Annotated in this window: 115 protein-coding genes (2 of these 115 only partly in view); 68 read left to right on the top strand and 47 right to left on the bottom strand. The window is 64.8% G+C overall.

The window, feature by feature from the left end; translation table 11 throughout:
* On the bottom strand, positions 1 to 846 hold the 5' portion of the coding sequence (locus FIU86_RS07230; protein WP_152474463.1) for an FAD-binding oxidoreductase. The gene continues 531 nt to the left of window position 1, outside the view; the window shows 846 of its 1,377 coding nt (coding positions 1–846); it begins with the start codon at positions 844 to 846; its stop codon lies off the left edge, out of view.
* Positions 847 to 981: 135 nt separating this feature from the next.
* On the opposite strand from FIU86_RS07230, the gene FIU86_RS07235 reads away from it, so the two are divergent.
* Complete coding sequence (locus FIU86_RS07235) at positions 982 to 2,646, top strand: chloride channel protein (protein WP_254704004.1); 1,665 nt, start codon at positions 982 to 984, stop codon at positions 2,644 to 2,646.
* Between the two features lie 63 nt (positions 2,647 to 2,709).
* On the opposite strand, the gene FIU86_RS07240 is transcribed toward FIU86_RS07235, so the two are convergent.
* Genes FIU86_RS07240 through cobS form a run of 4 tightly spaced genes read right to left on the bottom strand, consistent with a single transcriptional unit; the run spans position 2,710 to position 5,647 of the window.
* Entirely contained in the window at positions 2,710 to 3,948 is a 1,239-nt protein-coding gene (locus FIU86_RS07240; protein ID WP_152474465.1) for a lytic transglycosylase domain-containing protein, read from the bottom strand.
* Positions 3,949 to 3,952: 4 nt separating this feature from the next.
* Positions 3,953 to 4,216 (bottom strand): hypothetical protein, encoded by a 264-nt coding sequence (locus tag FIU86_RS07245; protein WP_152474466.1) that lies wholly within the window; start codon positions 4,214 to 4,216, stop codon positions 3,953 to 3,955.
* A gap of 12 nt (positions 4,217 to 4,228) precedes the next feature.
* On the bottom strand, positions 4,229 to 4,657 hold the full coding sequence (locus tag FIU86_RS07250) for a hypothetical protein (RefSeq protein ID WP_152474467.1): 429 nt from the start codon (positions 4,655 to 4,657) through the stop codon (positions 4,229 to 4,231).
* A gap of 3 nt (positions 4,658 to 4,660) precedes the next feature.
* Positions 4,661 to 5,647, bottom strand: coding sequence for a cobaltochelatase subunit CobS (cobS, locus tag FIU86_RS07255; protein ID WP_152474468.1), 987 nt, complete (start codon positions 5,645 to 5,647; stop codon positions 4,661 to 4,663).
* Positions 5,648 to 5,789: 142 nt separating this feature from the next.
* Here cobS and FIU86_RS07260 point away from each other — a divergent pair, with 142 nt between their 5' ends.
* From FIU86_RS07260 to msrB, 4 genes are all read left to right on the top strand, one after another.
* Positions 5,790 to 6,338, top strand: a complete 549-nt coding sequence (locus tag FIU86_RS07260; RefSeq protein ID WP_152474469.1) for a sigma-70 family RNA polymerase sigma factor — start codon at positions 5,790 to 5,792, stop codon at positions 6,336 to 6,338.
* On the top strand, positions 6,335 to 7,030 hold the full coding sequence (locus tag FIU86_RS07265; RefSeq protein ID WP_152474470.1) for an anti-sigma factor: 696 nt from the start codon (positions 6,335 to 6,337) through the stop codon (positions 7,028 to 7,030). The genes FIU86_RS07260 and FIU86_RS07265 overlap by 4 nt, the downstream gene beginning before the upstream one ends.
* Before the next feature lie 105 nt (positions 7,031 to 7,135).
* Positions 7,136 to 7,690: a fasciclin domain-containing protein gene (locus FIU86_RS07270; RefSeq protein ID WP_152474471.1), complete on the top strand. Its 555-nt coding sequence runs from the start codon at positions 7,136 to 7,138 to the stop codon at positions 7,688 to 7,690.
* A gap of 75 nt (positions 7,691 to 7,765) precedes the next feature.
* On the top strand, positions 7,766 to 8,236 hold the full coding sequence (gene msrB, locus FIU86_RS07275; RefSeq protein ID WP_152474472.1) for a peptide-methionine (R)-S-oxide reductase MsrB: 471 nt from the start codon (positions 7,766 to 7,768) through the stop codon (positions 8,234 to 8,236).
* A 79-nt stretch (positions 8,237 to 8,315) separates the two neighbouring features.
* Here msrB and FIU86_RS07280 read toward each other — a convergent pair whose 3' ends face one another.
* The 5 genes from FIU86_RS07280 to moaA form a co-directional block, all read right to left on the bottom strand.
* Complete coding sequence (locus tag FIU86_RS07280; RefSeq protein ID WP_103761546.1) at positions 8,316 to 8,939, bottom strand: DnaJ domain-containing protein; 624 nt, start codon at positions 8,937 to 8,939, stop codon at positions 8,316 to 8,318.
* 106 nt (positions 8,940 to 9,045) lie between these two features.
* Positions 9,046 to 9,459, bottom strand: coding sequence for a DUF4177 domain-containing protein (locus FIU86_RS07285; protein WP_368373155.1), 414 nt, complete (start codon positions 9,457 to 9,459; stop codon positions 9,046 to 9,048).
* Between the two features lie 79 nt (positions 9,460 to 9,538).
* Entirely contained in the window at positions 9,539 to 10,579 is a 1,041-nt protein-coding gene (locus tag FIU86_RS07290) for a glycosyltransferase family 4 protein (protein WP_152474473.1), read from the bottom strand.
* A 34-nt stretch (positions 10,580 to 10,613) separates the two neighbouring features.
* On the bottom strand, positions 10,614 to 11,900 hold the full coding sequence (locus FIU86_RS07295) for a 3-deoxy-D-manno-octulosonic acid transferase (RefSeq protein WP_152474474.1): 1,287 nt from the start codon (positions 11,898 to 11,900) through the stop codon (positions 10,614 to 10,616).
* Positions 11,900 to 12,907: a GTP 3',8-cyclase MoaA gene (gene moaA / locus FIU86_RS07300; protein WP_152474475.1), complete on the bottom strand. Its 1,008-nt coding sequence runs from the start codon at positions 12,905 to 12,907 to the stop codon at positions 11,900 to 11,902. Before moaA ends, FIU86_RS07295 begins: the two co-directional genes overlap by 1 nt.
* An 86-nt stretch (positions 12,908 to 12,993) precedes the next feature.
* Between moaA and FIU86_RS07305 the strand changes: the two genes are divergently transcribed.
* Positions 12,994 to 13,491 carry a hypothetical protein gene (locus FIU86_RS07305; RefSeq protein WP_152474476.1) on the top strand — a complete coding sequence of 166 codons (498 nt, stop codon included), beginning with the start codon at positions 12,994 to 12,996 and terminating at the stop codon, positions 13,489 to 13,491.
* Between the two features lie 2 nt (positions 13,492 to 13,493).
* On the opposite strand, the gene FIU86_RS07310 is transcribed toward FIU86_RS07305, so the two are convergent.
* Genes FIU86_RS07310 through glmU form a run of 3 tightly spaced genes read right to left on the bottom strand, consistent with a single transcriptional unit; the run spans position 13,494 to position 17,343 of the window.
* Positions 13,494 to 14,168: a DNA alkylation repair protein gene (locus FIU86_RS07310; RefSeq protein WP_152474477.1), complete on the bottom strand. Its 675-nt coding sequence runs from the start codon at positions 14,166 to 14,168 to the stop codon at positions 13,494 to 13,496.
* Positions 14,165 to 15,988: a glutamine--fructose-6-phosphate transaminase (isomerizing) gene (gene glmS, locus FIU86_RS07315; protein ID WP_152474478.1), complete on the bottom strand. Its 1,824-nt coding sequence runs from the start codon at positions 15,986 to 15,988 to the stop codon at positions 14,165 to 14,167. The genes FIU86_RS07310 and glmS overlap by 4 nt, the downstream gene beginning before the upstream one ends.
* A complete protein-coding gene (gene glmU, locus FIU86_RS07320) occupies positions 15,988 to 17,343 on the bottom strand; it encodes a bifunctional UDP-N-acetylglucosamine diphosphorylase/glucosamine-1-phosphate N-acetyltransferase GlmU (RefSeq protein ID WP_152474479.1) in 1,356 nt (451 codons plus the stop codon). The genes glmS and glmU overlap by 1 nt, the downstream gene beginning before the upstream one ends.
* A 147-nt stretch (positions 17,344 to 17,490) precedes the next feature.
* Here glmU and FIU86_RS07325 point away from each other — a divergent pair, with 147 nt between their 5' ends.
* Positions 17,491 to 18,168, top strand: a complete 678-nt coding sequence (locus FIU86_RS07325; RefSeq protein ID WP_152474480.1) for an HAD-IA family hydrolase — start codon at positions 17,491 to 17,493, stop codon at positions 18,166 to 18,168.
* Positions 18,169 to 18,253: 85 nt separating this feature from the next.
* Entirely contained in the window at positions 18,254 to 19,453 is a 1,200-nt protein-coding gene (locus FIU86_RS07330) for a DegT/DnrJ/EryC1/StrS aminotransferase family protein (RefSeq protein ID WP_152474481.1), read from the top strand.
* 230 nt (positions 19,454 to 19,683) lie between these two features.
* Here the strand turns inward: FIU86_RS07330 and FIU86_RS07335 are convergent, their stop codons facing one another.
* A complete protein-coding gene (locus FIU86_RS07335) occupies positions 19,684 to 20,163 on the bottom strand; it encodes a CreA family protein (RefSeq protein ID WP_152474482.1) in 480 nt (159 codons plus the stop codon).
* Positions 20,163 to 20,633 (bottom strand): pyridoxamine 5'-phosphate oxidase family protein, encoded by a 471-nt coding sequence (locus FIU86_RS07340; protein ID WP_152474483.1) that lies wholly within the window; start codon positions 20,631 to 20,633, stop codon positions 20,163 to 20,165. Before FIU86_RS07340 ends, FIU86_RS07335 begins: the two co-directional genes overlap by 1 nt.
* Before the next feature lie 145 nt (positions 20,634 to 20,778).
* On the opposite strand from FIU86_RS07340, the gene FIU86_RS07345 reads away from it, so the two are divergent.
* From FIU86_RS07345 to FIU86_RS07365, 5 genes are all read left to right on the top strand, one after another.
* The gene (locus FIU86_RS07345) at positions 20,779 to 21,942 is read left to right on the top strand and encodes an isovaleryl-CoA dehydrogenase (RefSeq protein WP_152474484.1); all 1,164 of its coding nucleotides are present in this window, start codon (positions 20,779 to 20,781) and stop codon (positions 21,940 to 21,942) included.
* Positions 21,943 to 21,946: 4 nt separating this feature from the next.
* Positions 21,947 to 22,255, top strand: coding sequence for a hypothetical protein (locus tag FIU86_RS07350; protein ID WP_152474485.1), 309 nt, complete (start codon positions 21,947 to 21,949; stop codon positions 22,253 to 22,255).
* A 70-nt stretch (positions 22,256 to 22,325) separates the two neighbouring features.
* The gene (locus FIU86_RS07355; RefSeq protein WP_152477014.1) at positions 22,326 to 23,825 is read left to right on the top strand and encodes an AMP-binding protein; all 1,500 of its coding nucleotides are present in this window, start codon (positions 22,326 to 22,328) and stop codon (positions 23,823 to 23,825) included.
* Positions 23,822 to 24,298 (top strand): lysozyme inhibitor LprI family protein, encoded by a 477-nt coding sequence (locus FIU86_RS07360; RefSeq protein WP_152474486.1) that lies wholly within the window; start codon positions 23,822 to 23,824, stop codon positions 24,296 to 24,298. The genes FIU86_RS07355 and FIU86_RS07360 overlap by 4 nt, the downstream gene beginning before the upstream one ends.
* Before the next feature lie 2 nt (positions 24,299 to 24,300).
* The gene (locus tag FIU86_RS07365) at positions 24,301 to 24,906 is read left to right on the top strand and encodes a hypothetical protein (protein WP_152474487.1); all 606 of its coding nucleotides are present in this window, start codon (positions 24,301 to 24,303) and stop codon (positions 24,904 to 24,906) included.
* A gap of 80 nt (positions 24,907 to 24,986) precedes the next feature.
* On the opposite strand, the gene FIU86_RS07370 is transcribed toward FIU86_RS07365, so the two are convergent.
* Entirely contained in the window at positions 24,987 to 25,598 is a 612-nt protein-coding gene (locus FIU86_RS07370) for an OmpW family protein (protein WP_152474488.1), read from the bottom strand.
* A gap of 170 nt (positions 25,599 to 25,768) precedes the next feature.
* Between FIU86_RS07370 and FIU86_RS07375 the strand changes: the two genes are divergently transcribed.
* From FIU86_RS07375 to FIU86_RS07530, 34 genes are all read left to right on the top strand, one after another.
* Positions 25,769 to 27,373 (top strand): carboxyl transferase domain-containing protein, encoded by a 1,605-nt coding sequence (locus FIU86_RS07375; RefSeq protein ID WP_152474489.1) that lies wholly within the window; start codon positions 25,769 to 25,771, stop codon positions 27,371 to 27,373.
* A 122-nt stretch (positions 27,374 to 27,495) separates the two neighbouring features.
* Complete coding sequence (locus FIU86_RS07380; protein ID WP_152474490.1) at positions 27,496 to 29,445, top strand: biotin carboxylase N-terminal domain-containing protein; 1,950 nt, start codon at positions 27,496 to 27,498, stop codon at positions 29,443 to 29,445.
* A 218-nt stretch (positions 29,446 to 29,663) separates the two neighbouring features.
* Positions 29,664 to 29,807, top strand: a complete 144-nt coding sequence (locus FIU86_RS22525; protein ID WP_172977459.1) for a hypothetical protein — start codon at positions 29,664 to 29,666, stop codon at positions 29,805 to 29,807.
* On the top strand, positions 29,804 to 30,487 hold the full coding sequence (locus FIU86_RS07385; RefSeq protein WP_152474491.1) for a glutathione S-transferase family protein: 684 nt from the start codon (positions 29,804 to 29,806) through the stop codon (positions 30,485 to 30,487). Before FIU86_RS22525 ends, FIU86_RS07385 begins: the two co-directional genes overlap by 4 nt.
* Positions 30,480 to 31,334, top strand: coding sequence for a hydroxymethylglutaryl-CoA lyase (locus FIU86_RS07390; RefSeq protein ID WP_152474492.1), 855 nt, complete (start codon positions 30,480 to 30,482; stop codon positions 31,332 to 31,334). Before FIU86_RS07385 ends, FIU86_RS07390 begins: the two co-directional genes overlap by 8 nt.
* 63 nt (positions 31,335 to 31,397) lie before the next feature.
* Positions 31,398 to 32,186 (top strand): crotonase/enoyl-CoA hydratase family protein, encoded by a 789-nt coding sequence (locus tag FIU86_RS07395; protein WP_152474493.1) that lies wholly within the window; start codon positions 31,398 to 31,400, stop codon positions 32,184 to 32,186.
* Between the two features lie 69 nt (positions 32,187 to 32,255).
* Positions 32,256 to 33,518 (top strand): hypothetical protein, encoded by a 1,263-nt coding sequence (locus FIU86_RS07400; RefSeq protein WP_152474494.1) that lies wholly within the window; start codon positions 32,256 to 32,258, stop codon positions 33,516 to 33,518.
* Positions 33,519 to 33,827: 309 nt separating this feature from the next.
* Entirely contained in the window at positions 33,828 to 34,193 is a 366-nt protein-coding gene (locus FIU86_RS07405; RefSeq protein WP_057789898.1) for an NADH-quinone oxidoreductase subunit A, read from the top strand.
* Positions 34,184 to 34,819, top strand: coding sequence for an NADH-quinone oxidoreductase subunit B family protein (locus FIU86_RS07410; RefSeq protein ID WP_254703968.1), 636 nt, complete (start codon positions 34,184 to 34,186; stop codon positions 34,817 to 34,819). Before FIU86_RS07405 ends, FIU86_RS07410 begins: the two co-directional genes overlap by 10 nt.
* A gap of 21 nt (positions 34,820 to 34,840) precedes the next feature.
* Positions 34,841 to 35,452 (top strand): NADH-quinone oxidoreductase subunit C, encoded by a 612-nt coding sequence (locus FIU86_RS07415; RefSeq protein ID WP_152474495.1) that lies wholly within the window; start codon positions 34,841 to 34,843, stop codon positions 35,450 to 35,452.
* Positions 35,453 to 35,479: 27 nt separating this feature from the next.
* A complete protein-coding gene (locus tag FIU86_RS22530) occupies positions 35,480 to 35,647 on the top strand; it encodes a hypothetical protein (protein WP_172977460.1) in 168 nt (55 codons plus the stop codon).
* A 14-nt stretch (positions 35,648 to 35,661) separates the two neighbouring features.
* Entirely contained in the window at positions 35,662 to 36,897 is a 1,236-nt protein-coding gene (locus FIU86_RS07420; RefSeq protein WP_152477016.1) for an NADH-quinone oxidoreductase subunit D, read from the top strand.
* 75 nt (positions 36,898 to 36,972) lie between these two features.
* Positions 36,973 to 37,263: a hypothetical protein gene (locus tag FIU86_RS07425; RefSeq protein ID WP_254703969.1), complete on the top strand. Its 291-nt coding sequence runs from the start codon at positions 36,973 to 36,975 to the stop codon at positions 37,261 to 37,263.
* On the top strand, positions 37,263 to 38,498 hold the full coding sequence (locus FIU86_RS07430) for an NADH-quinone oxidoreductase subunit E (RefSeq protein ID WP_152474496.1): 1,236 nt from the start codon (positions 37,263 to 37,265) through the stop codon (positions 38,496 to 38,498). The genes FIU86_RS07425 and FIU86_RS07430 overlap by 1 nt, the downstream gene beginning before the upstream one ends.
* A gap of 29 nt (positions 38,499 to 38,527) precedes the next feature.
* Positions 38,528 to 39,487, top strand: a complete 960-nt coding sequence (locus tag FIU86_RS22795; RefSeq protein WP_254703970.1) for a hypothetical protein — start codon at positions 38,528 to 38,530, stop codon at positions 39,485 to 39,487.
* Positions 39,488 to 39,500: 13 nt separating this feature from the next.
* Positions 39,501 to 39,713 (top strand): DUF5337 domain-containing protein, encoded by a 213-nt coding sequence (locus tag FIU86_RS07440; RefSeq protein WP_152474497.1) that lies wholly within the window; start codon positions 39,501 to 39,503, stop codon positions 39,711 to 39,713.
* 10 nt (positions 39,714 to 39,723) lie between these two features.
* Positions 39,724 to 41,019 carry an NADH-quinone oxidoreductase subunit NuoF gene (gene nuoF, locus FIU86_RS07445; protein ID WP_152474498.1) on the top strand — a complete coding sequence of 432 codons (1,296 nt, stop codon included), beginning with the start codon at positions 39,724 to 39,726 and terminating at the stop codon, positions 41,017 to 41,019.
* Between the two features lie 7 nt (positions 41,020 to 41,026).
* On the top strand, positions 41,027 to 41,524 hold the full coding sequence (locus tag FIU86_RS07450) for a DUF3291 domain-containing protein (protein WP_152474499.1): 498 nt from the start codon (positions 41,027 to 41,029) through the stop codon (positions 41,522 to 41,524).
* 31 nt (positions 41,525 to 41,555) lie between these two features.
* A complete protein-coding gene (locus FIU86_RS07455; protein ID WP_152474500.1) occupies positions 41,556 to 41,909 on the top strand; it encodes a hypothetical protein in 354 nt (117 codons plus the stop codon).
* 121 nt (positions 41,910 to 42,030) lie between these two features.
* Positions 42,031 to 42,444 (top strand): DUF5333 domain-containing protein, encoded by a 414-nt coding sequence (locus tag FIU86_RS07460; protein ID WP_152474501.1) that lies wholly within the window; start codon positions 42,031 to 42,033, stop codon positions 42,442 to 42,444.
* A 6-nt stretch (positions 42,445 to 42,450) separates the two neighbouring features.
* Entirely contained in the window at positions 42,451 to 44,460 is a 2,010-nt protein-coding gene (gene nuoG / locus FIU86_RS07465) for an NADH-quinone oxidoreductase subunit NuoG (protein ID WP_152474502.1), read from the top strand.
* A 35-nt stretch (positions 44,461 to 44,495) separates the two neighbouring features.
* Positions 44,496 to 44,864: a hypothetical protein gene (locus FIU86_RS07470; protein WP_152477018.1), complete on the top strand. Its 369-nt coding sequence runs from the start codon at positions 44,496 to 44,498 to the stop codon at positions 44,862 to 44,864.
* 7 nt (positions 44,865 to 44,871) lie between these two features.
* Positions 44,872 to 45,909 (top strand): NADH-quinone oxidoreductase subunit NuoH, encoded by a 1,038-nt coding sequence (gene nuoH / locus FIU86_RS07475; RefSeq protein ID WP_152474503.1) that lies wholly within the window; start codon positions 44,872 to 44,874, stop codon positions 45,907 to 45,909.
* Positions 45,910 to 45,917: 8 nt separating this feature from the next.
* A complete protein-coding gene (locus FIU86_RS07480) occupies positions 45,918 to 46,697 on the top strand; it encodes a class I SAM-dependent methyltransferase (protein ID WP_152474504.1) in 780 nt (259 codons plus the stop codon).
* Positions 46,694 to 47,188, top strand: coding sequence for an NADH-quinone oxidoreductase subunit NuoI (nuoI, locus tag FIU86_RS07485; RefSeq protein WP_103761514.1), 495 nt, complete (start codon positions 46,694 to 46,696; stop codon positions 47,186 to 47,188). Before FIU86_RS07480 ends, nuoI begins: the two co-directional genes overlap by 4 nt.
* Positions 47,185 to 47,598: a carboxymuconolactone decarboxylase family protein gene (locus tag FIU86_RS07490; RefSeq protein WP_152474505.1), complete on the top strand. Its 414-nt coding sequence runs from the start codon at positions 47,185 to 47,187 to the stop codon at positions 47,596 to 47,598. The genes nuoI and FIU86_RS07490 overlap by 4 nt, the downstream gene beginning before the upstream one ends.
* Positions 47,595 to 48,203 (top strand): NADH-quinone oxidoreductase subunit J, encoded by a 609-nt coding sequence (locus tag FIU86_RS07495; protein ID WP_152474506.1) that lies wholly within the window; start codon positions 47,595 to 47,597, stop codon positions 48,201 to 48,203. The genes FIU86_RS07490 and FIU86_RS07495 overlap by 4 nt, the downstream gene beginning before the upstream one ends.
* Before the next feature lie 134 nt (positions 48,204 to 48,337).
* Entirely contained in the window at positions 48,338 to 48,643 is a 306-nt protein-coding gene (nuoK, locus tag FIU86_RS07500) for an NADH-quinone oxidoreductase subunit NuoK (RefSeq protein ID WP_152474507.1), read from the top strand.
* A gap of 4 nt (positions 48,644 to 48,647) precedes the next feature.
* Positions 48,648 to 50,780: an NADH-quinone oxidoreductase subunit L gene (gene nuoL, locus FIU86_RS07505; protein WP_152474508.1), complete on the top strand. Its 2,133-nt coding sequence runs from the start codon at positions 48,648 to 48,650 to the stop codon at positions 50,778 to 50,780.
* The gene (locus tag FIU86_RS07510) at positions 50,780 to 52,327 is read left to right on the top strand and encodes an NADH-quinone oxidoreductase subunit M (RefSeq protein ID WP_152474509.1); all 1,548 of its coding nucleotides are present in this window, start codon (positions 50,780 to 50,782) and stop codon (positions 52,325 to 52,327) included. Before nuoL ends, FIU86_RS07510 begins: the two co-directional genes overlap by 1 nt.
* A 4-nt stretch (positions 52,328 to 52,331) precedes the next feature.
* On the top strand, positions 52,332 to 53,765 hold the full coding sequence (nuoN, locus tag FIU86_RS07515; RefSeq protein ID WP_152474510.1) for an NADH-quinone oxidoreductase subunit NuoN: 1,434 nt from the start codon (positions 52,332 to 52,334) through the stop codon (positions 53,763 to 53,765).
* Between the two features lie 87 nt (positions 53,766 to 53,852).
* Positions 53,853 to 54,605 (top strand): biotin--[acetyl-CoA-carboxylase] ligase, encoded by a 753-nt coding sequence (locus tag FIU86_RS07520; RefSeq protein ID WP_152474511.1) that lies wholly within the window; start codon positions 53,853 to 53,855, stop codon positions 54,603 to 54,605.
* Positions 54,606 to 54,626: 21 nt separating this feature from the next.
* A complete protein-coding gene (locus FIU86_RS07525; RefSeq protein WP_152474512.1) occupies positions 54,627 to 55,397 on the top strand; it encodes a type III pantothenate kinase in 771 nt (256 codons plus the stop codon).
* A gap of 6 nt (positions 55,398 to 55,403) precedes the next feature.
* Positions 55,404 to 57,071, top strand: a complete 1,668-nt coding sequence (locus tag FIU86_RS07530) for a ribonuclease J (protein WP_152474513.1) — start codon at positions 55,404 to 55,406, stop codon at positions 57,069 to 57,071.
* A 106-nt stretch (positions 57,072 to 57,177) separates the two neighbouring features.
* Here FIU86_RS07530 and FIU86_RS07535 read toward each other — a convergent pair whose 3' ends face one another.
* The 4 genes from FIU86_RS07535 to FIU86_RS07550 all read right to left on the bottom strand — a co-directional run bounded on the left by FIU86_RS07535 (position 57,178) and on the right by FIU86_RS07550 (position 62,097).
* The gene (locus FIU86_RS07535) at positions 57,178 to 58,644 is read right to left on the bottom strand and encodes a DEAD/DEAH box helicase (RefSeq protein ID WP_152474514.1); all 1,467 of its coding nucleotides are present in this window, start codon (positions 58,642 to 58,644) and stop codon (positions 57,178 to 57,180) included.
* 182 nt (positions 58,645 to 58,826) lie between these two features.
* Complete coding sequence (locus FIU86_RS07540; protein ID WP_152474515.1) at positions 58,827 to 59,798, bottom strand: glycosyltransferase family 2 protein; 972 nt, start codon at positions 59,796 to 59,798, stop codon at positions 58,827 to 58,829.
* Between the two features lie 89 nt (positions 59,799 to 59,887).
* Positions 59,888 to 60,493 carry a hypothetical protein gene (locus tag FIU86_RS07545; protein ID WP_152474516.1) on the bottom strand — a complete coding sequence of 202 codons (606 nt, stop codon included), beginning with the start codon at positions 60,491 to 60,493 and terminating at the stop codon, positions 59,888 to 59,890.
* On the bottom strand, positions 60,490 to 62,097 hold the full coding sequence (locus tag FIU86_RS07550; protein ID WP_152474517.1) for a peptide chain release factor 3: 1,608 nt from the start codon (positions 62,095 to 62,097) through the stop codon (positions 60,490 to 60,492). The genes FIU86_RS07545 and FIU86_RS07550 overlap by 4 nt, the downstream gene beginning before the upstream one ends.
* A gap of 221 nt (positions 62,098 to 62,318) precedes the next feature.
* Here FIU86_RS07550 and FIU86_RS07555 point away from each other — a divergent pair, with 221 nt between their 5' ends.
* The gene (locus FIU86_RS07555; protein WP_152474518.1) at positions 62,319 to 62,687 is read left to right on the top strand and encodes a nuclear transport factor 2 family protein; all 369 of its coding nucleotides are present in this window, start codon (positions 62,319 to 62,321) and stop codon (positions 62,685 to 62,687) included.
* Between the two features lie 6 nt (positions 62,688 to 62,693).
* On the opposite strand, the gene FIU86_RS07560 is transcribed toward FIU86_RS07555, so the two are convergent.
* Positions 62,694 to 63,710 carry a Hint domain-containing protein gene (locus FIU86_RS07560; protein WP_152474519.1) on the bottom strand — a complete coding sequence of 339 codons (1,017 nt, stop codon included), beginning with the start codon at positions 63,708 to 63,710 and terminating at the stop codon, positions 62,694 to 62,696.
* Between the two features lie 173 nt (positions 63,711 to 63,883).
* Here FIU86_RS07560 and FIU86_RS07565 point away from each other — a divergent pair, with 173 nt between their 5' ends.
* From FIU86_RS07565 to FIU86_RS07590, 6 genes are all read left to right on the top strand, one after another.
* A complete protein-coding gene (locus tag FIU86_RS07565) occupies positions 63,884 to 64,663 on the top strand; it encodes an SDR family oxidoreductase (protein WP_152474520.1) in 780 nt (259 codons plus the stop codon).
* 110 nt (positions 64,664 to 64,773) lie between these two features.
* A complete protein-coding gene (locus FIU86_RS07570; RefSeq protein ID WP_152474521.1) occupies positions 64,774 to 66,144 on the top strand; it encodes a sodium:proline symporter in 1,371 nt (456 codons plus the stop codon).
* A 266-nt stretch (positions 66,145 to 66,410) separates the two neighbouring features.
* Positions 66,411 to 66,641 carry a twin-arginine translocase TatA/TatE family subunit gene (locus FIU86_RS07575; RefSeq protein WP_152474522.1) on the top strand — a complete coding sequence of 77 codons (231 nt, stop codon included), beginning with the start codon at positions 66,411 to 66,413 and terminating at the stop codon, positions 66,639 to 66,641.
* A gap of 9 nt (positions 66,642 to 66,650) precedes the next feature.
* A complete protein-coding gene (gene tatB / locus FIU86_RS07580; protein ID WP_152474523.1) occupies positions 66,651 to 67,241 on the top strand; it encodes a Sec-independent protein translocase protein TatB in 591 nt (196 codons plus the stop codon).
* Positions 67,238 to 68,254, top strand: a complete 1,017-nt coding sequence (locus FIU86_RS07585; protein ID WP_152474524.1) for a twin-arginine translocase subunit TatC — start codon at positions 67,238 to 67,240, stop codon at positions 68,252 to 68,254. Before tatB ends, FIU86_RS07585 begins: the two co-directional genes overlap by 4 nt.
* Complete coding sequence (locus tag FIU86_RS07590; RefSeq protein WP_152474525.1) at positions 68,251 to 69,090, top strand: ATP-binding protein; 840 nt, start codon at positions 68,251 to 68,253, stop codon at positions 69,088 to 69,090. Before FIU86_RS07585 ends, FIU86_RS07590 begins: the two co-directional genes overlap by 4 nt.
* Positions 69,091 to 69,564: 474 nt before the next feature.
* Here the strand turns inward: FIU86_RS07590 and FIU86_RS07595 are convergent, their stop codons facing one another.
* The 5 genes from FIU86_RS07595 to FIU86_RS07610 all read right to left on the bottom strand — a co-directional run bounded on the left by FIU86_RS07595 (position 69,565) and on the right by FIU86_RS07610 (position 73,631).
* Entirely contained in the window at positions 69,565 to 70,725 is a 1,161-nt protein-coding gene (locus FIU86_RS07595) for a LysM peptidoglycan-binding domain-containing M23 family metallopeptidase (RefSeq protein WP_152474526.1), read from the bottom strand.
* 85 nt (positions 70,726 to 70,810) lie between these two features.
* Complete coding sequence (locus FIU86_RS07600) at positions 70,811 to 71,464, bottom strand: protein-L-isoaspartate(D-aspartate) O-methyltransferase (protein WP_152477020.1); 654 nt, start codon at positions 71,462 to 71,464, stop codon at positions 70,811 to 70,813.
* Entirely contained in the window at positions 71,464 to 72,252 is a 789-nt protein-coding gene (gene surE, locus FIU86_RS07605; RefSeq protein ID WP_152474527.1) for a 5'/3'-nucleotidase SurE, read from the bottom strand. Before surE ends, FIU86_RS07600 begins: the two co-directional genes overlap by 1 nt.
* A 351-nt stretch (positions 72,253 to 72,603) precedes the next feature.
* Positions 72,604 to 72,729 carry a hypothetical protein gene (locus FIU86_RS23010; RefSeq protein ID WP_302848762.1) on the bottom strand — a complete coding sequence of 42 codons (126 nt, stop codon included), beginning with the start codon at positions 72,727 to 72,729 and terminating at the stop codon, positions 72,604 to 72,606.
* Positions 72,730 to 72,977: 248 nt separating this feature from the next.
* On the bottom strand, positions 72,978 to 73,631 hold the full coding sequence (locus FIU86_RS07610; RefSeq protein ID WP_152474528.1) for an SDR family oxidoreductase: 654 nt from the start codon (positions 73,629 to 73,631) through the stop codon (positions 72,978 to 72,980).
* A 109-nt stretch (positions 73,632 to 73,740) separates the two neighbouring features.
* Here FIU86_RS07610 and FIU86_RS07615 point away from each other — a divergent pair, with 109 nt between their 5' ends.
* Complete coding sequence (locus FIU86_RS07615) at positions 73,741 to 74,307, top strand: biotin transporter BioY (protein ID WP_152474529.1); 567 nt, start codon at positions 73,741 to 73,743, stop codon at positions 74,305 to 74,307.
* Between the two features lie 118 nt (positions 74,308 to 74,425).
* Here the strand turns inward: FIU86_RS07615 and FIU86_RS07620 are convergent, their stop codons facing one another.
* The 16 genes from FIU86_RS07620 to FIU86_RS07695 form a co-directional block, all read right to left on the bottom strand.
* Positions 74,426 to 74,848, bottom strand: a complete 423-nt coding sequence (locus FIU86_RS07620; RefSeq protein WP_152474530.1) for a DUF1284 domain-containing protein — start codon at positions 74,846 to 74,848, stop codon at positions 74,426 to 74,428.
* A 39-nt stretch (positions 74,849 to 74,887) separates the two neighbouring features.
* Positions 74,888 to 75,151 (bottom strand): hypothetical protein, encoded by a 264-nt coding sequence (locus FIU86_RS07625; protein WP_152474531.1) that lies wholly within the window; start codon positions 75,149 to 75,151, stop codon positions 74,888 to 74,890.
* Positions 75,152 to 75,304: 153 nt separating this feature from the next.
* On the bottom strand, positions 75,305 to 76,783 hold the full coding sequence (gene purF / locus FIU86_RS07630) for an amidophosphoribosyltransferase (RefSeq protein ID WP_152477022.1): 1,479 nt from the start codon (positions 76,781 to 76,783) through the stop codon (positions 75,305 to 75,307).
* A gap of 218 nt (positions 76,784 to 77,001) precedes the next feature.
* Positions 77,002 to 77,448, bottom strand: coding sequence for a DMT family transporter (locus tag FIU86_RS07635; protein WP_254703971.1), 447 nt, complete (start codon positions 77,446 to 77,448; stop codon positions 77,002 to 77,004).
* A gap of 7 nt (positions 77,449 to 77,455) precedes the next feature.
* Complete coding sequence (locus FIU86_RS07640; RefSeq protein WP_152474532.1) at positions 77,456 to 78,043, bottom strand: CvpA family protein; 588 nt, start codon at positions 78,041 to 78,043, stop codon at positions 77,456 to 77,458.
* Positions 78,044 to 78,076: 33 nt separating this feature from the next.
* Positions 78,077 to 79,441 (bottom strand): DNA repair protein RadA, encoded by a 1,365-nt coding sequence (radA, locus tag FIU86_RS07645; RefSeq protein ID WP_152474533.1) that lies wholly within the window; start codon positions 79,439 to 79,441, stop codon positions 78,077 to 78,079.
* A gap of 66 nt (positions 79,442 to 79,507) precedes the next feature.
* Positions 79,508 to 80,272 (bottom strand): DNA repair protein, encoded by a 765-nt coding sequence (locus FIU86_RS07650; RefSeq protein ID WP_152474534.1) that lies wholly within the window; start codon positions 80,270 to 80,272, stop codon positions 79,508 to 79,510.
* A gap of 114 nt (positions 80,273 to 80,386) precedes the next feature.
* On the bottom strand, positions 80,387 to 80,860 hold the full coding sequence (locus FIU86_RS07655; protein ID WP_152474535.1) for a paraquat-inducible protein A: 474 nt from the start codon (positions 80,858 to 80,860) through the stop codon (positions 80,387 to 80,389).
* A gap of 266 nt (positions 80,861 to 81,126) precedes the next feature.
* A complete protein-coding gene (locus FIU86_RS07660; protein WP_152474536.1) occupies positions 81,127 to 81,462 on the bottom strand; it encodes a hypothetical protein in 336 nt (111 codons plus the stop codon).
* Positions 81,459 to 82,205 carry an ABC transporter ATP-binding protein gene (locus tag FIU86_RS07665; protein WP_152474537.1) on the bottom strand — a complete coding sequence of 249 codons (747 nt, stop codon included), beginning with the start codon at positions 82,203 to 82,205 and terminating at the stop codon, positions 81,459 to 81,461. The genes FIU86_RS07660 and FIU86_RS07665 overlap by 4 nt, the downstream gene beginning before the upstream one ends.
* The gene (locus FIU86_RS07670; RefSeq protein WP_172977462.1) at positions 82,202 to 82,987 is read right to left on the bottom strand and encodes an ABC transporter permease; all 786 of its coding nucleotides are present in this window, start codon (positions 82,985 to 82,987) and stop codon (positions 82,202 to 82,204) included. The genes FIU86_RS07665 and FIU86_RS07670 overlap by 4 nt, the downstream gene beginning before the upstream one ends.
* Positions 82,984 to 84,024, bottom strand: a complete 1,041-nt coding sequence (alr, locus tag FIU86_RS07675) for an alanine racemase (RefSeq protein ID WP_152474538.1) — start codon at positions 84,022 to 84,024, stop codon at positions 82,984 to 82,986. The genes FIU86_RS07670 and alr overlap by 4 nt, the downstream gene beginning before the upstream one ends.
* Positions 84,025 to 84,085: 61 nt before the next feature.
* Entirely contained in the window at positions 84,086 to 85,588 is a 1,503-nt protein-coding gene (locus FIU86_RS07680) for a replicative DNA helicase (RefSeq protein ID WP_152474539.1), read from the bottom strand.
* Between the two features lie 293 nt (positions 85,589 to 85,881).
* A complete protein-coding gene (locus tag FIU86_RS07685) occupies positions 85,882 to 86,556 on the bottom strand; it encodes an orotate phosphoribosyltransferase (RefSeq protein WP_152474540.1) in 675 nt (224 codons plus the stop codon).
* Positions 86,557 to 86,619: 63 nt separating this feature from the next.
* Positions 86,620 to 87,657 carry a dihydroorotase gene (gene pyrC / locus FIU86_RS07690; protein WP_152474541.1) on the bottom strand — a complete coding sequence of 346 codons (1,038 nt, stop codon included), beginning with the start codon at positions 87,655 to 87,657 and terminating at the stop codon, positions 86,620 to 86,622.
* A gap of 42 nt (positions 87,658 to 87,699) precedes the next feature.
* Positions 87,700 to 88,665 (bottom strand): phosphoadenosine phosphosulfate reductase, encoded by a 966-nt coding sequence (locus FIU86_RS07695; protein ID WP_152474542.1) that lies wholly within the window; start codon positions 88,663 to 88,665, stop codon positions 87,700 to 87,702.
* A gap of 189 nt (positions 88,666 to 88,854) precedes the next feature.
* Between FIU86_RS07695 and FIU86_RS07700 the strand changes: the two genes are divergently transcribed.
* From FIU86_RS07700 to FIU86_RS07750, 11 genes are all read left to right on the top strand, one after another.
* Entirely contained in the window at positions 88,855 to 89,763 is a 909-nt protein-coding gene (locus FIU86_RS07700; protein WP_152474543.1) for a MoxR family ATPase, read from the top strand.
* 91 nt (positions 89,764 to 89,854) lie between these two features.
* Complete coding sequence (locus FIU86_RS07705; protein WP_152474544.1) at positions 89,855 to 91,108, top strand: VWA domain-containing protein; 1,254 nt, start codon at positions 89,855 to 89,857, stop codon at positions 91,106 to 91,108.
* 124 nt (positions 91,109 to 91,232) lie between these two features.
* The gene (locus FIU86_RS07710; RefSeq protein ID WP_152474545.1) at positions 91,233 to 93,644 is read left to right on the top strand and encodes an OmpA family protein; all 2,412 of its coding nucleotides are present in this window, start codon (positions 91,233 to 91,235) and stop codon (positions 93,642 to 93,644) included.
* 159 nt (positions 93,645 to 93,803) lie between these two features.
* Positions 93,804 to 94,772 (top strand): XdhC family protein, encoded by a 969-nt coding sequence (locus FIU86_RS07715; protein ID WP_152474546.1) that lies wholly within the window; start codon positions 93,804 to 93,806, stop codon positions 94,770 to 94,772.
* Complete coding sequence (locus tag FIU86_RS07720) at positions 94,769 to 95,764, top strand: molybdopterin-binding protein (protein WP_152474547.1); 996 nt, start codon at positions 94,769 to 94,771, stop codon at positions 95,762 to 95,764. Before FIU86_RS07715 ends, FIU86_RS07720 begins: the two co-directional genes overlap by 4 nt.
* 220 nt (positions 95,765 to 95,984) lie before the next feature.
* A complete protein-coding gene (locus tag FIU86_RS07725) occupies positions 95,985 to 96,470 on the top strand; it encodes a (2Fe-2S)-binding protein (RefSeq protein WP_152474548.1) in 486 nt (161 codons plus the stop codon).
* A gap of 48 nt (positions 96,471 to 96,518) precedes the next feature.
* A complete protein-coding gene (locus tag FIU86_RS07730; RefSeq protein WP_152474549.1) occupies positions 96,519 to 98,882 on the top strand; it encodes a xanthine dehydrogenase family protein molybdopterin-binding subunit in 2,364 nt (787 codons plus the stop codon).
* 11 nt (positions 98,883 to 98,893) lie between these two features.
* Positions 98,894 to 99,682: a xanthine dehydrogenase family protein subunit M gene (locus tag FIU86_RS07735; protein WP_152474550.1), complete on the top strand. Its 789-nt coding sequence runs from the start codon at positions 98,894 to 98,896 to the stop codon at positions 99,680 to 99,682.
* A gap of 316 nt (positions 99,683 to 99,998) precedes the next feature.
* Positions 99,999 to 100,583 carry an HNH endonuclease gene (locus FIU86_RS07740; protein ID WP_103761466.1) on the top strand — a complete coding sequence of 195 codons (585 nt, stop codon included), beginning with the start codon at positions 99,999 to 100,001 and terminating at the stop codon, positions 100,581 to 100,583.
* A gap of 73 nt (positions 100,584 to 100,656) precedes the next feature.
* A complete protein-coding gene (locus FIU86_RS07745) occupies positions 100,657 to 101,415 on the top strand; it encodes a nitrilase-related carbon-nitrogen hydrolase (RefSeq protein ID WP_152474551.1) in 759 nt (252 codons plus the stop codon).
* Positions 101,416 to 101,425: 10 nt separating this feature from the next.
* A complete protein-coding gene (locus FIU86_RS07750) occupies positions 101,426 to 102,577 on the top strand; it encodes a Xaa-Pro peptidase family protein (protein WP_152474552.1) in 1,152 nt (383 codons plus the stop codon).
* A 32-nt stretch (positions 102,578 to 102,609) separates the two neighbouring features.
* Here the strand turns inward: FIU86_RS07750 and FIU86_RS07755 are convergent, their stop codons facing one another.
* Positions 102,610 to 103,887 (bottom strand): DEAD/DEAH box helicase, encoded by a 1,278-nt coding sequence (locus FIU86_RS07755; RefSeq protein WP_152474553.1) that lies wholly within the window; start codon positions 103,885 to 103,887, stop codon positions 102,610 to 102,612.
* A gap of 535 nt (positions 103,888 to 104,422) precedes the next feature.
* Between FIU86_RS07755 and FIU86_RS07760 the strand changes: the two genes are divergently transcribed.
* Positions 104,423 to 104,692, top strand: a complete 270-nt coding sequence (locus FIU86_RS07760) for a hypothetical protein (protein ID WP_152474554.1) — start codon at positions 104,423 to 104,425, stop codon at positions 104,690 to 104,692.
* A 107-nt stretch (positions 104,693 to 104,799) separates the two neighbouring features.
* Here FIU86_RS07760 and FIU86_RS07765 read toward each other — a convergent pair whose 3' ends face one another.
* The 4 genes from FIU86_RS07765 to bcp all read right to left on the bottom strand — a co-directional run bounded on the left by FIU86_RS07765 (position 104,800) and on the right by bcp (position 108,175).
* A complete protein-coding gene (locus tag FIU86_RS07765; protein WP_152474555.1) occupies positions 104,800 to 105,342 on the bottom strand; it encodes a polymer-forming cytoskeletal protein in 543 nt (180 codons plus the stop codon).
* Complete coding sequence (locus FIU86_RS07770) at positions 105,332 to 106,654, bottom strand: M23 family metallopeptidase (protein WP_172977463.1); 1,323 nt, start codon at positions 106,652 to 106,654, stop codon at positions 105,332 to 105,334. The genes FIU86_RS07765 and FIU86_RS07770 overlap by 11 nt, the downstream gene beginning before the upstream one ends.
* A 238-nt stretch (positions 106,655 to 106,892) precedes the next feature.
* Positions 106,893 to 107,693, bottom strand: coding sequence for a ferritin-like domain-containing protein (locus FIU86_RS07775; RefSeq protein WP_152477030.1), 801 nt, complete (start codon positions 107,691 to 107,693; stop codon positions 106,893 to 106,895).
* Between the two features lie 20 nt (positions 107,694 to 107,713).
* Positions 107,714 to 108,175 (bottom strand): thioredoxin-dependent thiol peroxidase, encoded by a 462-nt coding sequence (bcp, locus tag FIU86_RS07780; RefSeq protein ID WP_152474556.1) that lies wholly within the window; start codon positions 108,173 to 108,175, stop codon positions 107,714 to 107,716.
* 106 nt (positions 108,176 to 108,281) lie between these two features.
* On the opposite strand from bcp, the gene FIU86_RS07785 reads away from it, so the two are divergent.
* Positions 108,282 to 110,481, top strand: the 5' portion of a protein-coding gene (locus FIU86_RS07785; RefSeq protein WP_152474557.1) for an AsmA-like C-terminal region-containing protein. It continues 1,193 nt past the right edge of the window; 2,200 of the gene's 3,393 nt are visible here — the first part of the coding sequence; it begins with the start codon at positions 108,282 to 108,284; its stop codon lies off the right edge, out of view.

Raw genomic sequence — 110,481 nt, forward strand, 5'->3', positions numbered from 1 at the left:
GCCTGACTCCGAGCCGTGGAATTCCAGCAGCAGGTGCGGACAGTCGGGCAGGGCGGCGCCGGAATAGGCGTTCACCGCCGCGACGCTTTGCGTGTCCATCAGCTCGATCCGGGCAAGTGGCAGGCCCATCTGGACAGAGGCCATGACCGCCTCGACCGCGTCGCTGACATGATCGAAGGCGCATACGGCGGCAGAAATAGCCTCTGGCGTGCCCTGCAGGCGCAGCGTGATCTCGGTGATGAGGCCCAGCGTGCCCTCGGAGCCCACGAACAGCGCCGTCAGGTCGTAGCCCGCCGAGGATTTGCGGGCACGGGTGCCGGTGCGGATGACCTCGCCCGTGGCGGTGACCACTTCGAGCCCCAGCACGTTGTCGCGCATGGTGCCATAGCGCACCGCCGTCGTGCCGCTGGCGCGGGTCGAGGCCATGCCGCCGATCGAGGCGTTGGCGCCGGGATCGACGGGAAAGAACAGGCCCGTGGCGCGCAACTCCTCGTTCAGCGCCTCGCGCGTCACGCCGGGCTGCACGCGCACGTCCATGTCGCCCTGCGACACCTCGAGGATGCGGTTCATGCGCTGGAAGTCGACGCAGACCCCGCCCGAGAACGCCTGCGCCTGACCTTCGAGCGAGGTGCCGGTGCCCCAGCCGATGACAGGCACGCCGTGGCGGGCGCAGGCCTGCACGATCTGGCGCACCTCCTCGGTCGTGTCGGGATAGGCGACCGCGTCGGGCGGGGCGTCCGCGAAATGCGTCTCGCTCCGACCATGCTCTTGCAGATCGGACTTGGACAGGCTGAGCCGTTGCCCTAAAACGGGCGATAACTCTGAAATGGCATCAAGAATACCCATGTCGAACCCCTGCACTCCCCTGAGATCGCACCCTAAGCGATGCGGTGCCGACAGGGAAGCGCCCTGCGTCACCAGGCCGGGGGCAGGCGGTTGACCGATACCGAGACAGCGCAGGACGAGGACAACCCGGGCCGATTGCGGCGCGGTTGGCAGCGGATCGACACGTTCGGCCGCAACGCGTGGCGGGTGCTGCGCGACAAGGGGCCGAGCCAGTTCCAGTTCTGGCTGATCGCGCTTTGCATCGGCATCGCGGCAGGCTTTGCGGCGTTGTTTTTCCGCAAGGGAATCAACGCGCTGCAACTGCTGCTTTACGGCTCTGAAGATCCGTCCCTGATGCATAGCTGGGTTTCGACCCTGCCGTGGTACTGGGTTCTGGTGATCCCTGTGGGCGGCGGGCTGGTCGTGGGGGCGATCCTGCACCGGTTCACGCCCGACGGTCGTGCGCGGTCGGTTGCCGACGTAATCGAGGGCGCGGCGCTCAACGAGGGCCGGGTCGAGACGCGGGCCGGTGTGGCCTCGGCGCTGGCATCAATGATCACGCTGGGCACGGGCGGCTCCTCGGGCCGGGAGGGGCCGGTGGTCCACATGGCCGGCGTCATCTCGACCTGGGTCAGCAACCGCATCAACGCCGACGGGATCACGGGCCGCGACCTTTTGGGCTGTGCCGTGGCGGCGGCGGTGTCGGCGTCGTTCAACGCGCCCATCGCGGGGGCTCTGTTCGCGCTGGAGGTGGTGCTGCGCCATTTCGCGCTGCACGCCTTTGCCCCCATCGTGATCGCGTCGGTCGCGGGCACTGTGATCAACCGTCTGGAATTCGGCGACGTGACCGAGTTCGAGTTGCCCATGGCGAGTATGCTGGAATTCTACGTGGAATTGCCCGCCTTCCTGATCCTGGGGCTGATGTGCGGGGCGGTCGCCGTCGTTCTGATGCGCGGCATTTTCTTTGCCGAGCGGTTCGCGGACCGGGTGCAGGCGCGCACAGGGTTGCCGCGCTGGCTGCGGCCCGGTGTGGCCGGGCTGATGCTGGGTGTGCTGGCGATCGGGTTTCCGCATATCATCGGCGTGGGCTATGAGACGACGTCGAAGGCGTTGACCGGTAAGCTGCTTTGGAATGAGGCGGTGGTGTTCTGCGTCCTCAAGGTCATTGCGGTGGCAATCACGATTGGCGGGCGCATGGGCGGCGGGGTTTTCTCGCCCTCGCTGATGGTGGGCGCGCTGACAGGGCTTGCCTTTGGGCTGACGGCGACGGCGCTGTTGCCGCAATGGTCGGGGGCGCCGACGCTCTATGCGCTGGCGGGGATGGGCGGGGTCGCCGCGGCGGTGCTGGGCGCGCCCATATCGACCACGCTTATCGTGTTCGAGCTGACAGGCGACTGGCAGACCGGCCTGGCCGTGATGGTGGCGGTGTCGATGTCCACGGCGTTGTCGTCAAAGCTGGTGCGGCACTCGTTCTTCCTGACGCAGCTGGATCGGCGGGGTGTCAGGCTGGCGGCGGGGCCGCATGCCTATTTGCTCACCATGTATCGCGTTGCGCGGGTGATGCGGGAAAAGGGGGCAGAGCGCAGTGCCAGCGAAGAGACGTGCTGGGAGTTGATCGAGGACGGGGTCTATATCGACGCGAATGCGACGCTGGACGTGGCGATGCCGATCTACGAGCGCACGGGCGTTGCGTTCATCCCTGTGGTGACCCTGACCGGCGAGGAATCCAAGCCCGAATTGCAGGGTGCGCTGTTCCATGTCGATGCGCTGAAGGCCTATAACCGCGCGTTGACGGCGGTGTCGGCGGAGGAGCATAGTTGATGGAGAGTGCCGGAATTCTAGAAATAAAATTCTGGGCAAGAATTTTTGGAAAATTCTTGGCGCCTAACGGACCAGTTGCGCCTTCATGCCCGGTTCGGGGAAGCAGGTGGCGGGCTGGCCTGTCGCTTCTTGCCAGCGGCCGATTGAGCGGCGGGTCTTGAAGCCCGGCAACCCGTCTGCGCCGCCGACGTCGTGGCCCATGCCTTCCAGGCTGCGTTGCATCGCGGCGATGTCGGAGCGGTACATCTTGCCCACAGCCCCCCAGGGCGCGGTGAAATCACCGACGCCGTACTGGATGCGGTCGCCGACATGGCCCACGTAGAGCGCATAGAGGTCGGACATGTTGTAGTCCTTGAGCACGTAGAAATTTGGCGTGACCACAAAGGCCGGGCCGTTGCGCCCGGCGGGCATCATCAGGAAGCCTTCGCCGTTTCGTTCGTGATCGGGGAAGGGGCGGCCCGAGACGCGGGTGATGCCCATAGCCTCCCATTCGGTGATGGGGCGGCCCTGGTCGGGGCCTTCTAGGGAGCAGGACACGGAGGCCGGCACGCTGACCTCGAACCCCCAGTCGCGGCCCGCGACCCATCCGTGGCGGGATAGGTAATTCGCGATGGAGGCCAGCGTGTCGGGGACCGAGCCCCATATGTCAGCGCGCCCGTCACCATCGCCATCGGTGGCGTATTGCAGGAAGCTGGAGGGCATGAATTGCGGCTGGCCGAGCGCCCCGGCCCAGGAGCTGCGCAGGGGGCCGCTTGTGTGGCCGGCCTCGGCGATTTGCAGGGCGGCAATCAGTTCCTCGCGGAAGTAGCGCGCGCGGGTGGCCATGAAGCCCTTGGTGCCCAGTACCTCGAACACGTTGTGGGGGATCTTGGCGCGGCCATAGGCGCTTTCGCGGCCCCAGATGCCCAGCAGGATGCGACTGGGCACGCCGGTCTGCTGTTCGATGCGGGCGAGGGTGGAGGCGTGGCGGCTGGCCAGTTGGCGGCCGATGGAGGCGTCGCCCGAGACGCCACGGAAATACCGGCCCGGCGCGCCGAACTCGGACTGGGTCTGGCGCTTGGGTGTGGTGGCTTTCGATCCCGGCGGGACAAGGTCGGGCAGGTCCCAGTTGAGGCGGACGCCGCCCATCGCCCGCTCGAACGTGGCGCGGGAGACGCCTTTGGCCCGGGCGGCGGGCCAGACGTCTTTTTGTAGCCAAGACTGGAATTGGCGCTCGATGGCGGCGCGGTCCTGTGCGAGGGCGGGCAGGGCGACGGCGAGGGCGCAGAGCAAGGCGAGGCGGGAGAGGAGGCGGCGGATCATGCGGTCATCCTTCGTCGAAACGGGTGAGACAGTCGGTGAGCCGTTCAACTGCGGCCTCGTACCGGGCGATCTGGTCCTCGGAGAGGTTCTCGGAGTCCTCCATCAGGAGGCCGCGGCCTTCGGTGACAGGCGTGGCGGAGCGCAGGGCGCAGGCGCGGTCGGGGCAGGCGCAGGTGGCGGCTGCGGCTTCTTCGGCGGCGTCAACGCGCGAAGTATCTGGCTGGCAGGCGGCGAGGAAGGTGAGGCAGAGCGCGAACGTGTATCGCATAACTGAGACCTCTCAGGAGGGATCGGACCCGAACCGGGTCAAACAAGTTTCCTTATCACTTTGGTACAGGGGTGTGTGCGATACAAGCGACGGCACCTCGATGCTGCCGAATGCGCTCAGGTAGGCTTGCGCATACCTTTCCATGTCGTCAAGGCGTTGAGCGGCCTTGGTCAGCGGCCTGTAAAAGTCCGGGTCGTCGATCCAGTCGAATTCCGTACCATGCGTCCGGTCGCGACCATGCAACGGGTTGGAACGCATAATCTGGCGGTAGATCCGAACCGCGTGCAGAAAGCCGTGACAGCGCGCTGTCACGAAATCGGGTTCAGATGGAAGCGTTTCCGAAATGGGAAGAAACAACTGTTCCTGATCCAAAGCCTTGCCCGGTGCCGGGGGTAAAGCCGCGATTGCGGAGGTGCTCAGCACCACGGCGAAACCTTTCACGGATCACCCCAGGCTGACGCTTGCCGCGCTTTCGGGCAGCTCCTCGTCGAAACAGCGCTGGTAGAACTCGGCCACAGTCTGACGCTCCAGCTCGTCGCATTTGTTGAGGAACGTGAGGCGGAAAGCGTAGCCCACGTCGCGGAAGATGCGGCTGTTCTCGGCCCAGTTGATGACGGTCCGGGGGCTCATGACGGTCGACAGATCGCCGTTCATGAACGCGGTACGGGTGAGGTCGGCGACGGTGACCATCTGGCTGATGGTCTTGCGCCCGGCCTCGGTGTTCATCTGGGGCGTCTTGGAGATGACGATGGCGGTCTCGGCGTCGTGGCTGAGGTAGTTCAGCGTGGCGACGAGCGACCAGCGGTCCATCTGCGCCTGGTTGATTTGCTGCACGCCGTGATAGAGCCCGGTCGTGTCGCCGAGCCCCACGGTGTTGGCCGTGGCGAAGAGGCGGAAGCAGGGGTGGGGCGTGATGATCTCGTTCTGGTCAAGCAGCGTGAGCTTGCCGTCATGTTCCAGCACGCGCTGGATGACGAACATCACGTCGGCGCGGCCCGCATCGTATTCGTCGAACACGATGGCGACGGGGTTGCGCAGTGCCCAGGGCAGGATGCCCTCGTGGAACTCGGTGACCTGCACGCCTTCGCGCAGCTTGATCGCGTCCTTGCCGATCAGGTCGATCCGGCTGATGTGGCTGTCGAGGTTGACGCGCACGGCGGGCCAGTTGAGGCGGGCGGCGACCTGTTCGATATGGGTCGACTTGCCGGTGCCGTGATAGCCCTGCACCATGACGCGGCGGTTGTGGGAAAAGCCCGCGAGGATCGCCAGCGTCGTGTCCGGGTCGAACTTGTAGGTCGAATCGATATCCGGCACGCGTTCGCTTTTGTCAGCGAAGCCCTTGATGACCATGTCGGTGTCGATCCCGAAAACATCGCGGACCGAAAGCTCCTCGGTCGGTTTCATGTCGTGATCCATGTTCCCGTCGGCCATCTGCCTTGTCCTTCAATCGTCGCTTTTTTCGTTCGCCCTTCCGTGCAACATATCGCCGGGAAGGGCAAGGGAAAGGGAAAGAATTACTGGCACTCGCCAAGTGCCTGCCCTAGGTTCCGATTTCGAAAGGAATGCGCGTTCCATGAAAGACCTCGACGCTATCGAACACATGATCGGTCGATGCGCCCTGAACGACAGGGCCGCGTTTTCCGAACTTTATTCCGCGACTTCGGCGAAACTATTCGGTGTGATCCTGCGTGTGTTGGGTAACCGGGCCGAGGCCGAGGAAGTGTTGCAAGAGGTCTATGTGAAGATCTGGCGCAATGCCGACCGGTACAGCACGGGCGGGTTCAGCCCCATGACGTGGCTGATCACGATCGCGCGGAACGCAGCCATCGACATGCTGCGCAAGCGCAAGGGGGTGGGCGAGCAGATGCCGGAAGGACTGGCTGAAGCGATGCCCGATGCCGCACCGGGGCCGGAGGCGCAAGCCGTGCAGGCCTCGGAGCGGGAAAAGTTGGACGGGTGCTTCGACGAGTTGGAAGCCGACCGCGCACAGGCCGTGCGCGGGGCTTACCTTGACGGAGAGACCTATGCGGATCTGGCGGCGCGGTTTGACGTGCCGCTGAACACGATGCGAACCTGGCTGCGCCGCAGCCTGTTGAAACTCAGGGAGTGCCTGTCGCGATGAGCGAGGTGCCGGAAAAAGACGACGACATGGTCCTGGCGGGTGAATACGCGCTGGGATTGCTGTCGGCCGAGGAGGCCGCGGCCTTCGAGGCGCGTCTTGGCGCCGAGCCCGAATTGCGCGCGCTGTACGTCCAATGGGCCGAGGATTTCGCCGTTCTGGCGGACGAGATCCCGGAAGAGACCCCTCCGGCTCGGGTCAAGGCGGCGCTGGACGCGCGTCTTTTCGCGGACGAGCGCCCGGCGCGGCGAGGGTTGTTCGAGCGGTTCGGACTGACCGGACTGGCGGCGGCGGCGCTGGTTGTGGCGCTGTTCTTCGTGGTGGACCTGCCGGGGACTGGCGTGCAGCCGCCCGAGAACCCGGTTTATCACGCCGATTTGCGGGCCGAGGGTGAGGAAGAGATCATCCTGGCGGCGGGCTATGACGCGACCACGCAGGAAATGTATGTCGAGCGGCGCGGGATGCAGGACCGGCCTGACCGCGATATCGAGATGTGGCTGATCGCCGGAGATAACCCGCCGGTGTCGCTGGGCGTGCTGCCGGAAAACGAGCGGCTACGCTTGCCAATGACGCAAGAGCAGATCGCGGTGTTGCAAGGCGCGACGCTGGCGATTTCGGACGAACCCGAGGGTGGCTCGCCCACCGGGGCGCCCACCGGCGACATCCTGGCCACTGGCCCGCTCGAAGACGTCTGAAAAATTTCTCGAAACAGCTGAAACTTTCGGCGCGCACCTCCCGTGGCTGCGTAGGAGTTGGGCAACAAGGCCCGGCTTTTGTGCATTACCTTAGGGAGTAGAGATATGATTAACCTGAAATCAATGACCGCCGCCGTGGCCCTCGCAGCGACTGCGACCGTTGCCTATGCCGACAATCCGATGGTCGGCGGTGCGGCGATGTATGCCGACAAGACCATCGTCGAAAACGCCGTGAACTCGGCCGATCACACGACGCTGGTCACTGCAGTCAAGGCCGCGGGGCTTGTCGACACGCTGTCGAGCGAAGGACCGTTCACCGTGTTCGCGCCGACCAACGCCGCCTTTGGCGAGCTGCGCGAAGGCGCGGTCGAGGCGCTGCTGCAACCGGCGGCGAAGAAACAGCTGACCGAGATCCTGACCTGCCACGTGGTGTCCGCGGACGCGATGTCGACGGCGATCAAGGGCATGGTCGATGACGATGGTGGCGCACACATGGTGCCGACCGTGGGCGGTTGCATGCTGAAGGCCACTTACCAAGGCAACAGCATCATGCTGGAAGACGAGCGGGGCCGGGTGGCCAACGTGACCATCGCCGATGTCGAGCAATCGAACGGCGTGATCCACGTGATCGACACGGTGATGCTGCCGGCCAAGCAGTAACAACCTCGTAAGCTGCGGAACGGGGGGCGGTCGTCCCCCGTTTTCCCCTCGAATGACAAACGCAGGAGGCTGAAGATGCAACGACGCACATTCATACTGTCGGCCCTGTCCGGGGGCACCGTTCTGACCGCAATGCCGGGCTTTGCCGCATCGGGGCCGTTCGAGGTGACGCGCACCGAGGCGGAATGGCGCGAGATGCTGACGGACCTCGAATACGAGGTGATGCGCGAGGAAGGCACCGAGCGCGCCTATAGCAGCCCCCTGCACGATCTTTACGAACCGGGGACGTATCATTGCCGCGGCTGCGACCTGCCGCTTTATTCCTCCGAGACCAAGTATGACAGCGAGACCGGCTGGCCCAGTTTCTGGAGGGCGATGAACAACGCCATCGGCACCAAGCCGGATCATTCGCTGTTCGCGACGCGGACCGAATGCCACTGCCGCCGCTGCGGCAGCCACCTTGGGCATATCTTCGATGACGGGCCACAGCCCACGGGCAAACGGCACTGTCTGAACGGAGTCAGCCTAACGTTCCGCGCCGCCTGAATTCCGGGTCCGATCGCGCACCGGGTGGTTTCAGGGCCCGGTACGGTACGAGTGACCCGGTGCGCTCTATTCTTCCAACTTACTTGAAATTTCGGCTCTGCTTGATCTGGTCCCAGGCCCAGACAACCTGTTGCAGCTGTTCTTCCTGGCTGCGGTCGCCGCCGTTGATGTCGGGGTGCAGCACCTTGATCAGCGCCTTGTAGGCCTTGCGGATCTCGGCCTTAGAAGCGTGTTCATTCGCTTCCAGGATCTCGATCGCCCGGCGTTCGGTCGGGGGCAGCTTGCGCTGGCCGCCGCGGTTCTTGCCGGGATTTTGGGTAGCGTTGCCGCCCAGCACTTGATGCGGATCCTCGATGCCCAGACGGGCCCACGCCCGCGCCTCGGGGTCGTTGAACGCCTTGGTCTTGCGCTCCCACACCTTGTCCGACGACATCTGGGCGTTCATCTCGGCCTCGGTGGTGCCGTCGAAGAAGTTCCACTTGGTGTTGTATTCGCGCACGTGGTCCTTGCAGAACCAGTAGAAGTCGTCGAGCACATCGGGCGCCTTGGGCGCGCGGTACTTGCCGGGCTGGTTGCAGCCCTCGTGGTCGCAGACGCGCGTCGAGGTTTCGGATGCGCCGGACATGCCCCGCCGACCGCGCGGATTTTTCTTCTTCGCGGACGAAACGGACATGTCGAAACCAAACGGATCGGATTTAGCCATTGGCATTCCCTTTGCGACTCGAGGCCAAGAGTTTATGTCATTGCGCGGCAAATTGAAGAGGAAAGATCGGGAAAAAACCGCGCGGTCCCGAACTTCTTTTCACGCGTCAGTCCCGGGGCGGCAGATCGGGGCGCGGCGTGTCGTCACCGTCCGAGTCATCCGCGTCGTCATCCGGGGTATCGTCCTGATTATCCTCGATTTCGTCAGTCTCGGCGGCGGTTTCCAGCTCTTCCGCCTCGTGGTCGTCCCACGGCAGCGGTGGCGGGCTGTCGACGCCTTCCAGTTCCAGCGGGCGGCGGAAGACCAGCATGGAGCGATAGACCGTCTGCGACGATGTCAGGCCCTGGCGTTCCTCGCTGGGCAGGATGTCGGCGCGCAGGTATTCCCAGCCCTCGAGCGCCAGTTCGTTGATCGCCGTTTCCAGCCCGTGGGCAAAGCGGCCCTCGGCGCCTTTGACGCCCGGGCCCTTGCGGCCCTTGGCGGGCGCGGGGATGACCTTGTACTCGTATTTCTGGATCACGAAGTGCACCTCTCAAAATTGGCAGGACATCCTAACGTCCTGAGGCTCGGGTGCAACATCAAACCGAAGCGGCAAGCGGTCACGCGCCGGACCACAGATCCTCGTAGACGCGGGCGATAGCTTCGGCTTCTCGTGATACGCTGAAATGGGTGCAGGCGATATCGCGGGCGGCATGGGACATGGCGGCGTGGCGGTCGGGGTCCGACAGGATGGATGCAAGCGCATCGGCGGCATCATTCGGATCGTCCGGCACGATAAGGCCGGTTTGGCCCTGGCTGGAAAAGCTGCGGTAATAGCCGGTGTCGGTGGCCACGAAGGGCACGCCAGAGGCCATGCCTTCGAGCGGGGTCATGCCGTAGCCTTCGTAGCGGGGCAGTTGCATGATGGCCGAGAGCGAGCGTGTGAGGGCGGGCAGAGCGTCGGGGGCGACCTCGCCGGGGAAAAGGATGCGGTCGGTGAGGCCGGCGGCGGCAATCTGCGCCTTGAGCTTGTCGAGGAAAGGCTGGTCGGACTTGGCCGCGCGACCGATGACGAGAGCGGTCAGGCCGGGCTGCTGCGGCAAGAGGCGCAGCATGGCGGCGACGAAACGGTCGGTGCCTTTTTCGGGGCGGATGCGGCCGATGGTGGCCACGCCGTGGGTGCCGGGATAGCCGGTGGCGGCCCATGCGGCGGCGCGGTTCTTGGCGGGCGTGAAACGGTCGGTGTCGACGCCGTGGGGCGCGACTGCCCGGACATGCGGGACGAAATCGGCGGCGGCCTCGGTCGTGGCGATGACGGCGTCCATGCGCGAGATCAGCCAGCGGGGAAAGGCCGAATGGCGGCGAATGGCGGCAGAGGTGAAGACGATGCGGATGGGGCGGCGCTGGACGTCGCGGACCCAGAGGGCGGTGCGCATTTCGGAGTTGCGGCGGACGTGCCAGATGGTGAAGGGGCGTCCCTGTGGCGGTGTCTTGGACTGGGCGCTGGCCTGCGCCTTGGTGATCGGCTTGGGGCAGCCGGGCAGGGGGTGACCTGCAAGCGCGAGGTCGTATTGGTCGACCTGGCAGCGCACCACGCTGGCGGCGGTCGAGGACACGCCGGTGAAGTTGCGGTTGAAATTGGTGACGATGAGGTCCGGCACGCGGGTCGGCTTTCCTTGGGGCTCAGGATAGGTGCTAGCGCAGGCCAAGCGCCTTGGAAAGGGTCGTGGCGAAGTCTTCGACCACGCCTGCCTGGGCGGCGGCGAAGGCGCGGGTGCGCTCGCGGAGCGCGTCGAGCGCGGCGGGGTCGTCGAGATAGGTGGTCAGCTTGGAGCTGAGATCCTCGGCGTCGGCGACCTCGACGCAGGCGTGTTTGGCCTGCATTCCGGCGTAAGCCTCGGCAAAATTGGCGTAGTGCGGACCGTGAAGTACGGCGGAGCCAGCATGGGCCGGCTCGAACGGGTTGTGGCCGCCTACCTCGGTGAAGCTGCCGCAGACGCAGGTGAGCGCGCTGAGCGCGTACCACAGGCCCATCTCGCCCAGCGTGTCGGCGAGGTAGACGCGGGTTTGCCCGGTGATGGTCATGCCGGTGGAGCGGCGGGCACCCTCGAAGCGGTGTTCGGCGATCATGCGCTCGATATCGTGGGCGCGTTCGGGGTGTCGTGGCACGAGGATCAGCAGCGCGTCGGCATTGCCGCCGGTCATGGCGCGGTGGGCGTTGAGCACCACCTCCTCCTCGCCCGGATGGGTGGAGGCGGCGAGCCAGACCGGGCGGCCGGCGATGAGGCCCTGCATCCGGTGCAGTTCGTTCCGGTCGAAGGGGAGCGGTCCGGCGACGGACTTGAGGTTCATGCCGGCTTCGGCCTGGCTGAGGCCGAGGTCGTGGAGATGGCTCGCGGTGCGGTCGTCCTGGCAATGGATCAGGCGGAAATGCTCCATGAGGTGCCGTGCGGTGCGGGGAAAACGCTTCCAGTTGCGGGCGGATTTGTCGGAGATGCGGGCGTTGACCAGCGCCAATGGGACGCCTGCGGCATGGGTCAGACGCAGCATCTGGGGCCAAAGCTCGCTTTCCACGAAGACCGCCGCCGAGGGGCGCCAATGGTCGAGAAAGCGCAGGACCACGCGGCGGGAATCGAGTGGCGCGAATTGATGCGTGGTGCGCGGCGGCAGGCGCTTGCCGACGATCTGCGCCGAGGTGGCGGTGCCGGAAGTCAAAAGGAACGACAGGTCGGAATGCGTGTCGCCCAGATGGTCGATCAGGCGCAGGACCGACAGGCTTTCACCGACCGAGGCCGCGTGGAACCACATGAGGTCGCCGTCGGGACGCTGTGCGGTGGCATGGCCCTGCCGTTCGGGCAGGCGGTTTGCAGGGATGCCCTGGCGCGAGAGGTTCTCCGAGACGCGCTTGTACGCAAGCGGCTCAAGCAGATTTGCCGCGACGCCGTAAAGACGCACGGGCAGGGGCGCCGGGTTGCGGGGCATCAGCCGCCGGTGTGGCTCATGTGGCGGGACACGCGTCCGTCCACGGTCTGGCGGGAATAGTCGAAATCGTGGCCCTTGGGCTTGCGGGTGATGGCCTCGCGGATGGCGGCCTCCAATGGCGCGTCATCGTTCGGCGTGTTGCGCAGGGGCGCGCGCAGGTCGGCCATGTCTTCCTGGCCTAGGCACATGTAAAGCTCGCCGGTGCAGGTCAGGCGCACGCGGTTGCAGCTTTCGCAGAAATTATGGGTGAGCGGCGTGATGAAGCCGATCTTCTGGCCGGTTTCTTCCAGCCGAACATAGCGGGCGGGGCCGCCGGTGCGCTCGGACAGCTCGGTCAGGGTGTATTGCTCTGCCAGGGTGCGGCGCAGGTCGGAGAGCTTCCAATACTGGTCCAGCCGGTCCTCGTTGCCGATATCGCCCATCGGCATGACCTCGATGAAGGTCAGGTCCATGTCGCGGGATTTGCACCATTCGACGATGTCGAACAGTTCGTCCTCGTTGAAGCCCTTGAGGGCGACGACGTTGATCTTGATACGCAGGCCGGCGGCTTGCGCGGCGTCGATCCCCTTGAGCACCTGCGGCAGGCGGCCCCAGCGGGTGATGTCGGCGAATTTCTGTTCATCAAGCGTGTCGAGCGACACATTCACCCGGCGCACGCCGGCGGCGTAAAGGTCCTCGCTGAAGCGGGCGAGTTGCGAGCCGTTTGTGGTGAGCGTCAGTTCCTTGAGATCGCCACTGTCGAGGTGGCGTTTCATGCCGTGGAAAAAGTGCATGATGTTGCGCCGCACCAGCGGTTCGCCGCCGGTGATCCGCAGCTTTTCCACGCCCATGCGCACGAAGGTCGAGCACATGCGGTCAAGCTCTTCCAGCGTCAGCAGTTCCTTCTTGGGCAGGAAGGTCATGTTCTCCGACATGCAGTAGACGCAGCGAAAATCGCAGCGGTCGGTTACGGAGACGCGCAGATAGGAAATGGCGCGCTGGAACGGGTCGATCAAAGGTGTGGTCATGGGACAGAACGTATGCAAACCGCCGATGAACGGCAAGGGGCATCTTGGGAATTGAAGCCCGGACGCAGGAACCATAAGGTGAGCGTATGAAACGATTTGTAAGCCTTTTGGCCTGTACCGTCGGCCTGTCGGCCTGTGATATGTTGCCCACCATGCAGCAGCAGGCGCCGCCGCCTGACCCCGCGCCCCAAAGCACCGAAGCCGAGGCGGAAGTGCAGACCGCGGGCGTCGCCCCGCCGGCCAATGCGCGGACCGCCGACGAGTTCGATACGACGACCGAGGAAGAGCGTGCGGCAGCGGTGCAAGCTGCGCAGAGTGGCGGTGGCGATCGGGACCTCGGAACGACGGTTGCGTCACTGGGTGCGGCGGCGGATTCGGGGATCTGGATGAAGACGCCGCTGGTCGACAGCCCTGGCAAGGGCCGCGTGGAATACCCCGCGAAGGGCACCACTGTGGCGGTGGACTTGATCCCGCTGGACGCCGAGCCGGGATCGGGCAGCCAGTTGTCGCTGGCGGCGATGCGGCTCCTGGAGGCGGATCTGACGGGGCTGCCCGAAGTGCGAGTTTTCGCGACAGGCGGCTGAATTTACAGGAACTTCTCGGCTTCCTTGCGGGCAAATGGCTTCATGTGGCGGCCGTTTGCGGCCATGAAGGCGCGCACGCGGTCCGGGTCATGCTTGGACAGATCGCGCAGCCACCATGCGACAGATTTCTGGATGAACCACTCGCTGTCCTGCACGTATCCGGCAGCCCAGCCCAGCACGCGTTCGCGGGCGGCGGCCTCCGTTGGTTTGAGGTTGTTGAGCTTGGCGAGCGGCAGGGTGACGATCATCGCGGCGCGCCGGATCCAGTGGCTGTCGGAGGTGGTCCAGGTCTCGACCTCGTCCATGCGGGTGAGGTCGGGCATCAGCCGCCGCTGCCCCGCCGTCATGGCGTGATCGGCAATGGCCCAGCTGTCGAGGTCGGGCAGCCACGCGGTGATCAGCGCCCAGACGGCATCGTCGGGCGTGATCCGGGCCTGCGTCAGCAGTTTGGCGGCGGCGAGGCGGGCCTCGAAGATGTTCGTGCGCCAGAGTGCGTCGGCCAGCGCGACACGCTCCTCGACGCTGAGCGTGCGGCGCCATTCGGTCGTCAGATCGTTGATCGCCGGGTTGGGCACACCAAGATAGTCGCGGGGCACCTTGTGGTAGTCGGCCATGCCTTCGGCGCGGCCGGGTTCGGCGTGCGCCCGCAGTTGTTCAAGCGCGTCGTCGAGCGTCATTCCACGGTCACGGACTTGGCGAGGTTGCGCGGCTGGTCCACGTCGGTGCCCTTGGCGACGGCGGTATGATAGGCCAGAAGCTGTGCGGGTACGGCGTAGAGGATGGGCGACAGGACCGGGTCGACCTGGGGTAGGACCAGCGTCATCCAGGTGTCGTCGGCGGCTGCCTCGGCGCCGGGCGCGTCGGTGATCAGGACCACCTTGCCGCCACGGGCCATGACCTCCTGCATGTTCGACACGGTCTTGTCGAAAAGCGCGTCGCAAGGGGCCATGACGATGACCGGCATCTTCTTGTCGATGAGCGCGATTGGGCCGTGTTTGAGTTCGCCCGAGGCGTAGGCCTCGGCGTGGATGTAGCTGATTTCCTTGAGTTTCAGTGCCCCTTCGAGGGCCAGCGGGTACATGACGCCCCGCCCGAGGAAGAGCGCGTTGTCGGCCGTGGCCAGCCGGTTGGCGGCCTTGTAAAAATCGGCGTTCAGTTCCAGCGTGTTGTTGATGGTCGAGGGCAGACCGCGCAGATGCGACAGCAGGTCCGAGATGCGCGCGGGGTCGAGCGTTTCGCGGTCGGAGGCGGCCTTGAGCGCCATCAGCAAAAGCACAGTCAGCTGACAAGTGAACGCCTTGGTCGACGCGACTCCGATTTCGACGCCCGCATGGATCGGCAGGGCGAGGTCGCTTTCGCGGGCGATAGAGCTTTCGGGGACGTTGATGATCGACAGGATCTTGGCGGCCCGGCCTTCGCAGTAGCGCAAGGCGGCGAGCGTGTCGGCGGTTTCGCCCGACTGGCTGACGAAGATGGCGCCGGTACGCCCGGGGATGGGCGGTTCGCGGTAGCGGAATTCGGACGCGATATCGACGTCGACGGGCAGGCCGGCCAGTTGCTCGAACCAGTATTTCGCGGTCAGGCAGGCGTAATAGGCCGTGCCGCAGGCCACCATGGTCAGGCGGTCATACTGGCTGAAGTCCATTTCCGGTTGGGGCAGGCTCAGGCCGCCCCCGGCCTCGGACAGGTAGTGGCGCAGTGTGTCGCCGATCACGGCGGGCTGCTCGGCGATTTCCTTGGCCATGAAGTGCTTGTGCCCGCCCTTGTCGACGTTGGTGCTGTCGATCTGGATGGTGCGGACGGCGCGGTTGGCGCGGTTGCCGTGGGCGTCGAGGATGTCGAGCGTCGTGCGCGTCACGACCGCGATGTCGCCTTCCTCGAGATAGGTGATCCGGTCGGTGAGGGGGGCGAGCGCGATGGCGTCGGAGCCCACGTACATCTCGCCATCGCCGTGGCCGATGGCCAGCGGGCTGCCCTTGCGGGCGGCGACGATCAGGTCATCCTCGCCATCGAAGAGAAAGCCGAGCGCATAGGCGCCTTCGAGCCGGGCGATGGCGGATTTGGCGGCCTCGACGGGGCTTTGGCCCTGTTCCATCAGGTGATGGACCAGCATCGCCACGGTTTCGGTATCGGTGTCGGTCTCATGCGCCAGCCCGGCGGCGGACAGTTCGCTGCGCAGCTCGCGGAAATTCTCGATGATGCCGTTATGGACCACGGCCACCGGGCCGGCCTTGTGCGGGTGGGCGTTTACGGTGTTGGGCGCGCCGTGCGTGGCCCAGCGGGTGTGGCCGATGCCGGACTTGCCGCGCAGGGGCTCGTGCACCAGCAGGTCAGACAGGTTCACCAGCTTGCCGACGGCGCGGCGCCGATCAAGCTGTTTGCCGTTGATCGTGGCGATCCCGGCGCTGTCATAGCCGCGATATTCGAGCCGTTTGAGCGCCTCGACAAGGATGGGCGCGGCCTCGTGCTTGCCAAGGACCCCTACAATTCCACACATTATCTTGCCTCTTTCGCTTGCTTGGCCCGTTTGGACTTTAGCATTTCGAACAATTTGCGGGCCATGCCCGGTTTGTTGGCCTGCGGGCTGCGGGCGATGGCGAGCGCGCCGTCGGGGACGTCGCTGGTGATGACCGAACCGGAGCCGGTCATGGATTCGTCGCCCAGTTTGACGGGGGCGACCAGCATGGTGTTGGACCCCACGAAGACGCGCGCGCCGATCTCGGTGCGGTGTTTCATCACGCCGTCATAGTTGCAAGTGATCGTGCCCGCGCCGATATTGCTGGCCTCGCCGACCGAGGCGTCGCCCACGTAGCTGAGATGGTTGACCTTGGCGCCTTCGCCGATCTGTGCGTTCTTCACCTCGACGAAATTGCCGATGCGGGTGTCCTCGGCCAGTTCCGCGCCGGGGCGCAGGCGGGCATAGGGGCCGACGACGGCGCCGCGCGAGACGTGGCAGCCTTCAAGGTGTGAGAACGCCTTGATATGCGCGCCGGATTCGACGGTGACGCCGGGGCCAAAGACGACGTTGGGTTCCACGATCGTGTCGCGGCCCAGCACGGTGTCGTAGGCGAAGTGCACTGTCTCGGGGGCCGTGAGGGTGATGCCATCGTCGAGCGCCGTGGCGCGGGCGCGGGTCTGGAAGGCGGCCTCGGCCACTGCCAGTTCGGCACGGGAGTTGATGCCCATAGTTTCGGCCTCTGGGCAGGCGATGGCGGTGGCCGAGAGGCCCCGGTCGCGGGCGATGGCGACGATGTCGGTCAGGTAGTATTCGCCCGCCGCGTTGTCGTTGGTGACGGCGCGGATGAGGTCGAAGAGCACGGGCGCGGAGGCGGCGATGACGCCGGAATTGCAGAAGGTTATGGCACGGGTCGTCTCGTCCGCATCCTTGAATTCGACAATCTTTTCAAGGGTGTCGCCGGACATGACCAGTCGGCCATAGCGCCCGGGATCTGCGGCCTCGAAGCCCAGTACGACGAGGTCATGCTGGGCGCGGGCCGCGACCATGCGGTGCAGCGTGTCCTCGGAGATGAAGGGCGTGTCGCCGTAGAGCACGATGGCGTCGCCCTCGTAGCCTGCAAGCGCGGGCTCGGCCTGCGCTACAGCGTGGCCGGTGCCGTCCTGCGTGGCTTGGTGAGCGGTCAGGATGTCGGGGTCATGGTCGTGCGCCGCCGCCGCAACGGCTTCGGACCCGTGGCCGGTGACGACAACGGTGCGGTCGGGAGACAGGGCCGATCCGGCCTGCAATGCATGGACCAGCATCGGCGCGCCGGCAATCTGGTGCAGCACCTTGGGCAGGTCCGATTTCATGCGAGTGCCCTGGCCCGCGGCCAGTACGATCAGGCTGATGCTCATATGGTTTCTCTTTCCTTCCTGACGCGCCCGTTTTATCCGGTTGCGCAAGCCGTGCAAGGCTGGGCCGTATCAAAGATGATTGCGGGATGTGACAGGGACGGGCGGAAATGCGCCAACCGTTGCAAGATGACAAGAGGGAAGAGTGATATGGGTGATGGGCCGGGCACGGTGGTGTTTGATCTGGACGGGACACTGGCGGATACGAGTGGGGATCTGATTGCCGCGGCCAATGCCTGTTTCCGGGGGATGGGCGAGGGCGACCTGCTGGACCCGGTGGCGGATGCCGGTACAGCGCTGCGCGGCGGGCGGGCGATGCTGACACTTGGAATGACGCGGCTGGGGCGGGCGGATGATATTGCCGAGATCGACCGGCAATATCCAATCTTGCTAGAGGCTTATGGCGAGGCCATCGACACGCATACGGTGTTCTATCCCGGGGCGATGGACGCGGTGGAGAACCTGCGGCTGGCGGGGCATCCGGTGGCGATTTGTACCAACAAACCCGAGGCGCTGGCTCTGAAGCTGATGACGTCGCTGGGCGTGCTGGACCGGTTCGGCGCGTTGGTGGGGGCCGACACACTGGCCGTGCGCAAGCCCGATCCGGAGCCGCTGCGCGAAGTGGTGCGGCGGGTGGGCGGCGAGCCAGCGCGGTGCCTGCTGGTGGGGGACACGGTAACGGACCGCGAGACGTCGCGGGCGGCGGGGGTGCCGTCGGTGCTGGTGACGTTCGGGCCGGGCGACCACGACGTGCGCGATCTTGGGCCCGAGGCCACGATCGACCATTTCGACGAGTTGCAGGGCGTGGTGCAAAGGCTCTTCGCCTGAAAGCGGCTTTCGGGAAAGCGAAATGGCGCTGCGGGCGATGCGCTTGGGCGTTGACCTGCGCCGCGCGGGGCCGCAATAAAAGACCATGAGCGAGGTTTTCACACGCAGTTTCACCCAGCAGGAGCCGATCCCCGAAGAGGGGATTCGCGCCGCGATGGAGGTGATGCAGAGCGGGCGGTTGCATCGGTATAACCTGTCGCCCGGAGAGGTGGGCGAGGTGGGCCTGCTGGAGCAGGAATTCGCCGCTTACACGGGCGCCAGATATGCGCTGGCTGTTGCCTCGGGCGGGTATGCGATGGCCACGGCATTGCGGGCGCTTGGGGTCCAGCCTGGCGAAAAAGTGTTAACGAATGCTTTCACCCTCGCGCCGGTGCCGGGGGCGATTGCCTCTGTCGGGGCTGTGCCAGTGTTCGTCGGCGTGACGGAAAGCCTGACCATCGACCTTGAAGACTTGGTTAACAAGGCGGACGAGGCGCGCATCCTGATGCTGAGCCACATGCGCGGGCATCTGTGCGACATGGACCGCTTGGTGGAGATCGCCTGCGACCACGGGATCACCATCGTGGAGGATTGCGCCCATACGATGGGGGCCGCGTGGAACGGTGTGCCGTCGGGACGGCATGGGCTGATCGGGTGCTATTCGACGCAGACCTACAAGCACATGAATTCGGGTGAGGGGGGGCTGCTGGTGACCGACGATGCGGACGTCATGGCGAAGGCGGCGATGCTGTCGGGCTCCTACATGCTGTATGGTCGGCACGGGACGGTGCCGCCGGAGGAGGCGTTCGAGAAGTTCAAGTACGACACGCCCAATATCTCGGGCCGGATGGACCACTTGCGCGCGGCGATTTTACGCCCCCAACTCAAGGACTTGGATGTGCAGTGCGCCAAGTGGAACGCGCGCTACGCGGCGGTCGAGGACGGGCTGCGCGGCACGCCGGGGCTGAGGATCGTGGAGCGTCCCGAAGCCGAGCGCTACGTGGGATCGTCGATCCAGTTTTTGCTGCTGGACTGGACCGATGCGGCCATCGCGGAGGTCGTCGAACGGTGCGGGAAACGCGGCGTCGAATTGAAGTGGTTCGGCGGCGCGGAGCCGGTGGGGTTCACCAGCCGGTACGACAGCTGGCGCTATGCGCCGAGCGTGCCGATGCCAGCAAGTGACCGCGTGCTGAAAGGTATCTTGGACATGCGCCTGCCATTGACGTTCACCCTGGATGATTGCGCACTGATCGCGCGGATCATCCGGGCGGAAGTGGGGGCGGTGCAGCAGGCCGCCGCGTCGTAAGGCGGGAGGGTTAATCGCGAATCGGGGCCTGAAAACCCCGTCGGTATCGCGTCGGTAAGTTCGACTGCATGACGTCGGTGCAATTTTCGAGCGGTTCGGATGAAAGCACCGCGCGGGGGGGGAGTCCCGGAAATGGCGGGCGGGCGGCGCGAAGGCGAGGGTTGGATCTTGAGTATTTTTGGAACAGTGAAAGCGGGCTTGAGGCGCGGGGCCGGATGGTGGTTGCGAGCTCAGTCGGGCGCGGGGTCGGGGCGGCTGTCGGGAGAAATCGGAACTGTGGAGATAGAGACCTTGGCGGAGCCTTGAGACAGTTCGCGACCGTGGGAAATGTAGACCAGCGTGTGTCGTTTGGAATCGTAAATGCGTTTCACACGCAGGGTCTTGAAGATGATCGAGCGGCTGGCGCGAAACACGTCTTCGCCATCTTCGGAGCGGACGATGTCGCCGAGAACGATTGGGCCGGTTTGCTGGCATTCGATGGCGCTGTTGGAGGGGTCCTCGAACCAGTTGCCATTGGCCAGCCGGTCGATAAGACCCCGCTCGAAATAGGCGAGGTGGCAGGTGACGCCCGTGACCTCGGGGTCTTCGATCGCCTCGACGACGATGTCGTTGCCGGCCCAATCGACGCCGATCTCGCCCACCTGCTCAGCACTGGCGGGCGAGATCATGGGGGTCGCCACCAGAGCGACCCCGAGAACTGCGCGGCGCATCAGAACGTGACCGTGCCGTGGGTGCCAACATCGGGCGTGTCGCCCGAGAGCGAGGCGCGGGCGAATTCGAACAGCGACTTGGCGTTGCCGTCGGTGGCCCAGACGACCGCTTTCTTGGGGCGCATGCAGACCAGCACGATGTCGTCGTCCTGACGGCCATCCTCGAACCAGACGGCGGCCATGGGCGACCAGATCTCATCCAGCTTGGCTTCGCTGGTCTCGACCGAGAGCGCGCCGTCGATATCGGCATAGAGCTGCGCGCTGGGGCAGGCAGCGATGAACTTGCAGTTCTCTTTTTCGACCGCGGCGGCGGCGATATCGGTGCCCTTGGCGGTGACGAACCAGATCGCGTCGTCCTCGCCGGTGATCGTGGGCGCCATGGGGCGCGGCGGCGCGCCGGCGGTGGACAGCATGCCGGCCTGAAGGCTGTCAAGGCGTTTCCACAGGGTTGCTTTCAGATCATCGGACATCGGGTGTCTCCTTTGCTAAACTGGGTGTCAGTGTGCCAACACGTGGTGCGCGGAATCGGTTCCGGATCGGCGCGGCGGGATTGACGGCGTTCCGGGGTGAGCCTATAAATGAACAAGTGTTCAATAAATTCCAGGAGGGGTGAGGATGTTCGACGCGGTGATGAAGTTCGACCTGGGCGAGGACGTGCATGCCCTGCGCGACATGGTGCATCGTTGGGCACAAGAGCGGGTGAAGCCGCTGGCGGCCGAGATCGACCGGACGAACGACTTTCCCTCCGAGCTATGGACCGAGATGGGCGAGCTGGGCCTGTTGGGAATCACCGTGCCGGAGGAGCATGGCGGCGTCGGGATGGGATACCTTGCGCATGTGGTCGCGGTGGAGGAGGTGGCGCGGGCCTCGGCCAGCGTGTCGCTGTCCTATGGCGCGCATTCCAACCTGTGTGTGAACCAGATCAAGCTGAACGGCAGCGATGAACAGCGGGCGAAGTACCTGCCGGGGCTGATTTCGGGTGAGCATGTGGGGGCGCTGGCCATGTCCGAGGCGGGCGCGGGCAGCGACGTGGTGTCGATGAGCCTGAAAGCCGAAAAGCGCAACGATCACTATCGCCTGAACGGCAACAAGTACTGGATCACCAACGGGCCGGATGCCGATACGCTGGTGGTCTATGCCAAGACCGAGCCCGAGGCCGGGGCCAAGGGAATCACCGCGTTCCTGATCGAGAAGGCGATGACCGGGTTCACGACCAGCGCGCATTTCGACAAGCTGGGAATGCGCGGCAGCAATACTGCCGAGCTGATCTTCGAGGACGTGGAAGTGCCGTTCGAGAATGTGCTGGGCGAGGAAGGCCGCGGCGTTAAGGTGCTGATGTCGGGCCTTGACTACGAGCGCGTGGTGCTGGCGGGGATCGGCCTTGGGATCATGGCGGCCTGCCTGGACGAGATCATGCCCTACATGGCCGAGCGCAAGCAGTTCGGGCAGCCCATCGGGAATTTCCAGCTGATGCAGGGCAAGATCGCCGACATGTACACGGCGATGAACTCGGCCCGGGCCTATGTCTACGAGGTGGCCAAAGCGTGCGACCGGGGCGAGGTGACGCGGCAGGACGCGGCGGCCTGCTGTCTTTACGCCAGCGAACAGGCGATGGTGCAGGCGCACCAGGCGGTGCAGGCGATGGGCGGCGCCGGGTTTTTGAACGATGCGGCCGTGGCGCGGATTTTCCGAGATGCCAAGCTGATGGAGATCGGGGCGGGCACGTCCGAGATCAGGCGGATGCTGATCGGGCGCGAGTTGATGGGGGCGATGGGCTAGATCAATGCGGTTCGGGCGCGCTCCGTGGTTTTTCATCCCGCTTCTGGCGTTGGTCTGCCTTGGCGCGGTCGTCGCGCTCTTGCTGGGCGGACGGTCCGTGACGACGACAGAGACGGCGGTGATCGAGGCGGTGGCGGATCGCTACGTGGCCGAGACCGGGGCCGCGCGGACCGATTGCCACGCGACACCGGCGCAGTCGGCGGGGCTGTGGCTGGTGGTGACCTGTGCGGGCGCGGACGGCGGCAGAGTGGAGTATTTCATCGACCGGTTCGGCGATGTGACCGACCGGAAAGAGGTGAAGGGAGGCGTGTAAGGTGCTGCAGCATAAAGATTATGATGCGTTGAAGGGCACGTTTTCCTGGCGCCTTCCGGCGAGGCTGAACATGGCGGTGCAGGTTTGTGATGACTGGTCCGATGCCGAGCCGGATCGGGTGGCGATCAAGGATCTGGCGGAGATGGGTCGGGGCTTGAGCTATGGCGACCTGCGCGACATGGCGGACCGGCTGGCGCATGTGCTGGAAGCGAAAGGCGTGGCGCGGGGTGACCGGGTGGGCGTGCTGCGCAGCCAAGGGGGATGGTGCGCCGCCGCGCATATCGCGATCTGGAAGATCGGGGCGGTGTCGATCCCGCTTTTCAAGCTCTTTCGCGAGGACGCGCTGACCAGCCGGGTTCGGGATGCGGGCGCGGAGATCGTGATCACGGATGCGGAAGGTATTGATATGCTTTCCGTTTTGCCGGAGGTAGAGGCCTTTGTGCCGGAGCAGGCGGACTTGCCCGATGCGGGGACCTTCGAGACCGCGGAGACCGGGCCCGAGGACCCCGCCGTTTTGATCTATACCAGTGGCACGACCGGCAGCCCCAAGGGCGCGCTGCACGGGCATCGGGTGCTGACGGGGCATTTGCCGGGGGTGGAGATGCCGCATGATTTTCTGGGACAGCACGAAGGAGATTGCCTGTGGACGCCCGCTGACTGGGCGTGGATTGGCGGGCTGTTCAATATCCTGATGCCGGGGCTTTGCCTGGGCGTGCCTGTGGTGGCTGCGAGATTACCGAAATTCAGTGTCGATGAATGCGTGAGCATCATCCAGCAAGGTGCTGTTCGGAATATTTTTTTCCCACCCACCGCCTTGCGTATGCTGAAGGCGGCCGATGCCCGGATCGACGGGCTTCGCACGGTTGCGAGCGGGGGCGAGCCTTTGGGCGCAGAGATGCTGGATTGGGGGCAGCAGGCGTTCGGCCTGACCATCAACGAGTTTTACGGGCAGACCGAGTGCAATCTCGTGGCCAGTTCCTGTCAAAGCCTGTTCGACCCGAAGCCGGGCTGCATCGGGAAGGTGGTGCCGGGGCACCAGGTGGCGGTGCTGGATCGCGACGGCCAGCCAACGCAGGAAGAGGGCGATGTCGCGGTCAAGCGCGGATCGGCCAGCATGATGCTGGAATACTGGAACCGGCCCAAGCAGACGGCGGAGAAGTTCCGGGGCGACTGGATGCTGACCGGGGACCGGGGCGTTTGGGACGGGGAGTTCCTGCGCTTTGTGGGGCGCGAGGATGATGTGATCACCAGTTCCGGCTACCGGATCGGGCCGGCGGAGATCGAGGATTGCCTGCTCATGCATGATGCGGTGGCGACGGTGGGCGTGGTGGGCAAACCCGACGCCCTGCGCACGGAGATCGTGAAGGCCTATGTGGTGGTACGGTCTGGTGTGACGGCGGATGAGGCCTTGGCCGAAGCGCTGAAAAATCATGTTAAGGAACGGCTTGCGGGGTATTCTTATCCCCGCGAAGTGACGTTCCTGGACGCGCTGCCGATGACTGTCACTGGCAAGGTGATCCGCAAGGAGTTGAAGGCGCGCGCCGTGGCGGAAACGGAGGGAGAGGCATGATTGGACGCAGTATTGCGATTGTCCTGATAGCGGCAGGCGCCGCGCAGGCGCAGGACCTGAGCGTGAACGAGAACACGGTCGCGGCGTGTTTCGACAGCGCCCCGCGGGATGCGGGCGTGCCGGGTTGCGTGGGCGATGCCTCCAACCAGTGCCAGACGCAGCCGGGCGGGTCCTCGACCATCGGCATCGTCGGGTGTCTGCAAGCCGAGACGGCGGTGTGGGACAGGTTTCTGAACCGGGAATACAAGGCGACACGGGCGCAGGTGGATCAGTTCGATTCCGGTCAACCGCCTGTGTCCGAGGCGCTTTTGACGGCGCAGCGGGCCTGGATCGCCTTTCGCGACGCCGAATGCAGCCTGGCCTATGAGCGCAACCGGGGCGGCACGATCCGGTCGGTCGCGGCGGCGTTCTGCCTGATGCGGATGACGGCGCAGCGGTCGCTGGAACTGCGCGATATGCGCGGAGGTCTGTAGGTATGACGTGGCGGCGCAACCTGACCCTGCTGCTGGCGCAGGTGGCCCTGTGGCCCGCCATGGCGCTGGCCGAAGACGCGCCGCTGCCGGATTTCGAGGCCTGCCTGCGCGGTGAGATCCTGCGCTATGAGCAGGCGGTCGACGCCTTTGCGCCGACCCCGGCGGAGAAGGCGGGCTACCCGCTGGCCAATGTGAGCGGGGTGGAGTTTTGCGGCACGATCGGGATCGTGATCTGCGACCGCTCGGAGGAGCCGCTGGGCTGTCAGAAGGCGCTGGCGGTGGAGCAGGATATCTGGCGGGCGCGGGTGCTGACCGAGTTACCGGAGCCGGACAACGCGGACGGCAGGGAGGCAGAAAAGCCTTTTTCGAAAGTGCTTTATGAGCAACTCTTCCACTTGGCGCATGGCATGTCGGCTGGACGGGATTGTGCCGGGCATAGCCCCCGGATGGAGATGTGGTGCCGGGCGCGCGAGGCCAACGGGCGGCTGCGCGCGGCGGTGATCGCGTGGCAGGTTGCGCGGCATCAGGACATGGTGCCGCCTGCGTTCGAGGCGGGCTGGATCGCCGCGCCGGACCCGGTGCGCCCCAGGTTGAGGCCGGAAGAATGACGCCAGTCGCGCAGGCCACATACGAAAACGGGGCCGGCCCGAAGGCCCGCCCCGCCTGTGTCCGGGTTCGCCGGGACTGTTCAGAACGTGTGGACGTAGGACACGCCAAAGACCCACGGGTTAATCTTGGCCTTGCCGATGTTCACGCCGTTGAGTTTCACGTCGCTTTCGATGTTGATCCAGCGCACATCCGTGCGCAGCGCGCCTTTGTCCGAGACCTTGTAGTCAAGGCCGGCATGGAGCGCGAGGCCCCAGCTGTCGTCGAGGTCAAGGCTGTTGCCGGCGAGCGGGCCAACGGCCTTGTCCTCGGTAAAGGTTGTGTAGTTGATGCCCGCGCCGATGAAAGGCGTGATCTTCGACTGATTGGTGAAGTGATATTGCAGCGAGAGGGTCGGCGGCAGGTGCTTGACCTCGCCAATCTTGGCGCCGCCGGAGTCGATGTCATGGGCGAAGGGCCAGGCGGCCAGAAGCTCGATCCCGAGGTTGTCGGCGATGAAGTATTCGCCGGTGAGCGACAGCGAGTAACCGTTGTCGACGTCGATGGGCGTCGGACCGGCGAGAACGCCGTTGCCGCTTTCGGGGATGACGCCGGCAAGGCCGATCCCGAAAGTTATGTCGCCGCGCTCCTGCGCGAGGGCCGGAGCGCCGCCGGCGACGAGGGCTGCAAGTGCGAGGGCGGTGAGGTGTTTCATGGTCTTTCCACTTCTGAGTTGTTTGAGCGGAAGATGACGTGGGCGGGTCTAAACCGCTTTGATGCAGGTCAAAATCGCGTCGAAGGCGCGAACTGTTGCGGAAATGTCACCGGGGCACGCGGTGCGGTGGCGGCGCGGCTGCGAAATATGAATGCGAAAGGAGTGGAGGGATGAAAATTTCCTCTAAGATTCTGACCGGATCGGCAGAGTTCCAGGCCAACCGTAAGGCGCATCTGGAGGCGCTGGCTGTTGTCGAGGAGGCCGCGCGCGCGGCGGCTGAAGGTGGCGGCGAGGCCGCGCGGGAGCGCCACAAGAGCCGGGGCAAGATGCCGCCCCGCGAACGGGTGGCGAACCTGCTGGACCCGGGCAGCCCGTTCCTGGAGGTGGGCGCGGTGGCGGCGCATGGGTTGTATGACGGGGCGGCGCCCTGTGCCGGGGTGATCGCGGGCTTGGGGCGCGTGCGGGGGCGTGACTGCATGGTGGTGTGCAACGACGCGACGGTGAAGGGCGGCACCTATTACCCGATGACGGTGAAAAAGCACCTGCGGGCGCAGGAGATTGCCGAGGAATGCCGGCTGCCCTGCATCTACCTTGTGGATTCGGGCGGGGCGAACCTGCCGAACCAGGACGAGGTGTTTCCGGACCGGGATCATTTCGGGCGGATCTTCTACAACCAGGCGCGGATGAGCGCGAAGGGAATCGCGCAGGTGGCCGTGGTGATGGGGTCGTGTACCGCCGGCGGGGCGTATGTGCCGGCGATGAGCGACGTGACCATCATCGTGCGGGACCAGGGGACGATTTTCCTGGCCGGGCCGCCGCTGGTGAAAGCGGCCACGGGCGAGGACGTGACCGCCGAGGATCTGGGCGGGGGCGATGTGCACACGCGGCTGAGCGGCGTGGCGGATTACCTTGCGGAGGATGATGCGCACGCGCTGGCCTTGGCGCGGCGGGCTGTAGGGTCGTTAGGTGGTGGGGTGTCACCCACCCTACGGATGGAGGCGCCGGTGGAGCCGGCCTATGACCCCGAGGAGATTTTGGGCGTGGTGCCGGGGGATCTGCGCACGCCGTATGATATTCGCGAAGTGATCGCGCGGCTGGTGGATGGCAGCCGCTTCGACGAGTTCAAGGCGCGGTTCGGGGAGACGCTGGTCACGGGGTTTGCCCATGTGGAGGGGTGCCCGGTTGGGATTGTCGCCAACAACGGCGTGCTGTTTTCCGAAGCCGCCCAGAAAGGCGCGCATTTCATCGAGCTGTGCAGCCAGCGCAAGGTGCCGCTGGTGTTCTTGCAGAATATCACCGGGTTCATGGTGGGCCGGCGGTACGAAAACGAAGGGATCGCGCGGCACGGGGCCAAGATGGTGACGGCGGTTGCGACGACGTCTGTGCCCAAGGTGACGATGCTGGTAGGCGGCTCGTTCGGGGCCGGGAATTACGGCATGGCGGGGCGGGCCTATCAGCCGCGGTTCCTGTGGACCTGGCCGAATTCACGGATTTCCGTGATGGGCGGGGCGCAGGCTGCGGGGGTGCTCGCCACGGTGAAGCGCGACGCGATCGAGCGCAAGGGCGGCACGTGGAGCGCCGAGGAGGAGGCGGCGTTCAAGCAGCCGACGATCGAGATGTTCGAGGAGCAGAGTCACCCGCTTTATGCCTCGGCCCGGCTTTGGGATGACGGGATCATCGATCCGCGAAAATCGCGGCAGGTCCTGTCGCTGAGCTTGCGGGCGGCGCTGAATGCGCCGGTGGAGGAGACGCGGTTTGGCCTCTTTCGGATGTGAGGCGCACGGGGGTCGGGCGGCGCGCGTGTGGCGGCGTCGGAGTTTGAGTATTTTGGGAACGATGAATGTGGGCGTGGAGCGCGGATGCGCATCCGGGCCCGGATGTGACGGAGGCAGGAGCCATGTTTGACACGATCCTGATTGCCAACCGGGGCGAGATTGCCTGCCGGGTGATGGAGACGGCGCGGGCCATGGGGGTGCGCTGTGTTGCGGTCTATTCCGATGCCGACCGGGCGGCGCGGCATGTGGCGCTAGCGGATGCGGCCGTGCATATCGGCGGGGCGGCGCCGGCGGAGAGTTACCTTGACGGGGCGAAAATCATCGCGGCGGCGCAGGAGAGCGAGGCGCAGGCGATCCATCCGGGCTATGGCTTTCTGAGCGAGAACCCGGATTTCGTGGAGGCGGTCGAGGCGGCGGGGCTGGTCTTTGTCGGGCCGTCGGCCAAGGCGATAAGGGCGATGGGGCTGAAGGATGCGGCCAAGGCGCTGATGCACGAGGCCGGGGTGCCGGTGGTGCCGGGCTATCATGGTGCGGAGCAGGACCCGGAATTTCTGGCCGGGAAGGCCGGGGAGATCGGCTATCCGGTGCTGATCAAGGCCGTGGCGGGCGGCGGCGGCAAGGGGATGCGGCTGGTCGAGGAACCCAAGCGTTTTGCCGAGGCGCTGGAGAGTGCCAGAGCCGAGGCGAAGACGGCATTCGGCAACGAAGCGGTTCTGATCGAGAAGTATATCCAGCAGCCGCGGCATATCGAGGTGCAGGTCTTTGGCGACGGGCAGAGCGCCGTGCATCTTTTCGAGCGGGATTGTTCGTTGCAGCGGCGGCATCAGAAGGTGATCGAGGAAGCGCCGGCGCCGGGGATGACCGAGGAGGTGCGCGCGGCGATGGGCGCGGCTGCCGTGCGTGCGGCGGAGGCGATCGGTTATGCCGGGGCGGGGACGGTGGAGTTCATCGTGGACGGCGCGGATGGGCTGCGCACGGATGGCTTCTGGTTCATGGAGATGAACACGCGGTTGCAGGTGGAACATCCCGTCACCGAGGAGATCACCGGGGTGGATCTTGTGGAGTGGCAATTGCGGGTGGCCGCCGGTGAAGGTTTGCCGAAGCGGCAAGAGGAGCTCGGCATCGACGGGCATGCATTCGAGGCGCGGCTCTATGCGGAGGATGTGCCGAAAGGGTTTCTGCCTGCCACGGGGCGGCTGCGGCATCTGCTGTTTCCCGAGGGCGCGCGGGCGGATACCGGGGTTCGGGCCGGCGATGAGATCAGCCCGCATTACGACCCGATGATCGCCAAGCTGACGACGCATGGGCCGACACGGGCGGTGGCGCTGCTGCGGCTGGGTGCCGCGCTGGAGGCGACGCAGGTGGCGGGGACGGTGACGAACCTCGCGTTCCTTGGGGCGCTGGCGCGGCACGCGGGGTTTGGCCGTGGCGAGGTTGATACCGGGCTGATCGCGCGGGATCTGGAGGCGTTGAGTGCGCCGCCGGAGGTCAGCGACGCGACGGTGGCGCTGGCGGCACTGGCGAGCTTGGGCTTGTTGGACGGCGGAGGGTCGGAGACGGGCTTTGCCCTGTGGCAGCCTTTGCGGCGGAGCGTTGTGCTGCGGCGCGAGGGCGAGGAGGTGCAGGCAAAAGTGCAAAGCCTGTCGGCGGAGGCGCATGACGTGGAGGTTGGCGACAGGAGTGTTGCGACGCGGCGCGTGGGTGGACGCTGGCAGCTGGACGGGGCGCTGGCGCCGGATGTGGCGGTGACGGGTGACCTGGTGACGGTCTTTGCCGGGTACGGGATCGGGTTCGACATCCTCGATCCGCTGGAGCGGGGCGAGTTTGCCGCAGGGGACGCCAGCGTGATCGAGGCGCCGATGCCGGGGATGGTCAAGGCGGTGTTTGCCGAAGCCGGGCAGGAGGTGGCCAAGGGCGACCGGTTGGCCGTGCTGGAGGCGATGAAGATGGAGCATTCCCTGCTGGCGCCGCGCGACGGGGTGGTGGCCGAGGTGCTGGCCGATGCGGGCCGCCAGGTCGAGGCCGGGGCCGCGCTGATCCGGCTGGAGGAGGACGCGGAGGCGGCGGCGTGAGGGACGGACTGTGGCTGACGGGCTGTCGCTTCGGCGTCTATACGCGCGGCGTGCGGATGGGGCTGGCGCCGAAGGGGGGGCGCATGACTTTGACAGGAGTGATCCTTTTGGAGAGGGCGCGGAGGCTTTGATGCGGCTGCACCCGTTTGGCCGGAGTTCCGTGTTGGAGGCGAGCGCGCGCCGGCGCATTGAAACTGGCACGGAGGCATCTTTGGCCGATGCTGGACTATTTTGACATGATGCCGGGCGCGGAGGAGAGGATGGCAGGACGACGCGCACTGTCGGCGTGGTGCGGCTGGATACAAACCTGCCCCGCGGCGCAAGTGACGCGTCCGGTGCTGATCAAGGAGGCGATGGCATGATTGTCCTGCACCATGTGCCGCAAAGCCGCTCGATGCGGGTGTTGTGGCTGCTGAACGAGTTGGAAGGCGTCGAGTTTCGCGTGGTGACCTATGCGTTCGACAAGAGCCTGCGCCAGCCCGAGTTCCTGAGCCTGTCGCCGGCGGGGCGCGTGCCCGCGCTGGAGATCGAGGGCGAGCGGATGTTCGAATCGGGCGCGATGATGGAATACCTGTGCGAGAAGTTCCCCGAGCGGGGGATGGGCCGGATGCCCGGCGACATGGACCGGATGGCCTATCTGGTGTGGCTCAATTTCGCGGAAACCATCAGCCAGCACGTGACGATCCTGACCCAGCAGCATATCGTTTTGCGCGAGGATCACATGCGCAGGCCGACGGTGATGCGGCTGGAGGCGGCGCGGCTGCGCAAGTGCTATGGCGCGATCGAGGCGCGGCTGAGCACGCCGGTGGAGAACCGCGACTACCTGCTTACGGGGGGCTATTCGGCCTGCGATATCGCCGTGGGGCAGGCGGTTTACATGGCGCAGCATTTCGCGACGCTGGAGGGGTTTCCCGAGACGGCGAAGTGGTACGAAAGGCTGACCGAGCGGGCGGCCTATCAGGCGGCGCTGCCCGAGGAGAGCGGGTCGCTCATCTATGAACAGGCGTTCTATGCGGCGCCGGAGGAGGATACGGGTGGCTGAACGGGTCGAGATCTTCGAGGTGGGCCCGCGCGACGGGTTGCAGAATGAGGCGCGCGAGATCCCGGTGGCCGAGAAGGTGGCGCTGATCGACTGCCTGAGCTACGCGGGGTTTAGCCGGATCGAGGTGGCGAGTTTCGTCAGCCCCAAATGGGTGCCGCAGATGGCCGGCTCTGCCGAGGTGCTGGCCGGGATCACCCGCGTGCCGGGGGTGAGCTATGCCGCGCTGACGCCCAACATGCGCGGCTTTCAGGACGCGATGGCGGCGGCGGCGAACGAGGTGGCGATTTTCGGGTCTGCCTCGGAAGGGTTTTCCAAGGCCAATATCAACGCCACGATCGAGGAGAGCCTGCAGCGCTTTGCCCCGGTGGCCGAAGCGGCGCGGGAGGTGGGCGTGCCCTTGCGCGGTTACGTCTCTTGCGTGACGGATTGTCCTTATGATGGGCGCGTTGCGCCGGATCAGGCGGCCGAGGTGGCGGGGCGGCTTTTCGAGATGGGCTGCTACGAGGTCAGCTTGGGCGACACGATCGGGCAGGGCACGCCGGAGACCATCGACGCCATGCTGCGGGCGGTGACGCAGGCGGTGCCGGCGGAGAAGCTGGCGGGGCACTACCATGACACCGGAGGCCGGGCGCTCGACAATATCGAGATGTCGCTGGAACACGGGGTGCGCGTGTTCGACGCCGCCGTCGGAGGCCTGGGGGGGTGTCCCTATGCGCCGGGGGCGAAGGGGAACGTGGCCACCGAGAAGGTGCACGACCGGCTGGTGTCGCTGGGATACGACACGGGGCTGGACCGGGACGTGCTGGAACAGGCGGCGGAAATGGCGCGCGCGATGCGGGCCGGGTGACAAGAATTTTTCGAAAATTCTTGTCAAAATTCTTGGAAGAATTTTGGCGCTGGGAGAGGACGGATGTACGAAACTGTGAGGATCGAGCGGGATGCGCGCGGCGTGGCGACGCTTTGGCTGGATCGCGCCGAAAAGCACAATGCACTGTCGGCGCGGATGATCGCGGAGTTGCACGAGGCCGCTTTGGAACTGGGCGCGGACGAGAGTGTGCGCGTGGTTGTGATGGCCGCGACAGGCAAGACATTCTGTGCCGGGGGGGATCTTGGCTGGATGCGCGACCAGTTCGAGGCCGAACCGGAGACGCGTGCCGCGGAGGCGGGCAAGCTGGCCTACATGTTGCAGGCGCTGAACACGCTGCCCAAGCCCTTGATCGCGCGGGTGCATGGCAACGCGTTCGGCGGCGGGCTGGGCATGATCTCGGTCTGCGACGTGGCGGTGGGCGCGGACAGCGTGCAGATGGCGCTGACCGAGACGCGGCTGGGGCTGATCCCGGCCACGATCGGGCCTTATGTTGCAGCGCGGATGGGCGAGGCCAAGGCGCGCCGGGTTTTCATGTCGGGGCGGCGGTTCGATGCCGGCGAAGCGGTTCGACTGGACCTTTTGGCCCGCGCCGTGCCGGGGGACGCGCTGGATCAGGCCATCGAGGAAGAGGTTGCACCCTATCTCGACTGTGCGCCCGAGGCCGTGGCGCAGGCCAAGAGCCTGTTGCGTCGGCTGGGGCCGAAGATCGATGCGGACGTGATCGAGGACACGATCGAGGCGCTCAGCGCCTGTTGGGCGGGCGACGAGGCGCAGGCCGGTATCGCGGCGTTTTTCGACAAGCACACGCCACCTTGGAGACGCGACGGGTAGTCCGGAAAATTTAACGAAAACTCATTCCTTTTCCCGCTTTCTGGGTCCGACGGTCAGAAGGGGTCAGGCATGAGGCGTGTATTGCGGGCAATCGGGGCGATCGAAGGCGCGGCGTTGGCGCTTGGGCTCTTGTGGTTGGTCACGACGACCGCGACGGCGCAGGATGGGCTTTATACCTCGGGCGACGGCAGCCTGCGCACGAACCTGCGCTATTCTGAAAGAATTTTCGACCGCCAGAACGACGTGACCAACAAGGTGGCGCGCATTCTGCGGGCGCGGGCCGAGGGCCAGGTGCCCGAGGGCTCGCTGACTTTCGGCGGGCGGCTGATTGCGACGCAGATTTCCGAACGCACGGACACGCCCGGCAAGTTTCCCATCCTGTCGCGCCTGCCACCCACGCATACCAGCGGCAGGTCCGACAGCTATGGCGTGATCAACGAGATCTCGCTCAGTGCCACGATGGCGTTGCCATGGGTGACGGGCTTTGTGCAGGGCGAGTTCACCGAGGTGGAGTATCCCGGGCAGGACGATGTCCAGCTGCGCAAGTTCATGGTGATTTTCGGGGATTTGACCCGGTCGCCCTTCTATCTCGCTGTGGGTCGCAAGACGTTGAGTTTCGGGAATTTTGCCAGCTATGCGCCGTTCACGCACACCCATTCTAGCCACTATTTCTGGGCGCAGAGCGAGGACCCGGTGATCGAGCTGGGCTACGTGACGGACCGGGCCGAGATGAGCTTTACCCTGATCCCGGCGCATCGCGGGAACAGGGTGATCAGCAGCCCCAGAAACGACGGGGCGCTGTCGAATGTCGCGCTGAACGGATCGCACCGGTTCGAGGTGGCGCCGGAACATGATTTGACGATCGGGGCGGGGTACCTGCGCGGGTCGATCTATGACAGCGCCATCGCGCATCACCCGCCGGGGCGGGGCCTCAACCGGTTCTGGAACGAGCTGTGGGACGTCAACCTGACCTGGAGCGGGCCGCGGTTCGACGTGCAGGCGAGTTTCACGCGCTCGATGCATGACTGGCCCGCGACGGGGCACCACGTGCAGGCGACGACGCTGCAGGCACGGTGGCACCGCGAACTGGCCGGCAACCCGATCACCTGGTCGATTTCCGCCAGCCGGGGCGTGCAGGGAGCCGATGGCGCGGAATGGGAGCGCATGGAGCAGGTGATCCTTGGCTTGGAATACGATGCCGCGCGGCATATCACGCTGGGCGCGGAATACATGTACAACGCGGGTTTCGTGCCGTTGATCCTGCCGACGATCACCGGCGACAGGTCGGTGGAGTCGCATACGCTGATCGCCGGTCTGAAGCTGACGTTCTGAGGCGGGCGTGGCGTGCTGCGGCGCGTTGAAACCCCTGTCGGGCGGGGTGACCGGGCGCAATTCGGCACGCATTGGTGCCGGCAATTCCGGCAAACGGAAATGTCGCGTCAATTTGCCCGGTGCAAGGACAGCGGCATCATTTCGATATACCGTGGTATTCAACGGGTTTAACCTGACCGATGCGGGCGGGAAAACGCGTGCCGCTTGGTTGACCCTGACCCGGGGCAAGGGTAAACCCTGACGAGTACTGTACGCCAATCTTATGCGCGGCCCGCCGGACGGTAAGGAAGCGCATGAAAGGAGCCACACGTGGAAGAGATGCTGAGGGAGTACCTCCCTGTTCTCGTTCTTCTGGGTATCGCCATCGGTCTCGGACTGGTCCTGATCCTCGCCGCGGTCGTTCTGGCCGTGCGGCACCCCGACCCGGAAAAGGTCAGTGCCTACGAATGCGGCTTTAACGCCTTCGACGATGCGCGGATGAAGTTCGATGTCCGGTTTTACCTTGTCTCGATCCTGTTCATCATCTTCGATCTGGAGATTGCGATGCTGTTTCCCTGGGCGGTCGCCTTTGCGGATCTCAGCATGACGGCGTTCTGGTCGATGATGGTGTTCCTGGCGGTGCTGACGGCCGGGTTTGCCTATGAATGGCGGAAAGGGGCGATGGAATGGCAGTAGAGGACAAGAGCGCGCACACCACCGATAACGAGATGGTCACCGAGGTGCAGAGCGAGGGGTATCAGTCTCCGCGGATCAAGACCGGTCCGTCGAGCCAGGTGCCGCTGGAGGCTTATGCCGACGATTACCAGCGCGATACTGCCACGCAGGCCCTGAACCGGGAGTTGCAGGACAAGGGGTTCCTTGTCACTTCGACCGAGGACATCATCAACTGGGCGCGTACCGGCAGCCTGCACTGGATGACCTTCGGCCTCGCGTGCTGTGCGGTGGAGATGATGCACACTTCGATGCCGCGCTATGACCTGGAGCGGTTCGGCACGGCGCCGCGGGCCAGCCCGCGCCAGTCGGACCTGATGATCGTGGCCGGCACGCTGACCAACAAGATGGCGCCGGCGCTGCGCAAGGTCTACGACCAGATGCCCGAGCCGCGCTATGTGATCAGCATGGGCTCCTGCGCCAATGGTGGCGGCTATTACCACTACAGCTATTCGGTAGTGCGCGGCTGTGACCGGATCGTGCCGGTGGATGTCTATGTGCCCGGCTGCCCGCCCACGGCGGAGGCGCTGGTCTACGGGATCATGCAGCTGCAACGGAAAATCCGCAGAACGGGGACGATCGTGCGCTGAGGCGCCTTTGGGGGATGCAAGATGACTGAAGCGCTGACCGAACTTGGAACCCATATCGAAAGCCGTCGGCCCGATTGCGTGGCCGGATGGTCGGTGGATCATGGCGAGCTGAACGTGACCGTGGCCTTGAGCAGCATCAAGGGGCTGGTGGAGTTCCTGAAGACCGACCCGAACTGCCGTTTCTCGACCCTGGTGGACATCACGGCGGTGGATTACCCGGACCGGCCCAAGCGGTTCGACGTGGTCTACCATTTCCTGAGCATGTACCAGAACCAGCGCATCCGCCTGCGCGTCGCGGTGCGCGAAGAGGACATGGTGCCGTCGATCACCGATATCCATCCGTCGGCCAACTGGTTCGAGCGCGAGGTGTTCGACATGTATGGCGTGCTGTTCAGCGGTCATCCGGACCTGCGGCGCATCCTGACCGACTATGGCTTTCGCGGCTTCCCGCTGCGCAAGGATTTCCCGACCACGGGCTATACTGAAGTGCGCTATGACGAAGTGCAGAAGCGCGTGGTCTACGAGCCGGTGAGCCTGACGCAGGAATACCGGCAGTTCGATTTCATGAGCCCGTGGGAGGGTGCCGACTACATCCTGCCGGGCGACGAGAAAACAGACGAGAAGGCCAAGTGAGCCGGGGCGGAACAGGGGGCGGCGGACATGTTCTGGGTGATACTGTTCATGGCGGCGTTCGTGGTCCCGTTCTGGAAGCTGCTGCCGGGCTACGGCATCGCCAGCGCCTGGGCGCTGGTGGCGATCTTTCCGCTGGGCGCGCTGGCGCTTTTGTACCTGATGGCGTTCGGCCCGCGCGCGGACGATAGAGGATAAGGAGACCAAGGATGATGGACGGCTCCAACACGATGACGAAGGGCTTTGCCGACGCCGAGACCGGCGAGCAGAAGATCCGCAACTTCAACATCAATTTCGGCCCGCAGCACCCGGCGGCGCACGGCGTGCTGCGCCTTGTGCTGGAGCTGGACGGCGAGATTGTGGAACGCTGCGATCCCCACATTGGCCTGCTGCATCGTGGCACCGAAAAGCTGATGGAAAGCCGGACGTACTTGCAGAACCTGCCCTATTTCGACCGGCTGGATTACGTGGCGCCGATGAACCAGGAGCACGCCTGGTGCTTGGCGATCGAGAAGCTGACCGGCGTCGAGGTGCCGCGTCGCGCGAGCCTGATCCGGGTGCTGTTTTCCGAGATCGGGCGGATCCTGAGCCACCTGCTGAACGTTACGACGCAGGCGATGGACGTCGGCGCGCTGACCCCGCCGCTGTGGGGCTTCGAGGAACGCGAGAAGCTGATGATCTTCTACGAGCGGGCCTGTGGAGCGCGGCTGCACGCGGCCTATTTCCGGCCCGGTGGCGTGCATCAGGACCTGCCGCCGGAACTGCTGGACGATATCGAGACCTGGGCGCGGGAAGAGTTTCCGAAGTTCATGGACGATATCGACGGGCTGCTGACGGAGAACCGCATCTTCAAGCAGCGTAACGCCGATATCGGCGTCGTCAGCCAGCAGGAGGCGCTGGACTGGGGCTTTTCCGGCGTCATGGTCCGCGGCAGCGGGATGGCTTGGGACCTGCGCCGCGCACAGCCCTATGAATGCTATGACGAGTTCGACTTCCAGATCCCCGTCGGCAAGAACGGCGACTGCTATGACCGTTACCTGATCCGGATGGAAGAGATGCGCCAGTCGGCGTCGATCATGCTGCAGGCGATCGAGAAGCTGCGCGCGCCCGAGGGTCAGGGCGATATCCTGGCCCGCGGCAAGGTCACGCCGCCCAAGCGGGGCGAGATGAAGACCTCGATGGAGGCGCTGATCCATCACTTCAAGCTGTATACCGAAGGCTTCCACGTGCCCGAGGGCGAGGTTTACGCGGCTGTCGAGGCGCCCAAGGGCGAATTCGGCGTCTACCTGGTGTCGGACGGCACCAACAAGCCCTATCGCGCCAAGCTGCGCGCGCCGGGCTACCTGCATCTGCAGGCGATGGACCATGTCGCGAGCGGGCACCAGCTGGCCGACGTGGCGGCGATCATCGGGACGATGGACGTGGTGTTCGGGGAGATCGACCGCTAGGCGGGATAACGGATATTGACCCTGTAGAATAACAAGGCCGAAACAGGGGCGGCGAAGGTTCGGAGAGACGACAAAATGAAGAACAAGATCGGTTTGATGGGCGCCATTGCGGCGATGGGGATCGTCGCAGGCTGTACCGCGCCGCCCGAGGGGACGGGCGAGCAGGACGTGGCCAAGTTCCAGGTCGCGGTGGCCAGCATCGGCTGCACCCTGAAGACCGAGGGAGATTACCTGCCGGTCGAATTGCAGACCGGCCTGACCCGCGAGCAATCGACCCAGATGGCCGCCTACATGGTGACAACCGAACGCGCCGTCCGCCTTGAGGGTGGCGGTATCAGAATGACGACAGGAGCGTGCGCAGCCTGATGCTGAGACGTCTACACAGAGAACAGCCCGAGAGCTTTGCCTTCACGCCCGACAACCAGGCGTGGGCCGAGGCGCAGATCTCGAAATACCCGGAGGGGCGCCAGGCGAGTGCCATCATCCCGCTTTTGTGGCGCGCGCAGGAGCAGGAGGGGTGGCTGAGCCGTCCGGCGATCGAGCATATCGCCGAGATGCTGGAGATGGCGCATATCCGGGCGTTGGAAGTGGCGAGCTTCTACTTCATGTTCCAGCTGTCGCCGGTGGGCAGCGTGGCGCATTTCCAGATTTGCGGTACAACGTCCTGCATGATCTGCGGGGCCGAGGACCTGATCGGGGTGTGCCGCGAGAAGATCGCGGAGAAGCCGCATACCGTCAGCGCGGACGGCAAGTTCAGCTGGGAAGAGGTGGAGTGCCTTGGGGCCTGTGCCAACGCGCCGATGGCGCAGATCGGCAAGGATTACTACGAGGACCTGACCGCCGAGCGGTTTGCCGAGATGATCGACGAGTTCGCCGCCGGCAAGGTGCCGGTGCCGGGCCCGCAGAACGGGCGCTATGCGTCCGAGCCGCTGGCCGGGTTGACGACGCTGAAGGAATTCGATTCCGGTCATACGAAGTACAACGGCGCGGTTCAGCGCGCGGTGGATCTGGGTGACACGATCAAGCGGATCGACGGCAGCGAAGTGCCGCTGGTGGCGCCGTGGCGCGAGCATGGTGCGAACCATCAGCCCGCGCCGCCGGATGTGAAGCTGAACGAGTCGCCCGCGAATCCGGGCCTGAAAGCGCCGAAACCCGACCGCTCGGAAGGCCAGCCCGCCGATGATACCGGCGCGACCAAGGCCGAGGCGCCTGCCAAGAGCAAGGCCAACCCGGTGTCCAAGGACGAACCGGCTGGCGACGACAAGAGCGAGACGGCCAAGGCCAAGACGACCGCAGCGGCGGGCGAAGACGCGGGCACCAAGCCCCAGACGATGGACGCACCGCGCGAGGGCGGGGCGGATGACCTGAAGATGATCAAGGGCGTGGGGCCGAAGCTGGAACAGCTTCTGCACTCCATGGGCTTTTACCATTTCGATCAGATTGCCGCATGGGGGCCGCAGGAAGTGGCCTGGGTGGATCAGAACCTGGAAGGGTTCAAGGGCCGTGTGAGCCGGGACGACTGGGTCGCCCAGGCGAAAACTCTGGCCGATGGCGGTACGACGGAATTTTCCAAGAAAGTCAAAAAGGGGGACGTCTACTAGACGATCTTCACGCCACAGGGAGTTGAGCCATGTTCGATGATATACTGAAGTCACAGTGCAAGCTGGTATGCTTGGGTGTCGGTGTTGTAGCGGGGATCATCGCGATCTACGCTGCAATCGGCAAAGTCGGGATCTTCGCGGCGCTTCTGCTGGGGCTTGCGATGGGCGTGTTCATGGCGTTGGTTCTGTTGCAGATCTTCTGCACCGGCGATAACGCGGACCTGGGGCAGTTGGGGGAGATGCCCGAGGGAAGTGCGGCGGCGGCATCGTCTGGTGGCAAGCCCTCCGGCCCGCCCAAGGCGAATGCACCGAAGGACCGGGGAACGCCCGCGCCGAATGCGCCCGTGCCCAACCCGCCCAAGCCGAACCCGCCGGTGGGGACCGAGCCCGAGCCGATCCTGCCGAACAAGGCAGACCCGTTGAACGCACGGACGGGCATGGGCACAACAGCCGCGGCGGCAAGCACCAGTGCCGCGGCGGCGGGCACCGACAAGGTCGCCATGCGGGCCGAGACGCATTCGGGCGGCAATGACGCGGCCACGGCGCAGGACCCGACATTTACCTCGGCCTCGACGGATGCAGAAGCGGGGGCCCAGGTGGCGCCGGCGAGCGATGATAAGCCCAAGGCGAAGAAAGCGGCGACCAAGCCCAAGAAATCCGCGGCCAAGGCCAAGAAGGCCGATGTCGTCGAAGAAGATGTGGGCACCAAGCCCGAGGTGCTGAGTGGTCCGCGCGGCGGCAGCGCCGACAACCTGAAGGAAATCAAGGGCGTCGGGCCCAAGCTGGAAGGCGTGCTGCACAAAATGGGCTTTTACCATTTCGACCAGATCGCCAGCTGGACGGACGAGGAAGTGGCCTGGGTCGATCAGAACCTTGAAGGGTTCAAGGGCCGGGTCAGCCGGGACAACTGGATCGAACAGGCCAAGACCCTGGCCGCGGGTGGCGAGACCGAGTTCTCGAAGCGCGTGGACAAGGGCGATGTTTACTGAATGAGCGAGGCGCATGAGCAAACGCGACCAAGTGCCGAAAAAGGGCCGACGCGCCGGGCTGGTGATTGCCGGCACGGGCGTGTTCTGGGTGCTGGTCACCCTGATCGGCGAGAAGGAGGGGTTCAGCACCGAGTTGCGCCTCGCCTTCGACCTTGTGGCGCTGGCGGGGTTTTTGTTCGCCTTCTGGCTCATCTATCAAATCTGGCGCGACAGCCGGGGAAACTAGGGGTTATCTGATGCTGGACGATCAGGATCGTATCTTTACCAATCTCTACGGGATGCACGACCGCAGCCTGAAGGGCGCGCAGGCGCGTGGCCATTGGGACGGGACCAAGACCATCCTTGAGAACGGGCGCGAGTGGATCGTCGAACAGATGAAGGCCAGCGGGCTGCGCGGCCGGGGCGGCGCAGGTTTTCCCACGGGGCTCAAGTGGTCGTTCATGCCCAAGGAAAGCGACGGGCGGCCTGCCTACCTTGTGGTCAATGCCGACGAATCCGAGCCCGGCACCTGCAAGGACCGCGAGATCATGCGGCACGATCCGCATACGCTGGTCGAAGGGTGCCTGATCGCCAGCTACGCGATGCAGGCCCACGCCTGTTACATCTATATCCGCGGTGAATACATCCGCGAGAAGGAGGCGCTTCAGGCGGCCATCGACGAGGCCTACGAGGCCGGGCTGATCGGCAAGAACGCCTGCAAGTCGGGCTATGATTTCGATCTGTACCTCGCGCATGGCGCGGGGGCGTATATCTGCGGCGAGGAAACCGCGCTGCTGGAAAGCCTGGAAGGCAAGAAGGGGATGCCCCGGATGAAGCCGCCGTTTCCGGCGGGCGCCGGGCTTTACGGCTGCCCCACGACGGTGAACAACGTGGAAAGCATCGCGGTGGTGCCGACCATCCTGCGGCGCGGGGCCGACTGGTTCGCGAGCTTCGGGCGGCCCAACAACGCGGGCACCAAGATTTTTGCCGTGTCGGGCCACGTGAACAACCCCTGCGTGGTCGAGGACGCGATGTCGATCAGCTTTGAAGAGTTGATCGACAAGCATTGCGGCGGCATCAGAGGCGGGTGGGACAACCTGAAAGCGGTGATCCCCGGTGGCTCGTCGGTGCCGTGTGTGCGCGGCGAGAACATGAAGGACGCGATCATGGATTTCGACGCGCTGCGCGAGGTCGGGTCGAGCCTGGGGACCGCGGCGGTGATCGTGATGGACAAGAACACGGACATCATCAAGGCGATCTGGCGGCTGTCGAAATTCTACAAGCACGAAAGCTGTGGGCAATGCACGCCCTGCCGCGAGGGCACGGGCTGGATGATGCGGGTGATGGACCGGCTGGTGCGTGGCGAGGCGGAGGTCGAGGAGATCGACATGCTGTTCGACGTCACCAAGCAGGTCGAGGGGCATACGATCTGTGCGCTGGGCGATGCGGCGGCCTGGCCGATCCAGGGTCTGATCCGCAACTTCCGCGACGAGATCGAGGACCGGATCAAGGCGCAGCGCACCGGCAAGGTGTCTGCGGTGGCGGCGGAGTAAGCGACCGATGCCCGGGACACGTCATCTGGCACAACTCAATATCGGTCGGCTTGTGGCGCCTACCGATGACCCGCGCGTGGCAGAGTTCATGGCGGCGCTCGACCGGATCAACGGCATGGGCAAGCGGATGCCGGGCTTCGTGTGGATGATGGAAGGCTCGGGCGAGCCTGGGACGGGCAACACGGAGAACAGCATCGGCGGCGACCCGCAGTTCGTGGCCAACCTGACCGTCTGGGACGACGTGGAAAGCCTGGAGAATTTCGTCTGGAACACCGTGCACCGGCAGTTCTATGAGCGCCGGGCCGAGTGGTTCGAGGTGATGGGCGAGATGCATTTCGTCATGTGGTGGGTGCCGGAGGGGCATCGACCGACATTGGATGAGGGGTTGGAACGGCTGGAGCGCCTGAAGGCGGACGGCGACAGTGACCATGCCTTTGGCTGGGCCCACGTGAAAGAGGCCCGGCTGTGGCGGACCCGCGGCTGCGCGCCCGTGGCGGCGGAATGACAAGAATGGAAGACCAGAGAGCGTGACCAGGATGACGACGATAAAAGGCGGGGCGCGGGCCCTTGTGCTGGTTCTGATGGCCGGCGCGATGGTGGCGGGGTGTACCCGGACCACGGAGCGGATCACGTTCAACGGGGTGTTCTACAAGCAGAAGTCCAAGGCGGCCTCGCGCGATAACCGCGAGCGGTTCGTCGTGACGGTGCCGCGGGTCGATCGCGGCTATGACGGGGCGCTGGCGGCAGGCGCCTATGAGGGCAAGCGGTACTGCGTTCAGAATTTCGGCACCTCGGAGGTGGAGTGGTATATCAGCCCGCTGGCGCCACGCGGCACGGTGCAGCCCGACGGCAACAAGCTGACCTTCACGGGGAAATGCGTTCTGTGGTGAAATCATCTTTCATATCAACGGCATGGGCCGGCTGTTATTGCATAACAGCGCCGCTGGGGACCATCTGCGCAGCAGATGGCGCGGCGGATGGTCCGGGCGCCCTTGTGAGAGGAAGACAGATATGAAACGAGTATCGAGCAAGATCGTGGGTCTGGCCTTTGGCGCGGCCGTGACGGCGGCGGCGCTGCCTGCGCAGGCGGGATTGAAGGACGAGGCCGGGATCAACCAGGGGCTTTTGTACCTTGCGGCAGCCGACAAGATCCGCCGCGAGTGTGGCAGCATCGGCGGGCGGCTTTTCCGGGCGCAGTCCTATGCCAATGCGCTGAAGAAGGCGGCGGCGGAGCGCGGCTACAGCGAGGCCGAGATCGACGCGTATATCAACAACGACGCCAACAAGGCGGCCATGCGCGAGCGGCGCAACGCGTATTTCAAATCGAAAGGGGCCAGCAACCTTGACCCCGCAAGCCTGTGTGTTCTGGGCCAAGCCGAGATGGCGAATGGCAGCCAGATCGGGCAGCTTCTGAGAGCAAAGTGAGAGCTAATGTCTGACCTTCGCAAAATCATCATCGACGATCAGGAAGTGGAAGTGGACGGGGCGATGACCCTGATCCAGGCCTGCGAGCAGGTGGGGATCGAGATCCCGCGGTTCTGCTACCACGAGCGGCTGTCGATCGCGGGCAATTGCCGGATGTGTCTTGTGGAGGTGGTTGGCGGGCCGCCGAAACCGGCGGCCAGCTGCGCCATGCAGGTGCGCGATCTGCGGCCCGGCCCCGAGGGCCAGCCGCCGGTCGTGCGCACCAACAGCCCGATGGTCAAGAAGGCGCGCGAAGGCGTAATGGAGTTCCTGCTGATCAACCACCCGCTGGACTGCCCGATCTGCGACCAGGGCGGCGAGTGTGATTTGCAAGACCAGGCAATGGCTTATGGCGTGGACTTCAGCCGTTATCGCGAGCCCAAACGCGCGACCGAGGACCTGAATCTTGGCCCGCTGGTGGAAACCCACATGACGCGCTGCATTTCCTGCACCCGCTGCGTGCGTTTCACCACCGAGGTGGCGGGGATCAACCAGATGGGCCAGACCGGTCGGGGCGAGGATGCCGAGATCACCGCCTATCTGGGCGAGACGCTGGACAGCAACATGCAGGGCAACATCATCGACCTGTGCCCGGTGGGGGCGCTGGTCAGCAAGCCTTATGCGTTCACGGCCCGTCCGTGGGAGTTGAGCAAGACGGAAACCATCGACGTGATGGATGCGCTGGGGTCCAACATCCGTGTGGATACCAAGGGTCGCGAAGTGATGCGCATCCTGCCGCGCAACCATGACGGCGTGAACGAGGAATGGATTTCGGACAAGACGCGGTTCGTCTGGGACGGGCTGCGCCGCCAGCGGCTGGACAGGCCGTACATCCGCGAGAACGGCAAGTTGCGCCCGGCCACTTGGCCCGAGGCGCTGGGCAAGGCCGCCGAAGCCGTGAAAGGCAAGACCGTCGCGGGCCTCGTGGGAGACTTGGTTCCGATGGAGGCCGCATTCGCGCTGAAACAACTGGTCGAGGGCCAGGGCGGGCGCGTGGAATGCCGCACCGACGGCGCTCATCTGGTGCCGGGCAACCGCTCGGCCTATGTCGGCACGGCGCGAGTCGAGGAGATCGACACGGCGAAGAAGATCGTCCTGATCGGCACGGACCCGGGCAACGAGTCGCCGGTGCTGAACGCGCGCATCCGCAAGGCGTGGCTGCGCGGGGCCGAGGTGGTTCATGCCGGGCAACCGGCGGAGCTGACCTATGACGCGACCGAGATGGGGCAGCGCAACCGGGTGCTGCCGCAGCTGCTGTCGGACGCCAAGGAAACGGAAGACGCCATCGTAATCATCGGGCAGGGCGCGTTGATCGGGGACGGCGGGCCAGCGGCGCTGAGCACGGCGATGCAGCTTACCGAAAAAATGGGCGGCAAGATGCTGGTATTGCACACCGCCGCCGCGCGCGTGGGAGCGATGGATGCCGGTTGTGTGACCGAGGGCGGGATCACCGCCGCGCTGGATGGTGCGGACGTGATCTATAACCTTGGCGCCGACGAGATCGAAATCGCGGAGGGTCCGCTGGTGATCTACCAGGGCAGCCACGGCGACCGGGGCGCGCATCGCGCCGACATCATCCTGCCCGCCGCAGCCTATCCCGAGGAACAGGGCGTCTTCGTGAACACCGAAGGGCGTCCGCAACTGGCGCTGCGCGCCGGGCACCCGCCGGGCGAAGCCAAGGAGAACTGGGCGATCCTGCGGGCGCTGTCGGGCGAGATGGGCGCGGTGCTGCCATTTGACAGCCTAGCGCAGTTGCGCCGCGCACTGATCGAGGAAGTACCGCATGTCGCACAGATCGACGCGGTGCCGGAAAATGACTGGACCATGGTGGACAAGATCGAGCCGTCTGCGGGTTCCATCGGGGCCGCCTTGGGCGATCACTATCTGACAAACCCGATCGCCCGGGCCAGCGCGCTGATGGCGGAGTTGAGCGCCAACGCCAAGGACCGCCGCGAAAAGCCGGTGGCCGCGGAATGACGCAAGCCGCGCTTGGCATATGGGCGCTGTCGGTCATGGCCTTCGCGGGCCTGGCCGCGTGCGCTGCGCCGGGTGCGGACCCGGAGGAGGCGTTTGATCCCGAGTATCGGGGAATCGAGACGCGCCTGCTGGATGGCGACCTGGTGAATTTCCGGGTGGAAATGGCCGGGGCGCGGGGTGCCGAGGACGTCAGTCGCTACGCGGAATGCGCGGCGGCGGAGTATGCGCTGATCCGGGGATACGGATTTGCGCGCCATGTGCGCACGAATGTGGACGAAGAGGGTGGCATCTGGACCGGAGATGCGGTTTACACCATCTCGCCGGCGCTGCCCGGCGGCATCATAAAGATCGACGCGGAAGTCGTGGCCGCCAGTTGCGCAGAGAACGGGATACCGACGGTATGAGGGACGAATGGCTGAATTTCTGACAACCCCGCTTGGGACCTTTGTCCTGATCATGGCGCAGTGCCTTGCGGTGGTGGGCTTCGTGATGGTGTCGCTGCTGTTCCTGGTCTATGGCGATCGCAAGATCTGGGCCGCGGTGCAGATGCGGCGGGGGCCGAACGTGGTTGGTGTCTATGGCCTGCTTCAGACAGTGGCCGACGCGCTGAAATACGTGGTCAAGGAAGTGGTGGTGCCCGCGGGCGCGGACCGGACGGTTTTCATGATGGCGCCGATGGCCAGCTTCGTGCTGGCGGTGCTGGCCTGGGCGGTGATTCCGCTCAATGACGGCTGGGTCCTGTCGGATATAAACGTCGCGGTCCTGTTTGTCTTTGCCGTCTCGTCGCTGGAGGTTTACGGCGTCATTATGGGCGGCTGGGCCTCGAACTCGAAATACCCGTTCCTGGGCTCGCTGCGCTCTGCGGCACAGATGATTTCCTACGAGGTCAGCATCGGCTTGATCATCATCGGGGTGATCATTTCGACCGGCTCGCTGAGCTTCGGCTCCATCGTGGCGGCGCAGGATACCAATTATGGCTTCTTCGGCTGGTATTGGCTGCCGCATCTGCCGATGGTGTTCTTGTTCTTCATTTCGTGCCTGGCGGAAACCAACCGCCCGCCCTTTGACCTCCCGGAAGCGGAATCGGAGCTGGTGGCGGGCTATCAGGTGGAATATTCTTCGACGCCCTTCCTGCTGTTCATGGCAGGGGAGTACATCGCGATCTTCCTGATGTGTGCGCTGACGAGCCTGCTGTTCTTCGGCGGGTGGCTGTCGCCCATTCCGGGAATCCCGGACGGGGTATTCTGGATGGTCGCGAAGATGGCGTTTTTCTTCTTCCTCTTCGCCATGGTGAAGGCGATCACGCCGCGCTATCGCTATGACCAGCTGATGCGGATCGGTTGGAAAGTGTTCCTGCCGCTGTCGCTCGCCTGGGTGGTCATCGTGTCCTTCCTCGCGAAGTTCGAAGTGTTCGGGTCGTTCTGGGCCCGGTATGCAATGGGAGGCTGAGGCGCGCGATGGGGATCGACTACGCGTCATTCGAGCGCTTGGCGGAACTTGCGACACGGTTCCGCCCCGAAGGCCGGTCGCTGATGCTGGGGCGGCAGCATTTCCGGATTCATCGTGCCAATCGCAATCGCTATGACAAGACGCTCAAGCGCCTTGGATTCGAGGACTTGCGGCGGTTCGATCTGTTGCAGGAGGACGGGTTTTCGGAAACCCTGTTCCGCAAGCTTGGTTTCGGCGAGATCGAGTCGATGGATTTTTCGAGCTATGAGGGCGCGCATGTGCTGCACGACCTCAACACGCTTCCGGCGGCGGAATTGCAGAACCAGTTCGATTTCATCTATGACGGCGGCACGATAGAGCACGTCTTTCACATCCCCAATGCGCTGGAGAGCGTTTACCGTATGCTCAAGCCCGGCGGGCGGTTCCTGTCGATCAACGGGCTCAACGGGTGGTACGGGCACGGAATGTACCAGTTCAATCCGGAACTGGTGTGGACATTCTGGCGCCGGGCGTGCAACTGCGAGGTGATCGACTGCCGGTCGCTGCCGTTCGATCCCAAGGACGGGTTCGGCCAGACCAAGATGAGCGACCCGGCCCAGACCGGCGTGCGGCTCAAGCTGAAGAATCGGATCGGACCGGGCCGCGTTTATCTAAGTTACGAGGTCGAGAAGACAGACGAGTCGCATCTGCCCGATTTCGCGTTGCAGAGCGACTATGAAACCAAGTGGCAGGGTGCCGAGAATGCCGGTGCCACGCGCTTTGAGAAAACCGGAGGTTCGACGGCATGACGCAGATCGATTACGGACGCGCCGCGGGGTACTTCCTGCTGAAGGATGTGTTCAACGGTTTCAAGCTGGGGTTCAAATACTTCTTTGCCCCCAAGGCGACGCTGAACTACCCGCATGAAAAGGGCCCCCTGAGCCCGCGCTTCCGGGGTGAGCACGCGCTGCGGCGCTATCCCAACGGCGAGGAGCGGTGCATTGCCTGCAAGCTGTGCGAGGCGATCTGCCCGGCGCAGGCGATCACCATCGACGCCGAGCCGCGTGATGACGGCAGCCGGCGGACCACGCGGTACGACATCGACATGACCAAGTGCATTTATTGCGGGTTCTGCCAAGAGGCCTGCCCGGTCGATGCCATCGTGGAAGGGCCGAATTTCGAGTTCGCCACCGAGACCCGCGAAGAGCTGTTCTATGACAAGCAGAAACTGCTGGAGAACGGCGAGCGGTGGGAAGCCGAGATCGCCCGCAACCTGGAAATGGACGCGCCTTACAGATGAGTAATCCGACGAACCCGTTCGAGGCGATGATGGCGCAGGCGCAGGAGATGGTGAAAACCATGAATCCGGCGCTCGAGTCGTTCTCGCCCAAGGGGTTTGAGGCGATGTGGCCCACCATGCCGAAGGAATTCATGGAAATGATGTTCGGCAAGGGAATCAGCAAGGACGGGCTGGATGCCAAAACGCGCCTGCTGATCACGCTTGCGGGGTTGACCATGCTGGGTGCGCAGAGCGATACGCAGATCAGGATGACCGTGCGCCACGCGCTGGAAGCGGGCGCCACGAAAGACGAGATTGCCGAGACCATCGCGATGATGGCGATGTTCGCCGGTATCCCGTCCATGAACCGGGCGATGGATTTCGCCCGCGAGGTCATGGACGAGACCAAGGACGAGGACCAGGACACATGACCATCGCCGCGTTTTCATTCTATCTCTTTGCGGTCTCGCTGTTGGCGGGGGGGCTGTTCACGGTGGTCAGCCGGAACCCGGTGCACTCGGTTCTGTGGCTGATCCTGGCGTTTTTGTCGGCTGCCGGTCTTTTCGTTCTTCTGGGCGCGGAGTTCGTGGCGATGCTGCTCATCATCGTCTACGTGGGCGCGGTTGCCGTGTTGTTCCTGTTCGTGGTGATGATGCTTGACGTGGATTTCGCCGAGTTGAAGGCGGAGATGGCGAAATACATGCCGCTGGCGCTGCTCATCGGGATCATATTGCTGATGCAGTTCGGCGTCGCGTTCGGCAACTGGCAGATGGCCACGGATGCCGAGGGCGCACGCGCCGCCGTGACGCCGACCGACATGGAAAACACCAAGGCGCTGGGGATGCTGCTCTATGACCAGTATTTCCTGCTGTTCCAGTTGGCGGGGCTGATCCTGCTGGTGGCGATGATGGGTGCGATCGTGCTGACCCTGCGCCACCGCTCGGACGTCAAGCGGCAGGACGTGCTGGCGCAGATGTACCGCGACCCGGCCAAGGCCATGGAACTGAAAGACGTGAAACCGGGGCAGGGGTTGTAATCCTGCTACCCGCGCCCCGGACCTGATCCGGGGCCTTCCGGGCCGTCGGGCCCGGGCAAGAGACAAAGCGGTCCCGGGTCAGGCCCGGGACGGGATGAAAAGACAAACGAACGGGCGCGGCCCGGAGGGACGACATGATTGGACTGGAGCATTACCTGACGGTGGCGGCGGCGCTGTTCGTCATCGGGATTTTCGGGCTTTTCCTGAACAGGAAGAACGTGATCATCCTGCTGATGTCGATCGAGTTGATGCTGCTGGCGGTCAACGTGAACCTCGTGGCATTTTCCAGCTTCCTGGGCGACATGGTGGGGCAGGTCTTTACCCTGTTCGTGTTGACCGTGGCCGCCGCCGAGGCCGCCATTGGCCTCGCCATTCTTGTCTGCTTCTTCCGCAACCGCGGCACGATCGCCGTGGAAGACGTCAACGTGATGAAGGGCTGAGGGCATGGAACAGATCATCCTATTCGGCCCGCTGCTGGGCGCCATCATCGCGGGCTTCGGCTGGCGGATTATCGGGGACGCGGGCGCACAGTGGGTGACGACAGGGCTGTTGTTCCTGTCGGCGCTGCTCAGCTGGATTGTCTTTTTCAGCTTCGACGGAACGACCCAGTACATCCACATCCTTGACTGGATCCAGTCGGGCGATCTGGACGTGGCTTGGTCGATCCGGCTGGACCGGCTGACGGCGATCATGCTGATCGTGATCACCACGGTGTCGGCTTTGGTGCACCTTTATTCCATGAGCTACATGGCCCATGACGAGAATTTCCGCGATGACGAGAGCTATCGACCGCGCTTCTTTGCCTATCTGAGCCTTTTCACCTTCGCCATGCTTATGCTGGTGACGGCGGATAACCTGGCGCAGATGTTCTTTGGCTGGGAGGGCGTAGGCCTGGCGTCCTACCTGCTGATCGGGTTCTATTTCCGCAAGCCGAGCGCCAACGCGGCGGCGATCAAGGCCTTCGTGGTCAACCGCGTGGGGGATTTTGGCTTCGCGCTGGGAATCTTCGCGCTGTTCTTCCTGACCGGCTCGATCAACTTCGACGACGTGTTCGCGGCGGCGCCCGAGCTGGCCAATACGCAGCTGACCTTCCTCTGGACGGAGTGGAACGCGGCGAACCTGATCGCCTTCCTGCTGTTCGTCGGCGCGATGGGGAAATCGGCGCAGCTGTTCCTGCACACATGGCTGCCGGACGCGATGGAAGGCCCGACGCCGGTGTCGGCGCTGATCCACGCGGCGACCATGGTGACGGCGGGCGTGTTCCTTGTCTGCCGGATGTCGCCGCTGATGGAATTCGCGCCCGGCGCGCTGGCCTTCGTCACGGTGCTGGGCGGCATGACGGCGTTCTTTGCCGCGACCGTGGGGCTGGTGCAGAACGACATCAAGCGCGTCATCGCCTATTCGACCTGTTCGCAGCTGGGCTACATGTTCGTGGCGGCGGGCGTCGGGGCGTATTCAGTGGCGATGTTCCACCTGTTCACCCACGCGTTCTTCAAGGCGATGCTGTTCCTCGGGGCCGGGTCGGTCATTCACGGGATGCATCACGAGCAGGACATGAGGAACTATGGCGGGCTGCGCAAGAAATTTCCCTATACGTTCTGGGCCATGTTGATCGGCACGCTGGCGATCACCGGCGTGGGCATTCCGCTGACCACGATCGGCTTTGCCGGGTTCCTGTCGAAGGACGCGATCATCGAAAGCGCATATGCGGGCACCGCCGGGGGCTTTGCCTTCTGGGCGCTGGTCATCGCGGCGCTGTTCACCAGCTTTTACAGCTGGCGGCTGATGTTCCTGACCTTCTGGGGCGAGCCGCGCGGCGACAAGCACACGCATGAGCACGCGCATGAAAGCCCGATGGTGATGGTGGCGCCTTTGGGTGTGCTGGCGCTGGGGTCGATCTTTGCCGGCATGATTTGGTATAATAGTTTTTTCGGGCATACCGACCAGGTGGCGAAGTTCTTTGGCGTGCCATACGCCGAGGAGCAGCACCACGAGGAAGGCGCCGGGGACCACGGTGAAGAAACCGCGGCGGCCGACGAGAGCCATGCCGAGGAGGGCGAGGCCCATGCCGAGGCAGAAGGTGGCTATGGCGAGGAGCATCACTACGTCTTTACGGGCGAGCCGGGCGAGGGCGCGATCTATGCCGCAGAGGGCAATACGATCCTGAACGACGCGCACGCGGTGCCAAAATGGGTCAAGGTCAGCCCCTTCGTGGCGATGATCATCGGGTTCCTGACGGCGCTGTGGTTCTACATCCTGAACCCGTCGATCCCCGGACGGCTGGCCGAAAACCAGCGCCCGCTGTACCTGTTCCTGCTGAACAAGTGGTATTTCGACGAGATCTACGATTTTGTCTTCGTGCGGCCCGCCAAGCGGTTGGGCAGCCTGTTGTGGAAGAAAGGCGATGGCAACGTCATCGACGGCACCATCAACGGGGTCGCGATGGGGATCATCCCGTTCTTCACCCGCCTCGCCGGTCGGGCGCAGTCGGGATACATCTTCACCTATGCCTTTGCCATGGTCATCGGGATCGCGGTGCTTGTCACATGGATGAGCCTTAGCGGGGGAGCGAACTAATGGAAAACCTGCTTTCCATCACCACTTTCATCCCTGCCATCGCGGCCTTCATCCTGGCGGTGTTCCTGCGCGGCGAGGACGAGGCGGCGCAGCGCAATGCCAAGTGGGTGGCGCTGATCGCGACCGGGCTGACCTTTCTGGTGTCGCTGTTCATCCTCTTTGATTTCGACCCCAACAACACCGGCTTTCAGTTCGTGGAAGAGCGCGAGTGGCTTCTGGGGCTGCAATACAAAATGGGCGTGGACGGGATCAGCATCCTCTTCGTGATGCTGACGACCTTCATGATGCCCATCACCATCGCAGCGTCGTGGAACGTGACGCACCGGGTGAAGGAATACATGATCGCCTTCCTTCTGCTGGAAACGCTGATGCTGGGCGTGTTCATGGCGCTGGACCTGGTGCTGTTCTACCTGTTCTTCGAGGCGGGGCTGATCCCGATGTTCCTGATCATCGGGATCTGGGGCGGTAAGGAGCGCATCTATGCCTCCTTCAAGTTCTTCCTCTACACCTTCCTTGGCTCGGTCCTGATGCTGGTGGCAATGGTCGCCATGTTCGCCGAGGCGGGCACGACGGATATCCCGACGCTGATGACCCACAGCTTCGGCTCTGAGACGTTCAGCCTGCTGGGGATCCAGATTGTGGGGGGCATGCAGACGCTGCTGTTCATCGCGTTCTTCGCCAGCTTCGCCGTCAAAATGCCGATGTGGCCGGTGCATACCTGGCTGCCGGATGCGCACGTGCAGGCGCCCACGGCGGGGTCGGTCGTGCTGGCGGCGATCCTGCTGAAGATGGGCGGCTATGGCTTTTTGCGGTTCAGCCTACCGATGTTCCCGGTGGGATCCGAAGTGCTGACGCCGCTGGTGCTGTGGATGTCGGCCATCGCCATCGTCTATACCTCGCTGGTCGCGCTGGCGCAGGAAGACATGAAGAAGCTGATTGCCTATTCGTCCGTGGCGCACATGGGCTACGTCACCATGGGGATCTTCGCCGCGAACCAGCAGGGGATCGACGGCGCGATTTTCCAGATGCTGAGCCACGGCTTCATCTCGGGCGCGCTGTTCCTGTGCGTGGGCGTGATCTATGACCGGATGCACACGCGGGAGATCGACGCTTATGGCGGGCTGGTGAACCGGATGCCGGCCTATGCGCTGATCTTCATGCTGTTCACCATGGCAAATGTCGGCCTGCCGGGCACCTCGGGTTTCATCGGGGAATTCCTGACGCTGATGGGGATCTTCAAGGTCAACACCTGGGTGGCGCTGGTGGCCACGTCGGGCGTGATCCTGTCGGCAGCCTATGCGCTGTGGCTTTATCGCCGGGTGGTGTTGGGCGACCTGATCAAGGAAAGCCTGAAGTCGATCAAGGACATGACGCAGCGCGAAAAGGCGATCTTTGCCCCGCTGGTGGTGATGACCCTGCTGCTGGGCGTCTATCCCAGCCTTGTGACCGACATTATCGGCCCCTCGGTCGAGGCGCTGATTTCCAATTATGAAACGGCCCTGGTCGACGCGGAGAGCGCGACCAAGCTGGCCGCTGCGACGGAGTAGTCCCATGCAGGCTGATCTGAATGTAATCCTGCCGGAGATCCTGATCTCGGTATACGCGATGGCGGCGCTTCTGGGCGTGGCCTATACCGGCAAGGATCGGTTCGCGCCGCTGCTGGTGTGGATCACGGCGGCGGTCTTCGTGGTGATGGCGGCCTGGATCGGGTTTTCGGGCGACGGCACGCGCACGGCGTTCGGCGGCATGTTCCAAGACGACGGGTTCGCGCGGTTCGCCAAGGTGGCGGTGCTGCTGTCGGCGGCGGCGGTGCTGCTGATGGGGCAGGAATACATGGCGCAGCGCGACATGCTGCGGTTCGAGTATCCGCTGCTGGTGGCGCTGGCGGCCGTGGGCATGATGATGATGGTCAGCGCGGGCGACCTGATGGCGCTTTACATGGGGCTGGAGTTGCAGTCGCTGGCGCTTTACGTCGTCGCCTCGCTGCGGCGGGACAGCGTGAAATCGACCGAGGCGGGCCTGAAGTATTTCGTGCTGGGCGCGCTAAGCTCGGGCATCCTGCTGTATGGGGCCTCGCTGGTCTATGGCTATACCGGCACGACGCTGTTTTCCGGAATCATCGCGTCGGCGGAAGGACAGGCGCCGCTCGGGTTGCTGATCGGACTTGTCTTCGTGCTGGCGGGGCTGGCCTTCAAGGTGTCGGCGGTGCCGTTCCACATGTGGACGCCGGACGTCTACGAGGGCGCGCCCACACCGATCACGGCGTTTTTCGCCACCGCGCCCAAGATGGCGGCGATGGCGCTCTTTGCCCGCGTAGCGCATGATGCGTTCGGCGGCGTGGTGGGCGACTGGCAGCAGGTGATCGCGGTGCTGTCGCTCTTGTCGATGTTCCTGGGCGGGATCGCCGCGATCGGGCAGACCGACATCAAGCGGCTGATGGCCTATTCGTCGATCGCGCATATGGGATACGCCCTGATGGGGCTGGCCGCCGGCACGGCGTTCGGTGTTCAGGCGATGCTGGTCTACATGGCGATTTACGTGACGATGAATGTCGGCACCTTCGCCTTTGTCCTTTCGATGGAACGCGACGGGCGGCCGGTCACGGATATCGCCAGCCTGAACCTTTATTCCCGGGCGCATCCGGGCCGGGCGCTGGCGATGCTGATCCTGATGTTCAGCCTTGCGGGCGTGCCGCCCTTCCTGGGGTTCTTCGGCAAGCTTTACGTGCTGCGCGCCGCTTATGATGGCGGGCTGGTCTGGCTGGCGGTGGCCGGGGTGATCGCGTCGGTGATCGGGGCGTTCTACTACCTGCGCATCGTCTTCTTCATGTATTTCGGCGAAGAGGGCGAGCCGCTGGAAGCGCGCAAATCGCCGGTGTTGTGGGGATTCCTGATGGCGTCGGCCGCGATCATGGTCGTGGGGATGCTGAACATGTTCGGCGTCGAGGCCATGGCGCAGGCGGCGGCGGCGACGCTTGTCGACTGAACCGCATCGCAGTCTGGAAAAAGGTGACGCGCCCTTGGCGCGTCGCTTTGTTTTTCGGGCGCCTTCGGCGGGAGTATTTATCGAACAATGAAAGAGCCGTGGCCAGAAGGATACGGGCGGCGGGTGCTGGACGAGGTGGACAGCACCAATGCCGAGGCGGCGCGGATCGCGCCGGGGCTGAGCGGCCCGGAATGGATATTGGCGCGACACCAGACGGCGGCGCGGGGGCGGCGCGGACGGCCTTGGGCCAACCCCGAAGGCAATTTCGCGGCGACGCTTGTGATGCGGCCCACCGAGAGCCCGGATCAGGTGGCGCTGCGGTCATTCGTGGTTTCGCTGGCGCTTTACGATGCCTTTGTCGCGGCAACCGGACGACCGTTGGGCTTTGCGCTCAAGTGGCCGAATGACGTGCTGTTGAATGGCGGCAAGGTGGCCGGCATCCTTTTGGAAAGCGCGGGCGCGGGCGGCGGTTTGAGCCATTTCGCCATCGGCATCGGGGTGAACCTGCGCGCGGCCCCCGAAGCGGACGCGGTGGAGCCGGGCGCGGTGCGGCCCGTCTCGCTCATGTCGGAGGCCGGGGTCGAAATAGACCCCGAAGAGTTCCTGGAGCTGCTGGCGCCGGCCTATGCCAAGCTGGAGACACAGTTCGCGACCTATGGATTTGCGCCCATTCGCGCGGCGTGGATGGACCGCGCGGCGCGCGTGGGCGACGTGATTACCGCAAGGACGGGGCGCGAGGAATTTACCGGCACGTTCGAGACGGTGGACGCGGGCGGCAATCTTGTTCTAACAGATGCCAAATCGCGCCACGTCATCCCGGCGGCGGACGTGTTTTTCTGACAAAAGAGAGGGGCGGCCCCCATGCTTCTGGCGATCGACTGCGGCAACACCAACACGGTTTTCGCGATCTGGGACGGGTCGGAGTTTCTGTGCACCCTGCGCACGTCGACCCACCATGCGCGGACGGCGGATGCCTATTTCACGTGGTTCTCGACGCTGGTGAAGCATTACGAGATCGACCTCGATATCACCGATGTCATCATCTCGTCCACGGTGCCGCGGGTGGTGTTCAATTTGCGCGTCTTTGCCGACCGTTTCTTTGGCTGCCGGCCCATCGTGGTGGGCAAGCCGGAATGCGCGCTGCCTCGCCAGCCACGGGTGGACGAGGGCACGCAGGTGGGGCCGGACCGGCTGGTGAATGCCGCCGGGGCCTATGATCTTTACGGCGGCAACCTGATCGTGGTGGATTTCGGCACCGCGACCACGTTCGACGTGGTGGCCGAGGACGGAGCCTATGTCGGGGGCGTGATTTCTCCCGGCGTCAACCTGAGCCTCGAGGCCTTGCACATGGCGGCGGCGGCCTTACCTCATATCGACGTGACAAAGCCGCAGAAGGTGGTCGGCACCAACACGGTGGACTGTATGCAGTCGGGCGTGTTCTGGGGGTATGTCGGGCTGGTCAGCGGGGTGACCGAGCGCATCCGGGCCGAGTACGAGACGCCGATGAAGATCATCGGCACGGGTGGCCTTGCGCCGCTTTTCGCGCAGGGCGACCTGCTGTTTGACGAAATTCGAGATGATTTGACGATGCATGGCCTGACGGTGATCCATGCCCATAACAAGAAAGGCTGATCGGGGATGAGCAGTGAGAGATTGACGTACCTTGCCCTTGGCGGGGCGGGGGAAATTGGCATGAACGCCTATGTCTACGGATACGGCGCGCCGGGCAAGGAAAGGTATATCCTTGTGGACCTTGGCGTGACGTTCCCGGACATGGATGGCACGCCGGGGGTGGACCTGATTTTCCCGGATATAGCCTGGCTGGAAGAGCGGCGCGACCAGTTGGAAGCAGTGTTTATCACTCACGCGCACGAAGATCACGTGGGCGCGGTGGCGCATTACTATGACCAGTTGGGCGCGCCGATCTATGCGCGGGCGTTCACCGCCAATATCGCGCGCCGCAAGATGGACGAGCATGGCCACCCCGAAAAGGCGGTGCAGACCGTGTCACCCTGGCCCGAGACGACCCAAGCCGGGCCGTTCACCGTGGGGTTCGCGCCGATCTCGCACTCGATCCCGGAAAGTTCCGGCCTGGTGATCGACACGCCGGCGGGGCGGATCGTGCATTCTGGCGATTTCAAGATCGACATGGAGCCTGTCGTCGGCGAGGCCTTCGACGAGGCGATGTGGGCCGAGATCGCCAAGCCGGGCGTGAAGGCGCTGGTCTGCGACTCGACCAACGTGTTCAACGCCCATGAGGGGCGCAGCGAAAGCACCGTGGGCCCCGAGATCGAGAAGCTGGTGGCGGGCGCCAAGGGCATGGTCGTGGCGACGACATTCGCCAGCAACGTGGCCCGCGTGAAGACGCTGGCCCAGGCCGGGGAACGGGCCGGGCGGTCGGTCTGCCTGTTGGGGCGGGCGATGCGGCGCATGATCGAGGCGTCGGTCGAGACCGGCGTGCTGACGGATTTTCCGCGCACCATCAGCCCCGAGGACACGCGCGACATCCCGCGCGAGAACGTGATGCTGATCGTCACCGGCAGCCAGGGGGAACGGCGGGCGGCAAGTGCGCAGCTGGCGCAGGGCAAATACAACGGCATTACGCTGAAGCCCGGCGATACGTTCCTGTTTTCGTCCAAGACGATTCCGGGCAACGAGCGCGGCGTCATTCGCATCATCAACCAGTTCAGCGAACAGGGCGTGGACGTGGTGGATGACAGCAGCGGGCTTTACCACGTGTCGGGGCACGCCAACCGGCCCGACCTGAAGACGCTGCACCAGATCATCCAGCCGCAATTCGTGATCCCGATGCATGGCGAGCACCGGCACCTGCGCGAGCATGTGAAGCTGGCGGGCGAGAGCAAGCTGCACGGGGTCCTGGCACCCAATGGCACGATGATCGATCTTTCGGGCAACCGCGCGGAGGTGGCCGAGTATGTCGAAACCGGGCGGACCTATCTGGATGGCTCGGTGAAGGTCGGGGCGCTGGACGGGATCGTGCGCGACCGGATCCGGATGGCGCTGAACGGGCACGTGACGATCAACGTGATCCTGGACGAGAGCGACGAGCCGCTGGGCGAGCCCTGGTGCGAGGTCATGGGGCTGGCCGAGACCGGCAGCAGCCGCGCGCCGCTGGTCGATGTGCTAGAAGAGGACCTGAGCCAGTTCATGGGGCGCGCCAAGCCCAGGACCCTGAGCGACGATGACGCGCTGGAGGACGGGTTGCGCAAGGTAGCGCGGCAAAGCGCGCAGGGCGAGATCGGCAAGAAGCCCGAAGTGACGGTTATTATCAGCCGGTTGTCGTAGTGCGCGCCGCCCGTGGCGTGGGCTTTCGCCCACCCTACGGGCGCGCTACGTTTCGATTCAGGGCCGTTGGGGCGGAAGGTGGATTTTCACCCACCCTACGTTTGGCTCAGGAAACCATGCGCTCGTCGAAGCTCTTGGCGATGAAGCTGGGCAGGTGGTCGCCCATGCCGACGGGGCCGGACTTGTCCTTATTGTCCTGCTTTTGTCCGCCGCGACCCCGCGAGGATTTCTTGGTGTCGCCCTGCGGTTTGTCCTGCGGCTTGGCGTCGGACTGGGCCTCTGACCCGGTGTCTTCGGTCTTTTGCGGGGCGGTGTCCTGTGCGTCGGGCGCGTCGTCGGACTTGCGGCGGCTGCGCGAGCGCCGCGGCTTTTTCGGTGCGTCGTCGGATGGCGCGTCGCCGGCGTCGGCCTTGGGCGCGTCATAGCCGGTTGGATTGTCCAGCTTGGGGATATCTTTCTGGATCAGGTTCTCGACCGCGCTGAGGGCTTTTTCGTCGCGCGGATTGCACAGGGTGATCGCCTTGCCGTCGCGCCCGGCGCGGCCGGTGCGGCCGATGCGGTGGACGTAATCCTCGGGGTGGCCGGGGACGTCGAAGTTGAAGACATGGCTGACCGAGGGCACGTCGAGGCCGCGCGCGGCCACGTCGGACGCCACCAGGATGCGCAGATCCCCGGCGCGGAAGCCGTCGAGTGTGCGCGTGCGCTGGCTCTGGTCGAGGTCGCCATGAATGGGCGCCGCGTCATAGCCGTATTTCTTGAGCGATTTGGCGACGATATCCACGTCCGTCTTGCGGTTGCAGAAGATGATCGCGTTGGTGAGCGCCTCGCCCTCGGCGTCGATCAGCGCGCGCAGCAGCTTGCGCTTTTCGCTGTCGGCGCGGTCGCGGCGCGAGGGTTTGAACATTGCCACGCCCTGTTCGATCGTCTCGGACGCCGTCGCCTGGCGGGCAACCTCGATGCGTTCGGGGCTCGACAGGAACGTATTGGTGATCCGCTCGATCTCGGGCGCCATGGTGGCGGAGAAGAAAAGCGTCTGGCGGGTGAAGGGCGTCAGGCCGAAGATGCGCTCGATATCGGGAATGAAGCCCATGTCGAGCATCCGGTCGGCCTCGTCCACGACCATCACCTTGACGTCCGACAGGATCAGCTTGCCGCGCTCGAAATGGTCGAGCAGGCGGCCGGGGGTGGCGATCAGGACGTCGACGCCCTTGTCGATGATCTGTTCCTGTTCCTTGAAGCTGACGCCGCCGATGAGCAGCGCCTTGGTCAGTTTCAGGTACTTGGAATAGGTGTCGAAATTCTCGGCCACCTGGGCGGCGAGTTCGCGCGTAGGGCAGAGCACGAGGCTGCGCGGCATCCGGGCGCGGGCGCGGCCGCGGGCCAGCATCGACAGCATCGGCAGCGTAAAGCCGGCGGTCTTGCCGGTGCCGGTCTGGGCGATGCCCAAGACGTCGCGGCCGTCGAGAGCGGGAGGTATGGCGCCCGCCTGGATGGGGGTGGGGGTTTCGTAGCCGGCTTCTTCGACGGCTTTCAGAACCTTGGGGTTCAGGCTCAGGTCAGAAAATTTTGTCATGTATGTCCACAGGTTTGCGGACACGATTCTGGCCCGCCATCTCGAATTGGCCCATAAGTGCAGGGCCTTGGTGCACTTCCCCTATCTGAAGGCCGGGCGTTGGTCAATGTGCGACGCCGCAGGACGGACAAAGTGCGATACCGAGGATGAATTGTGTGCGTCGCGGCAACAATCAAGGGGGGTCAGGCGAAATTCGGGAAATGCCGGGCGCGTTTGGCGTCCAGATCGAGTGTGACCGCGTGCAGGTGGCCGAGCGCGTCGAGCCGGGTGCGCAGGTCCGGGGCGGCGACGCAGACCTCCCAAAAGAAGGCGCGCAGGGCGTCTTCGCCGCCTTCGGATTCCAGCATGGAGAAGAGCTGATGCATGGTGAGGGCGGTCTCGGAATGCCTGGCGTTGGCGTCGAGGTCGGGCCTGTAGGAGCCGTGGTTGAGCCGGTAGCGAAACCGGGCCTGCCAGTCGTCCCAGCTGGGGGCGTGCAGGTGCACGAGCTGGCAGTCGAACAGGTCGAACGGGTTCGAATCGCGGGTCTTGCCGACAAAAGCGCTGTGAATGCGGATAGTGATATCGGGCTGGCCGGTGCGCACGAAGACCTTGCCGGCGACATGGCTGAGGAAGCCGCCATTGAGATGTTCGCCATAGCGCGGGTAAAGCGTGGCGGTCTGTTCGCGCCGGATGCGCAGGATCGGGTCGAAGCCCTTGCACCAGATCTGGCCGGGCGGCGGCGGGTCGGTGGGGTCGGGCTGCATTGCCTCGATCGGGCGCACGCGGGCCGACAGGATACCGGGCGGGATCGCGGCCAGTTGGGGGACAAGGGGTCTAAGTGGTTGCAGGAATTCGTCCACGTCGGTGTGAAACAGCCAGTCCACTTGCGGATCGCGGGAATAGCAATGGGTCGCGTTCAGCACCTGCCGGTGCTGGTGGCCCTTGGGCCGACCTTTGGCGCGGCGGCGGCGTTTCCAGTAATTCTCGTCGGTCAGGATGACGCGGCACTTGGGGTGGCGTTTGAGCGCTGAGCGGGCCTGCGCCGTGTCCTCGTCCAGGTAGACGAACACCCGGTGGGCGCCCAGGTCGAGGTAGTGGGCGGCAAAATTCAGGATGTCCTGGGCGGGGGCCTTGATGGTGGCGACCACGCCCCATGTGGGGTCACTGCTCATGGCCGGAGCATGTGACAGGGGCGGTGCGCGCGCAAGAGGTCGGTGCCCCCGGCGGGGATATTTAGGGCCAGGAAAGATCAGGGGTCCTGTTACGTGGCCGTGTGGTGCGGCACGGGCCGGTACCCGGTGGCCAGCGTGGCGACGGTCGAGGCCGGGGTGAGCACGGTCGCGATCCCAGTGCCGCGGGGCAGGGCGGCGGTGTAGCCGCCGGGGGTGTAGCGCAGGAGGCGGTCGCCCCAGACAAGGTGCGGTGCATCGTTGTGCAGGATGAAGGCGCCGTCGGGCAGCGTTTCGAGGGCTGCCGTGTGGCGGACCTGGCGGCGCGTGCGGGTGACGCGGTCGCGGTGCATCAGGCGGTCCATCTCGGCCAGCGTCGCGGTGCCGTTTGCGGCGTGGAACCGTGCCACGAAGCGTTTAAAGTCCGGGCGGCGGCATTCGCCGCAAGGCCGGTGTCCGGCGGCGAGGGCCGTGGGTTCGTCAAGGAAGAATAGCTCGGTGTAGGCTCCGGGCTGCATCAAGGCACGGCGGCGACCCTTGAAGTTGAGCTGGCAGGTGACCCAGTGGGGATGCCGCCAGCGCGCCGTGCCCAGCCGCTGATCGGCGTCGTGCAGGATCCCCCGGTTTCCCATGAGGGTCCCGCGTTCCGGCGTGGCCGCGACCTCGCCCGTGGGCAGGACGCGGTTTTGCAGGGTCACACCATCATTTCCTTGGTCGCCGAAAGTTTGACGTCCGGGTAGTCGCGCTCGACGCGGTCGATGTCCCATTGCAGCCGAGTGAGGTAGACCGTGTCGCCGTCGTTATCGAGTGCGATGTGCTGCTTGTTGGCGGCGGTGAATTTCTCGACCGCCTCCTTTGGGCCGTGGACCCAGCGGGCGGAGGTGAATTGCGACGGCTCGAACCGGACGGGCAGGCCGTATTCCAGCTCGATCCTGCTGCCCAGAACCTCGAATTGCAGCTGGCCCACGACGCCGACGATGAAGCCCGCGCCCATCGTGGGCTTGAAGACCTTGGCGGCGCCTTCCTCGGCGAATTGCATCAGGGCCTTTTCCAGGTGCTTGGCCTTCATCGGGTCGCCTGCGCGGCAGTTTTGCAGTAGTTCCGGCGCGAAGGAGGGGATGCCGGTGACGCGAAGGGCCTCGCCCTCGGTCAGGGTGTCGCCGATGCGCAGCTGGCCGTGGTTGGGGATGCCGATGATGTCGCCGGCCCAGGCTTCTTCGGCCAGTTCGCGGTCGGAGGCGAGAAAGAGCACGGGCGCGGAGACGGTCATGGGTTTTTTGGAGCGCACATGGGTCAGTTTCATGCCGCGTTTGAAGTGCCCCGACGCCATGCGGACGAAGGCGACGCGGTCGCGGTGCTTGGGGTCCATGTTGGCCTGCACCTTGAAGACGAAGCCGGAAACCTTTGATTCCTCTGGTGAAATCTGGCGCGGCTCGGCGGATTGCGGCTGCGGTTCGGGGCCGTAAGTACCGATGCCGTCCATCAGTTCCTTGACGCCGAACGAGTTGATGGCGGAGCCGAACCAGATGGGGGTCATGTGGCCTTCGAGCACCGATTGCGGGTTGAGGCCGGGCAGCAATTCGCGGGCCATTTCAACGTCTTCGCGCAGTTTCTCGACCAGATGCGCGGGGACGTGGTCCTCCAGCTTTGGGTCGTCGAGGCCGTTGATGGCAATGGATTCCGCGACCTTGTTGCGGTCGGCGCGGTCCATCAGTTCCAGCCGGTCATTGAGCATGTCGTAGCAACCGATGAAATCTCGCCCGACGCCGATGGGCCAGGAGGCCGGCGTCACGTCGATCGCCAGCATTTCCTGAATTTCGTCAATGATGTCAAATGTGTCGCGGCTTTCGCGGTCCATCTTGTTGCAGAAGGTCAGGATCGGCAGGTCGCGCAGGCGGCAGACCTCGAAGAGCTTCTGCGTCTGGCTTTCAACGCCCTTGGCGCCGTCGATCACCATGACGGCGGCGTCGACGGCCGTGAGGGTGCGATAGGTGTCCTCGGAGAAATCCGAGTGGCCTGGCGTGTCGACGAGATTGAAGCGGAAGTCATTGAAATCGAACGACATTGCGGAGGCCGAGACGGAAATGCCGCGGTCCTTTTCCATCTGCATGTAGTCCGAGCGGGTGCGCCGTGCTTCGCCCTTGGCGCGGACCTGACCGGCCATCTGGATGGCGCCGCCGTAGAGCAGGAACTTCTCGGTCAGGGTGGTCTTGCCGGCATCGGGGTGGCTGATGATGGCAAAGGTGCGCCGCCGCGCGATTTCGGGCGGCAGATCGGGGCGATTTGGGACGGTATCCAACATGAGCGACGCTATAGAGGCGGCGCGGGGCGGGTGCAAGATTTGGGCGTCGGTATCGTGTCGGTATTCGGGTTGTATCGCGTCGGTGTCATTTTTGCGTGGCACGGTGATGCTGTGAGGACGTGGCGGGAGGCGAGATCCGGGAGCGGGACGCCGGTGGACCCGTCACAGCCCGCGTGGCATGATTGGAACATTGCGGGAACATCAACACAGGAGCCTGAGAGATGGACATGATGGACGTGGCGAAGGAACTGGTCGCCGGATGCCGGGAGGACCGGGCGCGGGAGAACCTCGATAAGCTTTACGCCCCCGACGCAGTGTCGGTGGAAGCCGCCGACATGGGAAACGGGCGCGAGACCACCGGGCTTGACGGGATCAAGGGCAAGCATGACTGGTGGGAGAGCGAAATGGAGATGCTCGACAGTGATATCATCGGTCCGCTGCCCCACGGCGATGACCGGTTCGCCGTGATCTTCCGGGTCAAGGTCAAGGAGAAGGCCACGGGCAAGGTAAGTGATATGGAAGAGGTTGGCGTCTATACCGTCAAGGGCGGCAAGATCGTTCGGGAAGAGTTTTTCTACGCAATTGAGTGAGGCGGATCAGCTTGTCGAGGCGTCCTTGAGGAGCCTCGCCATGTCGGGCTGGATGTCGGCCTCGTTCACCTCGAATTCCAGGTGGGCGCGGTTGCCGTGCCCGCCCACGGGCAGGGCGCGGGCCAGTTCGTCGTTGAGATCCTGCGGAAGGACCGCGCGGGTGCGTGGATCGACCAGCAGGGTCTCGGCGGCAATGCCTTCGGCATAGATGATCTGGTGGGTGTCGAAGAGCAGCTGGTAATATTCGACGAAGCCGCCCTCCTCTTGCACCACGGTGTCGCCGTTGACCAGATGTCGGGCGCGGATCAGCACCTCGGACCGGCCGGCGCCGAGCGCGTCGGAGCGTTGATAGACGAACAATCGGTGGTCGGGGCTGACCAGCAGGTCGCCGGTGTTGTTCATGACGCCCGCGCGGATGCGGATGGGGGAAAACTCTCCCACCGCGCGCACGGTGGACTGGCCGATCCAGCGCACCGGCTGGGGGCCGTCGTCGCGGGTGAGGACGCGGTCGCCGACCTTGAGATCCTCGATCGCGGTCTGGGCGCCGGAGGCCATGGTGATATGCGTGCCCTTGGAGAAGGAAACGCAGGCCACCTCGGCGAATTTCTGGCGGGCGTTGACGGTGTCGATGCCCACAAGGCTGTAGCCGGTGCGCGGTTTCAGCTGGGCCAGGGGATGAGCATAGACCTGGGCCACGTCACCGGCGGCGTCGACCTCGACCAGGATCAGGATCTCGGAGGTCTGGCCGTTGGCCGACATCATCGTCAGGCAGCTGTCGAGATGGACTGTGGCGCCGGGCGTGCCAAGGCGCGAGCCGTCCATGATGGTGAGCGCGTTGCCGTCTCCGGGGGCCAGCGACATGCGGTGCATGCGGGCGCTGACGCGCAGATCATAGGTGTCGTCGAGGTCGAGTTCGTCAGCAAAGGAGATGGAATCGCCCAGGTTAGCCCCGTTGATGACCGTGAAATCCGCCGCCCGAAGGACGGGGATGGCATAGGCCGGACGCTCTGGGCCCTTGGTCATGGTATTCCTTTGTCCTGTTGCAGTCCGTTGGCGGACCTGCGCTGCCCTGCTTGGGTGGCATAGCGTAGGATCATGGCATCGTGTGGTCAACATGGCGACGGGCGACGGGGTTTTGCTGGTCCTGAGGCCGGCGAGAGTGCTAACTGTGGCCGGAAATATCGGGAGTCTGTATCATGGACCTTGGAATAAAAGGTAAACGCGCGTTGGTCTGCGCGTCGTCGAAAGGGCTGGGGCTGGGCTGTGCCCGGGCGTTGGCGGAGGCGGGCGTGGACCTGGTGATGAACGCCCGCGGGGAAGAGGCACTGGAGGCCTCGGCGCAGGCCATTCGCGACGCGTTCGGCGTGGAGGTGATCACAGTGGCCTGTGACGTGACCACGCCGGACGGGCAAGATAAGGTGATAAGTGCCGCGGAAGGCGTTGATATCCTTGTGACAAATGCAGGTGGCCCGCCGCCGGGGAAGTGGACGGACTGGAACCGCGAGGATTTCATCAAGGCGCTGGATGCCAACATGCTGACGCCCATCGCGTTCATCAAGGCGCTGGTGCCGGGGATGATGGAGCGCGGCTGGGGCCGCGTGGTCAACATCACCTCGCAAAGCGTGAAGGCGCCGATCCCGGTGCTGGGGCTGAGCAATTCTGCCCGTGCAGGGCTGACCGGGTACGTCGCGGGCACGGCGCGACAGGTGGCGGGAAAAGGTGTGAATATCAACAACCTGCAACCCGGTATTCACGCGACCGACAGGGCCGATTCGCTGGACAAGGGCGTGAGCGAGGCGCAGTCGATCAGCATCGACGAAGCACGTGCGCAAAGAGCGGCGACGATCCCGGCCGGTCGTTATGGCACGGCCGAGGAATTTGGCGCGGCCTGCGCGTTCCTGTGCAGCCAGCATGCGGGGTTCATCGTAGGGCAGAACATCCTGCTGGACGGCGGCGCGATCAACGCCACGATGTAAACGGCGCGCACACGGGCGATCACGTTCGCGTCGGAATTCTCGAAGGGTCTGGCGCGGGTGCAGGGGCGCTGCTATCGGTTTGAGACTTGGACCGAAGAGGAGCGGCGCCCGTGCAAACCACTGCCATCATTGTCATTTTCGGGCTCGTTCTGGTGGCGAGCCTCGTGGTGGCCCCGCGCCGCGCGACGGTCGAAGGGTTCTTTGGCGGCGCGAGTGAGACAGGGCGTGCGCCGACGCTGTGGGTGCTGGTGCTGAGCCAGGTGACGACGTGGATCTTTGCCCGATCGCTGATGAACTCGGCCATTCTGGGGTATTTCTACGGGATCTGGGGCGTGCTGGCCTATGCGGCCTACTATGGCTCGTTCCTGACCGGCGGCTTCGTCGTGGCGCGCCTGCGGCGCGCCGGTGCGGGATCGGTGCAGGACTGGTTGCGCGGGCGGTTCGGGGGCACGGGCACGACGCTTTACAACATCGTCATCGCCCTGCGGCTATTGTCGGAGGTGTTCGCCAATCTGTTGGTCGTGGGTCTGATCTTTGCCGCGGCGCTGCCGGAGGTGGGCATGGCGCGCGAGGCGTCGATCGTGCTGGTCGCGGGGCTGGGCCTCGCCTACAGCGCCTGGGGCGGGCTGAGCGCGGCGTTGCGGACGGACGTGGTGCAGATGCTTGTTTTCATGGTGGTTTTCGGCGTGGCCTTCGTGGCGTTGGTGACTGCGCCGGGATTTGATTTCGGCGCGGTGCTGACGTCCGAAGGCGCGAGCGGGGCGTGGAACGGGCAGGTGTTGCTGCTGGTCGCGTTCCTGCAGGTGTTTTCCTACCCGGTGCATGATCCGGTGATGATGGATCGCGGCTTCATCGCCGATGAAAAGACGACGCGGTCATCGTTCCTGCACGCCTTCTGGATCTCGTTCCTGTGCATCGTGGGCTTCGGATTCTTCGGGATCGAGGCGGCGCTGCAGGGCGCGGAGTACGAGGGCGAGCTTCTGGGCACATGGGCGGGGATGTTCCCGGCATGGGTCTATGTGGCGCTGCTGGTGTCGCTGTTGGTCAGCGCGCTGTCGACGCTCGATTCCGCGTTGGCCAGTGCGGCGCGGTTGATGGTGGACGAGCTGGGGCTTGCGCCGCGCACGCTATCGGGTGGGCGCATGGCGATGGTGGGCTTCATGCTGGCGGGGGCCGCGCTGACGCTGTGGGGCAACCAGAGCCTCTTTGACGCGGTGGCGGTCAGCGGCACGGCGAGTTTGTTCCTGACGCCGGTGCTGCTTGCCGGGCTGGTGATGGGCCGGCAGGTGCCGGTCTGGGCCTTCGCAGTCAGTTTCGGGGCGGCGATGGCGGGGGCGGTGGCCTATTTCGCGCGGAGCACGGTGTTCGCGCCGACGCCGCTGGCGGACTGGCACAAGTACGAGCAGTTGCTGGCGATCTGCGTGGTTGTGCTGTTGATCGGATGCGCCACGGTCTTCGCTTCGGCGCGGCGGGCGGGCTAGGCGTTTCCGGGAAACACTGAATCGCTTTTCGCTGCCTCTTCGAACGCAAAAAGCGATGCATATTTCGGACTGACCCGGAAACGCTTCAGGCGCCAATTTTTGCGCAAAAATTGGGCCAGAAAATTCGAATTTTCTGGTGGCGCCCCGGAAAAACCCGGATTCTGCGGCGGATTGGTTCTTCCAACCGGCGGCGCAACCGCTTAGATACGGTTGACGTACATCCTGCGGGACCTCAGAAACGGGGCCGGGATAAGGGAGACAATATCATGCTGAACAACATCGGCCTTCCGGGGCTCTTGCTGATTGCGGTGGTCGTGCTGGTCCTTTTTGGACGCGGCAAGATCTCGTCGCTGATGGGCGAGGTGGGCAAGGGCATCACCTCGTTCAAGAAGGGCGTCGCGGAAGGAAACAAGGAAGTCGAGGACGCCAGCAACGACGCGGCAGACTCGGCCCGGGACGTCACGCCCGAAGACGACAAAGAAAAAGACAAGGTTTAACCTTTCAGAATGTTCGACCTGGGCTGGACCGAGCTCATGGTGATCGGCATCGTCGCGCTGATCGTCGTGGGGCCAAAGGATTTGCCGGGCATGTTCCGGACCGTTGGACGGTTCGTGGGCAAGGCCAAGCAGATGGCACGCGAATTCAGCCGGGCGATGAACGACGCGGCTGAAGAGTCGGGCGTCAACGAGGTGTCCAAGTCCCTGAAATCGGCCACCAACCCGATGGGGGCGGCGATGGACGAGGTCAAGAAATCGACCGACAGCTTCACCGCCAAGACCATGGCCGGACCCGAGCCCAAGCGGGCCGAGTTCGACGACGACCGCAAGGCGATGGTCGACAAGATATCGAAACGCTCGGCCGAGATGGCCGAGGAGCGCAAGGCGGCGGAAGAGGCGGCCAAGGCAGCGGCGGAAGATGCCGGGGCCGGCAAGTCGGGCGCTGCGCGTGCCGACAGCACGGCCAAATCGACGCCGGCGAAGAACGGGCCCGCGAAGAAGGCTGCGCCCAAGAAGGAGGGGCCGAAGAAAGCGACCGCAGCCAAAGCGGGCGCGGAGAAACCGGCTGCGAAAAAGCCCGCCTCGGATAAACCTGTATGAGCGCCACCGACGACGACGACATCGAGATGAGCTCGGCCCCGCTGATCGAGCATCTGGCGGAATTGCGCACGCGGCTGATCCGGTCGGTGCTGGCGTTCCTCGTGGGGATCGTTCTGGCCTTTGTCGTGGCAGAGCCGATCCTGCAATTCCTGCTGGGCCCGATCGAGGCGACGTTGCGGACGCTGGGCGACCCGTCGCCGACGCTGCAATATACCAGCCCGCAGGAATACCTGTTCACGCTTTTCCGCATTTCGATGGTGTTCGGCTTCATGCTGGCCTTCCCGGTGATCGCGGCGCAGATGTGGCGGTTCGTGGCGCCGGGGCTTTACCGCAACGAGAAGGCGGCGTTCCTGCCCTTCATCATCGCTTCGCCGATCATGTTCCTGCTGGGCGCGGCGTTCGCGCATTTCGTGGTGACGCCGCTGGCGATGAACTTTTTCCTTGGGTTCGCGGATGTCAGCTCGATCTTTGCCAACCTGCTGACCGGATCGGTTGGCGAGGTGGAGACGGTGGCCGACCCGAACCTGCCCGTTGTGCCCGACAATCTGGGCGCGGTCGTGCCCGAGACGGAGAACGGCCTGCGCATCACATTCTTCGGGAAGGTGAACGAGAGCCTCGATATCACGCTGAAATTCATCATGGCCTTCGGTATCTGTTTCCAGTTGCCGGTGCTTCTGACCCTGATGGGCAAGGCCGGGCTGGTGAGCGCCGAAGGGCTGGGCGCGGTCCGCAAATACGCGATGGTCGGCATCCTGTTGCTGGCTGCCCTGGTGACGCCGCCGGACGTGGTGACGCAGCTGATCCTGTTCACCGTGGTTTACGGGCTTTACGAAGTTTCCATCTTCCTTGTCCGCCGGGTCGAGAAGACCCGGGAGGAAAAACTGCGTGCCGAGGGCGTATGGTTCGAAGATGACGAAGAGATCGACCCGATGGAGGCCGAGTTCGACGCAGATGACGAGGACGATGCCGGCGATCTGGACGACCTGAAAGACGGGGACGAGGGCAAGACGTGACCACCGACCCGATGGAGCGGATCGCGGCCGCGCTGGAGCGGATGCGCCCGGCAGCGATGGAGGCGCCGGATTTCGACGCTGCCGACGCGTTCGTTTGGCATGTGGAGCCGGATCGCCTGCACCCCGTAAGGGACGTGAACCGGGTGGACATGGACCTGCTGGTGGGGATCAACCGGTCGCGCGACACGCTCTTGGACAACACACGGCACTTCGCCAAGGGGTTGCCGGCCAATAACGCGCTCTTGTGGGGCGCGCGGGGGATGGGCAAATCGAGCCTTGTGAAGGCGGTGCATGCCGCCGTGCGGGCCGAGGGGACTGACCTGAAGATCGTGGAGTTGCAGCGCGAGGACCTGCCCAGCGTGGGGCGGCTGCTGAACATCCTGCGGGCCAGCGCCGCGCGGTTCATCCTGTTTTGCGACGACATGAGTTTTGGCCATGACGACCAGCATTACAAGTCGCTGAAGGCGGTGCTGGATGGCGGGATCGAAGGGCGGCCCGAGAACGTGGTGTTCTATGCCACGTCGAACCGCCGCCACCTGATGCCGCGCGACATGATCGAGAACGAGCGGTCGAGCGCGATCAGCCCCAGCGAGGCCACGGAAGAGAAAGTGTCGCTCTCGGATCGGTTCGGGCTGTGGCTGGGCTTTCATCCTTGTGATCAGGACGAGTACTTGTCGATGATCCGGGGCTATTGCGACGCCTACGGGGTCGAGATCGACGACGCCACGCTGCGGGCCGAGGCCATCGAGTGGCAGGCGACACGCGGGTCGCGGTCGGGCCGGGTGGCATGGCAGTATTTCACCGATCTGGCCGGACGGCGGGGCGTGAGCCTTTAGGCTTTTTCGAGTATTTTTGGAACGATGAAACGGGCCGGAAGCTGCGCCTGTTTTGATCTGTTTCGCGGCGGTGCGGTGAGACCCCACCCTACGAAATATCGGCATTGTTGCTGTGAAAGGAATAGTATCGCTTGGTTCATTGCGGGCGCGGAACATAGGCGCGGCGCGCCGCGCCGCCGCGCATCGCCGGGCCGCACCCACGGCACGGCGATTTGGCTGAGCTCGGTGCCTCGCCTTTTTGTTTTCCGGAGCTGCAACAATCAGGTGTTCAGAACGCCCGTCAGTTCGCCATGCGGCGGCCCGGCGATGCCAACCAGCCGAGAGCGCCGTGTGGTAAGTGGCCAAGTCTGCCAGATGGCGTCGTGCGGTGGTGGGGTGGAACCCCACCCTACGATGGAGTCCTGTTGTTGCGCGCCGCGCAATAATATACCGGAATTTATTGCTCGGCCTGAGGCGCGACCGGGCGTAATGCGCCTATTGCAAATAGGGCAGCGGATCGACGCTTTCGAAGCCTTCGCGCACCTCGAAATGCAGCGCTGCGGTGCCGTCGCTTCGGATCGACGCCAGCTGGCCGCCGCGGGAGATGCTGTCCCCCTTGGACACCGTCACTTTGTCGACGTTGGAATAGACCGTCAGCAGGTTCTGGTCGTGTTTGACCACGATGATCGGCACGCCGTTGGTGTCCTTGGTGATGGCCGCCACCGTTCCGGCCTGGGCGGCACGGACGGGCGTGCCGGCAGGGGCCGCGATGTCGATGCCGTCATTCTTGCCCTTGGCATATTCTCGGATGATGTCGCCCTTCACCGGATAGCTCATGCGGGCATTGCTGCTGGCGCTGGCGGTGTTGCCGCCAAGGTCGGGAGCGGCGGTGCTTTCGACAGGTTCAGCGGCGGCGACGGTCTCTTCGTCGGGCAGGGGCTGGGCCGCCGAGGGCGGCGTGGGCGTGGGGCTGCCCTGACCAGGAGAGGTTGTTTCCAGTGCGGTGGTCTGGACCTGCGCGGGCTGGGCGTCGGGCACGGCCACGGGGATCAGCAGGTACTGGCCTTCGCGGACGGCAAAATCGGGGCCGAGACCGTTCCAGTCGGCCAGGCTGCGCACGGAAACGTCGTAGAGCCGCGCGATGGTGAAGGCGGTCTCGCCGCGCTGGACCTGGTGGCGGACGGGCTCGACGCCGGACTGGCCGCGGTCGAGGCTGCGGTTGGAACTGGTGCCACCCGCGCTGGCATTCTCGATCGCGTTTCCGGCAACCGAGGCGATATCGACGCCGGGGCGCGGCGTGAGCGGGCCGCCGGCGGGTTCGGCAACGCGGTTGGGCAGGGCGATGATTTCGCCGTCGCGCAGGGTGTCGCCCGGTTGAATGCCGTTATAGCGCGACAACTCGTTCACGTTGACGCCGATGCGGCGCGCGAGGCTTTGCAGCGTGTCGCCGCGGCGGGCCACGGCCACCTGGTAATTCGGGTAGGAGATGATGCCGCGACTGTCGGGGGTGGGCCGGTCGGCGCTGGCGTTGCGCGCGGCCTCGGCGGTGCCCGGGCCACCGTCGCGCAAGTCGATGTCGAAATTGTCGCACCCGGCCACGGCCAGCAGCGCCACGGCGCAAACGAGGGGTCGCATGGGGGTCTTGAAGTGGCTCATCTCGATCTTGTCCTCATCTCGGTCCCCTTGTTGGCCGGGGATCAAAGCGGTGACCGGGCAACCCCGGCCGTCGTGTCTTGTCCTGTCAGTCCCGGCCCAGCCCTTCGAGCAGGGGCACGAAACGCACCGGGCGCAGTTCGTCATAGTCGAAGCCCGTCTCGGACCTTGTGACCCGGATCAGGCTTTGCACCGCGTCGGACTGCCCCACGGGTACCACCATAATACCCCCGATTTTCAACTGCGCCAAGAGCGGCCCGGGCGGATCCTCGGCGGCGGCGGTGACGAGAATGCGGTCGAAGGGGGCCTGTTCGGGCAGGCCAAAGCTGCCATCGGCGGTCAGGGCGGTGATGTTGGTCAGATCCAGGTCCTGGAAAAGCGCGCTGGCATCGGCCACCAGCGCCTTGTGCCGATCGACGGTATAGACGCGGCGGGCAAGCTGGCTGAGTATCGCGGCCTGGTAGCCGGAGCCGGTGCCGACCTCCAGCACCTTGTCGCGGGGCGTGACGCGCAAGGCTTGCGTCATCAGGCCGACGACGGAGGGTTGCGATATGGTCTGGCCGCAGGCGATGGGCAGGGGCATGTCCTCATACGCGCGGGTGGCGAAATGGCCGCGCACGAAGGGGCCGCGGTCGATCTTTTCCATCGCCAACAGGACGCGCTTGTCGGTCACCCCGCGCGAGCGCAGCGCGAAGAGAAACTGCATCTTGCGTTCGGCGATATCGTCGGCGTCCTCGGTCATCAGCGACATTCGATCGCCTTGAGCGCGTCGAGCGCGTCATGGGCGGTGAGGTCGGCGCGCATGGGCGTGACCGAGATATAGCCCTTGAGGTTCCAGTCGGCATCTGTGCCATCGGCGGTGGGCTCGCCCTGCGGTGCGCCGGTGACCCAGAGAAAGCGACGCCCGGACGGCGACGTGGTGGGTTGAACGCCGAAGCCCATGTCGCGGCGAAAGCCCTGGCGGCAGGCGCGGAGGCCCTGCACCTCGGCGCTGGGGACGGGCGGGAAGTTCACATTGTAGAAGATGCCGTAATCGTCCTGCGTCCACACGCCCTTGTCCAGCAGGGTGCGCAGGGTGGCCAGCCCGTGCTGGCGGCTTGATTCGAACTTGTCGTCGAGGTCGCGGTTGCGCGGGCCGTAATATTGGCTGAGGGCGACGGCGGGGAAGCCTTGGAGCGCCGCCTCCATCGCGGCGCCCACGGTGCCGGAATAGACCGCGTTCTCGGCCGCGTTGTTGCCGCGGTTCACGCCCGAGAGGATCAGGTCGGGGGGCGCGTCCTTCATCACGTCATGCACGGCGGCCAGCACGCAATCTGCTGGGCTGCCCTGGGCGGCGAAGCGGCGCTCGTCCATCTGTGAAAGCATCATCGGCGTGGTGTAGGAAATGCAGTGGCCGACGCCCGATTGCTCAAACGCCGGTGCCACGGTCCAGACCTCGCCCGAGGGGCCGGCCAAGTCGGTCGCGATCTCTTCCAGGACGGCGAGGCCGGGGGCCGAGATGCCGTCGTCATTGGTGATGAGAATGCGCAAGGGGCTGCTCCTGCCGGTGTGTCGGATTGGCGGCGTTTCGCCTTGTGTAGCGGGGCTGTGGGCAGGGGGCAAGCGCTGCAGGCTGTGCGACGTATGGGCTGTACGGGGCCGCGTCCGGAGGGCAACAGGACATTCGGGGGTGGCATCAGGTGGCAGGGGTCGGAGGGGAGTATTTTTTGGCAAGAAAAAGCCGGGGCGGGGCGGATGCGACTGTCGATGCATTCGCCCGGCACAGACTTGCCATCGTCGGGACGCCGCGCATTCTGCCAAGCGTGTTCCGGGGCTTAACCGGACCGAATGTTATGCCTATGCTGTCGCCGCGTCAGGACTGTGAGAGGCAGGTCGCCGACCTCAGTAGCTGAGCTCTGCGGCAAAAAGGCTGGCGATCTCGTCGCGTGTGAGCCGCGACGGTGCTTCTTCGGCCGGTGCTTCAGCCTGTTGGCTGCGTTTTGTCAGTACACTGATAAGCATGCGCATCTGTGGTCCCCTGTCTTTTCTGCGCCCCCGCGGAATAAGAGACGGAACGCGCTGGCGGAAAGTTTCAGGAAATGCGGCAATTTTCGCAAGAAACAGGCAAATCATTGTTTTTACAGGGTATAAATTTGGGGCGAACCGGTCTGCCGCCCCTGCAAAAGGGCTGTCTGACGTGCTTGCGCACTGGTTTTCGAAGGAGACAGGCCCGTGTGCTGGTACTTGCCGTATAGGCGCGACCAAGCCTGTTGGCGCTACAGGATCTCGGGCAACAGCCGTGCGGCCACGTCGGGCGCAGTGGGCAGGGCGTCGCGGTCCTCGCCTGGGAAAAAGCGCGCGCGGGTCGCGGTGGCGATGGGGCCGGGGTCGAGTACCTGCACTTGCGGGCCAAGTTTGACGGTCTCGGCCTGCCAGCTGCGGGCCAGCGCGATCTGTGCGGCCTTGGTGGCGCCGTAGGTGCCGAAGAATTTTTGCCCGGCGCGGGGATCGTCGAAAAAGACTGCGCGGCCCCGTTCGCCCAGAAGCGGGCTGATGAAGCCGATCAGGCGGGCGACGGCATCGACATTGGTGTTGAGCGAATTGCGCCAGTCCTTGGCGTCGATCTGGTGCGTGGGCGTCATCGGGGCGGCGTGAATGGCGGTGTGGACCCAGACATCAAGCGCGCCCCAGCGGTCGTAGATCGAGCGGCAGAGCTGGGCCATGGCAGCCTCGGTGTTGATGTCCATGGGCGCGAGCGTCGCATCGCCGCCCTGCGCCTTGATGCGGTCGTCAAGCTCTTCCAGCGCGCCGGTGGTGCGGGCCACGGCGACGATGTGATGCGTCGGCGCAAGGGCCTGGGCGAGCGCCGCGCCGAGGCCGCGCGAGGCGCCGGTCACGAGGGCGATTTTACGAGATGCAGCGTCATTCATGCTCTGCCAAATCTCATCCCGGCCCGGCAATATCAAGTGTAATCCGCTTGACACTTGGCCCGGCGCACCCAAAAAAGGCGGGTGAAACGAGACAGGAAAGGACAGTGCCATGGCGGATACCGTTTTGAGCAAGGCCGTGATCGGCCACGAAGGTTTGACGAAGAAACTGGGGCTGGTGATTGGCGGATCGCTGTTCATCGCCATGGCCGCGCAGGTGAGCATGGGCTGGCCGGTGCCGATGAGCCTGCAGACGCTGGCGATCCTGATCGTCGGGCTGACCTTCGGCTCGCAGCTTGGGCTGGCGACGTTGGTCACCTACCTGGGCTATGGCGCGATGGGATTGCCGGTTTTTGCCAATGGCGGCGCGACCGCATCGCTGTTCGGGCCGACGGCCGGGTTCCTTTACGGCTTTGTCCTGATGGCCTATCTGGCCGGGCTGGCCGTGGAAAAAGGCGTGGCGCGGGGCGTGGTGTCGACCGCGCTTGTCGGCATGGCGCTGTCGGCGATGATCTACATCCCCGGTCTGGCCTGGCCGGCACTGGTCATGGGCAAAACTGTGCCCGAGCTTTGGGCGGGCTGGATGGCGCCGTTCCTGCTGGGTGACGCGGTCAAGGCCGTGATCGCGGCGATGGTCGTCTGGGGCGGCTGGAAGGCGTTGCAGGCGCGCAAGGGCTAGGACCCGACGCACAGAAATTCTGAAGCGCCGTCCCGGATCGGGGCGGCGCTTTTCGTTTGGGCGGGCAGAATTTGCGCAAATTCTGCGGCGGAAATTGCGTATTTTCCGGTGGCGGATGTCAGGCGCTTTCGTGAAGCTTTTTCAGAGCGGTTTCGCACAGGCCAAGCTCCAGCCATTGGCAGCCCGCACAGAGCTGTGAGAGCGCGCCGGGCGGGACGTTTGCTCTGATACGCTGTTTCGCGTCGCCCCAAGTGAGGCGGGTGCCCACGAAGAGGCCGAGCGCCCTTGCGTGACGGGTGTCGAGCGTCGCGATCTTGTCTTGCGCGGTGCAGAGCGTGCCGCGCCGCTTGGGGCAGGGGGCGCAGATGTCGTCGGTGGCGCCGAGGACCTCGATTTCGACGTCATCGCCGCCGGGCGCGCGCAGGCGGTCCTCGACAATGTGGGCCATGTTGGCTGTGAATACGTCGGAATAGCCCTTGCCCTGGAACCCCAGCGAGCAGAGGAAATGATGCGGGCGGTAGCGAAGCGGCGTATTGGCCATGTCAGGCGTGTGCCTTGTCGGGCCGGGTGCGGTCAAGCCTCAGCCGCGCGGCATTTCCAGCGTCGTGGTGTTGGTGCCGCGGGCGATGACGAGCTTGCCTTCCTCGATAGCGACCACCTTGGCGTTGCCGATCTTGGCGCCCTTTGTGACGGTCGCGATCTTGCCCGAGGCGGTGCGGATCAGCGCACGGTCGCCATCGGGTTTGAGGAAGGTTCCGAGCAGCGCGAGGCGCCCCGAGGGGAGCGCGTTCTTGTCGGTCGCTGTCTCGAGTGTTTCGCGGGGTGTTTCGGTCTCGGATGCCATTGTCTGCCTGTGTGCGTTGCGTGGTTGAACGCGCGGCGTCTAAGGGCGACTCGGGGTAATGAAAACCCCGGGCCGGACACATCGGCGGAATGACGCTGCGTTGCAGCATCGGACTGGCGGAGAGGCGCTTACCAGCCTTTTTGGGCTGTGGCTTTACTCGGCGGCCTTGAGCTCGAAGCCCTTTTCGATCTGGTCGGAGGGTTCCACCGGGTAGTCGCCCGAGAAGCAGGCGTCGCAATATTGCGGACAGCCTGTGTCGCGGCCCTTGGCCTCGCCCACGGCGCGGTAGAGACCGTCGAGCGAGATGAACTTGAGGCTGTCGACGGCGAGGTGGTCGCGCATCTCGTCCTCGGACATGGTGGCGGCGAGCAGTTTTTCGCGGTTGGGTGTGTCGACGCCGTAGAAGCAGGGCCAGGCGGTAGGGGGCGAGGCGATGCGGAAATGGACCTCGGCAGCGCCGGCGTCGAGGATCATTTCCTTGATCTTGCGCGAGGTGGTGCCGCGCACGACGCTGTCATCGACGAGGATCACGCGCTTGCCCTCGATCAGGGCGCGGTTGACGTTCAGCTTGAGCCGGACGCCCATGTTGCGGATCTGCTCTGTCGGCTCGATGAAGGTGCGGCCCATGTACTGGTTGCGGATGATGCCCATGGCATAGGGGATGCCGCTTTCCTGGCTGTAGCCGATGGCGGCGGGGGTGCCGGAATCGGGCACCGGGCAGACGAGATCGGCCTCGACCGGGCTTTCCTTGGCCAGTTCCACGCCGATCTGGCGGCGGGTTTCATAGACCGAACGGCCGCCGATGATGGAGTCGGGGCGCGAGAAATAGACATGTTCGAAGATGCAGAAGCGTGACCGGCGCGGGCGGAAGGGGCGGTGGCTTTCGACGCCGTCCTCGTTGATGACGACCATCTCGCCCGGTTCGATCTCGCGCACGAAACGGGCGCCGATGATGTCGAGCGCGCAGGTCTCGGAGCTGAGCACCCAGCCGTCGCCGACCTGCCCAAGGACCAGCGGGCGCACGCCCAGCGGGTCGCGCACGCCGATGAGCTTGGTGCGGGTCATGGCGACGATCGAGAACGCGCCCTCGACGCGACGCAGGGCGTCTTCCATGCGTTCGGGGATATTGCGTTGCAGCGAGCGGGCCATCAGGTGGATGATGCACTCGGTGTCGGAATTCGACTGGAAGATCGAGCCGCGCTCGATCAGTTCGCGCCGCAGCGCGTCGGCGTTGGTGATGTTGCCGTTATGCGCGATTGCCGCGCCGCCCATGGCGAATTCGCCAAAGAAAGGCTGCACGTCGCGGATCACCGGGTTCTTGCCGCCGGCGGTGGAATAGCGGACGTGCCCGATCGAAAGCGGGCCGGGCAAGGTTTCCATCAGGCTTTGCCGGGTGAAGTTGTCGCGGACGTAGCCGAATCGACGGGCGGAGTTGAAGCCTTCCTCGGCGTCGTGACTGACGATGCCGCCGGCCTCCTGACCGCGGTGTTGCAGGGCGTGCAGGCCGAGGGCGACGAAATTGGCGGCGTCGGTGACGCCGATCACCCCGAAGACGCCGCATTCCTCGCGCAGTTTGTCCTCGTCGTCGGTGTCGCGCACCGCGTCGAAGTCGAAAGGATGGGCAGGGGGCATTTGCTTGTCGGACAAGGGGCAGCTCCGAATCCGTGGACGCTTGCGCCCTAGATAGTGGCTTGGGCCGAATATGTCACGAAACTATCACGTAAAATCTGATGTCGTGACGTGACGTGTCGATTGGGCGACGGATTTTCCGGGCGAAGGTCTGATCCCGGGCTGGGCAATTTTGAGTATTTGAAGAACGATGAAGGGGTGCTGCACGGGATTGGTGGGCGTCAATACCGTGACAGGACCGCGCCGGCGGCGACCAGCAGGGCCGCGACGACGCGTTGAAGCGACACGTCGCGTGGGGCGAGGCCGAAGGCGCCGAAATAATCCAGCAGCAGGGCCGCAACCATCTGGCCGAGGATCAGGGCCGTCGTGGTGGTCAGCACGCCCAGAAGGGGCACCGCCCAAAGCGCCGCCCAAACATAGACCGCGCCGAGCGCGCCGCCGATCAGCAGGTATTTCGGCACCGAAGGGATGCGGGCCAGACCGGCGCCTTCGCCGGAGAGAAGCGTGATGACAAGCAGGATGAAAAAGCCCACGCCGAAGGAGATGGTCGCCGCCGCCAGCGTGCTGTCGATGCTTTTGCTGAGCGCCGCGTTGATCGGCGCCTGCATCGCGATGAAGGAGCCGCAGACGGCAATCAGGATCGCCGCGAAGAGGGGGGCGGAGGGCAAGCGGCGCCTATTGCCCGGTTTCGGTGGGCTGCGGGTCGGCCGGGGCGTCGCAAGCGCTGACCAGGTCCTCGTATTTCTGGGTGATCCAGCCAAGGGCCTGTTCGGGGTTGCCGTCCTCGACCTTGGAGGTGAGCTGGGCAAAGACGCGGGCCGAGCGGCTGTCGTCGATCATCTCGATATCCTGGCTGGTCACGACCGTCTCGTAGACGAAATAGGCGATGGCGACCAGGAGGATGCCGCGGGCCACGCCGAACAGGAACCCGAGGCCCTGGTCGATGCCACCTAGGGCGGAGCGTTGCACGACCGAGGAAAAGAGCGGTGTGATGAGCGACGTCACGATGAGCGTGACGGCGAAGATCGCCGCGGCGGCGGCCAGCATGGACAGCGCACAGGTGTCGGCAAGGAAATCGCCCACCACGGGCACTTCCTTGACCAGCGGTTCGACCTGCGGCGCGAAGAGGAAGGCGAGGATGGCGGCGACGATCCAACCGGCGATGGCCAGAAGCTCGCGCACGATGCCGCGCGAATAGGCCAGCAGTGCCGACAGCACGATGATCAGCGCGACGATGCCGTCGATGATGGTGAAGCCTTCCATGAGCGCGTCCTGTTTTACCTTTGGTTGGGCGCGCTACCCGGCGCCGAAAATCTCACCTACGAAGCTGGTCAGGTCGCCGATCTGGTTGAGCGACAGACCCCCGGTTCCGCCGGTCTTGCCCCCGGCGGGAATGATTGCGGAGCTAAAACCAAGTTTTGCGGCTTCTTTCAACCTGTTTTCTGTCTGGGACACCGGGCGGAGGGCGCCGGACAGAGAGATTTCGCCGAAAAGGACACAGTCGGCGGGCAAGGCGGTGTCTTCGCGGGCGCTGAGAAGGGCCGCGGCGACGGCAAGGTCGGCGGCAGGTTCGGAAATGCGGATGCCGCCGGCGACGTTGAGATAGACATCGAGCCCGGCGAAGGGCACGGCGCAGCGGGCCTCGAGCACGGCGAGGATCATGGCGAGGCGGGCGCCGTCCCAGCCCACAACGGCGCGGCGCGGCTGGGAATGGGGCGTGGGGGCGACGAGCGCCTGCATTTCAACGAGGACAGGCCTGGTGCCCTCGATGCCGGCAAAGACGACCGAGCCGGGCGAGGGGTCGCCGCGCCCGGACAAAAAGAGCGCGGAGGGGTTGGGGACCTCGGCGAGGCCCGCGCCCGTCATTTCGAACACGCCGATCTCGTCGGCGGGGCCGAAGCGGTTCTTGACCGCGCGCAGGATGCGGAACTGGTGGCCGCGCTCGCCTTCGAAATAGAGGACCGAATCGACCATGTGCTCGACCACGCGGGGGCCGGCGATCTGGCCTTCCTTGGTGACGTGGCCCACCAGGATCACAGAGCAGCCCTTGCGCTTGGCGAAGGTGACAAGCTCGTGCGCGGCGGCGCGGACCTGCGCCACGGAGCCGGGCGCGCTGTCGACATTGTCGGCCCACATGGTCTGGATCGAATCGATGATGACAAGCTGGGGCGTGTCGCGGTCGAGCGTGGTGAGGATGTCGCGCAGGGCGGTGGCGGTGGCCAGTTTCACGGGCGCGTCGCCCAAGCCGAGGCGCTGGGCGCGCATGCGGACCTGTGCACTGGCCTCTTCGCCCGAGACGTAGACGGTTTGCAGCCCGGCCTGGGCGAAGCGGGCGGCGGCTTGCAGCAGCAGCGTGGACTTGCCGATGCCAGGATCGCCGCCCACCAGCGTGGCCGAGCCGGGCACGAGGCCGCCGCCGAGGACGCGGTCAAGCTCTGCGATGCCGGAATGGGTGCGCGGCGGGGGCGCTTCGGCGGTGGAGAGGTCACTGAGCGCGATGGCGGTGCCGCGCTTCGTGCCGAGCGACTTGGAGGCCGGGCCGGCGGACAGGGGCGCCTCTTCGATGATGGTGTTCCATTCGCCGCAGGCGTCGCAGCGGCCGGACCACTTGGAGTGGACGGCGCCGCAGGCGGTGCAGGTGAAGGAGGCGGTTTTTCCCATACCGGCGTCATGCCCCAAGCGTGGGGCGCGGTCAAACGCCTTCGCGTTGCGGCCGTCGCGCGGCGATTACTCGGCGGCGCGTCGGGGCAGGCCGACCACGGTGCCGTCGAGGTCCGAGACCTCTTCGTAGCCCAGTTCGGGCAGGATCGGGCGCAGGTCGTCGCGCAGGCGCTCAAGCTGGCTGACCGCGACGCTTTCCTCCATCTCGACGTCCTGAGCCCATTGCTTGAGCCGGACGCTGACAGCCTTGGCATGGTCGAGGCGCTTGTTGAACTGCTCGACCTCCTGCTGGCGCTGCTTGAGGAAGGCGCGGGCGCGGTCGACCTTGTCGTCGGAATAGACCTCGGCCAATTCGCGGCTGATGTAGGACATCTGGGCCGCGACCTCCATGATCTGCGGCTCCAGCGATTCCAGGTCGGGATGTTCGCGCATGTAGGCGAGGCGCTCGCGTACTGCGTCGAATTCGGACTGGATCTGGAACATGCCGGCCCGGTCGGCGGCATGGGCGGCGGCATAGGCCTGCGTGACGTCATGCATGTTCATGTGAAAGCGGCGGTGCGAGTTTTCCAGCGCCATGACGCGGGCATTGGTGGGCAGGTAAAAGCACAGAAGAACGGCGAGAATGGTCAGGCCGATTTGCGCAACTTGTCCTGCGTTTTCATAGACATGTCCCCCGAAGCTGACCTGGAATTCGAGCCAGGGCAGAACGCCGACGGCCGCGAGGATGGTTGCGGTTAGAAGAGACAGAGCCGCGATTGCGAAAATGGCCACGGCAAGGCGATTCAGAAAATGTTGAGCGATTACAAAAATCGAACGAATGCTGTCGGTCATCACTTCACCCCAAAAGTATGCCAAATATAAATATCGGCAAGTTTACGCCGAGATTTGCGAGTCGCCTACTGAATTTTTGGTGAAACCCGGACAGACCCTGACCTGCAACGGCCTTTATTCATCGGGCAACTCCCCGGAATTCGTATTGGTTCCTGCACGCTTAGCCCCTTTTTCGGTGAAATGGCCGATGGCAATGGAGGCGAGAATGCAGGCGGTGAAAAGGTAGAGGCCCCAGGCGGTCTCGATCCGGCCGACGCCGATGCCCTTGGTCAGCGTGATGTAGAGGGCCACCAGAAAGACGTCGGCCATCGCCAATTTGCCGAGGATTTGCAGGACCGGCAGCGTCTTGCGCCGCAGGAGGCCGAAATGGATGAGCGCGAGGCCGATGGTTTTCACGTAAGGGGCGAAAAGGGCGAAGAAGGTGACCATGAGAGCCAGGAACACGTCACTGCCCCAGAGGCTTTGCAACCCGGTGATGACGGAGATTTCCGACAGGCCAAAGAGCGGCAGGAGACCGGCGCGCATTAGGGGGGCAAACCAGGCGACTGGAAAAAGGACCAGAAGCGTCAGGTTGAGGTATTTGAGCATGAGGTGCCTTTTGTCCGGTTGCCCAAGAGGTAAACAGCGCGCGCGGTGGGAACAAGCGCGGGGTGAGGGGGAAAGGGCACGACTCAGCGTCAGATCCTTTGGTTAAAGGCCTAAACGCGGGGTGGTATCGCGGCGGTATCCGGGTGGTATAGCGTCGGTATTTTTGAAATGCGCCGTGTTGAACAGAGCGTGCGGTGCGGAAGTCTTAAGAAGATGTTTACCGCCCCCATTTTCGATGCCGGACACCGTTCCGGCAGAGTGAATCGTCAGATGAAGTGGGGCGCAACCAAACAAAGCGCACAAGCCGCATTGCTAACACTTCCGAGTACCGTGTCGAAGGTTGGGCCGACGCGCTGGAGCGCGGACAGGTGCAAAGCTGCGAATACAAACAAGGCTGGAACAGCGAGTATGGATGCGACGAGGATCGAGCCGGTCACAAAAACGATGATAATGAAAAAGACGGAACCGATGGGTGAAATCATGAGCACAACGCCCGACGGATCACTTGGGTCCAGCGCGCGCAACGTCAATCCGACAGTCAGGTTGCACACGAACGCGGCGAGAATTGAGAGGATGGCCAGCGCAAAGAATACGCCTGTCATCGAACAGCCTCGATCGGTCCCTCTGCGGAGCCGGTGATGAACTGTTCGAGATAGGGATCGCCTGAGCCGTCCATCTGCGCCACCGGGCCGGTCCAGCGGATCTTGCCGCCGTGGAGCATGGCGACGTTGTCGGCGATGGCGCGTACGGAGGTCATGTCGTGGGTGATGGTCATGGCGGTGGCGCCCATCTCGGTCACGATTTCGCGGATCAGTTCGTTGATGACGCCCGACATGATCGGGTCGAGGCCGGTGGTGGGCTCGTCGAAGAAGATGATCTCGGGCTCGGCGCAGATGGCCCTCGCCAGCCCGACGCGTTTCTGCATGCCACCTGATAGCTCGGCGGGGAACTTGTCGGCCTGTTCGGGGGTGAGGCCGACGCGGCGCAGCTTCTCGATGGCGATCTCGCGCGCCTCCGCCCAGGGACGTTTCAGCGAGCCGCGCAGCAGGCGGAAGGCGACGTTTTGCCAGACGGGCAGCGAGTCGAAGAGCGCGCCGCCCTGAAAGAGCATTCCGAAGCGGGCGAGAAAGGCGTCGCGGTCGCCGGTGGTGACGTCCTGGCCGTCGAGGGTGATCTGGCCGCTGTCATGCTGGATGAGGCCGAGGATGCATTTCAGGATCACGGATTTGCCCGTGCCGGAGCCGCCGATGATGACCATCGATGTTCCCGAGGGGATCGTCAGGTTCACGCCGCGCAGGACGTGGTTGTCGCCGAAGGCCTTATGGACATCCGAAAGCTCGATCATACCGAGAAAAACACTCCCGTCAGAACGAAGTTGGCGGCGAGGATCAGGATGGCGGCGGCTTGGACCGAGCCCTTGGTGGCGCGGCCGACGCCCTGCGCGCCGCGGCCCGAGTTCATGCCGTAGTAGCAGCCCATGACGGCGGCGATGACGCCGAAGACCGCGCCTTTGACGAGGGACGAGATGATATCGAGCGGTTCGAGAAAGTCGACGGTGTTCTGGATATAGGTGGCGGCGTTGAACCCGAGGTTCTGCACGCCGACGGTGTAGCCGCCGAGGATGCCGATAATGTCGCCCACGCCGACCAGCAGCGGCACGGTGATGAGCGCGGCCAGCACGCGGGGGGCGACGAGGTATTTCATCGGATGGGTCGAGAGGGTGACCAGCGCGTCGATCTGCTCGGTCACTTTCATGGTGGCGATTTCGGCGGCGATCGAAGACGTGACACGGGCGGCGATCATCAGGCCGACCAGTACGGGGCCAAGTTCGCGCACCATGCCGATGGCGACGATCTGGGGAACCACGGCCTCGGCGTTGAAGCGCGCACCGCCGGAGTAGATCTGCAAGGCCAGCGCGCCGCCGGTGAAGATCGCCGTCAGGCCCACCACGGGCAGCGACAGCCAACCTACCTGCATCAGCGCGTTGAACAGCTCGCGCGGATAGAAGGGCGGGCGCAGGATGTGGCTGAAGGTCGAGAGGGCGAAGAGCGTGATCCGTCCCAGCATCGCCAGCGCGGCCAGCGTGTTGCGCCCGAGCGCGGCGAGGGGCGACAGGATCAGGGTCATCCGCCGGTATAGAGCCGGTCGTAGCGCGCGCCCATCGCGGTCAGGATCTCGTAGCCGATGGTGCCGGCGTTGTCGGCGAGGTCGTCGACGGTCTGATCTTCGCCCAAGATTCGCAGCCACTTGGGATCAAAGCCCAGATCGGTGATGTCGACCGAGATCGAATCCATCGAGATGCGGCCCGCCACGGGGCAGGGTGTGTCCTCGGCGTAAAGCACGGTCTTGGGGCCCATGATGCGGTGAATGCCGTCGCCATAGCCCGAGGACACGGTGGCGATGCGGGTCTCGCGCGTGGCCGTGAAGGTGTTGCCGTAGCCAACGGTCTCGCCCAGGGCGAGGTGGCGGGTCTGGATCACCGGCAGGTCGAGCGTGACGACGGGGCGTGCCCCCTCGAAGGGCAGGCCGCCGTAGAGGCCGATGCCGGGGCGGCACATGTCGAAGTGATAGTTCGCTCCCAGGAGCATCCCACCCGTCTGGGCGAAACAGCGCGGCACGCCGGTGCCGTCGGTCATTTCTCTGAAGCAGGCAAGCTGTTGCGCGTTCATCGGGTGGTCCGGCTCGTCCGCGCAGGCAAGGTGCGAGATCAGCAACACCGGGTTCGCGGCCAGCACGGTGTCGCGCACGGCGGCCCATTCGGCGGGCTCCATTCCCAGACGGTTCATGCCGGAATCCAGCTGGATGCCGAAGGGGTGGCCGGGCAGCGCCTCGAGATGGCGGATCAGCTGATCGGTGGTGTTCAGCATGGGCGTGAGGTTAAGGTCCGAGATCATGTCGGTGTCGCCGGCCATGTGGCCGGAAAAGACGTGGATGTCGGGTTTCGGTCCCACCGCTTGCCGTAACTCGACACCTTCTTTTGGGATCGCGACGAAGAAGGTATTGACTCCCGCGCGGGCCAGGGCGCGGGCGACGCGGGCCATGCCGAGGCCGTAGCCGTCGGCCTTGACCACGGCGGCGGTTTCCACGCTGGTTTGCGCGTCGAGCGCGCGCCAGTTGGCGACGAGCGCGTCGAGGTCGATGGTAAGCTTGCCGGAACTACTCATGGGCTGAGGTTTTGACCGGATGGGCCGGGGGGTCAAGCCCTAAGGCGGGCCAAGCGCCGGCTCAGAATTCGGTGCCGTCCTGCTGCCACGGTTTGGCGAGGTTGCCGAAGCGGGTGAACTGGCCTTCGAAGCTGAGTTCGACGGTGCCGATGGGGCCGTGACGCTGTTTGCCGATGACGACCTCGGCGCGGCCGTGCAGGCGTTCCATGCGTTCCTGCCAGGCGGCGATCTCTTCCAGCTTGTCGTCGGAGGGTTTCTCGCGTTCGGCGTAGTATTCCTCGCGGAAGACGAACATGACCACGTCGGCGTCCTGTTCGATCGAGCCGGATTCGCGCAGGTCAGACAGCTGCGGGCGCTTGTCTTCGCGGGATTCGACCTGGCGCGAGAGCTGCGACAGGGCGATCACGGGGATGTCGAGCTCCTTGGCGATGGCCTTCAGGCCTTGGGTGATTTCGGAGACCTCGTTCACACGGCTGTCCTTTGCCGAGGCGGGGCGCACGAGCTGAAGGTAGTCGACGATCAGCACATCCAGTCCGTGCGTCCGCTTCAGCCGACGGGCCCGCGCGGCCAGCTGGGAGATGGGCAGGGCGGGTGTGTCGTCGATGTAGAGAGGACAGGATTCGAGCGTCTTGGCGGCCTCGACGAAGCGGCGGAATTCGGTTTCCGTCATGTCGCCGCGGCGGATCTGCTCGGAAGGGACCTCGGCGGCCTCGGACAGGACACGGGCGGCCAGCTGTTCGGCACTCATTTCGAGCGAGTAGAAGCCCACGACGCCGCCCTCGGTGGCGCCTTCGGAGCCGTCGGGGAGTGTGCCGCGGTTATATGCCTTGGCGATGTTGAAGGCGATGTTGGTGGCCAGCGAGGTTTTCCCCATCGAAGGACGCCCGGCGAGGATGAGAAGGTCGGACTTGTGCAGGCCGCCCAGTTTCTTGTCCATGTCCACAAGTCCGGTGGAGATGCCGGCGAGGCCGCCGTCGCGCTGGTAGGCGGCGTTGGCGACATTAACGGCGTCGGTTACGGCCCTGAGAAAGCTTTGAAATCCGGTTTCGGACTGGCCTTGTTCGGAAAGCTTGTAGAGCTTCTGCTCGGCCTCGACGATCTGGTCGCGCGGTTCCAGGTCGACCTCGGCGCGCTGGGCCTTGCCGGCGATGTCGTTACCAAGACCGATCAGCTCGCGGCGGATCGCCATGTCATAGATCATCTGGGCGTAGTCGCGCGCGGCGAAGGCCGAGATGGCGGCACCGGCAAGGCGGGCGAGATAGGCGGGACCGCCCAGTTCCTTCAGACCCTCGTCGTCTTCGAGAAATGTCTTGAGCGTCACCGGCGAGGCGAGGTTGCCCTTGGCGATGCGGGCGGCGGCGGTCTCGTAGATGCGGGCGTGAACGGGGTCGTAGAAATGCTGCGGGCCGATCAGGTTGGCGACCCGGTCGTAGATGTCGTTGTTGGTCAGGATCGCGCCCAGAAGCTGCTGTTCCGCCTCGGTGGAATGCGGCAGGGCATCGGGTGCCGGCGCATCCTGTGCTGCCGGTGTGCCGGACGCGTTAAAGGTCGCAACTTCGCTCATCTTGTCCCCCGTTCTGCCCTGATCCCGGGTTGCGGCGCCATGTCCCCAATCGCGCTTGGTCCCGGTAGGTCGGTCTCTTAACGAGGGGGCCTGCGACGTGGCAACTTGTATATTTGTGTGGATACTCTGTGGATATCCTGGTGCTACTACATTTTGGCCCTTCCGGGGTGCCAACGTCAAGATTTCGTTGCCTCGACGCGCATTGCGCGAGTTAACGTTGCGTCATCACAACGATAAAAAAGTTTCTAATATTGGGCTTTGACGAAGTGGCGCCGTGGCGACTCGGACACGCCTCAGCTGCGGGCGGCTTGCCAGGCGCGGGGATCGTCGAGGAACGATTCGACGCCGTCGAGGGTGGCGGCGTCGAAGCTGCCCTGCGCGCGCGCCTCGGCCAGCACGTCGCGCCAGGTGCAGAGGTAGTGCAGCGCGACGCCATGATCGCCGAGCGTTTTTTCGGTCTCGGGGAAGATGCCGTAATAGAAGATGACGGCGGTGTGCCCGCAGCTGGCGCCGGTGTCGCGGATGGCGTCGACGAAGCTGAGCTTGGAGCCGCCATCGGTGGTCAGGTCCTCGACCAGCAGGACGCGGTCGGCGTCGGTCATCGCGCCTTCGATCCGGGCGTTGCGGCCATAGCCCTTGGGCTTTTTGCGCACATATGTCATGGGCAGGGCCATGCGTTCGGCCACCAGTGCGGCGAAGGGAATGCCCGCAGTTTCGCCACCGGCGATGTTGGTGAAGGCCTCGAAGCCCGCGTTGCGCATGACGGTGATGGTCAGGAAATCCATCAGCGTGGAGCGGATGCGCGGGAAGGAGATAAGCTTGCGGCAATCGATATAGGTCGGGCTGGGCAGACCCGAGGCCAGTGTAAACGGCTCATCGGCATTGAAATGAACCGCTTCGATTTCCAGCAGCATCCGGGCGGTGAGGCGGGCGATTTCCTGTTGGTCGGGATAGGTCGAGGGGATCATGCGGGCGGTCCTTGGTGGTGTCTGCCGGAGCCTCCGGCGGGAGTATTTGGGAACAGTGAAAGCTCAGGTCACGCGCCAACGCAGCGGCATTTTCGGGTCGAACAGGGTGACGGGGCCGTCGCCGGTGTCGATCTTGGGCGGATAGTCGACCGGATCGCCCTTGGTCAGGGTGATCGTGTCGGTGCTGATGGGCAGACCGTAGAAGGCGGGGCCGTGTTCGGATGCAAACCCGGCGAGGCGGTCGAGCGCGTCTTCCTGCTCGAACACCTCGGCGAGGATCGAGAGCGTGTTGGTGGCGGTGAAACAGCCCGCGCAGCCGCAGGCCGATTCCTTGTTGGGATCGGTGTGCGGGGCGCTGTCGGTGCCGAGGAAAAAGCGGGCGTCGCCCGAGGTGGCGGCGGCGCGGAGCGCAAGGCGGTGTTCCTCGCGCTTGGCTACGGGCAGGCAGTAGTAATGCGGTTTGATGCCGCCCACGAGGATGTGGTTCCGGTTGATGACGAGGTGATGCGTGGTGATGGTGGCGCCGAGGTTTTCGGCGTTCGATTTGACGTAGTCGACGCCTTGCTGCGTGGTGATGTGTTCCATGACGACGCGCAGGCCCGGCGTGGCGCGGCGGAGCGGCTCGAGCACGCGGTCGATGAATACCGCCTCGCGGTCGAAGATGTCGATATCGGCGTCGGTGACCTCGCCGTGTACGCAGAGCGGCATGCCGATCTCGGCCATTTTTTCCAGCACCGGGCGCACGCGGTCGAAATCGCGCACGCCGGAGGCGGAGTTGGTCGTGGCGCCCGCCGGGTATAGCTTGACGGCGGTCACGAGGCCCGAGCCATGGGCGGCGGCAACGTCCTCGGGATCGGTTTTCTCGGTCAGGTAGAGGGTCATCAGCGGGGTGAAATCCATGCCGTCGCGCAGCGCGGCAAGGATGCGGTCGCGGTAGGCGGCGGCCTGCGCTCCGGTCACAACGGGCGGCACGAGGTTGGGCATGATGATGGCGCGTCCGAAATGGCGTGCCGTCTCGGGCAGAACGGCTTGCAGCACCGCGCCATCGCGCAGATGCAGGTGCCAGTCATCGGGGCGGGGGATGGTCATGGTCCGGCTCATGGCCCGAGGGCTTACAACAGCCCGCGCGCCTGCGCCAGTGGATCAGTCGATTTCGCGCGGCGGCATCGGCACGCCCTGTTCTTCGGCCTTCTTGTAAGCGGCGCGGATTGCACGGCGAAAGCGCGGGCCGGGTGTGTCGCGCATGACGCGCTGGGCGAGGCGGGCGGTCAGGTAGAGCCGTCCGTCATCCTCGAGCCGTGTCAACAGGGCCTTGAGATAGGGCACGTCGCCGCGCCGCCCTCGGTAAAGGCGGGCGAGATTGGCGGTGTCGAGCTTGCCCGCGCTGAGCTGGGCGATGATGCGCAAAAGGATGTTCATACGCATCAGCCCACGGTCGAGGCGTGGGCCCATGTACCGCATCCGGTAGCGTAAGACATTGCCGCGGGCGAAGAGGGCGGCGTGCATTGCGTCTTCCTCGATCTCGGGGTCGTAGAGGATGACGGCGCGATCAGCGGCATCCAGCATGTCGGGCGCGTAGCCGTAGCGGGACGTGAAATCGAGCTTACGGCGACGGCGGAACCGTTCGTCCCATTCGGTCATGCGTGGGTCGAGCGTTGCCTGGGGCTGGATCGCCAGTACACGGGCGCCGGGTGCCGCCACGGAAAACGCGGCGGCGGCATAGCCTGCGGGGCCTGAGCCGTAGAAGATCACCTGGTCGAACTCTTCGAAAAAGCCGTCGTCGATCAGCCGATCGAAATAGCCGAAGACGCGGCCTTCGCGGAACCAGCTGTCGGTCTGGCTGGCCAGGCACAGGTGCGACCAGCCAAGGGCGCGGCCCAGTTGCCAGCCCAGCGGCTGGGCCTCGGGTGACGTCACGCGCAAGCCGGGGAAGGCCTCGAAGGTGACCAGAAGCGTCGGCTTGTGCTCGATGAATATGGCGGCATGCGCATCACCCAGGCGCTCGACATAGCCGTCGGCATCGGCGGTGTCGTCCAGCTTGTCCAGCCAGTCTTCCCAGTCCAGCCCGGACAGGGACGTATCCAGCGCCTTAGGATAATCTGCGCTCATGCTCGGACCTCAACGCTCGAGTTTGCCCCGCTTGGCACGGGTGATTGGCCCGCAAGCTAGCGGGCAAAAAGGGCAAAACTTTGGAAAATTGAAGAGGTTTCTAGGGGGCGGCGGGATGCCGCGCAGGCTGGCCGCGCCTTGACGGGAGCGCGAAGCCGTGCAGTTCTGCCGGGGTAAAGGAGGGCGTGCATGCGCGATCTGAGATCCATAGACGACGTGGAGGCGATGCTGGCCGGGCAGGAGTACGTCTGCGGACGCAGCCTGGCGACGGTTGTGTTCCTGGGGCTGCGCCTGGGCCGGCCACTGTTCCTGGAAGGCGAGGCAGGCGTCGGCAAGACCGAGATCGCCAAGGCGCTGGCGGCGGGGCTGGAGCGCAGGCTGATCCGGTTGCAATGCTACGAGGGGCTGGATGCGTCGAGTGCCGTTTACGAGTGGAATTTCGCCGAGCAGATGATCGCCATCCGCGCCGCCGAGGCCAGCGGAGGTGTGGACCGCGAGCGGCTGACAGACGAACTTTTCACCGAGGATTTCTTGATCGAACGCCCGCTTTTGCAGGCGATGCGCCCGCAGGAAGGCGGGGCGCCAGTGCTGCTGATCGACGAGTTGGACCGCACCGACGCGCCGTTCGAGGCGTTCCTGCTGGAGGCGCTGAGCGATTTCCAGGTGACGATCCCGGAACTGGGCACGATTGCCGCGCTCGAGCCGCCTATCGTGGTGCTGACCTCGAACCGCACGCGCGAAGTGCATGACGCGCTAAAGCGGCGCTGCCTGTATCACTGGGTGGATTACCCCAGTTTTGATCGCGAGATCGAGATTTTGCAGGCCCGCGCCCCGGAAGCGGCGGAGACGCTGAGCCGCGAAGTGGTGGCGTTCGTTCAGAAGCTGCGCACCGAAGACCTGTTCAAGAAGCCCGGCGTGGCGGAGACGATCGACTGGGCCAAATGCCTGCTGGCGCTGGATGTGATCAGCCTCAGCCCGGAGGTCATCGCCGACACGCTGGGCGCGATCCTGAAATACCAGGACGACATCCAGAAAATGCAGGGGTCCGAGGCCAAGCGTATCCTTGACGAGGCAAAGGCGGGGCTAGAGCCGGCATGATCCTTCCTCTGGCCGGAAATATCCCGGGGGTTTGGGGGCTGGCCCCCAATTTGAAAAGTGTTTGGGGGCCGGGCCCCAAGTCCAAGAGCTAATGGAATACCCCGATCTCGACCTGCCGGAGCATCCTAAGCTCGGCCACAACATCACGCATTTCGCCCGTGCGCTGCGCAAGGCCGGGGTGCCGGTGGGGCCGGGGCGGGTGATCGACGCCATTCGCGCGGTCGAGGCGGCGGGGTTCACCTCGCGGTCGGATTTCTTCTATGCGCTCAGGGCCTGTTTCGTGAGCCGGCCCGAACACCGGGCGGTGTTTGCTCAGGTCTTCCGCCTTTACTGGCGCGACCCGCGCTACATGGAGCACATGATGGCGATGATGCTGCCCGCCATTCGCGGCGTGCAGGAGGACCGCAGCGCGCAGGCAGCCGAGAAGCGCGCGGCCGAGGCGCTCTTGGACGGGATCGAGCCAGAGATGCCCGAGGCGGAAAGCCAAGAGGACGACGAGGAAACGCAGATCGATATCGACGCGTCCCTGACCATGAGTCGCGAGGAACGGCTGCGGACCCTGGATTTCGAACAGATGAGCACCGCCGAGATCGCCCAGGCCAAGCGGATGCTGGCCAGGCTGAGCCTGCCGGTGAAACCCTTCGCCTCGCGCCGGGGGATGCCTGCGACGACCGGCACGCAGCTCGACGCGCGCAAGACGCTGCGCGCGGCCATGCGGAAGGGCGGCGAGATGCGGCGCATTCACGTGCAAAAGCCGCGCCCGCGCTGGCCCAACCTGGTGGTGCTTTGCGATATTTCCGGCTCGATGAGCCAGTACAGCCGGATGGTTCTGCATTTCCTTCATGCCGTGGCGAATGAGAAAGGCGCGGGCTGGTCCGCCGTGCATGCCTTTACCTTCGGCACGCGGTTGACCAACATCACGCGCCATTTGGCGTCGCGCGACGTGGACGCCGCGCTGGCCGCCGCCGGGTCCGAGGCGCAGGACTGGGAAGGCGGCACGCGGATCGCGGCCTGTCTGCACGCGTTCAACCGCGACTGGTCGCGGCGGGTGACCGGGCAGGGGGCGGTCGTCCTGCTGATCACCGATGGGTTGGACCGCGACGACAGCTTTGACCTGGGCCGCGAGATGCAACGTCTGCACCTGTCGTCGCGGCGTCTGATCTGGCTGAACCCGCTCTTGCGCTGGGACGGATTCGCGCCGCGCGCTACCGGAATCCGGGCGATGCTGCCCCATGTGGATGCGTTTCGCGCTGGCCACTCCATCGCGACGTTGGAAGATCTGGCGGCCGCGATCAGTGCGCCGCACGATACCGGCGAGAAGGCGCGGCTGATGGCGCTTCTCTGACATGTGCGCATTGGCGAGGTTCCGCCGATGTCGCACACCCCCTATCGGAACACTCCGTCATGCCCGGCGTTGAAACGTGAGACCGCAGGATTTCGCGGCATCCGTATCTAGGGAGAGAAGAGATATGCGCCGACTGACGCTGACATCCACCACCGCCGCCATCGCGCTTGCGATCGGCCAGACCGCGCCGCTCCCGCTTGCGGCGCAGACCGCCGCGGGCGACTTGCCCGCTTGCTCGGGAAGTTCCGAGTTGCCTTGCGCCGTGCCGGGCCTCGACGTCGTGGTCGAAAACGAGGTTGACCGCCAGACGCTGGCCCTCTGCGGCGAGATCGAAGCCAGTGGTTCTCAGGCCACGGAGGCGTGCAGCGATGCACAGATCAACGAGGTCGTGGCAGACTTGGCTCCGGTCGGGGCGCCTGCGGGATCGGTGACGGAGACGGCATCGGAGCAGGCGGAAGAAACCATGCGCACCGCCCAGGCGGATGTCGAGGAAACCCAGCCGAACGTCAATGCCGAAGCAGATGCCGAAGCGCAAGCCGCGGCGGAGGCCGAAGCGGCGGCGCAAGCCGCCGAACAGCAAGCCGCGGAGCAGCAGGCGGCTGAAGCTCAAGCCCAAGCTGAGGCGGAAGCCGAAGCCGCAGAAGAGCAGGCCGCCGAGGACCAAGCTGCTGCCGAGGCCGAAGAACAGGCCGCCGAGGCGCAGGCCGCCGCTGAGGCCGCCGAAGAACAGGCCGCCGAGGCGCAAGCCGCTGCCGAGGCGCAAGCACAGGCTGCTGAGGAGCAGGCCGCTGCCGAGGCTGAAGCGCAGGCTGCCGAGGAACAAGCGGCTGCCGAGGCGCAGGCACAGGGTGCGCAAGACGAGGCCGCTCAAGCCGAGGCCGCACAGCAGCAACAGGACGAAGAGGCCGCCGCCGCGGCTGAGGCTGAGAGACAGATGGAGGCGCCCGCTGCGTCGGACACCGTCACTCAAGAGGCAGAGGAACTAGAGCAGGCGCTCGAGGCCGAGCAATCCGAGGCGGACGCGAACACTCAGGCCGAAGCTGAGGCCGAGACGCAGGACGCCCCCGCGAGCGCACAGGCCGAGCAGGCCGAGAGCGATGCGCCGGCCGACACGGCTCAGAGTGAAGAAGACGAGCTGCAACAGGCGCTCGAGGCCGAACAGACCGAGGCGGACTCGCAGGACCGCCCCGCGAACGCGGAAACCGGGCAGGCCGAGAGCGATGCGCCGGCCGATACGGCCCAGACCGAAGAAGATGAGCTGCAACAAGCGCTTGAGGCCGAACAGGCCGAAGCCGAGGCTCAAACCAACGCCCAGCAGAGCGGCGAGGCAACGGGGTCCGCAACAGACGAGCAGCCGACGGAACAGGCCACGACCGACCTTCCCGAGCCGGCGATCGACGAAGACCCCGAGGCGCAGGCCCAGGCACAGGCCGAAGCCGCGGCCCAGGTCGAGGAGCAGACCGCAGCCGCCGCTGCTGCCAATGACGATGCCGAAGCCGTCAGCAGCGAAGAGGTAACGCTCACCGAGGAGAACACGCGCTCGTCTGACGAGGAATTCGAGACGACCGTCGGTGGCGATGCTCAAAATGCGGCCAACACCGAGACGGCCCCTGCCGCCGGAACGCCGCGTACCAGCGATGACCGGGATGAAAACCTCAAGGATATCCTGACAGCCGCCGCGGCGATCGGGCTTGGCGCCTACGCGATCGGGCAGGTGACCGATGATGGCGGCACCGTGGTGTCGAACAGCGGCGACCGTGTGGTCGTGGAAAACAATGGACGCTATCGCATCATCAAGGACGACGACGCGCTTCTGCGCCGTCCGGGCAGCGATGTGCGCGTGCAGACTTTCGACGACGGCTCGACCCGCAACACCGTGACGGCTCAGGATGGCACGCAGACCATCACCATCCGCTCCGCAGATGGCCGTGTGCTGCGCCGGACGCAGGTTTATCCCAATGGCGATCAGGTGGTGCTCTTTGATGACACGCGCCAGGTCGAGGCGGTGAACGTCCAGCAATTGGGCGATACCCGCGCGCAGGAGTACGACTATACCAACGCCTCCGAGGACGAGTTGCGCACGGCGATCCTCGCCACGCGGGATGCGCCGGCGACGCGCCGTTACTCGCTCAACCAGGTGCGGTTCGTCGATGCGGTGCGCCACCAGGTGCCGGTGATCGCGCTCGATGCGGTCAATTTCGAAACCGGCAGCGCGGTGATCCGCCCCGAGGAAGCCAGGGACCTTTCGGTGCTCGGCAACGCCATGCGCGACGCGATCGCCGAAGACCCGCGGCAAGTGTTCCTCATTGAGGGTCACACCGACACGGTTGGCCCGGCGAGCAACAACCTGGCCCTGTCAGACCGCCGTGCGGAATCGGTGGCCTTGGCCCTGACCGAGTATTTCGACGTGCCTCCGGCGAACATGATCGTGCAGGGGTATGGCGAGGCGGACCTGAAGATCCGCCAGGCCGGTGACATCCGCGAAAACCGCCGCGCCGCGGTCCGCAATATCACCGGACTGCTGAACGACAGCTGAAACTTGTTCTGATCAAACGGATTGGCCCCTCGCCGATTGGCGGGGGCTTTTTCGTTCCGGTAGGTGCACGCGCAAGATTCTTCGTACGAAGAATCTGGGGCATTGACCGCCGCCGAAATTGCGTTTGTGAAAGCGGGGCGCCCGGCCCATATTGGCGTCATGACCGACCGGTTCGATACGATCCCCGAGACAGCCCTGGCCTGGTACGAGGCCGGCAAGGGCGCGGCCCTGGCCACCGTGGTTCAGACCTGGGGCAGCGCGCCCCGCCGGGTGGGCAGCCAGCTGGCGATATCCGGCGCGGGCGAGATCGAGGGATCGGTCTCGGGCGGCTGTGTCGAGGGCGCCGTGGTGGCTGAGGCGCTGGATGCCATCGAGGACGGCACGCCCGTGATGCTGGAATACGGCGTCAGCGACGGCGACGCCTTTGCCGTGGGGCTGGCCTGTGGTGGCACGATCCGGGTCTTGGTAGAGCCCGTGGGCACGGTGATGCCGGTGGAGCTTTTGAAGGATCTTGTGCTGGCGCGCGAGGCGCGGGTGCCGGTGGCCTATGTCACCGGGATGACCGCCGAGCGGCGGCTGGAACGCGACGGCCATGCCGAGCGGTTCCGCATGGACCGATCGGGGTTCGAGGAGGACGCAGAGACCTTCGTGGCCATACACAACCCGCCCTTGCGTATGATGGTGGTGGGCGCGGTGCATATCGCGCAGGCGCTGGTGCCGATGGCGCGGATCGCGGGCTATGACCCCATCGTCATTGACCCGCGCGAAAGTTTTGCGAGCGAGGCGCGGTTTCCCGGTGTCAGCCTGCTGCGTGACTGGCCCGACGAGGCCGTTGCTGCCTGCGGTCTGGACAGCCGCACGGCATTGGTTCTGCTGACCCATGACCCCAAGCTTGATGATCCGGCGTTGGAAGCGGCGCTGGCGTCGGATGTTTTCTATATCGGCGCGTTGGGTTCGACCCGGACCCATGACAAGCGGCTGGCGCGGCTGGAGGAGAAGGGCTTTGACGCCGATCAGATTGCACGCATCCATGGGCCCGTGGGGCTGGATATCGGCGCGGCGGGTCCGTCCGAGATTGCCGTGGCGATCTTGGCCGAGGTGACTCAAGTGCTCAGGCAAGGCGGATGAAGTTCGGACCGGTCGCGCTGGCGGAGGCGGCGGGCGCGATCCTGGCGCATAGCGAGCATTTGCCGGACGGCCGCCTGCGCAAGGGGCAGGTGCTGACCGAGGCGGATGTCGCACGTTTGTGTGCGGCGGGTTTTACCGAGGTGATCGTCGCCGTTCTGGAGCCGGGCGACCTGCACGAGGACGACGCCGCCGCGCGGCTGGCCGCGGCGGTGCATGACGGTGCGCCGGGCCTGTCGCCGAGCCGGGCGTTCACGGGGCGGGTGAACCTGGTGGCCGACGGGCCGGGCGTGGTCGAGGTGGACGCGGCAAAGGTCGCGGCGGCCAACATGGTGGATCCAATGGTGACGCTGGCCACGGTCGCGCCGTGGTTTCAGGCACATCCGGGGGGCATGGTGGCGACGGTCAAGATCATCTCTTACGGTGTGGCGGCAGAGGCGTTGGACAGGGCGGCCGAGGCCGGGCGGGGCGCGATTGCGCTGCACCGGCCGAAATACGCCACCGCCAGCCTGATCGTCAGCGATACGCCCGACGGGCCCGGCCTGCGCGGCGCCGAGGCGATCCGCACGCGGCTGGCCAGTCTCGGGATGCGGCTGAGCCAGACATTGAGCTGTCCGCACGAGGTGCCCGCGCTGGCCCGCGCCATCGCGGCGGCGCATGGCGACGTGGTGCTGATCCTGACCGCGTCGGCCACTTCGGACATGCGCGACACTGGCCCCGAGGCACTGCGCCGGGCGGGGGGTGAGGTGGAGCGGTTCGGGATCCCGGTCGATCCGGGGAACCTGCTGTTCGTTGGCCGGCTGAAAGAAAGACCCGTGATCGGTTTGCCCAACAGCGCGCGGTCGCCGGTGTTGCACGGCGCGGACTGGGTGATGTCGCGCGTGGCCTGCGGTGTGCCGGTCGGCCCGGAGGAGTTCGCTGCGATGGGGGTGGGCGGCTTGCTCAAGGAGATCCCCACGCGGCCCCAGCCCCGGCAGCGCCGCACGACCGGCTAGGGCCGGCGCGGCTGCCTGCCGATGCGTGGGACGGTTCGGGACGATGAGCGAAAACCTCAACAGTGCGCCTCTGACACCCAGGACGCTGCAGGCTGAGATCGGCGCAGCACCGGCAACCGATACAAAGGCATGGGGTCCTGCGGCAGAAAGTGCCTTCTCAACTAAGGATCGGCGTGTTTAACTCCAACCAGCCAATTAGAAAAGCCAATGGGAGGAGCCGATGGCACAGGTCAAGATGACCGTGAACGGCAAGCCTGCGTCCGGCGAGGTTGAAGGACGCACGCTACTTGTCGATTTTATACGTGACGAGCTGGGCCTGACGGGCACGCATGTGGGCTGTGACACCAGCCAGTGCGGCGCCTGCGTGGTGCATGTGGACGGCAAGGCGGTGAAGGCCTGCTCGATGTTCGCGGCCGAGGCCGAGGGCACGGAGGTGACCACGATCGAGGGGATGGCGGCGGAGGACGGCACCATGACCCCGGTCCAGCAGGCATTCCAGGAGTTCCACGGGTTGCAATGCGGGTTCTGCACGCCGGGCATGGTGATGTCGGCGGAAGCCCTGCTGAAGGACAACCCGAGCCCGACCGAGGCGGAGGTGCGCGAGTACCTGAAGGGCAATATCTGCCGCTGCACCGGGTATCACAACATCGTCAAGGCGATCCTCGCCGCGGCGGGACAAGACGTCAGCAACATCGCGGCCGAGTAAGGCGTAGGGTGCGTGCGTGCACGCACTGTTTTCAGGGAGGATAAATACATGCCCAAAGATGGTGGCATCGGCGCCAGTTCCAAACGGCGCGAGGACGTACGGTTCCTGACGGGGGCCGGAAATTATACAGACGACATCAACCTGCGCGGACAGGCCTATGTGCATTTCCTGCGCTCGGACGTCGCACACGGCACGTTGGACAACGTGGATACCAGCGCTGCCGAGGGCATGCCCGGGGTGATCAAGGTTTTCACCGGCGCGGATTTCGCCGAGGTGGGGGGCATCCCCTGTGGCTGGCAGGTGACGGACCGGCATGGCGAGCCCATGCAGGAGCCGCCGCACCCGGTGCTGGCGCAGGGCAAGGTGCGGCATGTGGGCGATCCCATTGCTGCCATCGTGGCTGAAAGCCGCGAACAGGCGCGGGACGCCGCCGAGGCGATCGAGGTGGACATCTCGGACCTGCCCGCCGTCATGGACATGAAGGAGGCGCTGAAAGAGGGCGCCACCAAGGTGCATGACGACCTGACCTCGAACCTTTGCTATGACTGGGGCTTCGTCGAGGAGAACAAGGGCGCGGTGGACGAGGCGATCAAGAACGCCGCGCATGTGACCACGCTGGAACTGGTGAACAACCGGCTGGTGCCGAACGCGATGGAGCCGCGCGTGGCGGTGGGCGATTACAGCCGCGGCACCGACGACAGCACGCTTTATACCACGAGCCAGAACCCGCACGTCATTCGCCTGTTGATGGGCGCGTTCGTGCTGGGCATTCCCGAGCACAAGCTGCGGGTCGTGGCGCCCGATGTGGGCGGCGGTTTCGGCTCGAAGATCTATCACTATGCCGAGGAAGCCTTCTGCACCTTTGCGGCCAAGGCGCTCAACCGTCCGGTTAAGTGGACCTGCTCGCGCTCGGAGGCTTTCATTTCCGACGCGCATGGCCGCGATCACGTGACCAAGATCGAACTGGCGCTGGATGCGGACAACAACTTTACCGCTGTGCGCACGGAAACCTATGCCAACATGGGGGCGTATCTGTCGACTTTCGCGCCGTCGATCCCCACATGGCTGCACGGCACGCTGATGGCGGGCAATTACAAGACGCCCAATATCTACGTGAACGTGAAGGCGGTCTTTACCAACACCGTTCCCGTCGATGCCTATCGCGGGGCCGGGCGGCCCGAGGCGACGTACCAGCTGGAGCGTGTCATCGACAAGGCGGCGCGGGAGCTGGGCGTGGATCCGATCGAGCTGCGGCGACAGAACTTCGTCACCGAGTTCCCCTATGCCACGCCGGTCGCTGTCGAGTACGACACGGGCGATTACAACGCCACGATGGACAAGTTGCTGGAGATCATCGACAAGGATGGTTTCCAAAAGCGACTGGAAGACAGCAAGGCCAAAGGAAAGCTGCGGGGCCTTGGCGTGAACTGCTATATCGAGGCCTGCGGCATCGCGCCGTCGAACCTGGTGGGGCAGTTGGGCGCGCGGGCCGGCTTGTATGAATCCGCGACCGTGCGGGTGAACGCCACCGGCGGGATCACCGTGATGACCGGCAGCCATAGCCACGGACAGGGGCACGAGACCGCTTTCCCGCAAGTGGTGGCCGACATGCTGGGCATCGACGAGAGCATGGTCGAGATCGAACACGGCGACACGGCCAACACGCCGATGGGCATGGGCACCTACGGCTCCCGCTCCATCGCCGTGGGCGGCAGCGCCATGGTCAAGGCGACCGAGAAGATCATCGCCAAGACCAAGAAGATCGCGGCCCACCTGCTGGAAGCCTCGGAGGCGGATATCGAGTTGAAGGACGGCCAGTTCACCGTCGCGGGTACCGACAAGTCGGTGGCCTGGGGCGACGTGACGTTGGCGGCTTACGTGCCGCACAACTATCCGCTGGAAGAGATCGAGCCGGGGCTGGAGGAGACCGCGTTCTACGACCCGGCCAACTTCACCTATCCGTCGGGCGCCTATGCCTGCGAGGTGGAGGTCGACCCCGAGACCGGCAAGGTCACCATCGAGAGCTTTGCTGCCGCCGACGACTTCGGCAATGTCATCAACCCGATGATCGTGTCGGGCCAGGTGCATGGCGGGCTGGCGCAGGGGATCGGGCAGGCGCTCTTGGAGCAGACCTCCTACGATGCCGACGGCCAGCTCTTGAGCGCGTCCTACATGGATTACGCCATGCCGCGCGCCGATGACGTGCCGTTCTACGATGTCGACCATTCCTGCCAGACGCCCTGCACGCACAACCCGCTGGGGGTGAAAGGCTGTGGCGAGGCTGGCGCGATCGGCAGTCCGCCTTCGGTGGTCAATGCCGTGGTGGATGCGCTGCAACGCGCGGGGCATGATGTGACGCATATCGACATGCCGCTGACGCCGTCGCGCGTCTGGCAGGCGATGCAAGGGTAAGGAGAGAGACGATGTACGCATTCGAAATCGAACGCCCGAGCACCGTGGCCGACGCGGTGGCGCTGCTCAAACAAAGCGACGAGAACCAGGCGCTGGGGGGCGGGCAGACCCTGATCCCCACGCTGAAGCAACGCCTGGCCGCGCCCGAGGTGCTGGTTTGCCTGAGCGGGATCGACGAGATCAAGGGCGTCTGCACCGATGATGACGGCCGCATCTGCATTGGCGGGGGCACGACCCACGGCGATGTGGCGGCGGGATCGGGGGCTTATCCGGCGCTGGTCTGGATGGCCGAGAATATCGGCGACCCGGCGGTGCGCAACCGTGGCACCATCGGCGGAAGCCTGGCCAACAACGACCCGTCGGCGTGCTATCCGGCGGCGGTGCTGGCGTCGGGCGCGACGGTGGTGACCAACGAGCGCGAGATCGCGGCTGATGATTTCTTCGAGGGCATGTTCGCGACCGTGCTGAATGAGGGCGAAATCATCACCGAGGTGAAATTCCCGGTGCCGGAAAAGGCCAACTACCAGAAGTTCGAACAGCCCGCGTCGCGCTTTGCGTTGGTCGGCGTCTTCGTGGCCAAGTTCGCCGACGGTGTGCGCGTGGCCGTCACCGGCGCATCCGAAGAGGGCGTGTTCCGCTGGACGGAAGCCGAAGAGGCGCTGAGCGGCAATTTCTCGGCCTCGGCGCTGGACGGTCTTTCAGTGCCGGCGGACGGGATGATTTCGGACTTGCACGGCTCGGGGGCGTACCGCGCGCATCTGGTGGCGGTGATGACCCGCCGGGCGGTCGAGGCGGCCTGACCCCAGGGCGCGCCAGGACTCGGGAAACCCGGCCCTTGGAGGCCGGGTTTCGCCTTGAGCTGCCCATTTCTTGCAAGAAATCGGTCAGCGCGTTGATCATGACGCAACGCTTACGAGGCTTGCAGCGCGGGGCGGCCCGCCTTGTGGATAAGTGTCACATCCCCGTCACGGAATCGCGCTACGCAAATCGCAAGATGTACCGCCATATCCGGCACTTGCCAGAGGCGAAACACGATATATAGTGAACGCAGTCAAGGGGCGGCTGTCACGCCCCGAACCAGAGCATGAGGCGATACGAGCGGGGGTAAGTAAGGTCATGGATGCAGATTTCAGAACGGAATTCGTAAGGGCGCCCTCGGCGCTGAAACATCATCCGGCGCTGGTTCTGAACGCCGACTATCGCCCACTGTCCTATTACCCCTTGTCGTTGTGGCCCTGGCAGGATGCCGTGAAGGCCGTGTTCCTTGACCGGGTCGACATCGTGGCCGAGTACGAAGACACGGTGCGAAGTCCTTCGACCGAGATCAGGATACCCTCGGTCATCGTTCTGAAAGATTACGTCAAACCTCAAAAGCGCGTGGCCTTCACGCGCTTTAATTTGTTTCTGAGGGATGAATTCCAGTGTCAGTACTGCGGAGCGAAGGGGGATCTGACATTTGACCACGTAGTTCCGCGCGCCAAGGGCGGGATCACTTCCTGGGAAAACGTCGTGGCGGCCTGTTCGCCTTGCAATCTGCGCAAGGGCTCCAGAAGCCTGCGGCGCTCGGGGCTGAACCTGCGCAAGCCGCCGCGCGCGCCGGCGGCGGAACAGCTGCGTAACCTTGGCCGCAAGTTCCCGCCCAATCACCTGCATGAAAGCTGGATCGACTTCCTTTACTGGGATGCCGAGTTGGAAGCCTAGGGTAATCATCTAAAAGATTGACCTGAAAGCGATCTGCGTGTTGGCTTTGCCGGGTGACACCGGGGAGGGGCACATGCGTCTTGGGATTTATCAATGCGATGCGGGTGGTCTGTCGACCAGTGCGCGGCTGCGCGCGCTGGAGTTGCGGCTGGCGGAGCGCGAGGCCGACCTGATGGTCTGTCCGGAGTTGTTCCTGTCGGGCTACATGGGGGCCGATCACGCGGCGCTGGCCGAACCCGCGACGGGACCGTTCTTTCAGGATGTGGCCGAGATGGCGAAGCGGCACGAGACCGCCGTCTGCTATGGATATCCCGAGGCGGCGGACGGCGTGGTTTACAATGCCGCGCGGCTGGTGGGCGCGGATGGCGCGGCGCTGGCCAATCACCGCAAGCGGTTGCCGTCGCCGGGAAGTTTCGAGGAAGAGACATTTGCCAACGGGGACAACCTGACGCTGGTCGATCACGGCGGAATGCGCATCGCGATCATCATCTGCTACGAGGTCGAACTGCCCGAAAGCCTGCGCAAGGCCGCGCTGCACGGGGCCGAGCTGGCGCTGGTGCCCACGGCGCTTGTCGATCAGTGGGGCGTGGTGGCCGAGAAACTGGTGCCGACGCGGGCCTTCGAGAACGGGTTGTGGTTGGCCTATGCCAACCATGCGGGCGAGGAGGGCGGCGCGCGCTACCTCGGCGGCAGCCGGATCGTGGCGCCGGACGGGGTGGAGGAGGCGGTGGCCGGGACAGAGGAGACCGTGATTGCCGCCAATGTCGACCCCGCGCGTGTGGTGGCGGCGCGGAACCGGCTGCCGTACTTGCGCGATGCGGTCAAACTGTGAGGGTGCTGACATGACCGGGCCTGCATTCGACGATGGTGAATTGGCGGGTCGCGTGGCGCGGTCCTGTGCGCTTCTGAAAGCGGAGGGGCTGGACGGGCTGCTGATCTCGGTGCCCGAGAGCATCTACTGGCTGACCGGCCTTGATCATTGGGGATTCTTTGCCGCGCATGTTCTGGTGCTGAACGCGGATGGCGAGATGGCGCTGGTCTGCCGCGCGATGGAGGGGATCACGGTCGCCAACCAGGTGCGGAACGCGCGGTTCTATGGTCATGCGGATCACGAGGAGCTGTCGGATCACGTGCTGCGGGCGATGGCCGATCTGGGCCTCAAGGGCGGACGCGTCGGGATCGAGAAGCGCAGCCTGTTCCTGACGCCGCGCCATGCGGAACGGATTATGCAGGGGGAGGCGGACTGGAGCGAGGGCTCGGGCCTGATCGACGATCTGCGGCTGGTGAAATCGCCGGTCGAGATGGCCTATACCCGCAAGGCGGCGCGGGCGGCGGACCTTGGCACGTTGGCCGCGATCGAAGCGGTACGCGATGGGGCCAGCGATTACGAGGTGGCCGCCGAGTATCATCGCGCGGCGATCCTGGCGGAGAGTGAATATCCCGGGTTTGGGCCGTTCTTTCGCCCCACGTCACGGCTGGGGGAGGAGCACACGACATGGCGCGGCGATGTGTTTCGCACCGGCGACGCGGTCTTCATGGAAACCTGCGGCGCCTATCGCAAATACCAGGCGCCGATGGGGCGGTTGGTCTATGTCGGCGCGGCGCCGGAGGGCGTGGAGCGGTCTGTCGAGTTGGCCGTTGATGGCATGAAGGCGATCTGTGCCGCGCTGAAACCCGGTGCTGCGGCGGGCGACGCCTATGCCGCGTGGCGCGAGGTGGCGGCGGGTGCAGGGCTGGCCGACTATAACCGGCATCACTGCGGCTACCTGGTGGGGATCGGCTTCCCGCCCAGTTGGACGGGCGGGTCGATGGTGACCAGCCTCTTTCCCGGCTCGGAGCGCAAGCTGGAGGTCGGCATGGTCTTTCACGCCCATTCCTGGTTCACCAACACGGATGTGGTGGACTACTTCATTTCCAACACGGTGATGCTGACAGAGACTGGCGCAGAGGTTCTGACCGACCAGACGCCGGAGACTTTGATCGTGAAGGGCTAGGCCGGGGTTGCCCCCGGCCCATGCTATGCGCGTCAGGCCGCGCGGTTGCGGCGGCGCTGGCGGCGGGGTTTTTGCGCCGAAGAAGGCGCCTGACCTTGGCCGCCCCCCTGGGCGGGCTTGCCGCCACGACGACGGTTGGACCCGTTGCCGCGTTTCTTGGGGGCGCGACCGGGTTCGAAAGCGGGCGCTGTGCCGCTGGCCACCGGGACGGTGATCTTCATCACCTTCTCGATGTCACGAAGCAGGCCCGCTTCTTCGGGGGCGCAGAGCGAGATGGCCTCGCCTTCGCGGCCCGCCCGCGCGGTGCGGCCGATGCGGTGGACGTAGTTGTCGGCCACTTCGGGAAGGTCGTAGTTGACCACGTAGGCGACGCCCGGAATGTCGATGCCGCGTGCGGCCACATCCGTGGCGACGAGAATGTTGGTGGTACCGTCACGGAAGGCTTTGAGCGCGCGGTCGCGCTGTCCCTGGCTTTTGTTGCCGTGGATCGAGGCGGCGTTGAAGCCGTCGGAGACCAGCCCTTTCATCAGCCGTTCCGCGCCGTGCTTGGTGCGGGAAAAGACGAGGGTCAGGGCGTGCGGATCGTCGGCCAGAAGTTCACGCAGCTTGGCGGACTTGTCGTTCTTGGCAACGTGATGCACCGACTGGGTGATCTTGTCGGCGGCCTTGCCGGGGGGCGAGACCTGAACCCGGCGGGGGTTGGTCAGGTAGGCGGCGGAGATCTCTTCCATCTGCTTGGGCATAGTGGCCGAGAACAGCATGGTCTGGCGCGGGCTGCCCAGATGCGGCGCGATTTTGCGCAGAGCGTGGATGAAGCCCATGTCGAGCATCTGGTCGGCCTCGTCCAGCACGAGGTGACGCGCGGTCGAAAGGTCCAGCGCGCGGCGCTCCATCAGGTCGATCAGGCGGCCCGGCGTGGCGACGAGGATGTCGGTGCCGCGCGACAGAAGGCTGATCTGCTTGCCGATGGACTGCCCGCCGACAACGGTGACGACGCGCAGCTTGGTGCCTTTGGTCAGGCCGCGCAGCGACTCGGCGATCTGGTTCACCAGTTCGCGCGTCGGGGCGAGGATGAGGGCCTTGACCATCTTGGGGTCCGGCTTGCCCGGTGCATCGAGCAGGTTCTGGATGAGCGGCAGGCCGAAGGCCAGCGTCTTGCCCGTGCCGGTTTGGGCGAGGCCCATGACATCATGGCCTTCGAGGGCGAGGGGAATGGCCTTGTTCTGGATGGGCGTCGGTTCGGTCAGGCCGGCGGTCTTGAGAGCGGTGTTGAGTTCGGGCGCGAGGCCCAGCATGTCGAAATCGTACAAGTCGTATCCTTTGCGGGCCACGCGGTGGAATGCCGGTGACCAAGAGACATGGCCCGCACGGGATGCGCGGGCGCAAGGGTTGCGCGGACACTTTAAGAAGGAGCGGGCGGATCCCGGACCATCTGGCGCCGCATCAGAAACCCTGCGTGATGGGGGAACTGGAAATATCAGGCTGGTTGCTGGTTCGGGCGGGTGGCCCGGCTCACGCGCAATCGCAGCGATGGGAGCGACATGGCGTGTGGCGGTGTAAGTGTCAAGGGATACAACGGTTTTTAAAGTGTTTTGCATTTGATCTGATACATCAGCGAAATGCGAAACGCGCTCCTCGAATGAACGTCACGCCGCGTCTCGCGAGAAGCTGTGATCCGGTTTCTTCACGGAACGCTGGAGACAGGACGGCGAGAGGTGATGCACGACCGTCGCGGCGGCTGGGCATGCGACCCGGTGTCTTGCCGTCCGCCGAAGGGTATCGCCAAAACCGGGGCTGCAGATGGAACGCCGTATGGTCAGAAAACGTTTTTCTACAGGAGGCGCAATGACAGACACCTCAAACTTTGAAAAACTTCGCACGCCTGACGGCGGTTGGGTCGGTCCGGAGGAGCTTCACCAAGTGCTGGCCGAGGAAGGATATTCCGTCGGCACGCGTAAGCAGTATCTGAAGACGTTGCTGACCCGGCTGTCGAAAGCCGAATGCAAGACATCGAAGGCCCGTGAGACGCAGCAGGCGCTGATGCAGGAGGTGCGTGACATCCTGTCCCAAGAACAAGGGAAAAAGGGGCAAAACCCGATTTCAGACGACGTATAACGTTCTGGAACGATACTTTCTTGGCGCCGGACTTTGATGATCGATTACGCCAATCAAAAAGGCGCCATGGGTGCCCGGGCGCCTTTCCTTACAGATATGCATCGCGGTCAGCTCTTGGCCGGCTCGTTCGCGGGGGCGGGCGTCGGCGAGGAAGACTGCTGGGCCGGGGCGGATTGTTTCTTGCCGCCGGCATTGAGCGGGTCGTCCTGGCGTTGCACCGAGCCTTCGAAATGAGCGCCGGATTCGATGGCGATGGTCTTGTGGATGATGTCGCCTTCGACGCGGGCGGTCGAGGTCAGGCGCACTTTCAGACCACGCACGCGGCCGACGATGCGGCCATTGATCACGACGTCATCGGCGATGATTTCGCCCTTGATCGTGGCGCTTTCGCCGATGGTCAGCAGGTGGGCGCGAATGTCGCCCTCGACAGTGCCTTCCACTTGCACGTCGCCGGTGGTCTTGAGGTTGCCGGTGACGTGAAGATCGGGCGACAGGACCGAGGCGGGGGGTTTGGCCTTGGGGGCCGCGGCCTTGAACTCGCCACTGCTGGGTTTCTCGGCGGTGTCCTTGCGCGGCTCGGCCGGCGCGGCGGGTTTGGCCGCAGAATCTGGCTTCGGCGCGGGGTCGTTGATTTTGCTCTTAGAAAACATCTCTTGCAGCCTTGATGTAGATCATGGGGTTGACGGCCTTGCCGCCGACACGGACCTCGTAGTGTAGATGGGTGCCGGTGGAACGTCCAGTGCTCCCCATATCACCAATTCGATCCCCGCGCGAGACCCTTTGGCCCTTCTTGACGTGCAACTTGGACATGTGGGCGTAGCGCGTCTCGATTCCGAACTCGTGCTGGATCTTCACAAGGCGGCCATACCCCGACTGCCAGCCGGCGTGAACAACCACGCCATCGGCGGTCGAGAAGATCGGCGTACCATGCGGCGCGGCGAAATCGGTGCCGGAATGCATCCGGCCCCAGCGCATGCCGAAGCCTGACGTGAAGCGGAAGGACGACTTTACCGGCATCGCGAAAGGCGCCTTCTGGGCGGCGATGCGGTACAGGTTCAGCTTGTCCATGCCCTGAAGGATGCCGTTGGCGCGGCGGGTGTCAGCCGAAGGGTCTTCGCCCCGGGTCGAGAAGTTGAGCGGCATCAGCGGCCCGCCCTGGCCGGAATAGCCCGAGCGCACGGTATCCAGGAGCCGGTCGGGGTTCATGCCGGCGGCGGTGAACATCTTGTCCAGCGGCTCGACCGAGATCGTCATCGCCTCTTCCAGTTGGCGGAAGATCTGGTCGTTCTGATCCTGCATCAGCTGGATCTGGGTGGCCATCTCGTCGGCTCGCAACAGCGCATCCTGCGCGTCGGCGGTGATTTGGTCACGCTCTTGCGCGGTGGCGGCAAGCTGGGACGACAGGAACTCTACCATCGGGTCCTCGCCCGCGCTGCCCGACTGGCCGGGCAGGGGCATGTCGCCGGAATTGTCGATTGCTTCGGCAAGCTGCGCGGCCTCGTTGCGGGCGCTGTCGCGGTCTTTCATGGTGCGGCGCAGGGTCGACTGGATTACCTCGATCCCGGTCTCCAGCTCGCGCCGGCGGGTTTCGGAGGTTAGGAGTTCGGTCTGCATTACCGAGATCTGTTCCAGCGCCGAGTTGAAGCGGTTCTGGGCCGCCAGCGCCTCTTCGGCGCGCATATCGCGTTCGTCTTCCAGCGCGTTCAGCCGGGCCTCGTAGGTGCGCTGGTCGCGCTTGGCCTGCTCGCGGAAATTGCCCGATCCGATCGAGTCCATCACCAAAACGGCGGTGGCGATGATCGCCCAAGCCACGATGGCCGAGGCGCCGGTGAAGGCGATGAGTTGCGTCGCGGGCCGAAGCCGGATGAAGCGGGTGTCTGTGTCGGACCGCAGGAAAACGCGGCGTTCCGGGAAGTGTTTTTCCAGGATGTGGTTCAGCTTGATCAAAAATCGTCTGCGCAAGATTGAGTCCGTCCCTTTCAACCTCTCCCAATGTCGATGCTCAAACCTGTGCCGCGTTCTGAGGTGCGACAGTGTCCATTCTAGGCCGGATGGTCCGGTGGCATCGTCCGGGGTTGGGTACACAGGCCTTCACTATTGGGCAAGGATTTTGACCACCTATCGCGGGCTGGGCGGCGATTTGACCCGGAATTGGCAGAAAATTGCCGATTCTTAAGGGCTTGATGGCACGAATGCGCTTTCAAGCCCCGGTTCTGCGGTCTGCCAAGGGCCAGTAAAAGTCGGGGGGAAGGCCCGCCTCGGCGCGTTTTTCCTCGTTGAAGGGCGGTTTCAGGCCCCCGTGGAAATAGCGGCTGACGAGGTCGTGGAAGGCGTCTTTGGGGTCCATCTCGTGCCGCCCGCAGAGGAAGTGAAACCACTTGGAGCCATAGGCGACATGGCCGACCTCCTCGGCATAAATGACCTTGAGCGCCTCGACCGTCCGGTCCTCGCCGGCGGTCTCGAACAGGTCGATCATGCCCGGCGTTACGTCTAGGCCGCGCGCTTCGAGCACCATGGGCACGACGGCGAGGCGGCCCATGAAATCCTCTGCCGTCTCCTCGGCGGCGCGCCACATGCCGGCATGGGCGTCCAGTGCGCCGTAATGACTGCCTTTTGCCTCGAGGCAGTCGCATACCAGGTTAAAATGCTTGGATTCCTCGTCAGCCGATTTCACCCAGTCGTCGTAGAAACCGATCGGCATCTTCGTATCGGTGAAGCGCGCGATGATGTCCCAGTGCAGGTCGACGGCATTGAGTTCGATATGGGCCACCGCGTGCAGGATCGCCAGCCGGCCATGCGCAGTGCCCGGGCGACGACGCGGCACGTCGCGCGGGTCCAGAAGGCGGGGCAGGTCGGGGCGCGAGGGGCGCAGAGGCGGGGCCGCGTGACCTACGGGTATGGCGCGCCCTGCGGCGCGGGCCGCGAACCAGGTTTCGGCATGGCGCCGCGACAGGGCGGTCTTTGCGCGCCCGTCGGCGGTGGTCAGCACCTCGACGGCCATTTCGGCGAGGCTTTGATCGGTCAAAGCGCGCGCACCGCGTCCAGCACCTCCTCGGCGTGGCCGTCGACCTTCACCTTGGGCCAGATCCGGGCGATCATGCCGTCCTGATCGATCAGCACGGTCGTGCGCTCGATCCCCATGAAGGTCTTGCCGTACATCTTTTTTTCCTTCCAGACGCCGTATTCCTCGCACACATGCGTATCAGCGTCAGACAGAAGGGGAATGCCCAGCTCATGCTTGTCGCGGAACTTGTCGTGCTTGGCCACGGTGTCCTTGGATATCCCGAAGATCTTGGCGCCGACCGCGTCGAAGTCCTCGACAAGGCCGGTGAAGGCGATGGCCTCCTTGGTGCAGCCGGGCGTGTCGTCCTTGGGGTAGAAATACAGGACCACCGGCGCCGGGCGCTGATCGGACAGGGTGACAAGGTCGCCGCCGTCGCGCGGCAGGGCGAAATCGGGGGCCGGTTGACCGGTCTCAAGCATGCGGGTTTCTCCGTTGAGTAAAAAGTGAGTTCCAAATTAACGCGCGAGCGGCAAGAATAAAGGCGTGGGAGCAGGAAAAGCGCGGTCAACGCGCGGCAACGGGAAAATGAGCGACACAACGCAGAAGAAACCACGTAGCAAACGCCTCAAGCGGTTCGGGCTCTGGAGTGCCGGACTGGTTCTTGTGCTGTGCCTTGGCCTGAGCGTTGCCGTCATGGCGATGATCGGCACGCGGGTGTCGGCGCCGGAATGGGTGCGCGAGCGTGTAACGCGCGAGGTCAATGCCGCGGTCGACGGTGTCTCGCTGCATTTCGGTGACATGGCCGTGATCGTCGAGGAAGGCTGGGTGCCGCGGCTGTCGCTGCGCGATGTCATGATCAGGGACGAGACCGGCCTGCCCATCGCCAGCCTTTCGGACATACAGGGCACGGTGGACATGGCGGCGCTCTTGCAAGGCGCGCTTCAACCAAGCGCGATCCGCCTCTCGGGGGCGCAGTTGAGTTTCCGGCGCACCGATACGGGCGAGGTCGGCGTGACGCTGGGCGATGCCGAGGCCAACGCACGCGAGCCGGTTACGGTGGCCGCGCTGGCCGAACGGTTGGACGACATCCTTAACCGCCCGGCTTTTCGCAGCCTGTCGCAAATCGAGGCCACGAACGTCTCGCTGCGATACGAGGACGAACGGACCGAGCGGGCCTGGACCGCCGATGGTGGGCGGTTGCAGATCTCGCGTGAGGGGGACGAGTTTCGCCTGCGCGCGGATTTCGCCCTGATCGGCGCACGCGATTTCGCCACCACGCTGGCGCTCAACTACACCGGGCGGCTGGGCACGGCGGCGTCCGAGGTCGGCCTGAGCTTCGAGGACATGCCGGCCCGCGACGTGGCGGGGCAATCGCCCGCACTGGCCTGGCTCGACGCGATCGACGCGCCGATTTCGGGGGCCTTGCGGGCCTCGGTGGACGCGGAGGGCCAGCTTGGACCGTTGAATGCGACGCTTCAGATCGGCAAGGGCGCGGTCAGGCCCAATGACGCGACAGAACCGATCGCATTCAACTCGGTGCGCAGCTATTTCACCTATGACCCGTCCGAACACAGCATCAGCTTTAACGAGCTGTCGATCGACAGCAAATGGGTCAAGACCAGCGCCACGGGTCATGCCTATCTCGTGGGCATGGAAAACGGCTGGCCCAGAGAGATCCTGTTGCAGGTCGGTCTATCCGAGGTGGAGGCCAACCCGATGGACCTTTACGCCGAGGCGGTCACGCTTCAGGGCGCGCGTATGGATATGCGCCTGCAACTGGACCCCTTCGTGCTGAGCCTGGGGCAGCTGAGCCTGTCGGACCAGAACGAGGTGCTGCGGCTTACCGGCGAAGCGCGGGCCGCGCCAGAAGGCTGGGACGTGACGCTGGACGGGCACATGGCGCAGATCGCCCCCGACCGGCTGATGCAGCTTTGGCCGCAACGGCTGGAGGTCAAGACTCGCGACTGGATCACGAAGAACATTCGCAGCGCGGATTTGCAGAACATCCAGCTGGCGCTGCGCAGCCTGCCAAAACGCCGCCCTGATTTCTTTCTGGGCTTCGACTTCGAGAAGTTCAGCACGCAGTTCATCAAGAATTTCCCGGTGATCGAGGACGCGCACGGGCACGCATCGCTGATGGACAACCGTTTCGTGGTCTCGGCGCTGGGGGGATATGTGACCGCGCCACAGGGCGGCCGCGTCGATATCACCGGCACCAGTTTCGACATCCCCGACGTGGCGGTGAAACGGACGCCCGCGCAGGTCAATCTGCGCACGCGGAGCACGATCACTGCCGCCTTGTCGCTGTTGGACGAACCGCCGCTGGAGTTCCTGACCAAGGCGGGGCGCGAGGTGACGCTGGCTGACGGGATGGCAGAGTTGCAGGGTGTTCTCGACCTGCGCCTGCTGGACAAGCTGACGGTGCAGGACGTGGAATTCGACATCGCCGGTACGCTGCGCGATGTGCGCAGCGAGGTGCTGGTGCCCGGACGGGTGCTGTCCGCGTCGGCACTGGAGGTGGCGATTGTCGACGACATGCTGAGTGTCGCGGGCGCGGGGCGCATCGGGCAGGTGCCGTTTGACGGGCAGTTCGAGACCGATATCAGCCCGGGCGCGACCACCAGCACCGTGCGCGGCTGGATCGAACTGTCGGAGCGGTTCGCCGATGAGTTCGGCATCGGCCTGCCACCGGGCAGCGTGACGGGCACGGGCCGGGCCGATATGGAGATCGACTTCGAGAAAGGCGCACCTGGGGTGTTTCGTCTCAGTTCGTCTCTGGCGGGCG

Origin of the sequence: Roseovarius sp. THAF9 (genome assembly GCF_009363715.1) — a bacterium.
In the GTDB taxonomy this organism is placed as follows: domain Bacteria; phylum Pseudomonadota; class Alphaproteobacteria; order Rhodobacterales; family Rhodobacteraceae; genus Roseovarius.

Excerpts from the sequence above, each read along its gene's own strand:
- FIU86_RS07240 (WP_152474465.1), bottom strand. The coding sequence starts at position 3,948 with ATGATCCGCCGCCTCCTCTCCCGCCTCGCCTTGCTCTGCGCCCTCGCC.
- FIU86_RS07245 (WP_152474466.1), bottom strand. The coding sequence starts at position 4,216 with ATGCGATACACGTTCGCGCTCTGCCTCACCTTCCTCGCCGCCTGCCAG.
- cobS (WP_152474468.1), bottom strand. The coding sequence starts at position 5,647 with ATGGCCGACGGGAACATGGATCACGACATGAAACCGACCGAGGAGCTT.
- FIU86_RS07260 (WP_152474469.1), top strand. The coding sequence starts at position 5,790 with ATGAAAGACCTCGACGCTATCGAACACATGATCGGTCGATGCGCCCTG.
- FIU86_RS07265 (WP_152474470.1), top strand. The coding sequence starts at position 6,335 with ATGAGCGAGGTGCCGGAAAAAGACGACGACATGGTCCTGGCGGGTGAA.
- FIU86_RS07270 (WP_152474471.1), top strand. The coding sequence starts at position 7,136 with ATGATTAACCTGAAATCAATGACCGCCGCCGTGGCCCTCGCAGCGACT.
- msrB (WP_152474472.1), top strand. The coding sequence starts at position 7,766 with ATGCAACGACGCACATTCATACTGTCGGCCCTGTCCGGGGGCACCGTT.
- FIU86_RS07280 (WP_103761546.1), bottom strand. The coding sequence starts at position 8,939 with ATGGCTAAATCCGATCCGTTTGGTTTCGACATGTCCGTTTCGTCCGCG.
- FIU86_RS07295 (WP_152474474.1), bottom strand. The coding sequence starts at position 11,900 with ATGCCCCGCAACCCGGCGCCCCTGCCCGTGCGTCTTTACGGCGTCGCG.
- moaA (WP_152474475.1), bottom strand. The coding sequence starts at position 12,907 with ATGACCACACCTTTGATCGACCCGTTCCAGCGCGCCATTTCCTATCTG.
- FIU86_RS07305 (WP_152474476.1), top strand. The coding sequence starts at position 12,994 with ATGAAACGATTTGTAAGCCTTTTGGCCTGTACCGTCGGCCTGTCGGCC.
- FIU86_RS07310 (WP_152474477.1), bottom strand. The coding sequence starts at position 14,168 with ATGACGCTCGACGACGCGCTTGAACAACTGCGGGCGCACGCCGAACCC.
- glmS (WP_152474478.1), bottom strand. The coding sequence starts at position 15,988 with ATGTGTGGAATTGTAGGGGTCCTTGGCAAGCACGAGGCCGCGCCCATC.
- glmU (WP_152474479.1), bottom strand. The coding sequence starts at position 17,343 with ATGAGCATCAGCCTGATCGTACTGGCCGCGGGCCAGGGCACTCGCATG.
- FIU86_RS07325 (WP_152474480.1), top strand. The coding sequence starts at position 17,491 with ATGGGTGATGGGCCGGGCACGGTGGTGTTTGATCTGGACGGGACACTG.
- FIU86_RS07330 (WP_152474481.1), top strand. The coding sequence starts at position 18,254 with ATGAGCGAGGTTTTCACACGCAGTTTCACCCAGCAGGAGCCGATCCCC.
- FIU86_RS07335 (WP_152474482.1), bottom strand. The coding sequence starts at position 20,163 with ATGCGCCGCGCAGTTCTCGGGGTCGCTCTGGTGGCGACCCCCATGATC.
- FIU86_RS07340 (WP_152474483.1), bottom strand. The coding sequence starts at position 20,633 with ATGTCCGATGATCTGAAAGCAACCCTGTGGAAACGCCTTGACAGCCTT.
- FIU86_RS07345 (WP_152474484.1), top strand. The coding sequence starts at position 20,779 with ATGTTCGACGCGGTGATGAAGTTCGACCTGGGCGAGGACGTGCATGCC.
- FIU86_RS07350 (WP_152474485.1), top strand. The coding sequence starts at position 21,947 with ATGCGGTTCGGGCGCGCTCCGTGGTTTTTCATCCCGCTTCTGGCGTTG.
- FIU86_RS07355 (WP_152477014.1), top strand. The coding sequence starts at position 22,326 with ATGGCGGTGCAGGTTTGTGATGACTGGTCCGATGCCGAGCCGGATCGG.
- FIU86_RS07360 (WP_152474486.1), top strand. The coding sequence starts at position 23,822 with ATGATTGGACGCAGTATTGCGATTGTCCTGATAGCGGCAGGCGCCGCG.
- FIU86_RS07365 (WP_152474487.1), top strand. The coding sequence starts at position 24,301 with ATGACGTGGCGGCGCAACCTGACCCTGCTGCTGGCGCAGGTGGCCCTG.
- FIU86_RS07370 (WP_152474488.1), bottom strand. The coding sequence starts at position 25,598 with ATGAAACACCTCACCGCCCTCGCACTTGCAGCCCTCGTCGCCGGCGGC.
- FIU86_RS07375 (WP_152474489.1), top strand. The coding sequence starts at position 25,769 with ATGAAAATTTCCTCTAAGATTCTGACCGGATCGGCAGAGTTCCAGGCC.
- FIU86_RS07380 (WP_152474490.1), top strand. The coding sequence starts at position 27,496 with ATGTTTGACACGATCCTGATTGCCAACCGGGGCGAGATTGCCTGCCGG.
- FIU86_RS22525 (WP_172977459.1), top strand. The coding sequence starts at position 29,664 with ATGCTGGACTATTTTGACATGATGCCGGGCGCGGAGGAGAGGATGGCA.
- FIU86_RS07385 (WP_152474491.1), top strand. The coding sequence starts at position 29,804 with ATGATTGTCCTGCACCATGTGCCGCAAAGCCGCTCGATGCGGGTGTTG.
- FIU86_RS07395 (WP_152474493.1), top strand. The coding sequence starts at position 31,398 with ATGTACGAAACTGTGAGGATCGAGCGGGATGCGCGCGGCGTGGCGACG.
- FIU86_RS07400 (WP_152474494.1), top strand. The coding sequence starts at position 32,256 with ATGAGGCGTGTATTGCGGGCAATCGGGGCGATCGAAGGCGCGGCGTTG.
- FIU86_RS07410 (WP_254703968.1), top strand. The coding sequence starts at position 34,184 with ATGGCAGTAGAGGACAAGAGCGCGCACACCACCGATAACGAGATGGTC.
- FIU86_RS07415 (WP_152474495.1), top strand. The coding sequence starts at position 34,841 with ATGACTGAAGCGCTGACCGAACTTGGAACCCATATCGAAAGCCGTCGG.
- FIU86_RS22530 (WP_172977460.1), top strand. The coding sequence starts at position 35,480 with ATGTTCTGGGTGATACTGTTCATGGCGGCGTTCGTGGTCCCGTTCTGG.
- FIU86_RS07420 (WP_152477016.1), top strand. The coding sequence starts at position 35,662 with ATGGACGGCTCCAACACGATGACGAAGGGCTTTGCCGACGCCGAGACC.
- FIU86_RS07425 (WP_254703969.1), top strand. The coding sequence starts at position 36,973 with ATGAAGAACAAGATCGGTTTGATGGGCGCCATTGCGGCGATGGGGATC.
- FIU86_RS07430 (WP_152474496.1), top strand. The coding sequence starts at position 37,263 with ATGCTGAGACGTCTACACAGAGAACAGCCCGAGAGCTTTGCCTTCACG.
- FIU86_RS22795 (WP_254703970.1), top strand. The coding sequence starts at position 38,528 with ATGTTCGATGATATACTGAAGTCACAGTGCAAGCTGGTATGCTTGGGT.
- FIU86_RS07440 (WP_152474497.1), top strand. The coding sequence starts at position 39,501 with ATGAGCAAACGCGACCAAGTGCCGAAAAAGGGCCGACGCGCCGGGCTG.
- nuoF (WP_152474498.1), top strand. The coding sequence starts at position 39,724 with ATGCTGGACGATCAGGATCGTATCTTTACCAATCTCTACGGGATGCAC.
- FIU86_RS07450 (WP_152474499.1), top strand. The coding sequence starts at position 41,027 with ATGCCCGGGACACGTCATCTGGCACAACTCAATATCGGTCGGCTTGTG.
- FIU86_RS07455 (WP_152474500.1), top strand. The coding sequence starts at position 41,556 with ATGACGACGATAAAAGGCGGGGCGCGGGCCCTTGTGCTGGTTCTGATG.
- FIU86_RS07460 (WP_152474501.1), top strand. The coding sequence starts at position 42,031 with ATGAAACGAGTATCGAGCAAGATCGTGGGTCTGGCCTTTGGCGCGGCC.
- nuoG (WP_152474502.1), top strand. The coding sequence starts at position 42,451 with ATGTCTGACCTTCGCAAAATCATCATCGACGATCAGGAAGTGGAAGTG.
- FIU86_RS07470 (WP_152477018.1), top strand. The coding sequence starts at position 44,496 with ATGGCCTTCGCGGGCCTGGCCGCGTGCGCTGCGCCGGGTGCGGACCCG.
- nuoH (WP_152474503.1), top strand. The coding sequence starts at position 44,872 with ATGGCTGAATTTCTGACAACCCCGCTTGGGACCTTTGTCCTGATCATG.
- FIU86_RS07480 (WP_152474504.1), top strand. The coding sequence starts at position 45,918 with ATGGGGATCGACTACGCGTCATTCGAGCGCTTGGCGGAACTTGCGACA.
- nuoI (WP_103761514.1), top strand. The coding sequence starts at position 46,694 with ATGACGCAGATCGATTACGGACGCGCCGCGGGGTACTTCCTGCTGAAG.
- FIU86_RS07490 (WP_152474505.1), top strand. The coding sequence starts at position 47,185 with ATGAGTAATCCGACGAACCCGTTCGAGGCGATGATGGCGCAGGCGCAG.
- FIU86_RS07495 (WP_152474506.1), top strand. The coding sequence starts at position 47,595 with ATGACCATCGCCGCGTTTTCATTCTATCTCTTTGCGGTCTCGCTGTTG.
- nuoK (WP_152474507.1), top strand. The coding sequence starts at position 48,338 with ATGATTGGACTGGAGCATTACCTGACGGTGGCGGCGGCGCTGTTCGTC.
- nuoL (WP_152474508.1), top strand. The coding sequence starts at position 48,648 with ATGGAACAGATCATCCTATTCGGCCCGCTGCTGGGCGCCATCATCGCG.
- FIU86_RS07510 (WP_152474509.1), top strand. The coding sequence starts at position 50,780 with ATGGAAAACCTGCTTTCCATCACCACTTTCATCCCTGCCATCGCGGCC.
- nuoN (WP_152474510.1), top strand. The coding sequence starts at position 52,332 with ATGCAGGCTGATCTGAATGTAATCCTGCCGGAGATCCTGATCTCGGTA.
- FIU86_RS07520 (WP_152474511.1), top strand. The coding sequence starts at position 53,853 with ATGAAAGAGCCGTGGCCAGAAGGATACGGGCGGCGGGTGCTGGACGAG.
- FIU86_RS07525 (WP_152474512.1), top strand. The coding sequence starts at position 54,627 with ATGCTTCTGGCGATCGACTGCGGCAACACCAACACGGTTTTCGCGATC.
- FIU86_RS07530 (WP_152474513.1), top strand. The coding sequence starts at position 55,404 with ATGAGCAGTGAGAGATTGACGTACCTTGCCCTTGGCGGGGCGGGGGAA.
- FIU86_RS07535 (WP_152474514.1), bottom strand. The coding sequence starts at position 58,644 with ATGACAAAATTTTCTGACCTGAGCCTGAACCCCAAGGTTCTGAAAGCC.
- FIU86_RS07540 (WP_152474515.1), bottom strand. The coding sequence starts at position 59,798 with ATGAGCAGTGACCCCACATGGGGCGTGGTCGCCACCATCAAGGCCCCC.
- FIU86_RS07550 (WP_152474517.1), bottom strand. The coding sequence starts at position 62,097 with ATGTTGGATACCGTCCCAAATCGCCCCGATCTGCCGCCCGAAATCGCG.
- FIU86_RS07555 (WP_152474518.1), top strand. The coding sequence starts at position 62,319 with ATGGACATGATGGACGTGGCGAAGGAACTGGTCGCCGGATGCCGGGAG.
- FIU86_RS07560 (WP_152474519.1), bottom strand. The coding sequence starts at position 63,710 with ATGACCAAGGGCCCAGAGCGTCCGGCCTATGCCATCCCCGTCCTTCGG.
- FIU86_RS07565 (WP_152474520.1), top strand. The coding sequence starts at position 63,884 with ATGGACCTTGGAATAAAAGGTAAACGCGCGTTGGTCTGCGCGTCGTCG.
- FIU86_RS07575 (WP_152474522.1), top strand. The coding sequence starts at position 66,411 with ATGCTGAACAACATCGGCCTTCCGGGGCTCTTGCTGATTGCGGTGGTC.
- tatB (WP_152474523.1), top strand. The coding sequence starts at position 66,651 with ATGTTCGACCTGGGCTGGACCGAGCTCATGGTGATCGGCATCGTCGCG.
- FIU86_RS07585 (WP_152474524.1), top strand. The coding sequence starts at position 67,238 with ATGAGCGCCACCGACGACGACGACATCGAGATGAGCTCGGCCCCGCTG.
- FIU86_RS07595 (WP_152474526.1), bottom strand. The coding sequence starts at position 70,725 with ATGAGCCACTTCAAGACCCCCATGCGACCCCTCGTTTGCGCCGTGGCG.
- FIU86_RS07600 (WP_152477020.1), bottom strand. The coding sequence starts at position 71,464 with ATGACCGAGGACGCCGACGATATCGCCGAACGCAAGATGCAGTTTCTC.
- FIU86_RS23010 (WP_302848762.1), bottom strand. The coding sequence starts at position 72,729 with ATGCGCATGCTTATCAGTGTACTGACAAAACGCAGCCAACAGGCTGAA.
- FIU86_RS07610 (WP_152474528.1), bottom strand. The coding sequence starts at position 73,631 with ATGAATGACGCTGCATCTCGTAAAATCGCCCTCGTGACCGGCGCCTCG.
- FIU86_RS07615 (WP_152474529.1), top strand. The coding sequence starts at position 73,741 with ATGGCGGATACCGTTTTGAGCAAGGCCGTGATCGGCCACGAAGGTTTG.
- FIU86_RS07620 (WP_152474530.1), bottom strand. The coding sequence starts at position 74,848 with ATGGCCAATACGCCGCTTCGCTACCGCCCGCATCATTTCCTCTGCTCG.
- FIU86_RS07625 (WP_152474531.1), bottom strand. The coding sequence starts at position 75,151 with ATGGCATCCGAGACCGAAACACCCCGCGAAACACTCGAGACAGCGACC.
- purF (WP_152477022.1), bottom strand. The coding sequence starts at position 76,783 with ATGCCCCCTGCCCATCCTTTCGACTTCGACGCGGTGCGCGACACCGAC.
- FIU86_RS07640 (WP_152474532.1), bottom strand. The coding sequence starts at position 78,043 with ATGGAAGGCTTCACCATCATCGACGGCATCGTCGCGCTGATCATCGTG.
- radA (WP_152474533.1), bottom strand. The coding sequence starts at position 79,441 with ATGGGAAAAACCGCCTCCTTCACCTGCACCGCCTGCGGCGCCGTCCAC.
- FIU86_RS07650 (WP_152474534.1), bottom strand. The coding sequence starts at position 80,272 with ATGACCGACAGCATTCGTTCGATTTTTGTAATCGCTCAACATTTTCTG.
- FIU86_RS07655 (WP_152474535.1), bottom strand. The coding sequence starts at position 80,860 with ATGCTCAAATACCTCAACCTGACGCTTCTGGTCCTTTTTCCAGTCGCC.
- FIU86_RS07660 (WP_152474536.1), bottom strand. The coding sequence starts at position 81,462 with ATGACAGGCGTATTCTTTGCGCTGGCCATCCTCTCAATTCTCGCCGCG.
- FIU86_RS07665 (WP_152474537.1), bottom strand. The coding sequence starts at position 82,205 with ATGATCGAGCTTTCGGATGTCCATAAGGCCTTCGGCGACAACCACGTC.
- FIU86_RS07670 (WP_172977462.1), bottom strand. The coding sequence starts at position 82,987 with ATGACCCTGATCCTGTCGCCCCTCGCCGCGCTCGGGCGCAACACGCTG.
- alr (WP_152474538.1), bottom strand. The coding sequence starts at position 84,024 with ATGAGTAGTTCCGGCAAGCTTACCATCGACCTCGACGCGCTCGTCGCC.
- FIU86_RS07680 (WP_152474539.1), bottom strand. The coding sequence starts at position 85,588 with ATGAGCGAAGTTGCGACCTTTAACGCGTCCGGCACACCGGCAGCACAG.
- FIU86_RS07685 (WP_152474540.1), bottom strand. The coding sequence starts at position 86,556 with ATGATCCCCTCGACCTATCCCGACCAACAGGAAATCGCCCGCCTCACC.
- pyrC (WP_152474541.1), bottom strand. The coding sequence starts at position 87,657 with ATGAGCCGGACCATGACCATCCCCCGCCCCGATGACTGGCACCTGCAT.
- FIU86_RS07695 (WP_152474542.1), bottom strand. The coding sequence starts at position 88,665 with ATGAGCGCAGATTATCCTAAGGCGCTGGATACGTCCCTGTCCGGGCTG.
- FIU86_RS07700 (WP_152474543.1), top strand. The coding sequence starts at position 88,855 with ATGCGCGATCTGAGATCCATAGACGACGTGGAGGCGATGCTGGCCGGG.
- FIU86_RS07705 (WP_152474544.1), top strand. The coding sequence starts at position 89,855 with ATGGAATACCCCGATCTCGACCTGCCGGAGCATCCTAAGCTCGGCCAC.
- FIU86_RS07710 (WP_152474545.1), top strand. The coding sequence starts at position 91,233 with ATGCGCCGACTGACGCTGACATCCACCACCGCCGCCATCGCGCTTGCG.
- FIU86_RS07715 (WP_152474546.1), top strand. The coding sequence starts at position 93,804 with ATGACCGACCGGTTCGATACGATCCCCGAGACAGCCCTGGCCTGGTAC.
- FIU86_RS07720 (WP_152474547.1), top strand. The coding sequence starts at position 94,769 with ATGAAGTTCGGACCGGTCGCGCTGGCGGAGGCGGCGGGCGCGATCCTG.
- FIU86_RS07725 (WP_152474548.1), top strand. The coding sequence starts at position 95,985 with ATGGCACAGGTCAAGATGACCGTGAACGGCAAGCCTGCGTCCGGCGAG.
- FIU86_RS07730 (WP_152474549.1), top strand. The coding sequence starts at position 96,519 with ATGCCCAAAGATGGTGGCATCGGCGCCAGTTCCAAACGGCGCGAGGAC.
- FIU86_RS07735 (WP_152474550.1), top strand. The coding sequence starts at position 98,894 with ATGTACGCATTCGAAATCGAACGCCCGAGCACCGTGGCCGACGCGGTG.
- FIU86_RS07740 (WP_103761466.1), top strand. The coding sequence starts at position 99,999 with ATGGATGCAGATTTCAGAACGGAATTCGTAAGGGCGCCCTCGGCGCTG.
- FIU86_RS07745 (WP_152474551.1), top strand. The coding sequence starts at position 100,657 with ATGCGTCTTGGGATTTATCAATGCGATGCGGGTGGTCTGTCGACCAGT.
- FIU86_RS07750 (WP_152474552.1), top strand. The coding sequence starts at position 101,426 with ATGACCGGGCCTGCATTCGACGATGGTGAATTGGCGGGTCGCGTGGCG.
- FIU86_RS07760 (WP_152474554.1), top strand. The coding sequence starts at position 104,423 with ATGACAGACACCTCAAACTTTGAAAAACTTCGCACGCCTGACGGCGGT.
- FIU86_RS07765 (WP_152474555.1), bottom strand. The coding sequence starts at position 105,342 with ATGTTTTCTAAGAGCAAAATCAACGACCCCGCGCCGAAGCCAGATTCT.
- FIU86_RS07775 (WP_152477030.1), bottom strand. The coding sequence starts at position 107,693 with ATGGCCGTCGAGGTGCTGACCACCGCCGACGGGCGCGCAAAGACCGCC.
- bcp (WP_152474556.1), bottom strand. The coding sequence starts at position 108,175 with ATGCTTGAGACCGGTCAACCGGCCCCCGATTTCGCCCTGCCGCGCGAC.